The organism is Paenibacillus sp. F024 (assembly GCF_057814255.1).
The window spans coordinates 1-115,343 of record NZ_JBVASZ010000007.1; the positions used below are offsets into that span (position 1 = coordinate 1).

Below are 115,343 nucleotides of genomic sequence, written 5' to 3' on the forward strand. Positions count from 1 at the left end.
CGGTTCGAAGCCCGGACGTACAACAATGCGGGCGGATCCGACCTGTACCCATAATGGATCGTTCTCCGGCTCCGGTGACGTGACGGTCACGGCGCGGAAGGTTGCAGAGGCTGATGCCAGGTTCTGCAATATTTTAACTGATGCACCGTTACGTTCTGTTCGGCACACCACGCCTTTAACGTTTGCCCGCTTGCCCGATAGGCCGCGATACGTTTAACCCATAGTTCCTGCAGCGTCTCTTCCATCCGAATCCATCCTCTCATTGTATGATGGATTCATTGTGACAGGCTTTGCTTTATATGAACAGGTGTGTTCGGTTTGACGCTTACTTTGTTTTGAAAGAAATGAGTCGGCTCTCGTTGATTTGTTGGATGAAGAGGATCGAGACCTGATCGATATGTTAGTTCATAAATCACGATGGCATGATAATTTGAACGATGTTTTGAATTCGCTGAATCCGTCCTATCTAACGCTAAACCCAATAGAAGTGAACCCAATCTTTGCCCACCAAATATGGAACTGGTTATCGTCGGTTTCGAAGGAAATCCAGAATATTAGATGGGACTCCTGGGCGAGACTTCTTAAACGAGATAATCCGGTATATAATGCAGCATTGCTCATTAAAGATGCCCGTAAAATGGCGCTGATCTCAGGTGCCGGGCTTTCGGTTGATTCCGGGGTAAAGGACTTCCGTTCTTCAAGTGGATGGTGGCGAAATATAGATCCTAGAACGGTCGCGACAGTTGATGCGGTGGAATCAAATTATGATCTTTTTCATGAATTTTATTCGATGCGCATTACGCAGTTGAAAGATATTGTACCCCACAAAGGGCATTTAATCTTATCGGAGTGGGAGAAGCAAGGCATACTAGCCAGCGTTAGCACTCAGAATGTTGATGGTCTACATCAAGCCGCTGGTAACCAATCCGTATATGAACTTCATGGAACTATTCTGAAATATCGTTGTCACGAGTGTGGAGCGCCGCACACGGAAACGTCGTTTTTACAGAAACAGAGATGCTCCTGCGGCGGTAAACTTCGCCCCAATGTTGTCCTTTTTGGCGAATCCTTGCCTTCAGAAGCTTGGGATCACTCCATAGACGCCATCAAAGAGGCTGATCTTGTGTTGGTTATCGGAACAAGCTTACAAGTAGCGCCAGTTAATCAGCTGCCTTTCCTGACTAATGGCAAGTTAATTTTTATCAATGCAGAAGAAACCGGTTATGAGGATAAGATCGACATTTTCATCAAGGGTAGAGCGGAGGATTGTTTGGTTGCGATAAAGGAATGGTTGGATTTTTTAGAGTAGGAAGAAGTGGTTTAAGTTTGGGCCGTTCATTCCCTATTGGGGTAAAATCGGCTTTTTGAAGCTATAAGGATTCTTTTAAATCAAGAATCAGACGAAATTAGTGCAACAGAGGCGTCTTCGAAGAGTTGCCGTAAAATTGTCACAAAGTTACGTGCAAAAGCAAAATAACACAGCATAAAAGAAAGGAAAAAGACGCTGGATGGAGCAAACCTTATTAGGAGAGATGGTGTAACGGTGATTACACGGCAGGTAAAGATCAGATTAATACTATTTCAAAGGGATTTCTTCTCAAAGCAGAGAAGGGTCTTCAACAATGAATATGACATCTAAAAGAATAACAATAACAATTTTGGGTCGGAATTTGTTACTATCCCTAAAAAAGGTTCTGTTGCGAGAAGAGAAGGAATACATTTTCCAATCGACCCGTTAATCTATGTCAACAATAGAAAGAACATCAATCTTAGGTCTATTAATCGCTTATTTAATGTGGATTTAATATTAAACAGAAAACTCAAAACGGTACTCCCCTATGAGGGATAGAAAATGAGGATAGTGAAAACCTTTAACCATTTCTGGTGGAAGGTTTTTATTTTTGGCACAATAATTGCTTGATAGTTTAACAAGAAAATACCCTGAAGAAAGGATAATTTTTTATGTTAACTCTATTAAATTTTTTTGCCTTCCTAGCTGTCACGGGATTCGCTGTTTACTTGTTTCTTCATGTCGTCTACAGCCGCTATCTGTTTGTCAAGCTTGGTAAGAAAGCGGATCATGAACCGAACCTTAAAGAACGAATCAATGCTGTACTGATTAATGGGTTCGGACAGAGAAAATTGTTTAAAGATAAGAAAAGCGGCTGTATGCATTTGATCTTGTTTTATGGCTTTATGATCATCCAGGTGGGACTGATTGAACTCGTCATTAAAGGATTTAGTAAAGGCTATGAATTCCCTTTCGGTGATGGACACAAATATTTCAGTCTTCTACAGGAGTGGACCACCTTCCTGATGCTAATTGCCGTGGGCTATGCGGCTTTCCGCCGCTATGTGGAGAAGCTGAAGCGATTGCAATGGAAGCGGGATGGTAAAGCGATGTTTGTCTATATTGGGCTAACCATTCTAACCCTGTCGATCCTAATCACGCTGGGCTTTGAAACCCTGATGCTTGGTCACAAACCCGATTTGGTATATGCTCCCTTCTCTGGATTGGTGGCCCTCGCGTTCTCCGGCATCGGAACGACTGCAGCCACCGTCATGTTTTATGTCTTTTGGTGGGTGCATATGCTGATCGTGTTAACCTTCATGGTCTTCGTTCCGCAGTCCAAGCAAGCACACGAGCTATTCGCGATGTTCAATATCTTTTTTAAGAAAGTCGGACCTGTAGGGAAATTGAGAAAAATTGATTTTGAGAATGAAGAAATCGACGAATACGGAGTTGGGAAAATTGAGAACTTTACCCAACAGCAGCTGATCGATCTGTATGCCTGTGCGGAATGTGGACGTTGCACGAACATGTGTCCTGCTTCTGGAACGGGAAAGACCTTATCTCCGATGGATCTCATCGTCAAGATGAGGGATCACCTGACGGAAAAAGGAGCGGTAATCACGTCTCGTTCGCCTTGGATGCCCGATTTTGCCTGGAAGAGCACGAAAGCCAACCAACTGGCCATACAAGGGGCGGCTTCCTCGGAGGTCGCAGCAACCATGGAATTCCCTAACTTGATTGGGGATGTCATCACGGAGGAAGAGATATGGGCGTGTACAACCTGCCGCAACTGTGAGGATCAATGTCCAGTGGCCAATGAACATGTCGATAAAATCATTGATATGCGCCGTTACTTGGTGTTAACGGAAGGTAACATGCCGCACGAAGCGACGCGGTACTTCCAAAATATTGAACGTCAAAGCAATCCATGGGGAATTAACCGCAAGGAAAGGATCAAATGGCGCGAAGAGCGTGAGGACATTGAGGTTCTGACCGTCAACGAAGTGGAAGAATTCGAGTATCTGTTCTGGGTTGGTTCAATGGGATCATTTGATAAGCGAAGCCAGAAGATCGCCCAATCTTTTGCAAAAATCATGAATACAGCTGGCGTGAAGTTCGCGATCCTTGGAAACGAAGAGAAGAACACAGGAGATACGGCTCGTCGGATGGGGAATGAATTCTTATTCCAGCAGCTTTGCCAAGAGAATATTACCACATTCCAAGCTTATAAAGTAAAGAAAATCGTTACGATTGACCCTCATGCCTATAATACGTTTAAAAACGAATATCCCGAATTCGGGTTGGAAGCAGAAGTGTACCATCATACCCATTTAATTTACCAGCTGCTAAAAGAAGGGAGAATCAAGCCGGATCAAGAAGTGAATGAGGTTATTGTTTATCATGATTCCTGCTATTTAGGACGATACAACGAGGTCTATGATATTCCGCGTGAAATCCTTCGCTTTATTCCAGGGGTAAAAGTGGCTGAAATGGAGCGAAACCGCGAGGATGCCATGTGCTGCGGGGCAGGCGGCGGAATGATGTGGGTGGAAGAAACGCAAGGAAAGCGCATAAATGTAGATCGGACAGAACAAGCGCTGCTACTGAATCCGACGACTATTGGAAGCAACTGTCCATACTGCTTAACCATGTTAAGCGACGGCACAAAAGCAAAAGAAATGGAAGAACAGGTGAAAACCTTGGATATTGCGGAAATTGTGGAGCGATCCTTATTATCCCAATAGCTCAACGGATAGATGCTTTTGTGCATCTTTGATGCATAAAAGCATCGTGGCGGACAAAACCTCTGCTTGTGCATCAAAATGATTCCTAACGTAATATATCGATGCTGTTTTGCATCAACCCATCCCTGTTTCGCTAGGAAAAGAGGATAAATGTTCTGGCATGAAAATTGCTTTTAAATATTAGCAGAGAAGAGAAGAAGAGAACATATAGAATCTCAAACTTAATTAGGAGGATAAATGATTATGAATATATTGGTTTTGATGAAACAAACCTTTGATACCGAAGAGAAAATTCATATCCAGAATGAAAAAATCAGTGAGGATGGGGTAGAGTTTATCATCAATCCTTATGATGAGTACGCTGTCGAAGAGGCAGTGAAGATTAAAGAGGAAACAGGAGCCAATGTAACCGTTATAACCGTGGGACCCTCCCGGGCGGAAAGTGCTCTTCGTACAGCCCTTGCGATGGGTGCGGACAAGGCGATCATCGTAGAGGCAGAACAGTTTGATGCAGATGAATACACGATGGCCAAGATCATTGCATCAGCTGTAAAGGGAGAAACTTATGACCTTATACTGGGTGGAAATATGGCAGTGGACTCCGGATCTGGTCAGGTTGCCATCCGGGTAGCTGAAGAATTAGGAATGGCTCATATTTCTACTATTACGAAGCTGACCATTAGTGGAGGAAAAGCAACGGTCGAACGTGATGTGGAGGGGGACTCGGAAATTCTAGAAGTTGCCCTTCCAGTGTTGGTCACAGCACAACAGGGATTAAATGAACCTCGTTACCCTTCTCTTCCAGGAATCATGAAGGCAAAGAAAAAGCCGTTAAAGCGACTGTCTATAGACGATTTAAATCTATCTCAGGAGGATTTGGCAGTGCGGACAACAGTGATAAGCCAATATTTGCCTGAAAAGAAGCAGGCCGGAAGAATCCTGCAGGGGGATGCATCTCAGCAGGTTCATGAACTAGTTCAATTACTAAGGAATGAAGCAAAAGTAGTTTAATAAGGGGTGGCTAAGATGAGTAAAAGAATATTGGTATTGACGGAAATCAAGGATAACAAGTTGCGAAATATTTCGTTTGAAGCTCTTACGGTAGCAAACCGATTAGCCGAAGGAGGGGAAGTGATTGCGGGACTGTTTAGTCCGAATGCTTCTTCCTATAGAGAGGAAATCGGGCGGTTCGGGGCCGACAAATTGTATGCTGCGGAAATGGATGTGTTCGCTTCCTATTGTACAGATGCTTTTGTGCAGGCATTTATTCAATTAGTGGATGAGACCAATCCTGATGTCATCTTGCTGGGGCATACAGCTATGGGAAAGGATCTGGCGCCAAGAGCCGCAGCAAATCTGGGAATCGGGTTAATTTCTGATTGCACCGGTATTCAGGATGAAAATGGGACGATCGTATTTACTCGTCCAATCTACGCCGGGAAGGCTTTTCAGAAAAAGACGTTTGTGGAAGGGATGGTATTTGCCACTCTGCGTCCTAACAACTTCAAAATTAAAGAATGTGTTAAAAATACCGAGGTTATCTCCTTGCAGCCAGAAATCAAGGATATCCGAACCATTATTAAAGAAGTGGTCACGAAAGCTAGCTCAGGAATTGATCTGAGTGAAGCTAAAATAGTGATCTCTGGAGGCCGTGGGGTTAAAAGTGCAGAAGGCTTTAAGCCGCTTCAGGAATTGGCTGAGGTTCTTGGTGCTGCGGTTGGAGCTTCTCGAGGGGCATGTGATGCGGAATATTGCGATTACAGTTTGCAGATTGGACAAACTGGCAAGGTTGTGACACCTGATCTATACATTGCATGCGGAATTTCTGGAGCTATTCAGCATTTGGCGGGAATGTCGAACTCGAAATTTATCGTTGCGATCAATAAAGATCCGGAAGCACCGATTTTCCAGGTGGCTGATTTTGGCATCGTAGGAGATTTATTTGAGGTCGTGCCATTGTTAACTGAGGAATTTAAAAAAGTGCTCGTGACAGCTTAAACAATAAACACAAAAAAGGGGCTTAGGACCAGAAGGTTATTATCCATATAGGTCAGCCCCTTTTTGTGTTTATGCATTTTTAGGATGATACCTATCTCTTTGTTACTTATGGCTACTCAGACAAGGGTGCGAAAAATCGTAGTTGCTTATCCATCGAGTTAAAGCGGCATACGCAACTTCTGGATAGGGGGAAGGAATAGGTGTTGGTGCTCTAGTAATGTATTTTGATGCGCCAAGGCATCGGAATTTCACTGAAAAATCTCGCATTTTGACAACAAAAGATAGAAAAATGAAGCGCTTGCAAGCGTTATGTCAAATTGATGCTATAATACATCTTAGATGCATTGTGGCATCAGAAAGATGAGGCAAAGCTGCATATTTTTAAGGGAAATGTCAATTTAAAGGGATTAATAGAGTTGGCATGAAAATTGCTGATATTAAAAAGTGTAAGCGCTTGGAGCGTTTTAAGGAGTGAGGATCATTGCTAGTCAAAGTAAAGGATATCATGACTAAAACTTCTTTTAGATTTTTTGCTCGGGAGAATTTGTCTCAATGCATCTCGGTATTCATGGAAAAAAGATTAGAAGGGGCATTGGTCTTTAACCAACGCGATGAGTTGGTTGGTATCCTGACGGCAAAAGAATTGCTGAAAGGGGTTTCGCTGGGTCTGCCTGATATATCTGAAATCATTAGTCCTTGCGATCAAATCTTGAGTGAGGATGATAGCATCGAATCGGTCACACATTTGGAAGGAATCATCTTTCCAGTTCAAAATAGGAAAAAGGAAATGACCGGATTTGTTACCAGGTTGGATATCCTGACGAAATACGGCGAAGTCACGCAGGAAAAGCTGAGCACATTAGATGCCATTTTTAACTCAGCTCACAATGGGATATTATCCATTGATGAAAAAGGATATATTACTTCGATCAACCCGCAGGCAGAAAAAATGGCGGGGACTACCCGGGAGCAAGCGGTCGGACAATTCCTTACCGATGTCGTTGTGACTTCCGGTCTGCTGGAAGTGGTAAGAACCGGGAAACCGCACCATGAAAAATATCAAGCCGGTAAAAGAAAATACATCACCAATCGATCACCGATATTCCGCAATGGTCAAGTCATTGGAGCTGTAGGCGTTTTTCAGGACATATCGGAAATCGAGTATGTTTCGCAAGAACTCAGCAGTGTGAAAGAAATTTTACACGAAATGGATATGGTAATGAACTCTTCCTACGATGGCATCTTGATTACCGATCATACGGGAAGAATCATTAAAGCCAATCAAGCTTTTCAGCGAATTCTTGGATGGGATGAGCAGCCAGAAAATTTCAAGTCTTTAAGAGGGACCTATTTAGAATCAGCCATTATATCTTCTGTCCTGGAAACGAAAGAGATGGTTACCGTCATAGAAAGAAACAAGTGCAAGAACAATTTGCTGTTTATAACCGCCACACCCGTACAGGATAATGCTTCAGGCATTCATCGCATCGTAGTAAATATCCGTGATATTACAGAAATCGATAATCTGCGGAGCCAGCTGGAAGAAGCAAAAAGGCATCTTGACAGGTTGGAAAATGAAAGAACCCAGAACAGTGAGTTCATTTCCCGTTCAACTGTGATGGATCAGGTAGTCCAAACCGTTAAAATGGTTGCTCGAGTGGATTCCACCGTTCTGATCCTTGGTGAATCAGGAGTAGGGAAAGAAGAGATATGCAAGCTAATCCATTATTATAGTGAACGCAGCCAAAAGCCACTTGTGAAGGTCAATTGTGGAGCGATCCCAGAGAATTTGCTTGAGTCTGAATTGTTTGGCTATGAAGCCGGAGCATTTACGGGGGCCAATAAGAACGGGAAAATGGGTTTGTTTGAATCCGCCAACGGCGGAACCCTATTTCTAGATGAGATTGGGGAAATCCCCCTTTTGTTGCAAGTAAAGCTACTCAGGGTTTTACAGGAAAGGGAATTTACGCGGGTAGGTGGAGTAAAACCGAAAAAAATTAATGTTCGCATTGTCGCTGCGACAAATAAAGACTTAAAGGAATTGGTCGAAAAAGGGCAATTTAGAGAAGATCTCTACTACCGATTAAATGTAGTTCCGATCCAGGTCCCTCCTTTGCGAGAGAGAATGGATGATATTCCCGCTTTGATACCCTTGTTCCAAAAAAAGTTTTCAGGTCAATACAAAATGGAGAAGGTTTTTTCATCCGACTCCATCCAGGCTCTATTGCATTATCACTGGCCAGGAAATGTTCGCGAGCTTGCCAATGTGGTTGAACGTTTGTTCGTGACAACAGCGGGGCCAATGATTGAGCTTAAGGATGTCAATATGATTGTGGGCAAGGTACCAGCGCAAGAAAACCAAGGTGTTTATGTAAACGGCATTATTCCGTTGAAAGAAGCCATCGATGAAGTGGAAAAGCAGTTAATTACAAAGGCATTTGATTTGCTTAAAAATACGAGGCGTACAGCAGCGGCATTAGGGATTAACCAGTCCACTGTGGTACGTAAAATGCAGAAGTTTCAGAAGAATGAAAATTGGATGGAGGGGATTGATATATCATGATCGACAACTTGTTATCTCCGTCTTCCATTGCCGTTGTTGGAGCGTCCCATGAGTATCAAAAAAACGGCGGAAGGGTTTTGATCAACCTCATCAAATCAAGGTTTAGCGGGTCGATTTACGCCGTGAATCCGAATCATGAAGATGTGTTGGGGATGCCGTGCTTCTCTTCTTTAATAGAAATACCGAATGAGGTTGATCTAGCCTGTATCTTGGTCCCTATGCCTGACATTCCGGATGTACTGCGGAATTGCATTGAAAAAGGGGTTAAGATGGCTGTCATTTTCAGTTCCGTTTTCATAGAAACTTCTGCGGAAGGACAAGTGATTCAAGAAGAAATTCAGTCCGTCATTAAAGGAAGTTCCCTGCGAATAATGGGACCCTATGTGCCAAACTTTTTTAACTTTCGAGATAGGTGGGCCTTATCCTTTTCTTCGCAGTTTGACCCGCATCGACTCCTCCATGGTTCAGTAGGAGTGATAACACAAGGGCTGAATTTGGGGAGAGCGGTGATCGACGTCAATGAGAAGGGAATCGGCTTCAGTTACTTAGTTTGTCCAGGATGGGAAATGGACCTGGATACGAATGATTTCCTCGAATGGATGATCAATCAGGAGGATACCCAAGTTATTTTGCTGGTTTTGGCAAGTAATCCTGACCCAAACCGTTTCCTAGGATTGCTCCATGCTGCAAGGGAGAAAGTTAAACCCATCGTGCTGTTAAAAATTGGCCAATCCACTCGGTCCATGGAGATTATGGCAAGGTCTGAACCGGATGATAGAAAGCCATGTGTCTCTTCCTCCCTGTACAAGCATCCGGCGATTATTGAAGCAGATGATCTGGATGAACTTGTTCAACTGGGATGGCTGTTAAATACTTTTAAGGAGGTTTATCAGGGAAGAACTATTATTTTTTCATGGGGAGTGGATATATCCTTCTTCCTCGTAGATTTGTGCGAAAAATATGGGATCTATCTTCCTGCCCTCTCCCAGTGGCTTCAAGAGCAATTATCTTCGGCGGGTTCAGGAAGCAACCGACTGATGAATCCTTTGGATCTTTTTGAAGGAGTCTATCAAACGCCGGCTTTATTTTACGAGGGGATACAGTCAATCATAGATTCCGGGGAATATGACATTATTTTGATGCCGATTCCGTTTAGGGTGGATGTCCTCACGGAAGATATGGCTCATCTGCTAATCGAAACAGCCAAGGCAAATCCGGGTATCGTTCTGCTTCCTATTTTTATGAGCACAGGAGAATGTAAAGGGATCGCTTATGAGATGATTCGCGAGAGCGGGATACCTTACTTTACTCGAGCAGAAACCGCAATCAAAACGCTGTCCCTATTCTTGCGATATAAAATTTACAACAACAATTACTAGGAAGGGAGTTAAGAAAAAAATGATAAAAAATATCGCTGTTATCGGAAGCGGCGTGATGGGCAGAGGGATCGCCTATACCGCTGCCGTATCCGGGTTTAAGGTGATACTCCAAGACATTTCAGAAGAATCGCTGTCTAAAGCGAAATCTTATATTACCGCGGAATTGGGCAGAAGTGTGGAAGGAGGATATCTCCAAGCCGCTCAACGTGACCAGGCTCTTGAGCATTTATCCTATACGTCAAATATCGAAGAAGCTGCCAAATCAGCTGACCTCGTGATCGAAGCTGTGTTGGAGTTGATGGAACTAAAGATCGACATATTCAAAAAAATAGATAGGATTGCACCCAGTCATGCGATTCTAGCAACGAACACATCGACTATGAGCCCTACGGAAATTGCGGCACAAACTTCCCGGCCCGGCCAATGTGTAGCTATGCATTTCTTCAATCCAGCCCACAAGATGAAATTGATAGAAATCATACGCGGCTTAGAGACTTCGAATGACACGGTATCACTGGTAAAAGAAGTCGTGAAGCAAATGAATAAAGAGTCGGTTGAGGTTAATGAATTTCCTGGTTTTGTCACGAGCCGCATGAATTGCTTAATCGGCAATGAAGCGATGAATATGCTTATGGAAGGGGTAGCCTCCGCAGAAGATATCGATAAAGCGATGAAATTGGGCTTGAACCACCCTATGGGTCCTCTGGCGCTCGCAGATTTGGTAGGATTGGATAGCCGTCTGCGCAACATGGAGTACCTCCATAAAACATTAGGGGAAAAATATCGTCCTTGTCCTCTATTAGTTAAATACGTAATGGCTGGAAGATTGGGACGCAAAACAGGGGCTGGTTTTTATGTATACGATAAGTAATATACTGCTCGAAGTAATTGATGGAATCGGGGTCATCAAAATCAATCGTCCGGAAGCGCGAAATGCCTTAAATAAGGATACGCTCCGAGAGTTGGAAGAAGCCCTTGTCCAGTGTGAACAGATGAAGGAAGTGAAAGTGATCGTCATTACGGGTGCAGGGGATAAATCGTTCGCCGCGGGAGCCGATATCAAGCAGCTCCATGAGAGAAGCATGCTGGAAGCCCTTGTCCCGGGAATTCAGGCGACCTACAAGAGAATTGAAAATAGTAGCAAAGCCACGATCGCTGCGATCAATGGGTTTGCTCTCGGCGGGGGGTGTGAGCTCGCCTTGGCTTGCGATATTCGCATAGCGGCTGATCACAGCAAACTGGGGCTTCCTGAGCTAAATTTGGCCATCATTCCAGGAGGCGGAGGAACCCAACGCTTGGCAAGAATCGTGGGCAAGGGAAGAGCCCTGGATATGATCCTTACCGGCAAGCTGATAGGCGGCAAGGAAGCGGAGAGCATCGGACTGGTTTCCTGTTCCGTTCCTTCCGAACAACTGTGGGATGCCGTCAAGGAAACGGCCGGTCAAATCATGAGCAAGGGACCCGTTGCGGTCCAATTAGCGAAAATGGTTGTTCATCGCGGCTTTGATGCGGATCTGGATACAGCCTTGATGCTGGAAAAAATGGCACAAAGCATTGCTTTCGGAACAGAAGATAAAAACGAAGGAACCAAGGCATTTTCGGAAAAGAGAAAAGCCAATTTTCAAAATAATTAAAGGAGTGCAGATTGAAAATGAACTTCGAATTACCTGAAGATATACTAGCTATTAAAAACGGGGTGAGAGATTTCATTAGGGACGAAGTTGATCCTTATGCTAATGAAATTGAAGAAACAGATGAAATTCCTGCTCGAATCATGGATTTATCTAAAGAAATGGGTTTGTTTGGGCTAAGCATTCCAGAAAAATACGGCGGATTGGGTATCGATATGTTGGGTAAGTGCGCCGTGTATGAGGAGTTGGGGAAGACCCACAACGGCTATACCACGGTCATAGGCGCCCACGCAGGAATCGGTACCGTGGGAATTGTGGAGATGGGGAATGAAGAGCAAAAGAAAAAATACTTACCGGACATGGCGGCAGGCGATCGGATCGGTGCTTTTGCCTTAACGGAACCCAATGCCGGATCTCAAGCCTACAATTTAAAGACAAGGGCCGTCCGAAAAGGTGACAAGTACATCATTAATGGATCCAAGCACTTTATTACCAATGCTCCGATTGCCGATGTATTTACGGTCATGGCGATTACCGATCCGGAAAAAGGACCGAAAGGGATCACTTCCTTCATTGTAGAAAAGGACTTCCCTGGTTTTTCCATCGGGAAAATCGAAGAAAAAATGGGACTACGCGGATCGCATTCAGCTGAACTCTTCCTTGAAGACCTGGAAGTTCCCGTTGAGAATGTCTTGGGTCAAGAAGGACAGGGATATGTTAATGCGCTTAAAATCCTGGCTAATGGAAGAGCAGGCTTGGCAGCGAGAAATCTTGGATCTGCGCAAAAGCTGCTGGATATGAGTGTAAAGTATGCCCAAGAAAGAATTCAATGGGGAAAACCGATCATTGAGATTCAAGCCGTACAGCATTTGCTTGCGGAAATGGCGACAGACATTGAATCGCTTCGCTGGTTCACCTGGCGTGTAGCCTGGATGACCGATCAAAACATGAACATTGCAAAAGAAGCAGCCATGGTAAAGCTGTATGGTTCTGAGGTGTACAACCGCGTAGCTGATAAGGCTGTACAAATTCATGGGGGAATGGGTTATATCAAGGAATTCCAGGTTGAACGTTATTATCGTGATGCCCGCATTACCAAGATTTATGAAGGAACCTCTGAAATACAGAAAAATATCATCGCAGCTCAGTTAAATAAACAATACAAAGGATAAGGGGAGAGGAACTATGAGAAATGCTGTAATCATTGATTCTGTACGTACGGCGATAGGCCGCATGGGAGGCAGCCTGAAGGATGTTACGGTTGATTTTTTGGCGGCAAAGGTCATTGATGAAATCGTCGCAAGAACTGGAATCAACCGTCAGGAGGTTGATGAAGTCATTCTGGGGCAAGCCAAGCAAAGCACGGACTCAGCGAACTTAGCTCGTTTATCCCTACTGCGTGCAGGTCTTCCTGTTGAGGTACCCGGGTATACCGTACACCGTCAATGCGGAGCGGGTCTTCAGGCTATTAATAATGGGGTACAGCAAATTGCGTGCGGGCTTTCTGATATAGTCATCGCTGGCGGTTCTGAAAGCATGAGTACAGCTCCTTACTATATTCGCAATGTCCGCTATGGATTGGGAGCCGGAAACGGAGAACTTCTTGATCCGAATACGGAAAGCCAACCGCGTTCCCAGCCTATTGAAGTGTACGGCAATTTAACCATGGGATTAACGGCAGAAAATTTGGCGGAAAAATACGGGATCTCCCGGGAAGAACAGGATGAATTTGCAGTACGGAGCCAAAAGCTTGCCCATCAAGCGATAGAAGAAGGACGCTTTAAGCAGGAGATTGTTCCTTATGAAATCAAAACCAGAAAGGAAACAATCATCTTTGATACGGATGAGCATCCGCGTCTGACGAGCTTGGACAAACTGAGTACCTTAAAGCCTGTTTTTAAAAGCGGCGGGTCGGTAACTGCGGGGAACAGCAGCGGCCGGAATGATGGTGCTAGTGCGGTTTTATTGATGTCGGAGGAATCTGCTCAAAAATATGGATTGAAGCCGAAGGCCAAGATTTTAGCCCAAGCCGTATCCGGGGTCTCTCCGGAAATCATGGGGATAGGACCTGTACCTGCCACGCAAAAAGCGTTGAAGATGGCCGGCCTGTCGCTTGATGATATCGGGCTAATCGAACTGAATGAAGCTTTTGCCGCTCAAGCGTTAGCAGTTATTAAGGAACTGAATATGAACCTGGATCGAGTGAATGTGAATGGCGGGGCAATTGCCTTGGGACATCCGATTGGAGGAACCGGTGCTATCCTAATGACAAAGCTTTTGCATGAAATGGAGCGCCGCGGCGAAAAGTACGGACTTGTTACCCTGTGCATTGGCGGTGGACAAGGCATTACAACCATTGTAGAAAATATGCAGGTTTAGGGAGAGGGGAAAGTATGGCACGCCTAAAAGATAAAGTGGGTGTGGTAACCGGAGGAGGCCAGGGCATTGGCCGGGAGACAGCAAGGCGTTTGGCTCAAGAGGGCGCCATCGTTTATGTGATGGAAATCCGTGAGGATCTGGTACATGCCGCTTGTGACGAGTTTTTGCAGCAAGGCCTGTGTGTTTATCCGCTCGTGGGAGATGTAACCAATCGAGAGCAAGTTGAACATCATATGGCATCTATCGTCCAAAAACATGGTCACCTCGATATTCTGGTAAACAATGCTGGCGTAATTCGGGATAATTTGATTCATAAAATGACCGACAGTGATTGGAATACTGTACTGAATATCCATTTGAACGGAATGTTTATTTGCAGTCAAACAGCTCAGTCCTATATGGTTAAACAAAAATATGGAAAAATAATAAACCTTTCATCGACATCAGCATTAGGAAACCGAGGTCAGGCAAACTATGCCACAGCCAAGGCAGGTATTCAAGGATTTACTAAAACTCTTGCAATTGAACTAGGCGGTTTTGGAATAAATGTGAATGCGGTTGCACCAGGTTTTATTGAAACCCAAATGACACGAAACACCGCAGAAAGAGTGGGAGTCCCTTTTGAAGAATGGGTTCAAAAAAGGGTATCTACCATTGCTCTAGGACGATCAGGAAAACCAATAGATGTTGCCAATGCGGTTTTGTTTTTAGCTTCAGAAGAAGCAAGCTTTATAACAGGTCAAGTTTTGTATGTAAAAGGTGGACCTTAAAGATCTGCCTTATACAATAAAAACAAATTAAAAGGGGGATAAAAAATGAAAAAATTGTTCTTATTGTCCACATTAATCTTTTCCTTGGTTGTAGGGGGATGCTCTCAATCTTCTTCTAATTCAGAAGCCAAACCTACCGATACAAAAGCGGAGCAAGGACAAGCCCAGAGTGACTTTCCATCAAAAGCAATCGAGATTGTTGTACCATATGCTCCTGGCGGAGGTACCGACACAGCTGCTCGTGCCTTGGCAAGTGTAGCAAGCAAATATTTGCCAAACGGGCAATCTGTTGTAGTTGTAAATAAGCCTGGTGGCGCTTCAACCGTAGGAATCACAGAAGTATTTAATTCTAAACCGGATGGTTATAAATTGATTATGGTTACAACAACGGGAACCTCCATACAGCCTCACTTCGGTAAAACAATTTATAGTCATGATAGTTTTGAACCGATTATTCGTGCCGTTTCCACTCCGCAGGTATTAGTTGTCAAGAAGGATGCGCCATGGAAAACCTTTGAGGAATGGCTAGACTATGCAAAGAAAAATCCTGGTGTATTCACATACGGATCAGCAAATGCAGGCGGAACAGCTCACCTTGCTATGGAAGCGGTATCTTTCGCTGCAGGAGTTCAAACAAAAAACGTACCGTTTGAAGGCGCCGCTCCTGCTGTTACAGCTTTAATGGGTGGACATGTTCAGGGAGCAGCAGTTCAAGTTCATGAGGCAAAGGCGCAAATTGATGCAGGTGAAGTTCGACCATTAGTGAACATTGGAACTAGAAAAGTAGATGCTTACAAGGATACCCCTTTAGCAAAGGATAAAGGATTGGATGCTGGCTTGGATGTTTATACCGGTTTGCTTGCACCTAAAGGCACTCCTAAAGAAGTCGTAACCATTTTGCATGATGCATTTAAAAAATCACTTGAAGATCCAGCTGTTATTGAACAATTTAATAAATTAGGAATCGATCCTACCTATGCAGGCCCGGAAGAATTCCAAAAGGATATTTCTGATAGCTTTGAACTTAGTGGAAAAGTCTTAAAACAGGTTGGTTTGGTTAAGTAATAGAGATTATATTGGGGTGGGGTGTACATTAAAAACTGTATACCCCATTCAATCTCTCCATTTTGTCAGAGAGGACGGTGTAAACGTGAAAAGGTTTAATGCAGGTGTGTGGGCCGGAATCTTCATGATGTTCTTTACCCTTGTATTTTTGGTTCAATCACTAGATTATGCCTATACAGGATCATTAGGACCTGGACCTGGCTTTTTTCCAATTTGGATTTGCGTCATATTGTTAATCCTATGTTTGTTATATATCTTTGAATCACTAAAAGCCGATGGTGAAGAAGGAGAAAAACTGCCCAATGGAACAGCTCTTAAAAACATTGGTTTTATTTTGCTGTCTATGGTTGTTTATATCCTTTTAGTATCATTTTTAGGATTTGTTTTGACAAGTACGATCTTCTTATTTGCCTTATTGTATAAGGAATATAAATGGTATTCCAATTTAGGGATTTCTGCGGGGGTATCCATTCTATTATTTTGGGTATTTGGTTCTGTACTGCACGTAGCGTTGCCAGTAAATGGACTGGGTTGGTAAGGAGGGGGATGTATGGAATCAATACATTTGTTGCTCAATGGATTTAGTCATGCACTCACGCTTTGGAATCTTCTATATTGTTTCATTGGCGTATCTATCGGTATGTTCGTAGGAGTATTACCCGGACTCGGTCCAGTGGCCGGAACAGCACTTTTAATTCCAATAACATACGGTATGGAACCTGTTTCTGCCATTATTATGCTGGCTGGAATATTTTATGGCTCAATGTATGGAGGAACGATTACTTCGGTTCTCATTAACACTCCAGGAGAATCTGCGTCTGTAGTTACTTGTATTGATGGCCATCAGCTAGCCAAACAAGGACGTGCGGGTACAGCCTTGGGAGTTGCAGCTATTGGTTCTTTTATTGGAGGAGTAGTGGCTGTTATTGCTCTAACCCTTTTAGGACCTCCACTGGCTAGATTCGCATTAAAATTTGGGCCGCCTGAGTATTTTGCCCTTATGCTTCTGGGGTTGCTTTTGTTAGTTGGACTGATGGGCAAATCGATCATAAGAGGATTAATTGCGGCTTTCTTAGGTTTACTTTTAGCCTTTATTGGAATGGATCCCATTTCCGGCGAGATTCGATTTACATTTGGGCAAATGAGATTAATGGAAGGGATCGATTTTGTAATACTTGCCATGGGGCTGTTTGGAATATCCGAGATTCTACTAAACGCAGAAAATAAAATGAAAATGGACACGCCTGCAGAAATCCACGGCCTTTTACCTAGACGAGAGGAATGGAAACCGACACTAAAATCTATTGGCCGAGGTACAAGTATAGGCATGATTATCGGGTTGATTCCCGGAGCTAATGCAGTCATTGCCTCGCTTATTTCTTATTCACTGGAAAGAAAATTATCAAAGGATCCTTCCCGGTTCGGTAAGGGAGCTATTGAGGGGGTAGCTGGTCCCGAAACAGCAAATAACGCACATAGTGGAGCTGCTCTAATTCCATTATTTACTCTTGGGATTCCAAGCTCTCCTACTGTGGCTGTCATATTAGGTGCTTTTATGATGCATGGCTTAACTCCCGGTCCCGCACTTTTTCAAAATAACCCTGATTTTGTTTGGGGGGTTATTGCTAGTATGTTCATCGGGAATTTAATTCTATTGATATTCAATCTTCCTTTGGCAAAAGTATGGGCAAAAGTGGCTACCATTCCTTATAAACTCTTATTTCCTCTGATTTTAATGCTTACTATGGTGGGAACATATAGCATTAATAATAGTTTATGGGATGTAGGAATGATGATCTTCTTTGGTGTTGTGGGTTATTTTATGAAGAAGTTGGATATTCCAATGGCAGCGACCGTGTTAACCTTTGTGTTGGGTTCGCAAATTGAATCCTCATTTCTTCAGTCCCTTGCAACGTCTCGAAATGGTCTGATGATCTTTTTCCAACGACCCATATCAGGGACTCTGATGAGCATTGGTATAATCATCTTAGTCATCAGTATTATAAGCGGATTTAAGAATAAAAGGAAACATTTGGCAAGTGACATGGAATTGTAGCTTTTTATTGGATAAATAAGGAGCAGAAAGGATGAGGAATGTGAAAAAAATATTGACACCTGAAGAAGCTGTGAAGCTGGTTAGACAAGGGGATACCCTTATGGTAGGAGGTTTTGGATTATCGGGAGCCCCCCTTACCCTGGTGGACGAATTGATTAAACATTCAGCGCGAGAATTAACCATCATTAGTAATAACCTAGGAGAGCCAGGGAAATTTTTAGGTAGACTTCTTCAAACTGGACATATTCGCAAAGCTATTGGTTCTTATTTTACTACCAACCGGGATGCCGTTGAAGCTTGGAAAAAAGGAGAACTTGAAATTGAGCTGATTCCACAAGGTTCTTTAGCTGAAGCGATGAGGGCTGGGGGTGCTGGAATCGGAGGATTTTATACCAGGACTTCGCTTGGGACAAAGCTGGCAGAAGGAAAGGATCATAGAGAGATCGATGGTGAGCTTTTTGTATTCCAAAAAGCATTAAAGGCGGATGTATCTTTGATAAAAGCCCATAAAGCAGATAAATTGGGGAATCTAGTTTATTACAAAACGGCTCTAAACTTTAACGCTGCAATGGCAACTGCCGGCAAAATAGTGATCGCGGAAGTAGATGAGATCGTAGAACAGGGAGAACTCAATCCGGAAGAAATCAGAACTCCCCATGCCTATGTTGACTATGTAGTATTGAGCAAATATACAAAAAAAGACGGTCGTTATGTGATCTAGAAAGGTTGAAGTAACCAATATGTATAAGGATGTCATGATCGAGACCAATGGAAAGGTTCTCTATGTTGTCCTCAATCGACCCGAAGCTTTAAATGCAATTAGTCCTGACATGCGGGATGGACTAATGGAAGCTATTAATTTAGCAAAAATAAACAAAGAAATAAAAGTAGTGCTTATAACTGGAGCGGGACGTTCTTTTTGTTCAGGCGGGGATATCAAAGCAATGGGGAAACGGACTCCAGTCTCCCGGTTTGATTATTTAGGAGCGATGAACGATTTAATCCTGGCCATGACCGAATTGGAAAAGCCGATTATAGCCGCTGTTCATGGTTTTTCTGCAGGATTAGGGGTTAGTGTCGCCTTGGCCTGTGATCAGATTATAGCGGCGGACGATGCTAAGTTTGTTTTAAGTTTTTCCAAGGTTGGACTCATCTCCGACGGTGGGGCCCTCTTTTTCCTCGCACAATCGCTTGGAGCTTATCGGGCAAAGGAATTATTGTTCCATGCACAACCGTTTGATGCGGTACAGGCGAAGGAATGGGGTTTAGTAAACCGCGTTTATCCGGCGGAGCAATTCAAACAGGAAGCGATAGATTACGCCAGGAAGCTTGCTGATGGACCTATCCGTTCCTATGGACTTCTTAAAAAGATGACGAATCGCTCGCTTTATGCCGATTTGCCTGTGTTTTTGGATTTGGAGCGAAGCACACAGTCCGTCATGGGAACGACGGAAGATCATAAAGAAGGAATCCAGGTTTTCCTGGAAAAGCGTTCTCCTCAATTTCAAGGGGAGTAGGGATTAAGCCGTAAAATTTTTCAAGGAGGGTAAGAACGATGTCAAAAACAATTGCACCAGATCGAATAAAAATTGCCAGAAGATTAGCGCAGGAATTAGAAGAAGGGCAAATCGTCAATCTTGGAGTAGGGATTCCGACGCTTGTTCCGGACTATATCGAAGAAGGAAAAAATGTTTATCTGCAATCCGAAAATGGTCTTCTTGGTATGGGACCTACCCCTTCTGAGGAAGAAATCGATATGGATCTGATTAACGCCAGCAAGCTCCCTATCACTACATTGCCTGGTGCCTCCATTTTTGACAGTGCAGATGCTTTTGCTATGATTCGCGGCGGTCATATTGATGTAGCGCTGCTTGGTGCCTTACAGGTCGACCAAACAGGTGAGCTGGCGAACTGGGCTGTACCCGGCCAAGATATTCTAGGGGTTGGAGGAGCTATGGATCTGGTGATGGGGGTAAAGAAAGTCGTCCTTGGCTTATCCCTTCAATCGAAAAACGGCGAAAAGAAACTTGTGAAAAAATTGACCTATCCGAGTAGCGGAGTAAGAAAAGCGGATATGGTGGTTACCGAGAAAGCTGTTTTTGAATTCGTCGATAACAAGATGGTTCTTATTGAAATGGATAATGATCTGACCGTTAACGATTTAAGAGGAATGGTAGAAGCAGAATTTGAAGTTTCTCCCCAGCTTAAATTGGTTTCGGTGGATTGGTAGGGTCCAGTCATGTATATCAAGACGTTGGATTTAGCTCGAAAAGATATCTATAAACTCCTTATCGGGACCGTGGTTCCGCGACCGATTGCCTGGATCTCTACCCAAAGCGATGAGGGTGTACTCAATTTGGCACCCTTTAGTTTTTTTTCTCCGATATCCAGTGAACCTCCATTAGTATGCATATCCATTGGCAGTCATAAGGACCGTAAAAAGGATACCCTGTTAAACATCGAATCCACAGGAGAGTTTGTGATCAATACGGTGACTGAGGAATTGGTCGAGCAAATGGAGCAGAGTGCAACGGAATATGCAGCTAAAGTTGATGAGTTTGAACGGGTTGGCTTAACGCCGGAAAAATCCCTCATGGTGAAACCGCCACGGGTAAAAGAAGCAAAAACAGCCATGGAATGCCGGCTGCATCAGCTCGTATCCCTGGGTGGCGATTTTACTCTCGTTATCGGAGAAGTCATAGGTTTTCACATATCGGAAGACGTCTATGTAGCGCCCTATAAGATCGATCATAATAAATTAAAAGCAGTGGGCAGACTCGCCAGAAGCTACGCGAAAACAAACGATGAGTTTACCGTTACGAGAAAGGGAGATGCCTGATGGGTTGGAAAGAGGATCCATTTTTTTTAGGAATAGCGGAAACGTTTAAACAAAGTCCATTTTGGAATCTTTTAGGTTTTCAGCTTCATCATTTAGAAGCAGGTGAAGTTCAGTTAAAACTGGATATACGAGAAGAGCTTTTCAATGCGGCATCAAACGTACACGGTGGAGCCTATGCCTCCATTTTGGATACAACCATGGGAATGACGGTTCGCACAGTCACGGAAGGATCACCTGCCGTCACGGTCAATTTGAACGTTAATTTCCTAAAGGCGGTCAATCAGGGGACAATCCTGAGTGTAGGAAAAATCATAAACCTTGGGGGAGGTTTAGTGACGGTTGAGGCTCAGTTGTTTGATGATAACCAAACGTGCATTTCTCACGCCACGGGGATTTTTAAATGGATGAAAAGGAAAGGGTGATGAAAGATGAAGGATATCGATATCTTAAACTTCTTGCTAACCATCGCTCGGTCCGTCATTTCACATCTCAAGACATCCCGGATAGGCTCTTAAGGAATTTGATTTCGGTGGCGCAGACGGCATCAACCTCAAGCAATCTTTAAGCCTACTCCATTATTAAAATAGAGGATAAAGAAAAACGGAACAGGATATCCGGGATCACCGGCAACCAGAAGCATGTAGCGGAAGCCCCTGTATTCCTCGTCTTCTGCGGTGATCTTCATCGGTTAAAAGCAGCCGGGGAGTTGGAAGGAAAAGAGTTTAAAATGAATTATATCGAGTCTTTTATCGTGAGCACCGTCTATACCGCCATCCTTGCTCAAAATTTTTTGGCGGCGGCGGAACTGGCCGGATTAGGCGGGGTTTATGTAGGGGCATCAGGAACAATATGCAGAAAATGATGGACCTATTGGAGCTGCCCAGCTACACCTATCCTATCTTTGGCATGTGCATCGGATACCCTGATCCGGAGCGCCTGCCGGATAGAAAACCCCGTTCTTCCTTGGATGACATTTTACACTACGACCGTTATGATCAAGAAAAAACAGAGCGTTCCATCCGGGAATATGATCAGATAATGAAGACTTATTATGAACATCGGGATTCAAACAATCAGATTCAGACATGGTCGGAGCGAGTATTGCAGCAATATAGCGGGCCGAGGAGAACTTCGGTCAAGCAATGCTTGATTGAACAAAAATTCACTTTGAACTAAAGGGTCGACATTAAAAAATAAAAGTTGTTGGATATGTACTATCTTTTCTCATCGTTGCATTTATTGGCTATTTTTGATAAATTATCGGAATTCTTCATCATTCCCCGATTAAAGGATGCAGAGCGAACGAAAAAATTTCGATATACGTACAGAAAGATCGGATAGGACAGCGGATATTGTGATCTGGTTGACAGGGGTGGCTTTTTTCTTTGCTACCTCATTCGATTATCTCATGCAGCCATGGATGTTAATTTCGATGCTTATTTTTTTGATGTTTTATCTCATGAAGAAAATCCTGATTCGCGGCATGAACAATGTCACGGAAACCGGACAAGATCTATGCCAGAAAAAGAATGGACACAAAGCTGGTGTATGGCTGTTTTTATATTCGTCGGACTGGCTGGAATCGGATATCTTATGGCCATTAAGCCTATGTAAAACATGGGTTTTCTTTTATAGAGGAGGATAAGAAATGCATATTGCTGTAATAGGAGCAGGTGCAGTTGGCGGATTCTTTGGAGCTGTCCTGAGGAACGCGGGGCATCGCGTAACGTTTTTAGCGAGGGGAAACCATCTGCAGGCAATGAAGAAGGACGGGCTGTTTATTCACTCCGGCTTAAACTCGTTTCAAGTGTACGGCACATTTACCGATGACATGGCAGATGTGAGGGATGCCGACTTGCTGCTCTTTTCTGTGAAGTCTACGGATACCCGGCAAATGGCAGAGGCTGTTAGCCCGTTTTTGAAAATGGATTCTATCATTCTTACGGTGCAAAACGGGGTTGATAATGAAGAGGTTCTCACCGGAATTTTTGGAGAAGATCGCGTGCTTGCCGGCTCGGCTTATATTACCTCGCGAGTGGATAAACCGGGGGTGATCAGGCAGGAGGGTACGTATTCCCTCGTGATCGGCGCGATGACTTCGTCCAGCAAGGATAAAGCAGCATACACGGCTGACCTATTTCAAAGCACAGGCATCGACTGCAGGCTTTCGGATTCAATTCTCGAACGGAAATGGGACAAGCTCTTGTGGAATGTAACCTTTAATCCTTTATCAGCGGCAGCGAGGGCTACGATAGCAGACATCTTGGACCACCCGCCATTGCATGCGACTGCACAAAAAGCACTGCATGAGGCTGTCGAAATCGCCCGGGCAGAAGGAATAGAAATTCGCCAAAAGGTAATTGACCGTATTTTTCCCCAGGGGGAAGCAGTAAGACATCATAAGACCTCGATGTTACAGGATCTGGAATCCGGCAGGGCAATGGAAGTGGAATCCCTTTGCGGCTATTTCGTTCGCAAAGCTCATATCCATGGAATACAAGTTCCTGTTCTCAGTACGATGTACAGTATTTTGACTTCGCTGGATCAGGGAAACAACATTGCAAAATAGAATATATTACGAAGGGGTGAGGGGAGTTGAAAGAGGGAGCGAAATGGTATTTTGGCTGGAATATTGTTGCGGCAAGTACATTTATTACACTGCTTACCGTGGGCATGAGATTGGGCATCGGCCCTTTTTTCGTTCCTATGATGAAGGATCTTGAAATCACGAGGACCGCGCTTTCCGTGATTATTTCCATCAGTATGATATTTTATGGCCTTGGCATGCCGCTGGCCGGATTCCTATCCACCCAATATAGCACGAGACTTGTCCTACTAGCGGGGGTTTTCATGATAGAGATCTCTATCCTATGGACGATTGCAGCCAAAGATATATACCAATTTACAGCGGCATTCGGGATCTTGCTTTCTCTCGGTCTCTCCTTTGCAAGTCCGGTTGCTATGACGCCTATTATTAGCCGATGGTTTACACGGCAGCGCGGGAAAGCTCTTTTCTTTCTTTCTACGGGATCCATGGCCGGTATTGCGATTATGAATCCTGTTGCTACCCTGTTGATCGAAGCGATAACCTGGCAGAACACCCTGCTGCTTTTGGGTGTTGTGTTCCTTTTGCTGGTTGTTCCATTAGCGATATGGATCATGAGAGACCAAACTCCTGAGGGCACGGACCAAGGTGGGAGCGCAACACAGAAAGTGTCCAAAGATGCACATGAAACGATGACTTTTAAAGAAGCTATACGAACGCGGCCGTTTTGGTATCTCGTCTTCGGCCTTTTCACGTGCGGTTTTAGTATGAATCTCTTGGGTACGCATGCTGTTCCCATGCTGATGGATCATTCATTTGGATCTAAAACCGCTTCCTTCAGCGTCGGATTGGTTGGCTTTGTTGCCATTTTCAGTTCGGTAGTTTTAGGCTCTATGGCCGATCGCTATGAGAGAAAAAATCTCCTGCTATTGATCTATGGGGTGAGAGGACTTGGGTTTTTAGGTCTTGTATTAGTAATGGAGCCTTGGCAGCTTTATCTGGTCGCAGCAACGGGTGGATTAGTTTGGGCGGGTAGCATCGCTCTGACCTCCGCTATCCTTGGGGATTTATATGGAGTCCGATTGGTAGGCTTATTATATGGCTGGGCCTATCTTGGTCACCAGGCAGGAGCAGCCATTGGCACTTTCTTGGGTGGCTGGGGCTACGAAGCCTTTGGAAGCCATCTGTTTGCCTTCAGCCTCTGTACCATCCTATTAATTTCCGCAGGTTGGGTATCTTACCAACTTCCTTCCAGGAAAAAGCTGTTTTCGTCTATTAATAGAAGTTTATCTTCGTAATACTTTGTCATTGATCACAAGGTAAGGCACGAATCTGAGATAAATCACCCTGAACCGTTGCAGAGGCACGAGAAACCAACACGGCATCCTTATGAGGGCCTACACTATGGCCGATGATCTCTCGATTGAACAGGTCGATAAGTACACAAATGTAATGCCACCGGTTCTGAACTTTCACATACGTCAGATCGCTGACAACGACTCGTTTAGCCACCGTTTGATCGAATTCGCGATTCAGCGTATTGGCTGTAGACGCTTCATTACACGCGGACTTAAGGGGTTTATATTGCGACACGGTGTACATAGAAACAAGTCCCTGCTCTTTCATGATCCGGCCAATCCGACGTCTGGAGACGACGAAACCACGTTCCTGGAGCTTGACTTTAATCTTGCGTGTACCGTAAGCTTTTCGATTCTTATGGAAAATGTCCGCAATCACTTCGGCGACATCGTCTTCGCTCGTTTTCGCTTCATAGTAAAACGTACTTCTTGCGATTTGCAGGACGTCGCACATTGCTGATACCGAGTATTTATCACGGTTGTTCTGGATGATAGCTACTTTCGTCTCATGATCAGCGCGGCTTGCTTTAAAATATCCACCTCCATTTTCAGACGCTGGTTCTCCTTTCGCAAGGCAATCAGTTCATTGTCTTCGGAGGAGCGATTGTCCTTCTCCTTGAAGGAACCCGTTGTTTGGGCTTGTTTGATCCAGCGGTCTAAAGCGGAGGCTGTGAGGTCATATTCCTCCACGATCGCTGCTCTGGATTTTCCGTTTTCATAGAGTTCTACCATTTGTTTTTTGAATTCTGCTGTAAAGGTACGTCGTTGTTGTTTTGGCATTGTAGAGATCCGCTCCTTAGGATGATAGGTTTATTCTACAAGCCCTCATTTTTATTGTCCAACTAAGTGTAGACGATCCAGTTTAGCTCGATATGATTTTGAGTCCTACAGCGAAGCCTACGAAGCAGTCACCGAGTTCATTCGATTCTACAATGAGCGGCGAATCCATTCCAGCATCCGGGATATGTCGCCAGACCAATTCTATGAGCAGAACCTGATTAAACCGATCCCAAACTTAAGAAACCAAGCCTAGATGAGTAAGGGTGAGCATGTGTCCAAACTCAGGGGGTTAATCCGTTGTTTAAGATGTTAAAGTCGGGCGAATACTGTAACATCTCGGTTTATTATTATCTACCGTCAGCACTCATCCCATGTGGAATCTGTGGCGCTGATAGTTAGGAGCGGGAAAAATCAATAAAGTTCACTGTTATCGCCTCTTTTATGTCCCATTTTTACGGCAAGAAATCCTAAAAAATAACCTTGTGATTTCGTTTCTTTTCAGGAAAAGAATCAATATATACGTTGACATTTATGTATGGTAATTCTAAAATAATAAGTGTACCGAGAGTAACGGATCGAATATTACTCACTTGTATGTCAGTCCTCTGTGGATGACAGGGACATTAAAATGTAGAATATCATCCACTTGTATGTTTTCTCCCCGAGAGTAACGGAGAGATTAAATCGAGAATATTACTCACGTGTATGAAGGAAAATCCCTCTGTTTACGCGGAGGGGTTTTTTCGTGGGGAGGAAACATGAAATTAACATCTATATCGGATAGTTTTTTCCAAACATTCCGTCCGCTAGACTCGGAAATATTGGAGAAAGATGATAACCGACCATACTTAATCATTCTAAGATTGAAGTATAAAGGAAATAGACATGATTTCGCTATTCCTTTTAGGTCAAATATAGCCAGTTACATACCTAAAGACCAGTATTTTCCTCTACCCCCAAGACCAACGACACGTTCTAATCGAATTCACGGATTACATTACATTAAGATGTTTCCCATAAAAAAGTCTTTCCTTGAAAAATTTCACACAAAGGGAGATCCGTACTATACAACAATTTCTGATATAATTAAGAGAGATCTAAATGAAATTATTGGTCAAGCACAAGCGTATTTAGATAGATATCAGTCAGGCCAAAGAATTAGTATGGGTACAAATATTGAGTTAATTTATAATGCACTTAACCCTGTTGTTTCAGTTCCAGAAGTTGCAACTGCTAGTCAAGATATTCAAGCAAAAATTCATATCGAAACAGTTCAGTCAAAAAAAGACAAGCCTCAATCATAAAAGATTGGGGTTTTCTTTGTGTATAAAGGAAGAAAATCAGCAGCTAGTAGTATTCGTAGGGCTATCGCCACACCGTATGGCATTGAGAAAAGAGAAGTTCCATAAAGAAGCACCGCCAAAAAATTTCGGCAGTTGCCTTAGATTCAACGAATATTACCACTCCATCGTTTGTTCTCACTGGTTACTCGTCACATGTGGAGTGCAGTTCACGGTTAGTTTGAAACGGAAATCATGAATGAGAAATTAATGTGGGAATTGCCCGAAACAATGGAAACGTGTGGTAATGAAGAGTTAACCGGGAAGTTATCCGCTCACCATCGTTTTATAGCGGTCGTAAATTGAAACAAGGGAGCCAAAGGATGAGGTCACTCGTTCTTTGGCTCCCTTTTTAAGCCATCGCCTTTCTAGAAAAACTTTCCTGAGCCTATTGACGAAGTGATTTTTTTAAATATATATTATATTTATTCGATATAGAATTTATATACTGAATTAAAATGGGCGTGAAACAACATGACAAAAAAACAGTCTCCAAAACGAACATACGATAGTCCGTTGCGCCGACAACAGCAAGAGATGACCGGTGAAGCGATTATGGCCGCCGTTGAAGAATTAATTTTGCAGGGGCGCATTCACAACTTTACCATTCAGAAAGTAGCGAAATTAGCCGGTGTTTCCTATGCGTCCGTCTATCGGCATTTTCCTTCAAGAGAGGCGCTTGTTCAGGGGTACCGTGACTGGGGCATGAGGCAGATTTCTTCTGTCGCTCCGCCTTATGTCGATTCGTTGGAAGAATTATCTGCTTGGGTTGAACGGACGATCCCGCATTTCTTGGAGTATTTACCCAAGATCAAAGCGCTGTTTATAGCGCTTTCTGTAATGCAAATCAAGGAAGTGCACCCGCAAAGCCGTTATCGCGATGAGTGGATCACACGGTTGGTGAAGGAAGCTGTACCCGATGTTCCTGAAGACATCCGAAGCGCTTCATGTTCCATCATTCGCTTGTTGGTGAGCGCAACTTCATGGGTAGAATTTCACTCCCGTTACGGAATGAGTGGACCTGAGATTATTTTGACGGCAACCGCGGGGATTCAGGCTCAAATTCAATATTTAAAAGCTTTCGCAAGGGATACTTAAGCATATTCCATGAGAAGGGAATGAGTATATTGAAAAAAGAGGAATCGTTCAATACGCCGAGTATGGCTGTAAATGCGCGGAAATTTGTATGCAGCTTAAACGATCAGGACTGCAAGATCGTCGAAAAGGCGGGTGCTAAGGCCGCCAACCTTGCAGCAATGCTTCAGGACGGATTCCCGGTTCCGGCTGGGATCGTCGTGACGACGGATGCATTCGCTCGCCATATGTCCGGCATTTCCATGGGAAAAGAGGGGGCCGAGGTGCGAAATGCGGTGATATCGCGTCCGTTGGACTCCGACCTGGTGGAGGAGCTGCGTCAAGCATTGGCTCCATATAAGGATCAGCCTGTAGCCATCCGCTCCTCCGGCGTTGCCGAAGACCTCGAAGGGGCTTCCTTCGCAGGCCAATACGATACGTTTTTGGGGCTGCGGGGATATGAGGCGATTGAGGAAGCGATTCGAAAGTGCTGGGCCTCGGCATTCAGTGAACACATTCTACAATACCGTACCGCAAAGCAAATCATGTCCGGACGCATGGCCATACTCATCCAACCGCTTATTGAGGCCGATGTTGCCGGCGTGGCGTTTACTGTGAATCCGGTTACAGGCGATCGCAATGAGACGATAGTCAGCGCCGTTCGCGGTTTGGGGGAACGACTGGTTTCCGGGCAAGCGTCGCCTGATGAGTGGAAAGTGCGCGGTAACGAAGCGGTCGCAGATAGTACACCGGAGCAGGCGATCGGAGCGGAACAAGTGCTTCAAGTCGCCGAACTGGCACGCCGGGCGGAAGCCTACTTTGGCGAACCGCAAGATATGGAGTGGGCTATTCAGAACGGCCATTTGTATTTGCTGCAAGCGCGTCCGATCACGACGTTAAGCCAAGGTCAACATGAACCCAAAGCCATGATCCCGGTACCGATAGATCCTCCCGCAGGCTACTGGGAAAGAGAAGAAAGTCATTATCCCGATCCGGTTTCGCCTGCTACCAGGTCAGCGTTTGTGCCGGTCGTTAATCGCGCATTTCGCCGGATGTGCGACGAGATGTCTCTTTTTATCGAGACATTGGAGCAGAGAGACATCGGCGGATGGCTTTATCAACGGACGGTACCGCTCGGAGGGAAGGACAGGAAAGCACCTCCTGCCTGGCTGGTTCCGCTTCTGATACGCGTCGTTCCTCAACTGAAGTCGCGGATCAAGGGTTCGGTACGGGCGGTACGTGAAGATAAAGCCGGGCAATTCATAGATGAATGGTACGCGGAATGGAAGCCGTCGTTTATCCGCCGCAGCAAGCAGCTTGACGCCGTGAGCTTGAAGAACCTCTCAGACGAACAATGGATTCAGCATTTTATGGACGTGCGGCAATTTCTCGAAGAGTGCGTGGAGCGGCACATGATGGTAAATGGAGCTATTCAGCTTATTCTTGCCGAATACGCATTTGCCTGCCGGGATTTGCTGGGATGGGATGAAGCGAAAATGATGCTTATGTTCAGCGGGCTGTCGGAAATGTCGAGCTCCCCTGCCAGAGCTCTAGCCAAGCTTGCTCAATTTGTCCGAAGCAAGCCGGGGCTGGTACAAGAGATCAATAGCGGGAAGTCGTTATCGGATATACAGCATTGTTATCCGGAATTCGCGAAGAAGCTTGCCGATTACACGGATGAATTCGGCTGCCGTGCCATACGTTACGAGCTGACCTTCCCGACCGTTGCCGAGTCGCCCGAACTCCTGTTCCGTCTGCTCAAAGACCAATTGCAGTTAATTTATAATCCCGATGAGGCTATGAACTTGTTGAAAGAGCAGCGCCGCAGTCAACTCGCCGAGGCGAATGCCATTTTGAAGGATAAAACAGAGGCCGACAGGACCCGATTTCATAAGGCGTTGGCCCGTGCCGAGAAAGCGTATCCAGTACGGGAAGAACATGGATTTTATGACCGGGACGCTCCCCTTGCTCTGCTTCGATACGCCTATTTGGAAGCGGGGCGCCGATTCGTGAATCGAGGCCAGTTGGATCGATTGGACGATGTATTTTTTCTGGAATGGGAAGAGGTTTTGGCGGCATTGAATGATCGGACTGCGGGTCGTGAAATCGTGGAGCGCCGACAAGCTGAACACAGCTGGGTGCTTGCCCATCCGGGGCCGGCCAGCTATGGGACTGCTCCGTCTCCTCCGCCCTCGATGGCATCATTCCCGGAAGAGGCTCGTTTCTCGGCCAGTGCCGTGTTCTGGAGTCTTGAACAAATATTTGCGGCACAGCAAAGCGGTCAAATGCACGAAAATGCGAACCGCATAGAAGGCATCGCAGCCTCAAGCGGCCAATACACGGGCAAGGTTCGGGTCATCAAGGACGAGTCCGGGTTTGATCGCATTCAACCCGGAGATGTGTTGGTTTGCCCCATCACTTCCCCGGTGTGGTCCATGTTATTTCCAAGCATCGGGGCGCTGGTCACCGATTCCGGAGGGATGCTTTCACACTCTGCCATTATCGCAAGGGAATACCGCATACCGGCTGTTGTAGCGGCGGGCAATGCAACCCAATTGCTCAAGGATGGGCAGCTTGTCAAAGTCGATGGTGACAGGGGCATCATTGAGTTGGTTTGACTACAGGCGCATAGAGGGTCAATGATTCTGATCCGCACGGGCATCAATAAAATCTAATATGAATATTTATACAAACTAGAGGTCTAATGATGTCCTTTAGTGCAGTAAACACCCATAAAGTTTGGCGATCTCATTCCCGCATTTTTTGGAATGAGATGGCTTCAGTGGTGGGTAAAGTGATGTAATGTCATTGTGTGTTGATGCCATATGGCCGATTAACGATAGCTGGGGCGGGGGGGGGGGGTAAATGTTGTCTCGAAAAATCATGATTGTTGACGACCAAATTGAGATTATAGACATGATACGTCTATTTTTAGAACGCGAAAACTATAAGATCCTCTCGTTGGACAAAGGAAGTGAAGTCATTCCTCAAGTGAAAGAACATAAGCCTGACCTTATTATCTTAGATATCTTAATGCCTGATGTAGATGGGGTGGAGTTGTGCTATCAATTGCGTAAATTCACCAATGTCCCCATCATTTTGATCAGCTGTAAGTCGGAAGATATAGATAAAGTGATCGGGCTAAGTGCCGGCGGAGATGATTATTTAACCAAGCCTTTTAGTCCGATCGAGCTGGTGGCAAGAGTGAAAGCCCATTTAAGACGCAGTCTGCCAGGTCATGTTGATCATCGAGCTTTTGCTCCCAATCCGAGTGAGACGATCCACTATGGACATCTCGAGATCAATTTATTGACTCAGGCCGTTCATGTCCAAGGGACGGCAGTCGTATTATCTGCCAGAGAGTTTAAACTGCTGGTGCAATTATCGAGGCATCCCGGGAGAATTTACAGCCTGGATGAATTATATGAGCTTGTCTGGGGGGTTGACAGTGTAAGTGATACAAGGACTGTAATGGTCCATGTCAGCAATCTGAGAAAGAAATTAAATGATGTTCATTCCGTACCTTATATTGTGACTGTGCGCGGGGCGGGATATAAACTAAATGAGAAGCTGCAGAATTTATTCAATAGGCAAGGATGACCTCTAGTCATTTGCGGTTGGCTGCTTTTAACCTCGTGATTCTCCTCTTCACCTTTTCTTCAAGGATCCGGTTAACCTATTTTTAATTGTCGTCTTAAGTATTCAATCTAACATATCCGGGACCTAAATGTTGTGCCAGTCAATTCCGTATTGTTCTTTTCGTTCTTTCCTTCTTAAGTATGTTCATCATAGCAAGATCAAAAGAGGCTTGTGAAGATTTTATTCGCAAGCTTAAATTTTTTTAAGGTTGATTTAAACGTGACTTTAATTTAATAACCTATGATGAAGGGAGTGGCATTAGAGGGAGGAGTCGTATCATGGCACAAAAGAAAGTCATTGTTGTCTTAGGAGCGACAGGATCACAAGGCGGTGGATTGGTTCGAGCCATTTTGCAGGATCAAGACAGCGAATTTACGGTTCGGGCCGTTACAAGGGACGTCCGTTCTGACAAAGCCCTGCAGCTTGCTCAATTAGGGGCGGAGGTGGTTGCAGGTGACCTTGATCAGCCGGACAGTATACATCAAGCCTTTGAAGGTGCGTATGGAGTGTTCGCGGTTACATTTTTCTGGAATCATTTCTCTCCGGAAAAAGAAACGGAGCATGCCAGGTTGATTGCCGAAGCCGCAAAGCAAGCCGGAGTAAAGCATGTGGTTTGGTCTACTTTGGAGGATACGAGAAAGTGGATTCCTTTAAGTGACAATCGTATGCCTACCCTTATGGAAAAATATAAGGTCCCGCATCTCGATGCCAAAGGAGAAGCCGACCGCTTCTTTATTGATGCCGGGGTGGCAACGACCTTTTTGCTTGCTTCCTTCTACTGGGATAATTTCATTCTTTTCGGAATGGGGCCCAAAAGAGGAGAGGATGGAAAGCTGGTGTTTACGCTCCCGATGGGCGCCAAGAAAATATCGGGAATCGTTGCAGAAGACATTGGCAAATGCACATATGGCATTTTCAAAGGAGGCCCTTCGGTATACGCGGGCAAGTATGTAGGAGTAGCGGGAGAGCATTTGACCGGAGAAGAAATTGCAGCCGAGCTGGCCAAAGCGCTGGGGGAAGAAGTGCGATACCATGCCGTGCCTGCAGAAGTATATCGCAGTTTTGGTTTTCCGGGAGCAGACGATTTGGGGAACATGTTTCAATTTTTTAGTGAATTTGAACAGGTATTTCTTGGCGCGAGAGACCCGGGAGCTTCCCGCGGCTTGAATCCTTCCCTACAGAGTCTTTCGGAGTGGCTTGAACAAAACAAGGCGGGATTATTGTAAAACCTTAAAAAGCATAATGGAGGAAAAGAGATATGCCCAAATATGAAGTGTATACACCTGTCCATAAAGGCCTGCGTTATGCCTTGGGTGTTGTGACGGCCGAAGCGAGCGCTTTAAATTTTGAGGATGAAGTGAAATTGGATGCTTTTGCGAAAGTGTTCGATCCCATTGCAGTGATTCTTCACGCACATGCGGTACATGAAGACGCTCATATCCAGCCCTTAGTCGATAAATTTGCTCCTGAATTATCGGAAAGGCTGGAAAAAGAGCATCAGCATACGGAAGAGCTTCTGGTGGAATTGGAAAAGCGGATTCAGAAGATTAAGGCTTCTTCTCTTCAGGAAAGACGAGAGTTGGGAATCGAGTGGAATCAGGTTTTGAATGAATTTGTGGCTTTGTATTTGAATCACCTGCAAACGGAAGAGGTTCATGTGCAAAATGTATTATGGGACCGTTTGACGGAAGAGGAATTGATCAATTTGACCATTGCGATCCGTTCTGAAATCCCGCCGGATGTATTAATGATCTATTTTAAATTTATGATCCCTGCTCAAAATATTTACGAAAATGTGGAAATGCTGGGAGGTATGAAGAAATATGCTCCGCCTGAAGCGTATAAAGCCGCTTGTCAATTAGCGGAGCAAGAATTATCTGCTGAATATTGGATGGAGTTAAAAGGCCGACTGGAGGCCATATAACCAAGCGGGGACCAAGTCATTGGATTTGGTCCCATTTCATGTGCGCTGGGCTTGGCACTTCTGCGGATCGGTGGTCATCATCCGCATGACACCGTATTTGTCCTCAATATGCCCGATTTTTAAAGGACGTGCACGATTTCATCGCAGGGCTTTATTTCAGCTCCGGTGTGGAAGACGGAGCTTGTCGATGATCGGTGCCTTGTTCGAAGGAGTAGGCCAATTTGATCAAGGTCGACTCGCTGAAAGGTTTGCCCAGGAACTCGATCCCCACGGGTACGCCGATCGGTGCGGTTTCGCTCGGTGCAGAAAATCCGCCTTGGAATGTAATAGCAGGAAATCCGGTCAATGCTCCCAAAATTCCGTTCCGGTCCGCCTGCGATTCACCTACGGGGACAACCAGTCTTTTTTGATGCGGGTAAAATAGAACATCCAAGTTATTGTCCGTCATGACCTTGAGAATTTGCTGCTTCAGCTCCTCCATTTGCTTAAGCCTTGCCAGATAGTCCGGCTGTTCCAGCGGAGAATCGACCGCTTGAGCCGACTCGAGCGTTTTTTGGATCGTCTTGTCGAACAAGCCTTTGGAGATGAATTCTTCAAGAGACTTGACCGGTGTATTGTTTGCTGAGAAATACCGGTTTAATTCCTCTTTAATTTCGTACTTCTGCACATCCATGTCGCCGATGAGCTTGTTCGCATCCAATCCCGGAATGGTTATGGGAATCATCGTCGCCCCCAGCTGCTGCATTTCGGCCATAGCCTCATGGGTCACGCGGTTGACTTCCTCATGAACCGGCTCCGTTCCGAACAGATTCTGCATCACTCCGATCCGTGCTCCTTTTAATCCATTTTCATCAAGGGAATCCGTATAAGAGACCGGGATATGGTCTTTGCCCGCGAGCGTAGCCGGATCTTTCTCGTCAAAGCCTGCCATCGCATCCAGCAGGATGGCGGCATCTTCCACGGTCCGGGTAATCGGGCCTGCGGCATCCTGCGTGAAGGAAACCGGGAGAATGCCGTTTAGGCTGACCAGACCTTTCGTAGGCCGAATCCCGACCAGGTTGTTGGCCGAAGCGGGGGATCGGATTGAGTTTACTGTATCGGTGCCTGTACCTGCCGCTGCAAAGTTGGAGGTTATTGAAGCTCCGGTCCCGCCGCTTGATCCCCCTGGCGTCCTTGTTAAGTCGTAAGGATTAAGGGTCTGTCCTCCCAGGGAACTGACCGTCGTGCCGGACATGGCCATTTCATGTAAATTGGCCTTGGCTATGATGATGGCGCCTGCTGCGCGCAGTCTTTCAACGGTGAACGCATCCTCTTGAGGCGTGAATCCGTCCAGCGTGGCGGAGCTGCCTGTTGTAGGCAAATCCTTTGTATTGTAATTGTCCTTAAGGATGATCGGGACGCCATGCAGCGGTCCGCGGGAGCCATGCTGCTTTCTTTCCTCATCGAGCTGAGAAGCTTCATGCAGGGCATTTGGATTTACGGTGAGAATAGCATTGAGCTTTGGGCCTTGATCGTCGTACTCTTCGATTCGGTCAAGATACAGCTGTACAAGGTCTTGGGAGGTTATTTTCCCGGCTTCCATTGCTGCATGCAGCTCGGGAATCGTAGCGTCTATAAGGACGAACGGCAGTTTATTGTACATGCGCAGAGCGATGGCCGCCGCTTCCTCAACGGAGATCTGCTTGCCCATGCCGAACATGCTGTCGCTTTCTCCATGCAATACCCCTGCCTTGACAACCGAGCCGATTTTGCCTGCGAAGAGGCTGGTATCCGCAACATCAGTGAAAGGCTCCGCCTCGTCCGACAGCTGTAACGCGCGCCCGACGACCATCGCCGCTTCTTCTTTAGTGATCGGCTGGCCGGGACGAAATACGCCGCCCGGATACCCGTCAATGATACCCGATGCATAGGCCTTTACGATGCTGGAGTGGAATGGTTTATTCTCGGCAACATCCGAGAAAGGCACAGGCATCAAGGGTTTGAAATCCTGCCCCGACATTTCGAGCGATTTTATGACCAAATCGATAAACTGGTCCCGGGAGATCGAAGCCTCGGCACTGCCGTAAAGATTGTGCTCAAAGATTCCTGATTTGTAAGCTGTTTTGGCTTCGTCGGCCGTCCAGCTCTGAGCCGTGATGCCCTGTGCCGGGAAAGAAAGTATGGATAAGGCCAGTAAGAGCGGGGGGATTCCTTTTTTCAGCTTCATCGTCTTTGGGGTGGTGCGATTTGTCGAACTGCGTTTACCTGCTGCCAAGGAAAGCCACACTCCTTTTTCTGATAAATTTTCTGATAAGGGACAAAATGTAAAAAAATATAACATAGATATGTACTTGTAACAATTTGATTATATTAAATCTTTCATTTATGTCAATATAAATGACATAAAAATTATATTTTCGTATTAATGTAATATAATATAACACATTTTTATGTTGCAGAAAGGAAGTAATGTAGAATAAAGGAAGTCATTTGCTGGGGGGCCATTTTCAAAATCAAAAAAACAGGCCTTCGGACATCCGGCGGCCTGCTGCGTTGATAGGATATATTAGTTCTTTCAACGGAAGCGGACTTAGATCAGCTCTACCAAGGTCTTAGCTTGTTGGTCCAATTGCTGCGCGGCATCGCCGATGCCGGAAAACGCGTTAAGCGCTTGCTCGATCCGCTGCCTGCTATCTGCGATAGCGAGCTCCGAGCGCTTCACGCTTGCGCCGATCGTCCCCACTTGAACGGTAATTTTCTCCACATTGTTCTGGACCTCCTGCGTTGCCTCTTGAACCTGATTGGACAGTTTGCGAATTTCGGTTGCGACAATATTGAATCCGCGCCCGAACTCGCCGGCGTGTGCGGCTTCAATGGCCGCATTGATCGCAAGCAGGTTGGTCTGCGTTGCAATATTTCGGATGGTGTCAACGATTCCGTTGATGGTGTTGGCTTGCTGCTGCAGAGCCTGTACCAGGAACTTGTTCTCATCCGACTCGGTTACGATTTGGTTGATCGCCCCGACCAAATCCTGGCTTCGATTGATGCCTTCCGTTGCTCGATGGCGGAGATTTCCTGCCATATGATTAAGCTCCTCTATGACTTTGGCCACGGCATTCTGCTGGCGAATGGTAATATCCGTCGCGATCTTTAACACAGCCTTAACCTGACCATCCTGAACAATCGGCATATAGGTGGCTTCCAGCCATATCAAGCGCCCATCCTTGGTTACCCTTTGGATCTTTCACTGATGATGATTGCCTTGACGCAGGTTGTTCCAGAAATGCTCGTATTCGGGGACTGCCGCAAAATCGGGAAGACAGAATTGCCTGTGTTTGAGGCCGGGCATCTCATTTGTCAGATAACCGATGGTTTGCGCGAAGTTGTCGTTAGCCCAAAGGACGGTTCCGTCCGGATCGAATTCGATCATGGCTAGAGACTTCTCCAGGGCGCCAAGCACTGCATCCGTATTTAATACCTGTGTACTGCCCTCCGTGCGATTCATGGACCACACTCCTCTTGGTTTTGGTTGCTGCTGCATCTTTAGTATTGCTTCATCGGAATATACGCTTTATTTATCGGTTTTTTTGAGATCAGGGATTAGAAAATAAAGGAAAATACACCATAGTGGAATTAACGGCGGTCCCGATGATTACTTTGTTTTATCATGTATTTCCTGTTAATTGGGTAATTTAAGAGCGACAAAATGATGAAGGAGATCAGGCCGATGGATATAAACAAAGCGGAACGGTATGCGAACATTATTCCCATGGCTGAATTGGATACAACGGCAAAAAGACTGCAGCCATTCCCTATATACAACAAACTAAGGCAAACCACACCGGTTCGTTATGATGAAAGCCGCAGCTGCTGGGATTTGTTTCGTTATGAGGATGTTCATCGCATTTTAAAGGATCCGGAAGCCTTTTCTTCAGATCGGGGACTAACGGGGAAGGGAACGGAATCCATTTTAACCATGGATCCGCCGCGGCACACGCAGCTAAGGGCGCTGTTGAATAAAGCATTTACTCCGAGGGTCGTTTCTGATTTGGCACCCCGCATCCAACGGATTACAAACGAACTGATTGATTCGATTAAAGAAAGGGATGCCATGGATGTGGTGAACGATCTTGCGATTCCTTTACCTGTTATCGTTATTGCAGAATTGCTTGGGGTTCCCGTACAGGATCGGAAGCTGTTTAAAGCATGGTCCGATATTCTTGTAAAAGGCCCGGATGAGAATACAGACGAGGCATTTAATCAAGTGATGGAGGAGAAGGCTAAGGCCATACATGAGCTGAATGCTTATTTTGCGGAGATTGTCAGACAGCGTCGCAGCGATCCGGAAGAAGACCTGATTTCATTGCTTCTGTCAGCCGAGATTGAAGGGCAGAAGTTGAAGGATAAGGAGATACTCGGTTTTTCTATTTTGCTCTTGGCAGCAGGAAACGAGACAACGACCAATCTGGTTACGAACGCGGTCCGTATCCTTACAGAAGATACTGCAATACAACGGCAGTTAAGAGAGAACCCTGAACTAATTAACGGCTTTATCGAAGAGGTGCTTCGTTTCTATCCGCCGATCCAGGCGATTGGCAGGGTTGCAACGCGTGACATAGACATCGGCGGTAAACAGATCAAAAAAGGCGATCAGGTGGTTTCCTGGGTAGCCTCGGCCAATCGTGATGAAACGAAATTTACAGAACCGGATGCTTTTATGGCTGACCGGCGGCCGAACGCTCATCTTTCGTTTGGTTTTGGCATTCACTTCTGCTTGGGCGCCCCTCTTGCTAGGCTGGAAGGACAAATTGCCTTGCGAACCATGGTGGAACGGATGGAGGATATGCGATATGTAAGCGAAGCTCCGCTTTCCTATATTCAAAGCCCGTTCGTATTTGGTGTAAAGCAATTTCCAATTTTATTTCGTCCGGCAAAAGATTAATCATAACAGGAGTTTCGAAGAATTTTGTCGAATCCTCCATGTATTATGGTATAAGAAATAGAAAAATGACGCTGCGGGTTAGGCATAGGCTAAATAATGAACGCGTGGTTTCCGGCGGCTGTGGAGTATTATACATCGCATCGAAAAGTAGGTATTTAGAACTGATTTTTGGGGTTTTAAGGCAAAAAATAGGATTCGTACAATTCGTGTTGTTCGAATGAACCACATAATTTGCGACAAAATTCCTGCTGTTTCATGCGTATTATAATCCTAAAAAACTATTTTAACAATAGATTTTTGTCAAATGATAGTTCTATTTACCTATTATGTATCTTTGAAGTAGTCTGCAACGTAATCAGGTGCAGCTTTATTCATCTGTTGTACGGTATGAAGATATCGTTGCGTGGTGTTGATATGTGTATGTCCAAGATTTTCTTGAACCTGCTGCAATGTAGCTCCATTGAGCAGAGCTAAGGTTGCATTCGTATGTCTAAGCCAGTGAGGAGTTACTTTCTTGTCAAATTCACATTGTTCGCGTGCTTTCTGAATAATTTTTTCGATAAGCCTTACGGAAAATGGGAATAATCGTTTATCAAGAGCAGGTTGGATTCCTCCCTGTTGACCTTGATTATAAAATTCCACAATCATGTTCCACAGCATCTCCGGTACTTTTACTTCGCGCTGTTTTCCACCCTTTCCGTTAACTACAGATAACCAGATGGTCGTTTCTTCAGGGTCGGTATGGAAATGTCCCCATTCTATAGAGACTAATTCCGATACTCTCAATCCCAGTAATACAAGGGATAGTCCAATAACATAATCTCGAAATCCTTGTCGTTTAAGCTGCTCTAGTAATGCAAAGACCTCTCGTTTGGTCAAATAATGATTTTTGCTGGTAACGGATACTTTGGGACTGCGAACAGATGTAGTAGGATTATGGTCAAAAATCCCGATATTAGGGTCACTAGCCCATTTAAACAAGGAACGCAGCGGCGCTAAATGAATAGCGATCGTGGCAGGAGCGTGAGGCTTGTTATCAAGCATTCCTTTGATTAGTCCCATTTTGTAAACCTCAATTTCCCTCCATGTAACGTGCTTCAGTGATTTATCTCCGATAAAGCGTCTGAATTTCTGTATCGCACTCATGTAATTTCTAATGGTGTATTCTGAACGTTGGGTTGTGGATAAAAACATAGCAACAATCTGATCATCCGAATAAGATGCGCTATTTTCTTCAAGAACCAGAGCCTTATTGGTCAGGAACAATTGTTGCTCCATAAATGAAATACTCCTCCTTATCATTCGAACAACACGAATTGTACGAATCCTATTGTACTATTAAGGAGTTTATGATTCACCCATCATTTAAAACAATCGAAAAGGCACACCTAATGAAAATTAGGGTCGTAAAGCTACAGGGGCTAAAACATATCGAAATAGGATAGGTTATGCCAGCCAGTTACCGAAATGAGATGAAGATCCTTCCGTTTTGGGAGGATTTTTTTATTGAAAGGAGGTGGAAGCATGAGCGTTAAAAGTAAAGCTTTACCACTTATAAAGGCGTGTATGATGGAAAAGGTGATGTTTTAAGGGACGGGTTAAAAAACGTGTCAACAGGATAAGGAGAATGATAATGAAGTGGTTTTATGATTTGAAAACATCTGTGAAATTGATTTCAGCTTTTATACTGGTTTCGATAATTTTAGCATGTGTTGGTTTCTATGGGTTGTCGAACATGAGGACGTTAAATGCCGGCATGGAAGACATGTATCAAGAAAGGCTTCAGCCTGTAAAAAATATGTCGGAAGCAAGAATGGCGTATCAGGGGATGCGGCTGGCCATTCGCGATATAGGTAGGGAGAATACGAAGGAAGGCAAAGATCGATACAACAATTCAGTCCAAGAGCTCAGGAAGGATATAGAAGCTAAAATCAATGTATACAGCCAACGGAATTTAACTTCGGAGCAGCAGCAGGCTGTAAGTGAATTCAATACCGCATGGCGGGAGTATAACCAGTTGTTCGATCAAGCGATTCAGCTCAGTTATGCCAACAAGGAGGATGAATTTAGAGCTTTGCTCTCCGGTGAACTGGTGAAATCCGGAGACCGATTGGACGATACATTGGAAGCCGTTATTAATATCAATGTCAAAGTTGCAGAATCAGCATATACCGCTTCAAACGAAATGTATACGTTATCTCAATATATTACGATCTCCGTCATCATCATTTCATTTGTAATCAGCATAGGATTAGGAATTTATATTTCCCGTATTATATCCAGTCCTCTTAACAAGGTCGTCGAATTGGTTACAAAGGTGGCCAAGGGAGAGCTGCGGGAAACGACGGACATCCATACCAAAGATGAGATCGGGATTTTGGCACAGTCCATTAACGATATGGTACTGAGCTTAAGATCGACCGTAGGGAACATTCTGGCTTCTGCGGAAAGCGTGGCTGCAGCGGCACAGCAAATTTCCGCCACCACAGAAGAGATCGCCAGCGGCAGCACGAACCAGGCCACTGCGGCGCAAACCATGTCCGAATTGTTTAAAGAGCTGTCTACAGCCATCAATTCAGTGGCTCAAAGCGCAGAGCAAGCCTCGGAATTGTCCAACAAAACCATGGGGATTGCACAGGAAGGCGGGAAAGTGGTCCGATCTTCTATTGACGGGATGAATTTGGTCAATCAGCAAATGTCTAAGTTGGAGGAAGACTCCAATAAGATCGGGGAAATCATTGAAGTGATTGACGATATTGCGGACCAGACGAATCTGCTTGCTTTGAACGCGGCGATTGAAGCTGCTCGCGCCGGCGATCAGGGGAGGGGCTTTGCGGTAGTTGCCGATGAAGTCCGCAAATTAGCCGAACGCAGCAGTGAAGCGACCAAGCAGATCACTTCCATTATTAAGGGAATGCAGGAAAACACCCAGCAAAGTGTAAAAGCTGTGGGCGATGGTGTGGTATCGTCTCAAAAAACCGGAGAAGCGTTTGACAGCATTCTAGTCATGGTCAATGAATCCGCCCAGAAGGTCTCTGAAATTGCCGCCGCCAGTGAACAACAGGCCGCTCAATCCTCTGAAGTTCTGTTGTCGATTGAGAGCATCTCGGCAACGACCGAAGAGTCGGCCGCCAGCAGCGAGGAAACAGCGTCTACGGCCCAGTCTCTAGCGCAGCTGGCGGAAGGACTGAATCAAGCGGTTATGATTTTCAAAATAAACTAATCCACGGGTTGAACTCGGTTAAAACGATCCTAATCCATCGAGATGGGGATTGTACCCCCGAACATAAAGAAGGTGACTTTCATGGGAAAAAATCTGAAGGAGCAATATATCGAAGTAGGTATTGGAAAAGAAAGATATGCGATTAGCATTTACGAAATACATGAAATCATCAAAATGCAGGATATTACCCAAGTTCCTAACAGTTTGCCATATTTGAACGGTGTCATTAATTTGCGGGGCAGCATTGTCCCGATCATTGGCTTGCGCCATCGCTTTGGATTACCGGAAGAGGCCCATACGAAGACAACCCGCATTGTTGTGGTAAATTATGCCGAGGAGATGGTGGGGATCGTCGTGGATCAAGTGAATCAAGTCACAACCTTTGCGGACATCCAGCCTCCCCCGGAACGAATCGGAAGCGTGAACGGCTCCTTTTTTGAGGGGATCGGATGTACCGAAACCGGCTTGGTCAGCATTTTGAAACTGGAAGAGATCCTTCGGGTATAGGGGGCAGCGGTATGAATCCGATGTATATGTCCGAGCTCAAAGGCGTATTTTTGGACGAAGTCGAAGAACAGCTTCAAATGATGGATCAAGACGTATTGCATCTGGAGCAGTCGGGGGAATCGGCGGAGACGATTCAAAGCTTATTTCGGGCTGCACACACATTGAAAGGTTCCTCCGCGGCGATGGGTTTCGAAGAGATGAAACAGCTGACGCATGAAATGGAGCATCTCTTGGATCAGGTTCGTAATCGGCAAATGAGAATTACAGGCGCCATGATCCATTTGTTATTTAAGTGTCTGGATCATCTGCAGAGACTAAAAGAAGAGTTTATTTCCGGAGAAGGCATTGCCACAGAGATAACTCCATTGCTGTGTGAACTAAAGCTTGCCGTAGAATCGAAAAATGATCCCGCTGAAGAAAAAACGGGAATAATGTATCCCAAGGCCGCTTCCTTTCAACCGGAAATCGGGCCGGATATCGTGCTGAAGGCCGTACAAATGCAAGAAAAGGGGGCTGGCGTACTTTTTGTTCGCGTCAGGCTCACCGCCGAATGCGAAATGAAATCGGTTCGTGCTGCGGTAATCTTAAATCAGGTAGGGTCGATGGGTCAGATTTTATATTGTGACCCGGCACCCGGGGATTTAGCTGAAGAAGAGGACAGTGCTTACGACGAATTCTTTTTTTTGCTGGCAACTCCTTCAGAGGCATCGGAAATTGAACATGTCCTCCAATCCTACGTGGATGTGGCCGAAGCGGAGGCTGCCTGCTTCTCGACAGAAATGAAGAAAAATGACACGATTGAAGGCTCGGTAGACATACATATGAATGTTCAAAAAAACGGGAAGCTTCCCGCTGCCGGAGAAGGGAAGAGGAAACCGCAGACGATCCGGGTGGATGTGGGACGGCTGGAGCACTTGATGAATCTGGTAGGCGAACTTGTTATTGGCCAGACCCGGATGAATCAAATGGGAACAGTTCTCAACCATCGTTATGCGGCCGATGAGACGGTGGTAGAACTGGCGAGGGTATCCGATCATGTTTCCCGGGTGATCGGGGAATTGCAGGAAAGTGTAATGAAGGCGCGGATGCTTCCGCTAGAGCATTTATTCAACCGGTTTCCGCGCATGGTTCGGGACTTGGCACAGTCCTTAAATAAAGAAATCCAATTGGTTATCGAAGGAAGCGAAACGGAGCTGGATCGAACGGTCATTGAAGAAATTGGTGATCCGCTGATTCATTTAATCCGAAATGCGGTCGACCATGGAATAGAGACGGCGGCGGAACGAATCAGAGTCGGGAAGCCGGCCGGAGGGATGCTGCGAATTACTGCCGCACACGAAGAAAACCAGGTGGTCATCACGGTAGAAGATGACGGGCCGGGCATTGATCCCGGGCGAATAAGGGAATCGGCTGTCCGTAAAGGTGTCGTTACGGAGGACGAGGCTTATAAGCTTTCGGATCGTGAGGCTGTCCATTTAATATTTCGCCCCGGCTTCTCAACTGCGGAAGTGGTTAGCGATATCTCCGGCCGCGGGGTCGGCATGGATATTGTCCGCAGTCATATCGACAAACTAAACGGTGTTATCGAGATCGAATCCCAGCCGGGAGAAGGGACCCGGTTTAAAATCAAGCTTCCATTAACTTTGGCCATTATTACCGGCCTGTTAATCAAGTTAAGCGGAAGGACGTTTATTCTGCCGATGAGCTGTGTCGCAGAGATTATACGGATGCCGGCCGAAGCCTTTCAAACCGTCAAAGGAGACCCTGTGGTTGTCATTCGGAATGAAGTGCTGCCTGTCGTCTGGCTGCACGATCGCTTTCATATTCCAAGGCCGCAGAATGAACGTAAACAATTGCCTGTTGTCGTGGTGGGAACTGCAGAAAAGCGGATCGCCTTGGTGGTTGATGAATTAAATGGAAACCAGGACATCGTCGTGAAATCGCTTGGAGCCTATGTTGGCATGATCGGCGGCGTTTCGGGGGCTGCGATCATGGGGGACGGGAAAGTGGCTTTGATTCTGGAGGTTTCAGAATTTATGAATGAATCGAAAAGGACAAGAACGATTCAATAACAGGACTTTTATTAGGATATTGAAATGAGATATATTTTCCTCTAACAAGAGGATGCTTGTAACGTTTAATTCATTTATTAATATATCTGATAAATCCTATAAGGTTATTCTAATTGACCAGATCCTCCTGCTGTGGTAGTTTCAATAGAGTGGAAAATTAGATCCGTTTACTAGGAATTCATATCATTGCAGCTATGCGGGGTGGATAGTGTTGAAACTTCAAGTAACAAACAGTCCTTTTAATCAGGAGCAAGCGGAACTGCTGAATCGCGTTCTGCCTACGCTGACGGAAGCGCAGCGTATTTGGCTTAGCGGATATCTTACGGCTATTCAAGGAGCGGCGGCAGAGGCTCCGTCCGGTACGGCGGTGGCGGTTGCTTTGCCGGCGAATGAAGCGGTGATCTCCAAGGAGGTAACGATTCTCTTCGGATCACAGACAGGCAACAGCCAGCGTTTGGCCAAGAAAATGTCCCAAAAGCTCGAAGAACAAGGCTTTCAAGTGACGCTTTCCTCGATGGCGGACTTCAAGCCCAATGGCTTAAAGAAGGTCCAAAACCTGCTCATGGTTGTGAGCACTCATGGGGAAGGCGAGCCGCCGGATAACGCCATTGCTTTTTATGAGTTCCTTCACAGCAAGAGAGCGCCTCAATTGGAGGGCATGCAGTATTCCGTGCTTGCGTTGGGAGATACGTCCTACGAGTATTTCTGCCAAACGGGCAAGGATTTTGACAAGCGCTTGGAAGAGCTGGGCGCTAAACAGCTTACTCCGCGTGTCGACTGCGACGTCGATTTTGATGAATCCGCTGCAGAGTGGATGAACAATGTTTTAGGCTCGCTCAGTGCCGCATCGGCAGCTCCGGCCATCGCAAGTGCAGCCGGCGCGGCGGCCGTAATCGGTTCGGAATCGGAATATTCCAGATCGAATCCTTTCCAGGCCGAGGTGCTTGAGAATTTGAACCTGAATGGCCGGGGATCGGAGCGTGAAACCCGCCATATTGAATTATCCCTTGAAGGCTCCAATCTTCAGTACGAACCGGGGGACAGCTTAGGCGTTTATCCGGAGAACCATCCTCGTCTTGTGGATGAGCTGATCGAAGCGATGGGCTGGAAAGCGGATGAGCTCGTTACCATGAATAAGAATGGCGAACAGCGTCCACTGCGTGAAGCTTTGCTTCGCAATTATGAAATCACCGTGCTGACCAAGCCGTTGCTGGAGCAAGCGGCCAAGCTTACTTCCAATGCCGGGCTGAACCAGCTTCTGGAAGCGGGACGCGAACAGGAGCTTAGGGCGTATATCAACGGTCGGGATCTGTTGGATTTGGTGCAGGATTACTCCCTTAAGGGCGTGCCTGCGGCTGAGTTCGTAGCGATCCTTCGGAAGATGCCTGCTCGTCTGTACTCTATCGCCAGCAGCTTCAAGGCGTCCCCGGATGAGGTGCATCTCACGGTCCGTACGGTTCGTTACGAGGCCCATGGACGCGATCGCTACGGCGTATGCTCGGTGCAGCTCGCAGAGCGGGTTCAGCCAGGCGATACCCTGCCGATCTTTATTCAACAGAATCCGAACTTCAAGCTTCCAGAGAATCCGGAAACGCCGATCATTATGATTGGACCGGGAACCGGCGTCGCCCCGTTCAGAGCCTTCCTTGCCGAACGCGAAGAGACCGGAGCCGAAGGGAAAACGTGGCTGTTCTACGGCGATCAGCATTTCTCTACGGACTTCCTTTATCAGGTGGAATGGCAGCGTTGGCTGAAGGATGGCGTGCTTTCACGGATGGATGTCGCGTTCTCCCGCGATACCGACAAGAAAGTGTATGTACAGCACCGGATGCTCGAAAAGAGCCGCGACTTCTACCAATGGCTGCAAGAAGGAGCTTGCGTGTATGTCTGTGGCGACGAGAAGAAGATGGCACATGACGTTCATGCGGCCCTGACAACGATTCTCCAACAAGAAGGCGGCATGAGCCCTGAGGCAGCCGCGGAATATTTGACCCTTATGCAACAGCAGAAACGTTATCAGCGGGATGTTTATTAAGTTCGAGTCCCAACGATCGCGAGAGGAGATAATGCAACATGTCGGATAACAATTTGCTTTCACCCAATAGTGCGCCGCACAGTGATGTAGAAGATATAAAGAAAAGAAGCAATTATTTGCGGGGATCTCTTGTAGAGACGCTCGAAGACGTCATCACGGGCTCCATCCCTGAAGACGATAACCGCTTGATGAAATTTCACGGCAGCTACATGCAGGACGATCGCGATTTGCGCAATGAGCGGCAAAAGCAGAAGCTGGAGCCGGCTTATCAGTTCATGCTGCGCGTACGCGCGGCTGGCGGTGTAGTTACACCTGAACAGTGGCTGATGATGGATCGGATCGCACAAAAATATGCTAACGGAACGATTCGTCTGACGACGCGTCAATCCTTCCAGCTGCATGGCGTGCTCAAGTGGAACATGAAGAAGACGATACAGGAAGTCAACAATGCGCTGCTAAGCACGTTAGCCGCTTGTGGCGACGTGAACCGCAACGTCATGTGTAACCCGAATCCGTACCAGTCCGAGGTTCATTCCGAGGTATACGAGTGGGCAAGCCGGATCAGTAAGCACCTCGATCCCCGGACACAAGCTTATCACGAGATCTGGCTTGACGGCGAGAAAGTGGTGGACAGCCAAGACAACGGGGCAGAGGTAGAGCCGATTTACGGGCCTGTCTATTTGCCGCGTAAGTTTAAAATCGGGATTGCGGTCCCTCCTTCAAACGATGTAGATGTATTCTCCCAGGACCTGGGTTTTATCGCGATTGTGGAAGAAGGTCGTCTGAAGGGCTTCAATGTGACGGTTGGCGGCGGCATGGGAATGTCGCATGGCGATCCGAACACGTATCCCCAAGTGGGTCAAGTGATCGGTTTCTGCTCACCGGAACAGGTCATCGACGTTGCGGAGAAAACCGTCATGATTCAACGGGATTACGGCGATCGTTCGGTCCGTAAACACGCGCGGTTTAAGTACACCATTGACGACCGCGGCATCGACTGGTTCATCAATGAACTGAGCACCCGTCTGGGTTGGAAGCTTGAGGCTGCGCGTTCCTTCCATTTTGACCACAACGGTGATCGTTATGGCTGGGTGAAGGGAAGCAACGGCAAATGGCATTTCACACTCTTTATCCAGAACGGCCGGATCAAAGATGAGGACAACTACCCTCTGATGACGGGTCTACGGGAAATTGCCAAGGTTCATACCGGGGACTTCCGTCTTACCCCGAACCAGAACCTGATCATCGGCAGCGTAAGCACCCAGAAAAAGAAAAAAATTGAAGAATTGATCAACCAGTACGGGCTCACGGATGGAATCCACTATTCCGCTTTGCGGAGAAATTCCATGGCTTGTGTAGCTTTGCCAACCTGCGGATTGGCGATGGCCGAATCGGAGCGTTACCTTCCAACGCTGTTGGATAAGATCGAGCCGATGCTGGAGGAGGCAGGCTTGCGTGACGAGGAGATCGTCATTCGCATGACCGGCTGCCCGAACGGATGCGCCCGTCCGATGCTGGCGGAAATCGCGTTTATCGGCAAGGCGCCTGGCAAATACAACATGTACTTGGGCGGCGGTTTTTCCGGAAACCGACTGAACAAGCTGTATAAAGAAAATATCGGTGAAGCGGAGATTCTGGATTCGCTGAAGCCTATTGTTACTCAATATGCGAAGGAACGCCGTGAAGGCGAACATTTCGGCGACTTCGTCATTCGTGCCGGCTATGTCAAAGAAGTTCGCTCTGGACAGGATTTTCATTCCTAAACCATAAATGAAGTGCCGCGCGGCATTCAATAAAACAGGAGCAGCCTGAAGCTACATGGATAGTTTCAGGCTGCTTCTTTTGGTTTTCCCAGGATGGGCTGTGTTTTCTTTCTTAGGGCTCCATCTTTCTTTTCGATTTGTTCTGCGTTACTTTATATCGAAGCATGTCCGGAGTCGAAATAGATAAGATTATCCATCATCGCAGCCTTCGGGTGAGCTCACTCACTTTTTGGGCAAAATCCAGAGGTCTGTCAATCGTCTGAATGTGCAAGTACAAAATGACAGGTGCCGTATATATCCAATGATTATGAAGAGCAGACACAGGTATCCGATGTTTTAATAGGATCGAAAGAACCGGGTTGATCTCTTCAGATAATAGCGCTAATTCTCCTAAGCATAATGCCGTTCCGCCGGCATCAAGCGATTCATAAGCGAAAGTAAGGGTCGCGGCGGATGGAGACGGTTTTCCTAAAATCGTAAGCGGAATATTCCTCTGTTTCGTTACCGTACATCCGTTATTTCCCGGTTTCGGAACACCACCCAGGATAGCCCCAAATTGTTGGCATGTTACATTGGCTTCCCGAACATCAATCATACATCGAATCACTCCTTTACTTAAAAGTATGCATTTCGATGAGGCGATGGCACAGTCAATATCGTATTGCTTCTCGAAATGATTGTATGAGGCCTTGCAGCCAATAACTTTATTTTAAGCTTTTACTGTTTTTTGTGACCGTTAGTTGTTATCATGAATTAAGTTCCATTAATTCGATCCGAATGGGGGAAAGCTCGTGACGGTAACCTATGATGCTCACTATTATCCATACCCTTCCCGGCGAAATGTAGTTTATGGGCGCAAAGGGATGGTGGCCGCCTCTCAGCCGCTGGCAGCACAGGCAGGCTTGCAAATCTTAAAAGAAGGCGGGAATGCCGTTGACGCGGCGATTGCAGTGGCGGCCTGCTTAACGGTAGTCGAGCCGACATCGAACGGAATCGGTTCGGATGCCTTTGCGCTTGTCTGGATCCATGGAAGGCTGCATGGCCTCAATGCTTCGGGCCCAGCCCCCAAAAAGCTGTCGATTGAAGCTGTAAAAGCGGCAGGGTACGACCATGAGATGCCTAAGCGCGGTGTGATTCCTGTAACGGTACCCGGGGCTGTCGGCGCTTGGGCTGAACTATCGAAGAAGTACGGAAAGCTGCCTTTGACGCAGGTGCTGGCCCCGGCTATTGAATATGCTGAAAGCGGTTACCCGGTATCTCCGACATTGGCAAAATTCTGGCAGCTTTATTATGAGGACTATCAAGAAAGCTTCAAGGGAGAAGAATTCCAGCCCTGGTTTGATACATTTGCTCCGGCAGGCAGAGCGCCGAAGGCTGGAGAGATCTGGCGGTCACCTGATCATGCAGCCACTCTGCGGCGGATTGCCGAAACGAATGGAGAAGCCTTTTACCGCGGGGAGCTGGCGGACCGGATCGATGCCTTCTTCCAGAAGCATGGCGGGTTTTTGCGGAAGGAAGATTTGGCGCAATATTACCCGGAATGGGTCGACCCCATTAAGGTCAATTACCGGGGGTACGATGTGTGGGAAATCCCGCCCAACGGCCAAGGCCTTGTTGCGCTCCATGCTCTGAATATCCTCAAAGGGTTCGAGTTTGCGGAGAAGGAGAGCGTGCAAACCTATCACAGGCAAATCGAGGCCATGAAGCTCGCTTTTACCGATGGAAGGAAATATATTACCCAGCCTTCGGACATGCAGGTTACGGTTGACGAGCTGTTAAGCGATCGGTACGCGGCAGAACGCCGTGCGCTGATTGGGGAAGAAGCTCTTATGCCTGAGCCTGGACATCCGCTAAAGGGAGGAACCGTGTATCTGGCGGCGGCTGACGGAGAAGGGAATATGGTCTCTTTTATTCAAAGCAATTATATGGGCTTCGGATCGGGCATCGTCGTTCCGGGTACAGGTATAGCGCTGCAAAACCGAGGAAATACGTTTTCCCTAAACCCGGAGGATGCCAATGCGTTAAAACCGGGCAAGAAAACCTACCATACGATTATTCCGGGGTTTCTGTCGAAGGGCGATCAACCGGTCGGGCCGTTTGGGGTTATGGGCGGATTTATGCAGCCGCAGGGCCATGTCCAGGTGATCATGAATACAGTTGATTTCCATTTAAACCCTCAAGCCGCCTTGGACTCTCCGCGTTGGCTGTGGACCCGGGATAAAACCGTCGAGGTTGAAGCGGGCTTCTCCAGCGAGATCGCCAGAGCGTTAATGCGCAAGGGACATCAGATCCATGTCGTATTGAGAGAAGATGGCTTTGGCCGGGGACAAATCATTTGGCGTGATCCGCAAACCGGCGTACTATCCGGAGCTACCGACCCGAGAACGGATGGGGAAGTCGCCGCCTGGTAAGGCTGTTACAACAAGAACGTCCGGCGACCGTAAGATCGCCGGACGGTTTGCCTATGGAACTTTTTATCCCAAGGCATTATACATAATATTTCAAATAAACCGATTCGTAATAGGGGCTTCCGGGATTGGGGGTTACAATTTCAATCATATGCCCGTCAGGATCTTTAAAGAAGACCTGACGCAGCCCGCTGGGAGCATTCTCCAGTTCATACCAGGGAATATTCTCCGATTCCACTTTTTGGATCACTTTTTTGAGCTCTTCCTCATTTTCCACAAAAAATGCAACATGAGGGTCCTGTGCAGACAGCTTCGCTCGATCGACATCCCCGGGCCCGGATTGCTCGGGCATTTGAATGATATGAAGCATAATATCTCCTAACTTATACCATACACCGGGGAAGCTGAAATTGGGTCTTGGAATCTCCGGCAAGCCCAGGATTCTGCTGTAAAAATCCTTTGATCTGGCGGCATCCTTTACGGACAAAGCAACATGGTCTATTCGGGATAAATTCATTTGTCATCGCTCCTTTTGGGGATTATTCCGGTTTTCGTAAAGCGGTATAAATAGCCGTGTCCAATTTTCTAGACAAGTCGGCAGAATACGTTTTAATATATTGAGGCTCAGAGGTAACTATTCCCCCGTAGAACATAATGTCATCGACTCTATCAATGGTCAATTCTACGCAGAGCATAGGAAATGGCATGCCGGGGATAGGATCCGGCTGAACACGGGCAGTTCCTGTCACGGCTAAGGTGTGCTCCGGGACAGCAAACAAAATTTGCATTTTTGGACATTTATTTACATTGCCGATGATGGGTGACTTGGGTGATACGGCAAAGCGAATCAGCTGGGGATTTACAGCCGCTAACCAGGAGATAGCTGTGGAATAAATTTCGTTCTCCGTATTGGTGGTGACCGCAAACATCAATTTCTCTCCTTGAAGCTGATCGATGACCGCTTGAGACAAGAATGTTGTATCCGTTTTCATAAATAGACTCCTTTTTTACGATTTTTTCTCCAGCCAACCGGCATTCACATCAAGGCCCAAGCTTGCCTTCCCGATGATTTCCAGGCACTTATCGTTATTAGGCGGCATCACCATTCCGGCGCGGGCATCGCGGTGAATTCTTTCTAAAGGAAACTTTTTCATGTAGGCTCTGCCTCCGCATACGCGAATGGCTATATCGGTGACTTTCATGGAAACCTCTGTTCCTACATATTTAGCCATCGTTACAGGCAGAACCCGGTCTTCTGCACTACCAAAATCACGCGCATCCGCCGCTTGATAAAGCAGGTGCTTGGCAGCTTCAAGCTCCACAGCCATTTCGGCGACACGGTGTTGTATCGTTGGATAGTGGCTAATGGGATGAATTTCCGGCTTAAATGTGGTGTTTTGCGCATAACTGACGGTGAAATCCAATGCGGCCTCCGCCAGACCAATGCCGACAGCTGCGAAGCCAAAGGCATAACCGTCACTTACATTTTTGCGGACGGCATCTCCGGGTTCTCCGATTGCATTCCGCTCTTCCACAAAACATTCATTAAAATGAATGGTATTGCTGGCTGTTCCCCTCATGCCCATAGCATTCCAGGTTTCTTCAATCGTTACCCCCGGCGTGCTGCTAGGGATCGTCAGCATGATCAGGCCGTCTTCGACAGAGGCGGAGCCTTCGATCAGGCACAGTGTGTTAAAATAGTCTGCCGCAGAGCTTAACGAGGCAAAATGCTTTACGCCGGATACGACGTAGCCGCCGTCGACCTTGCGGGCGATGGTGCTTGGTTTGAAATTTCCTCTTAAGCTGCTGGTAGGTTCACTGGTAACGGAAGCGAACAATTTGCCGTGCTCAACCACTTCACTGAACAACCGCTGCTTTTGTTCCTCATTGGCCATTTCATTTAAAATATGGATGACCGTACAATGCATATTAAATGTATTGGCGGTGGAGCCGCACGCTTTCGCCAGCTCTTTAATCACTTCGCCCATTAACCGCGAATTGGCTTCAAGCCCGCCATACCGTTCAGGGACCACCAGGGCAAGAATTCCGTTTTCCCGTAAATCCTGGTAGTTTTCATAAGGGAAACGGCTTTCAAGGTCATATTTGCTTGCACGGGCGGCAAAGTTTTCTTTTGCTAATTGTTTTACCACACCAAGAATATGTTGGGCTTCCTTGCTATGTGTTAGTTGCATGACCATCCTCCTCGAATTTGATGTGACAATGACATTCATAGCATTTTTCGTGCCAACTTTGCCGGAAATGAAAAAAAGGTTAAAACCAAGCTATGGAGCGCGTTTTCCTTAACCTTGGATCAAACGTTCTGTCCTTGGAGCATGGGGGCCGGGGGCATGTGAAATCATTTCCGGTGTTTTTTTGAACCATTTGGTGCCAAATTACACCATTTAAAGGGGGAGTGATAAAATCAAGAGCGATCCGCATATTTTATTTGAGGTCAATCCCCAGCGATATGAGGAAATCAAATGGATGCTGATTCGGGAGGATATCACGCTGTTAGAATTAAGCGATATGGCAGGCGGGAACAAAATGTTGTTTAAAGACCCGGACGGGAACCTCAATGCCATATTGACGGGTTAATCAAGCGCGGAAAATATAAGAAGAACGTGAGCTTACGGTGATTTTGGTCACCGATTTTTTTCTTTGTCTTCGTGTGCCGGCATGTTCTCTGCGCTGAGGGGATACCCTTTTATCTTCCTTTCCATTATAATATTGGAAATCCTTGTTCTCAGGATAGGGATGCATTCACCGTGAAATGGAGGTTGACGAGCATGGAGCTGGACGCCTCAAGCTTTCCCCCTGCTGGAGAGAGAGAATGGCACATCATTGTGAACTCATTGTTTGACGGCATTTGGGTTGCTGACGGTGAAGGCCGAACCGTACTGGTGAATAAGGCCTATGAGAAATTAACGGGAATCCATATCGAAGATGTGATCGGTAAACGGGCCCAGGATTTGGTAGAAGCGGGAGTGCTGTCGCAATCCGCCATTCCCGGGGTAATGGAAACTCTGCAAACGGTAACGATCATCAATAAAGTGAATGGAAAGCGTTTGCTTGTTACAGGAGTGCCGGTATTAAACGATCAAGGGCAATTATGGAGAATCGTATGCAGTGTCAGGGATATTACAAACCTTACCGAGCTCCAGCAGGAAATCGAACAGAAAAGCGCCTTGATTAAACACTACGAAACGGAATTATTGAAATTTCAGCAGATTGACAATGGACCCATCGTTCGCAGCCCTCATATGGTCCGATTATTTGAATCGGCCAAGCATGTAGCAGCGACATCGTCTACGGTGCTTATCTTAGGGGAATCGGGCGTAGGCAAGGAAGTGCTGGCCAAATGGATTCACCAAATGAGTCAGCGGGTCAAACAGCCCTATATGACCGTCAACTGTTCGGCCATCCCGGAAAATCTTATTGAATCGGAGCTTTTCGGGTATGAAAAAGGCGCATTTACAGGCGCGCAGTCGACCGGAAAGGCCGGGTTGTTTGAAATGGCCCATAAAGGGACGATTTTTCTGGATGAAATCGGTGAGCTGCCCTTTGCCATGCAGTCCAAATTGCTTAGAGTATTGCAGGAAAAAGAAGTCCTGCGGATCGGTTCGGGAAAGCCCATCCCTGTTGATGTGAGGGTGATTGCCGCCACCAATCGATCCTTGGAAAAGATGGTAGCCGAAGGAACGTTTCGGGAGGATCTTTATTATCGCATCAATGTTATCCCGTTTACCATACCGCCGCTTAGGGAGCGAAAAGAGGATATCCCCATTTTAACGGCGCACTTTTTAAATGAATTCAACCAAATGTATGACCGGGCTATCGAAATGAGTCCCGTGGTCATGAACCGCTTGATGGGATATCGTTGGCCCGGTAATGTAAGGCAGTTGAAAAATATCATCGAACGCATGATTGTATTATCCAAAAGCAAGGAAATAACGGCGGATGATTTGCCCGAATTTTTGGAAACGGCTCCCCCGTTACAGCACAATAGGGATACGATCGTCCCCCTGCGTCAAGCCCGTATGGAGTTTGAAAAAAATCTCATTATACAAGCGTTGAAAAAGAGCAAATCGATTCGTCAGACAGCGCAATTGCTGGAGCTGGACCATTCCACCTTAATCAGAAAAATCCAGCAGCAGGATATTGACCATGAGTCTCTGTTGGGAAAAGAATACTCTAAATAAAGCAAATCATTACAATTAAAATCATAAATTATAAAATAAAACAGTCTATCCATTACGAATGAAGACTGTTTTATTTTTCACCCGGTTATTGTGGAACGATCAAGGTGACCTTGGTTCCCTCTCCGGGCTTCGAATGGACGGCAAACTGACCGCGCACGGACCGGGCTCTCTCTTCCATGCTGAAAAGCCCTACGCCTTTGGCATGGCTTTCACGGGTAAAGCCTTTTCCTTGATCCTCTACACTGACTTCAATAAAGTCGTCGAACTCATGAATCCTCACTCGCGCCTCGGCGGCGTCGGCGTACTTGGCAAGATTGGTTAACGCTTCTTGTATTATCCTGTAAATGGTCGTCTCTTTGTGAGCCTCCAGGCGCTTGCGAAGATTGCAGTCAAACCGTACCTTGATGCCGTAGTGATTGGAATAGCTGTCAATGTAGGAACGGATGGCCGGAACGACTCCAAGATCGTCCAAGACGGACGGACGCAGCTCCCAGGCTAATCCGCGGACATCCTCGATAAGCTCGGCCACGCTGTTTCGCAGATCGCTTAACTGCTGCACGCCGGTATCTCCGATTAAGCGATCGATTTGAATGAGCAGGGAAAAGAGGCTCTGTCCGATCCCGTCATGAAGCTCGCGTGAAAATTTGCGCCTCTCGTCTTCCTGCACCTGCATGACATGGCCCATCATATGCTTTAATTCTTCTTCTACCTTTTTGAGCCGTGTAACTTCATTGCGGATCGCAAGGTATTGATAGGGACGGCCGTTGTCGTCTTGAAAAGGTACAATGGTGGTGTTTACCCAATAGTATGTACCATCTTTGGCCTTGTTTTTGATGTCTCCCCGCCACACCATTCCAGAGGAGATCGTTTTCCACAGCTCTTTCATGAATTCCTTGCCGTGAAAGCCGGAATTGATGATCCGATGGTCCTGACCGATCAATTCATCGCGTTCAAATTGGGAAATGACACAAAAGTTATCATTTACATACTGAATAATTCCGCGATGATCGGTCACCGCAACGATAGAGGATTCGTCCAGGGCAAATTTCACGTCCGCCAACTGCTTTAACGATTGCTTCAGGAGATCGCGAAAGGAGGGATCGGCTATATGTGTATCCAGCTGTTCCTGCAGCTCGGCCACATTCTGGCCAATGACCTCAGGGTAAGTCTTGCTTGTTTTCTGCTTCAACACGATCATCCTTTCTTTCCGGTTTAATCTTATCTTAGCAAAGAGGAAAGAACCGGGACAATGCCCGCCGTGAAGAAGAAAAAGGACCGGGAAAGCTTATCGCCGCCCGATCCGGATTCATTTCCGATCGATTATTTATGGGATAGTACCCTCCTGCGGACTATTGTATCGCGTCCGTTCTTGTTATTGTTCATGTGAATCCATTTGCGGAGCAACGGGAGCAAATAATAATCAATACCGAATTTGCCGGCATTGGCACCCGCGACCATCACGATTCCGCCGAGCAGAATCATCCACGGGTTGGTGCTTACCGTTCCAGCGAAGAGAAACATGAAGTTCATTAATAATCCAAAGCCGGCGGCGGCCGGCGTTAAGGCGCCAAGTATCAAACCGAGGCCGACCAGCGTTTCGCCTAGAGGGATGATGAGGTTGATGATTTTCACGTTCGGCAGCGCGATATGATTCAGAAATGCAATAAAGTTCGGATAGATCAGCTCATTTGTTGTTTTATCGAGAACCGGTTTGCTTACGGCGTTGTTCAGAAACCCTGTCGCGTCAAAACCGCCCGTCAGCTTGTGCCAGCCCGAAGTGAGCCACATCCAACCCAGATAGATGCGAAGAACAAGCAGGAGGCCGGAGGCGTACATATTTTCTTTTAGAAACATCATCATGATAACCATCTCCTCAATGTAATCCTTCTACGTCTTCACTGTACATCAATTGAAAAAGCTGCGATGTGATCGGCGTCACAGGAGAAGAAAAATTCGAGCCCGTTTATCGCAAGGTCCGAAATGCCGAATGGCCTCAAACGCGGCAAATATGCTTCGGGCAGTTTTCACAGTGGCAGATGTCGCGCAAATAGCCCAAATCCTTGATGATGAAGTGACCGTTTGCGATGTCGAGAATATCTTCCTTTTTCATATCGCTCAGCATCCGGTTGACACTCTCCCGGGAGGCGCCGATCATCTCGGCCATTTCCGTATTGTTCAGCTTCACCGAGATGCGGCTGTACTCACCGAAGGGTTCCCCGTAGGAATTGTTCAGGCGGATGAGAAGGGAGCAGAGCGCTCCGGGCTTGCCGAACATCATCAAATCGCGGAATTTGGTTTGCGTCAGCAGGTGCATCGTCGCCTGCCAGCGCATGAATTCTACCGCAAGATCGCCATGCTGCCAGAGCAGAACCTCCAGATCCTTGCGTTGAATCAGGCCGAGCTCGCAAGCCTCTATAGCTTCCGCGCCAAGGAGGTAGGCCGAATCCGCCAAGACGTCTCCATAGCCGATCAGGTCTCCGGAGTGGTGCAGATACAAGGTAAAAGAACTGCCGCTATCCGCCGATTTGGTGATTTTGACGCGGCCTTCTTTGATGTAATATAAGTATTCGGCTTTATTGCCTTCCCAAAAAAGGCGGGAGCCTTTCTTTACCTTTTTTGAATACATGATACCGGTAAGCCGTTCGACATTCTCTTCCGTAAAATACTGCTGCAGCCCCTGCGGTTGAAACGGAGCGGCGTCCGATGTATGATTATCCGGATAGTGGAGCATTCGTGCATCCTCCTCTGCGTTCTCTCTGCATTTATCATACCAGCTTTAAAGACATGAGGTTATCGGGGAATCCTCTGATAATCAGAGAAGAAAATCCTGAATTACTGTGTATTCCCTGACAGGGAAATCAGGGTTTTCCCTGACTTACAAACGAAGCTGCAGCAGTTACAATGAAATGCAGCAGTGTACGGCAACGGTAATTAGGGTGGACGTTGGGTATGTACGCAGTATGGCAGGAGGTGAAGCGGGTGGATACGGAGCACAACGAGATCCTAAGCGAGCTGGTTATGCTGCGCACCTCGGTAACAGGGGACTTTGCCTCACTGGCTCTAGGGATTGGCGATAGCCGGCTGTTTCGCTGGACGTTGGTTTCCGGGAACGAAACGGAGCGCAGCGAAGCGATGAGGTTTCGTTCGGGGCAGGGGGTGGGCGGACAGGCGGTTCAGATCGGACGGCCGATGGCATGGAACGATACCGATGCAGCCTTGTTCCGTCTGTGTCGCGAATGTCCGCTTATGCTTGCGGAAAGGCTGCGCACCGCCGTCACGGCTCCTGTTGCCGTACAAAGGAAGAGCCGGGGGGTAGTGTTGGTCGGTTCCCGTACGGGTCATGTATTTACCAGGGAAGATATGGCTGCGGTGACGTTAGCGGCACACCGGATCGGCAGGCTGCTGGATACGGATCCGCTCCGGGATCGGGTAAGATAAAGGGGAAGGTGAGCATATGATCAAAATCATGGTGGTCGACGATCATGCGGTTGTACGATCAGGGTTGAATCTGCTGCTCCACGGCAAGCATGAAATGGAGGTTGTAGGGGAAGCGGCGGATGGAGACGAGGCGATCCGCCTTGCCGGTGAGCTGCATCCCGCAGTCGTGCTCATGGATTTAAGCATGCCGCACGGCAAGGATGGCCTGACGGCTTGCGCCGAGCTGAAGCAGAAACAGCCCGAAACGGCGGTGTTGATATTGACCATGCACGATGATGAGGAGTATTTGTTCAGGGCCATCCAGGCGGGGGCATCCGGGTATATCTTGAAAAGCGCGCCGCATGAAGAGCTTCTTGCAGCCATTCAATCCGTAGCGGCAGGCAACGCGTACTTGTATCCGAGTGCGACCAAGCGTTTAATGGGCGAGTATCTGGAGCGGGTGAAGCAAGGTGAGAATACCGGCCCCTACGATACTCTGTCCGAACGGGAGAAGGAAATATTGGCGCTTGTCGCTAAAGGATATTCCAACAAAGAGATTGCCGATCAATTGATCATCAGCGTCAAGACCGTCGAATCGCACAAAAGCAACGTCATGGATAAGCTAAAGCTCAAGACACGCCCGGAGCTTGTGAAGTTTGCGCTGAAGAAGGGGCTTCTGAACTTTGAATAATACGGCAGTTCAAATCCATCAGGAACCGCAGCGGCTCTTATCGTGAGCCGGTGCGTTTTTTTTGTGTGACTGTGATAAAGATCACAGCGTATTTCGAAGGTACGCGATATGCTGAAACCACCACATGAAGGAGGTCTGGTTGATGGAACGGGAAAACGGTCGGTTCCTGGATGCTGCGCATCCGTCGGATTTGGTTATCATACTGGTACGGCTGAAGGATGAGCACTTGAAGCTGAGACAAAGCCTAGATGAGCTTGAGGCGGCGGCCGATCGGGCCGACCGGATGCCGGATGTATTGACGGCGGCCCATGAAATGCGGCGCACCAAGCAGCCGCTCATCGCGTACATGAATGAGCTGGAGCGTCATTCGTTATGGGAAGAGGAAGAATTGAGACCTCTGATCGACCATTATTTCTTTAACAAGCATGTGCCCATGATCAAGGATTGGGTGCTGGAAAAGGATCACGAGCTGGGCGTCGCCTACCTTGAGGCATTCCGTCAAAGGCTGGACGAATTCGGACTGCGTCCTCACGCAGGCATGGTGGCTGAGGCGGTCGGCTGTTTCCTGCAGGGCTGCATCCTTCTCAAGGAGCATTTCAGATTAGAGGAGCAGATCCTATTCCCATTGATAGAACAAATGCTCAATGATTCGAATCCGGAATGATTCAAACAAGCGAAAAAGGAGGACATCGCCATGCTGACAGGCCTCATTTTAGCCGGTGGGCCTAATACGAGGATGAACGGCGATTTGAAAGCATTGCTTCCTTTTGAAGGAGGCGCATTGATTGAACGGCAAATCAGGATCATGAGGCAGATCTGCCGGGAAGTGATTGTCGTCACGAGGGAGCCGGATCCGCTGCTGCGTGTGCTGGACAGGGAAGTCCGTATCATTACCGATTTTTTTGGAGGTAAGGGTCCCCTTGCGGGCATGCATGCGGGATTTAGCTTAGCCAAGCACGGTCACATTTGGGTGGTTGGCTGCGAGATGCCGTTTCTTTCGGCTAAAGCAGCCGGAATGCTGATGGAATATATGGCCAATCGCTGGGATGCGGTTCTTCCTTATGTGAACGGTACTTTATATCCGCTGCATGCCGTATATGATAAAGCCTGCGCCGGTCCTATAGCCGCTTTATTGGAGAGAGGGGAGCATCGTCTTTCGGAGCTGTGGAAATCACTTCAGTGGCAGGGTATTCCGGAATCGGCTTTTGCGGATCAGGGGATCGATTCCCGGTTTATCATAAGCATGGATACCTTTGAAGATTACCGGCAGGCGCTCCAGTACGAAAAAGATCATGATGAACGGGCTTAGTCATCAATACATTATTACTAACATGATACACCTGGGGGATGAAGACATGCATTTATCGGAAAAACGCAAAGAGCAGCTCGACTACATAGGCATAACGGCGGAAGACTTATTCCTGTTACAAAGTAAAAAGGAGCCATTTGCGAGGATCGTAGACGTGCTTGTGGACGAGCTTTACAACCGCATTATGCTCCGTCCGGAGCTCAGGGCCATTATTGAAGCGCACAGCACCATTGATCGATTGAAAGAGACCCAAAGGTGGTACTTTCTTTCTCTGACGGACGGGAAAATCGACGAAGCTTTTATAGAAAAAAGACTTTTTATCGGAAGTGTGCATTCCAGAATCGGCTTAACGACGCAGTGGTATTTGGGGACGTATATGCTTTATCTGGATTTGGCGACCTCCCATCTTCGGCAGGTGCTTCCCAACGACTGGCTGCCGGTTATTCATGCGATGACCAAAATATTTAATTTTGATTCGCAGCTTGTGCTTGAAGCGTATGAAGCCGACGAGAAGAAGAAGGTGCAAAGGCTTGCGGATGAGCGCGGCCAACTCTTGGTCGGGATTAACTCCGCCGTGCAGGAGTTGGCTTCCATGATGGTGGAGCTTAGCAGCAGCACGCAGTCGGTAGCGGAAACCGCGATACGCACGGCAGAATCGCAGGAGAAATCACTCGGCACAGTAAACGAGCTGACCCGGGAAATTCAACATATTCACCGCATGGGCTCACTCATGGAAGAGATCTCAGACCAAACCCATTTACTTGGGCTTAATGCGGCTCTTGAAGCCGCACGGGCGGGCGAGCACGGTCTCGGTTTTGAAGTGGTGGCCAAAGAGGTTCGCAAGCTTGCCGCAAGATCCAAGGATGCTCTGGTACAAATTCACAGCAAGCTGGATACGATTTCCCGCCTGCTGAAAGAAGTGAAGAGCGAGTCCGAGCAGACCAGCGTACAAGCGCAAACGCAAGCCGCCAGCTCCGAAGAGCTGTCCGCGTTTGTTCAAATGATTGAGAAAGTAACGTCAGAGCTGGAGCAATTGAAACAGTAAGATATTATCGATACACAGATTCAATAAAAGTAAAGCACGCCATCCACTAGGGATTTTGCGTGCTTTGCCATGGTGAGAACCCGGTTATCGCAGCGATAATTCGACCAACACGATCACCGCCGCAATGAAAATGGATGGAAGCATATTGGCGACGTTAATTTTTTTGATGTTGAGGATGTTGAGTCCGATGCCAATAATCAATACCCCTCCAACGGCAGTCACTTCAGTGATGATGGCATTCAAATCGGCATCGCTGAGAAACAGGGTAAACAGCGTCGCCGTAAGCGCGATGGTCCCTTGATATAAAAACACGGGGACTGCGGAAAGCGTGACTCCAATGCTTAGAGTAGAGGAGAGAATTACGGCCGAAATGCCGTCCAATATCGACTTGGTGTATAAAATATCATGGTTATGCCTCAGTCCGCTGTCAATCGAGCCCAGAATGGCCATCGCTCCTATGCAATAGATGAGTGTCGCCGTAACGAAGCCTTCCGCGATGCCGCCTCGATTCGGATCGGCTTTCTCCTCGCGACGGAATTGCTTCTCCACCCATTGACCGAGCCGGTTAAGCCGGTCTTCAATCCTCATGACTTCTCCGAGAATTCCCCCGACTACAATGCTGATAATGACAATTAAGAAATTGTCCGATTTCAGCGCCATCGTGATGCCAAGAACAGCAATCGCAATCCCTAGTCCCTGCATGACGGTATTGCGGATTCCTTCCGAAATGCGGGGCAGCACAAGGCTACCCAATAGACCGCCCGCAATTATAGCAAGCGCGTTGATGATTGTCCCCCATAAAGCCATAACTGCAGATTTCCTCTCTTCTCGGGTCGGGTATACAATGTAATATCGGTCCGCTGCCTATTGATTAATCCTATGAACCATATATCATCATAACCATTTCTTTTAAGCGTATCAATGCTTGAATTCGGTATTTTCCTTTTATCGCCTCCAACAAGCAACTTTTAAGCAGAGTAAGACCGTCTAATGGGTAGTGAAAAATGATGCTTATGATATGGAGGGGTACTGTGGGAAATAACGTATATAAAGTACTGGGAATGATCTTTATGATCGCCGGCGGAATATTTTATACTGCGGAACGAATCGCTGAAAAGCTTTCGGCAGCCATCGTAGCGGCAGGGTATGCTTCCAGCGGAAGAGGGGTGGACCGGGCAGCGGAGGGCATTCCTTTTTTTGAGAATTTTTTTGTTTGGTTCTTCTTCTTTATCGGATTCATTTTATTGGCCTATGGATTTCCAAAAAGCAAAAATGACTGATCCAGCCGAGGGAGAGGCTCAAGGAGAATTGCCTGCTTCTCCCCGGCTCTTTTCTTTGTAGGTAGGTTTAGGGAAGCCTTGACAATGATATTGATTATCATTACCATGTATTCATAGCTGTAAAATGATAATGATTATCAATATATTTATTCTTACAAAAAATACCGATCTAAATGGTCTAGGGGGCTAAGGATTGGAAACCCATTCTGTCATTCAAGATCAATGTATAAGTGAGTGCAGCGAGAAGGATATGTGTGCTGCGGTCGCCAAGCTGGTCCGGGAGGATCCCATCGGTTCGGCAGCTATGCATGAGCGTTATCTGTTCGTCGAAGTGCCGGTTCCCTGGGACTATGATGTTACAGCTTCCAAGCATTTTCCGAAGGGCTTTACGGAGGTCCTCAAAAAGGCGGGGAAAAACGGGCAGAAGTTTCGTTTTTTATCGTTTGTATCCGATGCTAACCCTTCGCCTGCAGGGTACAGAAGAGTCATCTACTATCGGAAGCCGGCGTCCCCTTTTGCCCGGTATGAGAAGAAGGAATACATAGCTCCCGAAGCGGAGTTGAACGCTTTAGCTGAGGCGCTTCTGAACGGCTCCGGGTCTATAGACAATTTTGCATCCTATAGGCTGCATGCGGAAGAGGTCAGAGATTTGTTTGTCTGTACCCATGGAAGTCATGATGTGTGCTGCGGTAAATTAGGTTACCCCATGTATAACAGGCTCGAAGAGCATTATGCTGCGAAATCGTCCGGACAGCTTAGGGTTTGGCGCGTCAGTCATTTTGGCGGTCATCGTTATGCGCCTACGATTGCCGATTTGCCTGAAGGTCGCTATTGGGCCCAAGTGGAGCCGGAAGATTTGGACACGCTTGTTCTTCGCCAAGGGCCGTTTTCAGATATTTCCCAAAAATACCGGGGGTGGGGCGGAGTCGGAAAATATGAGCAAATGGTGGAGCGGGAAATTCTCATTCGCGAAGGATGGGATTGGATTGACTATAACAAAAAAGGCACGGTATGGAGAGAGGAAGGACATTCCGTAGTGGTGAGAATCGATTATGCTTCTGCAGATGGGACGGTCTCGGGAGCATATGAAGGAACCGTCGTTCCCGCAGGCAGCATCAAAATGGGCGGATGCGGATATGAATTGAAGGATGTTCAGCAGTATCATGTCTCCAGGCTAATCCAACTTTAATCCGCTCGGAAGGGGGTAAATTATGAAGCAGAGTCTTTACTCGGAGCATTTGAATATTGCTTATGCGGACCGAATCATTGTCGAGGATTTAAATCTGCACTTTCCGGAAGGGAAAATTACCGCTCTTGTAGGCGCCAACGGCTCGGGAAAGTCAACCATTCTGAAGGCGATGGCCAGAATTATGAAGCCTGCGGGGGGACATGTATATCTGGACGGCAAATCGATCTATAGACAATCGACCAAAGAAGTAGCCAAACAGGTGGCTATTCTTCCGCAAAACCCCGCTGCTCCTGATGGGCTGACGGTCGGCGAGCTTGTATCCTACGGCCGGTTTCCGCATCAAAAAGGCTTTGGAACACTGACGAAGGAAGACAAACAAATGATTCAGTGGGCGATTCAAGTCACGGGGATGACGGGGTTTTATGATCGTCCGGTAGACCAGCTCTCCGGTGGACAGCGTCAGCGCGCGTGGATCGCGATGGCTTTGGCCCAGGGCACTCCAATTCTTTTTCTCGATGAGCCTACGACCTTTCTGGATATGGCCCATCAGCTGGAAGTGCATCAGCTGCTAATGAAGCTGAACCAGGAAGAACGGCGAACGATTATTATGGTCGTCCATGATTTGAATCATGCCTCCCGATATGCCCACCATGTGGTGGCCATAAAGCAAGGAAAAGTGGTCAGTGAAGGAAATCCGGTTAAGGTGATGACCAAGGAAGTGCTTAAGGAGGTTTTTGGGATCGAAGCGGACATTATTGTTGATCCGAGAAACGGGGTCCCTTTATGCCTTCCCTTTGCGCTGGCATAGGAAGGAAGCCTATCAGGCCATAGCCAACATAGCCGTTATGAATTTTATAGTGAGGATGTTTTAATGTGTCAATAACTGAAGCAACGGAGCCCATTGCGGATTCGACGAAACAAAAGCTGCATTCTCGGTCCGGGGCTGCCGTCATTGTCTTGATTGGAGGGCTTGCCGCACTTATTCTTGGCATCGCGGTATCCATTTCCTTCGGTGCGGCGGATATCGGAATGATGACGGTTTGGGAGGCTGTATTCCGTTTTGACCCGGATCAAACCGCTCATCAGATTATTCGGGAGCTGCGATTGCCGCGGGTGCTCGCAGGGGCCGTCGTCGGGGCGGCCTTTGCCATTGCCGGAGCTTTGATGCAGGGCATGACCCGCAATCCGCTGGCGGATGCCGGTCTACTGGGACTGAATGCCGGCGCGGGCTTCGCCATGTCGCTGTGCTACGCCTTATTTCCCGGCCTTCCTTTTATTTATCTGATGGTGTGTTCTTTTCTGGGAGCCGGACTTGGGGCCGGTTTGGTCTATGGCATCGGTATTTCGGCGGCCGGCGGGCTGACACCGGTTCGCCTTGTCCTTGCCGGTGCGGCCGTCACCGCGTTGCTGTCGGCGCTAAGCCAAGGCATCGCGATCTATTATAATATTGCTCAAGATCTGGCTTTCTGGTATGCGGGAGGGCTGGCGGGCACCCAATGGAATGAATTGCGGATCATCCTTCCCTGGGTTCTCGGCGGGATGATTGCCGCCACGCTGCTGTCCCGTTCCATCACGCTGCTAAGCCTCGGGGAAGAGATTGCGGCTGGACTTGGCCAGCGCACGGAGCTGGTCAAGCTTATGGGATTGGTGATCGTCCTTATTCTTGCCGGTGCGGCGGTTTCTGTCGTTGGCACCATCGGTTTCGTCGGCCTGATGATTCCTCATGCAGCCCGGCTTCTGGTCGGAGTTGATTACCGGTGGATCATTCCTTGCTCGGCCGTACTGGGAAGTCTTCTCATGGTTTTTGCCGACCTGGCGGCAAGAATGATTCATCCACCTTTCGAAACGCCGTTAGGTGCGCTCATCGCTTTCATCGGGGTTCCTTTCTTTCTCTGCCTCGCGCGTAAAGAAAGGAGGGGGCTGTAATGGGAATCACGCCGGAATCCGTTCTGGAAAAACGAAGAACAACACGCGGTTTTATCGTTATGGCCATCGTTGCCATTCTGATTATCGCCGCTTTCATCATCAGCATGAACACCGGACATATTCGTCTGTCTCCGCTTGATGTGATGAGGACGTTAATGGGATGGGGAACAGAAAAACAGGAATTGATTCTGTTTGAATTCCGTTTGCCCCGCATTATCATTGCCGTTCTGGCAGGTGCGGGCCTGTCCGTGTCCGGCTGTATTCTGCAGGGCATCACCCGCAACGCGCTGGCTGACCCCGGTATTCTTGGCATTAACGCAGGTGCGGGTTTGATGGTGATGCTGTTTATTTTTTTATTTCCGACTTCAGCCGCTGTACCGGTCACTTGGCTTCCGGTGATCGCTTTTACGGGTGCGGGACTCACCGCCGCACTGATCTACATTCTTGCATACAAACGCCATGAGGGAATTACGCCGACAAGGCTGCTGCTTACCGGGATTGCCGTAGCCACAGGCATAAGTGCGGCAATGATCGTTCTGACGCAGCGGTTTGATCCGAGTCAATATCAGTTTGTGGCCACCTGGCTCGCAGGCAGTATATGGGGCTCGAACTGGAAGTTTGTGCTTGCTCTTTTGCCATGGATTGCAGTGCTTCTGCCGTTTGTGTTTTACAAAGCCCGCGTGATGAACGTGCTGAATTTGGGTGAGCAGACCGCCCTCGGGCTCGGAGCGCCGGTTGAGAGGGAAAGGCTTATGCTGTTGGCCGCATCGGTGGGCTTGGCCGGGTCATGTGTAGCGGTGAGCGGGGGCATCGGGTTTATCGGGCTGATCGGTCCGCATTTGGCGCGAAGGCTTGTCGGGTCGAAGCATCAAATGCTGCTGCCGGCGTCCGCATGGATTGGAGCTTTGCTGCTTATTGTGGCGGATACACTGGGCCGTTGGATTGTACAGCCGTCAGAGGTTCCGGCAGGCATCATCGTTGCCGTGATTGGAGCGCCATATTTTCTTTACCTGCTGGCGCATGCGAAGTCTTGAAAATTATCTTGGATATATGGAGGGAAATGTTGTGTTTTTGATGAAAAAAAAGAAGCTGATCCTCAGCCTGCTGATATTGCTTATGATGGTTCTCACAGCCTGCGGCGGTCAAGCGGGATCCGGGCCGTCGGGCGCTCCGTCGGGGCAGGCCGACGGTTCATCCTCTGAGGACGGCAAAAATACGAAGATATTTAAAGCGGCCAATGGAGACATTGAAGTACCGGTTCATCCGGAGCGAATCGCTGCCATTACATTCTTGGGAGATCTGCTCGCGCTCGGGGTCAAACCGGTTGGCGCCGGTTCGATCGCTTTAAACAATTCCGTTCTTCTGAAGAAGGAGCTTGAAGGCGTAGCCGATGTCGGGGACGTATCCGTTGAGAAGGTACTGGAGCTGAATCCGGATTTAATTATTGTGCCGACGTATTTACCGTCTGAAACGGTTGAGCAGCTGAAAAAAATCGCTCCTACCGTGGCGCTTCCTTCCGTGGTCCTGGATGGCGGGGACCCCCTTGAAGAAGTGAAAACCTTCGGAATGCTGCTTGGCAAAGAAAAAGAAGCGGAAGCCTTCATTGCCCGATATAAGCAAAAGGCTGAAGAAGCGAAGGCCAAATTAAACGGCATCATCGGTCCGGACGAAACGGTAGGAAGCTACTCCATTTGGGCAAAAAACCTTTGGGTATGGCCCCAAACACGCGATGCGGGCTACAATCTGTTCGAGATGTTCAAATACAAGCCTCAGGACAAAATAGCAAAGGAAATCTTCCCGGATGGCAAAGGAAAAGACATTTCCTTGGAGGTACTGCCCGACTTTGCCGCCGATCATATGTTTATTACGGTATACGAACCGGACGGTGGAGCTGAACGGGCAAAGGAAGTGGCGAATGGAGCCGTTTGGAAAACCCTTCCCGCTGTGAAGCATAACCACGTTTATTATTTGGATTATAAACAATTCTGGATGACCGACGGGCTCAATTTAGAGAAGCAGCTCGACGTTCTGGTCGATCTCATCGTGAAGCAAAATCAAAAATAACGGTTTTGTCCGGCTGAAATAAAGGCCGCGCCACAAGTCATCCGAAATGACTTATGACGCGGCCTTTTATGATTCTATGAATGGATCTTCCATGGTGTAAAGTGTGTCTTCAAAGGTATTCGTTACGGTTTAATCCAGGTCAAATTCATGATGGTTTTGATGTCCAGAGGTTGATCGATCAGCTTCAAACGATGATTCGCATCGGCAATTTGCTGATAGAACGCAAAATCGCTATCCGTAAACCGGGCTGCAAACTGATGCTTCGTCAAAGCGATTTCCATGACTTCGGCAGGAGTCCGGGTTTTTCCATCCGCCGCTTTAATTTCCGGGACATTGAACGATTTGGAGAGAATTTCCGCCGATTCCTTCTTGTGCTCGTTCATATAAGCAATGGAGGCCAGATGTCCCTGCATGAACTTTTCCACTAAATCTTCATGGTCTTTGGCAAAGGTTTTGTGAACCAGAACAACGATCGCAGGGTCCGGCAGTTCTTTAACGACCTTTAATCCACGCAATTCGGCGAAGGTAACGAACGGTTCGCTGGAGAGAGCCGCATCCACCGTATTGTTGTTGATGGCTTGCTCCATATTGTTGAACGGCATTTCCATGAGATGTACAGAGGTATCATCCAGCTTTTCCTCCGGCAATAAGAAACCGCGCAGAAGAATATCAGAGCCTGTGCCTTTTCCTAAAAATCCGATCTTTTTGCCTTTAAAAACAAAGTCTTGGGAGGATGCCGGATTTTCTTTAGCTAACAGACCGAATGTACCGTCTCCGACTTTGGCGATGACCTCAATATCCGCACCGCGTGAAGCCCAATTCACGGCAACGGGAATACCGGTATAGGCAAAGTCGAGCTTGCCGGAAGATAAAGCTTTGTTGAGATCAGGACCGTTGGCAAAAGGATAAAACTCAGCTTTGATGCCTTGCGCTTCCATGAGCTTTTGCTTTTCTGCAATAATCGCCGGTGCCATTGAAATAATATTAATATACCCGATTCGGATAACCGCGTTTGTTGCGGGTTCGGCTGCGGGGGTAGACTCAGCTGGATTTGGACCAGGGCTTGCTGTTTGATTCGCGCCGCATCCCGTTAGCGCCAAAACAGAGAGGATGACGAGTGCCAGTAGACTAACAAAGCTTTTCTTAAACAGGGTTAACAAATAGATCGACTCCTTGAATTCTAAATCTGCTGCTGTCTGCCGTCCTTTATCCATTCCCGATCAACAACTTTTTACAGCCATTAAAACGGGAAAGTCTCGAATATCGGAGTCCAAGGGCGTTCCAATGAGATAGCCGACAGAACGTTGATATAACGAATCTGGAGCGTACATGCGCATGCCCTCAAAGTTCCGAGTATCTGGAGAAAGATGGTGAAGGAACTCTTTTATATTAAATGACAATGAGAATCATTGTCAATATTTTTGCGGGTGATTTTTAAGAAAGGTTTAAGCCAAGGAACAGAGCCGGATTTATAAATGGGAAAAAGGCCGGATATGAAGGAAGAGTCTCTTCTGACGGATTACTAACCGCCTTTGTATTGAGGTCGGCATCTTTGTAGCGGCGAATGCAAGTGGGTGGAGCGGACGAATCGATGGGGCACTTGCATGGTCAAGAACAGGCAGGTTCTCAGGGAGTGAATTTGTTAAATATTATCATAAATAGAAATAAAAGTTTTCTTTGATTGACGAATATTTAACTATTGGGTATTATATTATTACGCTTAATTTCCGAGTCATCGGAAAGCGGGGGAACCAATTTTCTGGGGCGAATCAATAGATTGTAGGGAACCATCTTTCCCGAGCCCGGCAGCTAACCTCGTCAGCAGTTGGATGGGTCACAATTCGTTGTTTTGTACGAATGCTCGGTAACGTGGACCCGTATAACGGGTCTTTTTTGTTTTTTAGACCCGCCATATAGCTGTTGATCGTTAAACGCAAATGCGATCATGCTGCTAATTGCGGGTTTTTTGATGTGGAGATTTTTAAAGGAGGAGCCGGTTAAGACGAAGCTCTTCTTTAAAAAGGAGATGCCATGAAGTCATGATCATGAAAACCAAAGATGGAAAAGTCGTCGAAATTTTATATAAGGATGAACAGGGTTTTTGTTATTGTGACGATGGGTGGACCCGGCCTAAAAGTGAATTCACTGTTCCTACCAAAGAAGAGGTTTTGGATAAACGAAAAAGTAAGAAAATAGAGCCCCACGAGAGGAACATGCCATGATGCAGAGAATTACTTCCGCTCATTTGCAGCAGCTTTCCAAAGAACAAGAAGATAAGCTGCGTCAACAATGGACTCCGGAAGAAGGGGAATACATTTTCTTTGCCGGACAAGAAGAGATGATCTATTACATGGACGGTTTTCAGAAAGAGAAGGCGCTTCCGTTATTAACGATAGGACAAATGATGGCTTATTTGCACCAATACGATAGTTCCCTTCGGGTTGACAACCTGTCCAATGAATGGCTGATCCAGACTTCAAGTCTTGAAGTGAAGGCTCGCGAGCTATGCGACGCTTTGTGGCAAGCCGTGAAATCGGTCTTATAATTTTATTCGAATCGGTGATAAGAAGTTTTTACTTTTCTCAATTTCGGATTGCCGCCCCCGCTTGCACCTGAAGCGGAGGAAAGCATACGCAGCAGTATCCGAACCTTGGTTGGCTCCAAATCATATCATCTTGAGATAATAAACAAGCGCCTCCCGAATCGCAATGCGCGATCCGGGAGGCGCTTGTTGCGCCGGTTTATTTAATCCACTGAACAATATCCTCCAGGTTTTGTCTTGACTTCGGACGATGCGGGTCTTGGGCGCGGTATCCGAATGCGGCCATGACCGATATGTCCAGATTTCCGTTTTCCAGCAGTCCTTCCTCATCGAGAATCTTGTGCACCTCATCAAAATCGAAGCCTTCAATGGGACAGGAATCAATCCCGATCAGAGCCGCCGCGGTCATCATGTTGGCAAGGGCGATATAGGTTTGCTTGCAGGCCCAATCGAACAAGGTTCGCTCATTATCAAGCAAATGAAGATCCGATTCCTGGAATTTTCGATATACGGTCGGGATGCGTTCCAATGTTTCAGGTGGCATCTTCTTTACATTTTTACAAAGGTTGTATACATAGTCGGAATCGTATCTTACGTTTCTCCGGGCAAGAATGATCATGAAATGACTGGCCGTCGGAAGCTGTCCCTGTGCTCCCCAGGACACCTTTTTTAACTTTTCTCTCAAAGCTTCGTCCTGAACGATCAGGAATTTCCAAGGCTCAAAGCCGACGGAGCTTGGGGATAATCTTCCGGTTTCCAGAATAAACTGAAAATCCTCATCGGAAATGGTTTTCGTCGGGTCGAATTGTTTGGTAGCATGTCTGAAATAAAAGGCATCCAGTATGTCTTGCTTTTTCGTCGTCGTCTGGTTCATGGCGTAGTCCTTCCTTTCTTGCTTTTCGTGATCTTTTTATCATACCACATTTGTCCGGTCCTTCTGAATTCTCGAAGCCGTCCATGAGTTCATGAGATAGGTTCGGCTTTTTATCCACAATCTTATCCACATCATTAACAATCATTTTATTCACACTGTACAACTATTTTTTCGATTGTGTTAACATATCCACAAATTAAGTTGTCCACATGTGTGTATCTTTAATACTTGCCTTGTGAAGCTGCAATCATTAAGATATAGTTCTGATATATAAAACCATCCTTAAACCGTGATAAGAGGTAGTTATGGCGACTATTCATGATGTGGCAAAGAAGGCAGGCGTATCGGTAACGACCGTATCGCGCGTGCTGAACAACCGGGGTTATATCAGCGAGGCGACTCGCAGCAAAGTGTATCAATCGATGGATGAACTGGCATATCAACCAAACGAGATTGCGCGTTCACTGCTGCGCAAGCAGTCCAACATCATCGGTTTGATCATTCCTGACGTCTCACATCCTTTTTTCTCAGAGCTTGCGAATCATGTGGAATATCATGCTTATCAGAATGGCTTCAAGGTCCTGCTCTGCAATTCGCATTTGGACCCTGTGAAAGAAAAAGATTATATCGAGATGCTGAAGCGCAATCGGGTGGATGGCATTATTATGGGCAGCCATACCCTGGAAGTGGAAGAATACATGAGCCTGCGTTCACCCTTGGTCACGATTGACAGAAAAATGGGGGATAGTATTCCTTTTATTTCTTCGGACAATTATAAAGGAGGAAAACTGGCAACCGAGCTGTTGATTCGCAAAGGGTGCAAAAAAATCGCGCATATCTGCGGCAATTTGGAGCTTGAGCTGCTTGCGAACCAAAGAAGCGTGGCGTTTGAACAGGTTGCTTCCAAACATGCGATAGAGCATGTGATCCTTCAGACCGATATGAATGTATTCGATCAAGGGCAGTATGAGCGTATTATTCGTTCTTTATTCCTCGAGCATCCCGATATTGACGGTATTTTTGCGGCCAGTGACATTATCGCGGCATTTGCCGTGAAGGAATGCGGCAGATCCGCAAAGCGCATTCCGGACGAGGTACGCATCATCGGATATGATGATGTGAATGCCGCTTCATGGTTGACGCCCGCCATAACCACCGTAAGACAGCCCATCAGTGAGATCGGCCGTTTGGCCGTGGAGCTGATTCGCAAGCAAATGGACGGAGAGCCTTTGGAAAAAAAGCACGTATTGGAAGTTGAGCTGGTGGAAAGAGCCACTACTTAACAATCTTAAAAATAGAGTGTTTAAGTACGGTAGAATTAGTAGAAGGACCTGGCTGATATATTGCACAGCCTGGTCCTTTTGCTATACGAATGGCTAAGATGTTCATGTAAAAGGATTGGTATGTCAAACGTTTGACATAAACATTTATGCCGTTTATAATTCGATCTGTAAGCGATTAATCCTATGTAACTTTTGGCTAATCAATAGTGCTGAAGGAATGAATCGTTCTTCAGGATGATTTTGTTTGCCATAGGCGCATGATTCAAGACGTTATAAAGGGCTCCATCAAATTAAAAGTAAGGGTAGGATGCAATATTCTTTACACTACAAATAAAGCCGACCGTTTTATTGCTGAAAATAAACATCTCCTTCGTTCGGATTATAGGCTGCATTATCATCTCATGAGTGAATTTGGCTGGATGAACGATCCGAACGGATTTGTTTACTATCATGGACAGTACCACCTGTTTTACCAGCACTTCCCTTACCGGCCGGTATGGGGACCTATGCATTGGGGGCATGCCGTAAGCCGGGATCTCATCAAATGGGAGTACCTTCCGGTTGCTTTGGCGCCGGATACCGATTTTGACAAAGACGGCTGTTTCTCCGGCAGTGCCATTGAAAAGGACGGCAGTCTGTATTTGATGTATACCGGTCATGTGATGACGGGGCCGGACAAGGATCGCGATTATAAACAATCCCAAGGCATTGCCGTATCGGAAGACGGCGTCGTCTTTAAGAAGTGGGCGGACAATCCCGTCATCGGCTATGATCAAATTCCCCAAGGGGTAAGCCGGAAGGATTTCCGCGATCCAAAGGTGTTCGAGCGCAGCGGCAGGTATTATGTCGTACTGGGCTCTAACGACGGGGAAGGAAACGGTCTTGTGCTGCTTTATCGTTCCGACGACTTGATTCATTGGACGTTTGTCAATGAAATCGCCAGAAGCGACGGCCGGTTAGGCGATAACTGGGAATGTCCCGATTTGTTTACGCTTGGGGATAAGGACGTATTCATGCTGTCCCCGCAGCGTATGCCTGCACAGGGACACGAGTACCGCAATCTGCATTCCACTATGTATATGCTTGGCCGGTTAGATACGGAGCAAGGCCGGTTTCATTACGACCGTTATGCGCAGGTCGATCACGGATTCGATTTTTATGCACCGCAATCGACCGTCGATGAGAAAGGCAGAAGAATCGTGATCGGCTGGATGGATATGTGGGAGAGCCCAATGCCGACACAGCAAGGCCATCACTGGGCTGGGGCCATGAGCCTGCCTAGAGAGGCAGTGCTTGACGGAAACCGTCTCTTGTTCCGCCCTGTAGAAGAAGTCATCGAGTACCGCAGCAATGCCTTTGCAATCCATGATGTTTCTCTGGAAGGGGAGCGTGATATGGAGACCGGTGGAGACTGCTATGAGCTGCAGGTTGTATTTGAAGCGTCGGAGGCTGAAGAATTCGGATTGAAGCTTCGCGTTCACGGCAGCGAGGAGACCGTTCTGTATTACCGCCCGTACGATAAGCTTTTCCGGTTGAACCGTGACCGTGCGGGAATCGGACCCAAAGGGGAGAGAACCGCTGAAGTCGAGTTGGCCGATGGCATGCTTAAGCTTCGTGTTTTCGTAGATAAATCTTCCGTGGAAGTGTTTATTCAAGACGGCGAGAAAGTGATGACGGCCCGCATTTATCCCGGGTCGGAATCATTGGGGATTAAGGCTTATTCCAAGGGATTATGCAAGATCAATTCCTTTCATAAATGGGATATTCTTTAGGCTCGTATGGTATTAATAAGCCAGGCAGCCAGATACCATTAGGATGGTGGTACCTGGCTTATTTTATTTAGCCGATCCGGACTTAAAAGCAGGCTTTATGATAGATCCTTTTTAGTCCAACCTTTCTCGATCATATTTTTGTTTATCCGCGGGTTCCACCTCAGCCGTAAAAAAGGATTGACAAAAGAAAAATAAACTTGTTAATATGTATTTCAGAAATCGTTTTCTGACAACGGTTACAATAAAGGTCGAAGCACTTAATTTTTTTTATCCATTTCAGAAACCGTTTTCCGAAACCGTTTTCCGAAACCGTTTTCTGAAAACAGATTCTGTTTAGTAATAAAGGGGGATGGGTGAAAAATAGCGGTTTTGATCGAGTTCGTTCAACTTCAGGTCAGTCAGAGAAAGCCATTAAGGTTTACAAATACTGAGGGGAGTTAGAAATATGTTTAAAAAACCGTTTATGCTGTGCATGGCTTTGACTACGGCCGTTTCATTGATCGCTGCAGGCTGCTCTTCATCCTCTTCGGCGCCTCCTTCTTCCGGTGGCTCCGCTGCTTCTTCGGGAGACATCAAGTCGGTAAATATGCGTCTGGGCCATGTATTTGCCGCCAACAGCGTCACGGATCAAGCCTCCAAAAAGTTTGCCGATCTGGTCAGCCAAAAAACAAACGGCGCCGTAAAAATCAGCGTTTTTCCGGCAAGCCAAATCGGGGGCGACGAAGCGCTCGGGCAGAATTTATCCCGTGGCACTTTGGATATGGCCTTCTTGAATCAAGGATCGCTGGCCGGGATGGATCCTCTGCTGGACTTCAGCTACATGCCTTACATAGCGGAGAACAACGAGCAGGCGGATAAGCTTTTTTATGGCAGCGGCATTATACCGACGACAATTAAAGAAACGCTGAAAAAGCACAACATTCTTGCTTTGGGCTTCTACGAGCTGGAGTTTCGCGGATTGACAAACTCCAAGCATCTGGTCAAAACACCTGCCGAAATGAAGGGACTTAAGCTGAGGGTTCCGGGCTCCCGCGCGATCAAAGGCTTCTTTGAAGCGGTGGAATCCCAAGCGGTATCGATTCCGATGCCGGAGCTGTATACCTCCTTGCAGCAGGGCGTCGTAGACGGACAAGACAACGGCCTGATCATTACTTACGACAATAAGCTGCATGAGACGAACAAATTCATAACCCGTCTGAATCACGTTTATGCATCCGGCACGATAAGCATCGGTCAGAAAACCTGGGACGGCTTGGCGCCCGAGCAGCAGAAAGCGCTTGAAGAAGCCGCGAGGGAAACGCAGCAGTGGCAGATTACGGAGAACCGCAAGCTGATCGATTCCTACGTACAAAAATTAAAGGATGAAAAAATCGAGGTTATCGATTTGTCGCCGGAGGAAATTGCGGCTTTCAAAGAAATCGGCCGCTCCTTATGGGATAAATTCGCCGATGTCTATGGCACTGACCGGATATCGAAGCTGAGAGAAGAGATTGCGGCATTGAAATAAAAACATCCGGGTGCAGCCGGGTAAGCGAACCCATGTGCCCGGCTGCAGACACATTTTGTGATACGGTGGTGATTAACGTGTTGGAGCGTATCGAAAATACAATTGCACGGATTGAAAAAGCGATCGTCATCATTGCTTTTGTCGTCATGCTGGTTTCCATCTTTTTGCAGGTATGTTTTCGAGCCCTCGGTATGCCATTGATGGGAACGGTGGACATCGGATTGCTCAGTATCTGTGTTCTCACTTTTATCGGATTCGGATTGGCCGTTTATACGAAAGACCATATCACGATAGAAGTGACCGATTTGCTGAAAATGCCCAAGCTGCGGAAGGCGGTTCGCTTTTTATCCGCGATTCTCACGCTGACCTTCAGTATCGTGCTCATTACGATTGTTTATCCGTTTTTTATGTATATTTTCAAGTCCGGTGAAAAAACGCTTGAGCTGGGGATTCCGGTCATGCTGCCGATCGGCGCTCTGCTGGCTGGCGCAGGTCTTGCCGTGTTTCATGCCGTGATTCAACTGCTGCTGATGATTCGTGATATGCGTCGTACAGAGGAAGTGAGGTGAGTTCTTTATGGCTTTGGTTATCGTTAGTGTTTTCATCCTATTGATACTTGCCGTACCCATCGGCGCGGCGTTTGCGTTATCTGCTTTTCTCGGAGCGGAAATGAACGGGCTTCCGCTCGATACCTTTGCTTCCCTGCCGTATCAGACGATCAACTCCTTTCTTCTTCTGTCCATACCGTTCTTTATCTTAACCGGACAAATCATGAATCAAGGCAAGCTGATCGGCCGGCTGATCGAGCTCGCCGAAATGTTTCTGTACTGGCTGAAGGGCATGCTCGGTTATGTGACGATTCTGGCCAGTGCGTTTATCGGTGCGATCACGGGCTCTTCGGTAGCCACTGTGGCTGCCGTCGGCAGTATTATCGGGAACCGGATGGTCGACAAAGGGTACAAACGGGGCTATGTAGCGGCCCTGATGGGATCCTGCGGATTGCTTGGGGTGCTGATTCCACCCTCCATTCCGCTGATCGTGTACGGAGCTGCGGTGGGCGCTTCGATATCCGATTTATTTCTTGCGACACTGGTTCCCGGCGTCTTAATGGTCATTGCCTTTTCTATCGTGCATTTTCTGCTTCTTAAAAAGGTATTAAAGAATCCAGATGGGGTGCCGGAAAGCGGAGGTGCTCCGGTTTTCAAGCAAACGAAGCGGCTCACTTTATTACAATCGCTGCCCGTATTGATCATGCCCGTGATCGTACTTGGCGGAATATATGGAGGCATCTTTACGCCGACGGAGGCGGCGGCGGTCGCCTGCATGTACGGTCTTGTACTGGCGCTTGCGGGCAGAACGCTGAAGGTGCGCGAGCTGTCAGGTGTATTCTATAAAGCCGCACTGACCTCAATTTCCATTTTGTGCATTATTGCCTTTACGTCCGTATTCAACAATTACATGATTCTGGAGCAGGTTCCCCAGATGCTGACGGGAGCGATACAGAACATCACGGACAACAGGATCATGTTTTTGATTATCGTTAATCTCATTTTGTTTCTGGTCGGCATGTTTATGGAGACGAATGCGGCTGTGCTGCTGATGGCGCCGCTGTTGTATCCGGCAGCTATGCAGTTTGGAATGGATCCCATTCACTTCGGCATTCTTATGGTGACCAACATCGAGCTTGGACTGATTACGCCACCGCTCGCGGCCAATTTGTTTGTGGCGGCAAAGACAAACAACAGCTCGCTGTTGGAGATGCTGCCCTACGTCGCTTGTTTCTTCACAGCGGCAGTCAGCATCCTGGGCATGATCACCTTTATGCCGGGATTAAGCCTTTGGTTCAAATAAACTCATCGAAGACCATCCACAATGAAAGGAGCTTATGAGCGGATATGCAGCTACCCAAAACGTCTCAAGCGGCCGTCGTACGTGAATTCGGCAAGGAAATTAAAATCGAGGAGGTTCCGGTGCCGCAGCAGCTGGAGCCCCGAGCACTGCTGGTGCAAATCGACTGCTGCTCGATCTGCGGCACGGACGTGCATCTGTGGGAAGGGGCGCTTTCCCTGAAAGTCGATTTACCTGTTATTCTTGGACACGAAATGGTAGGCAGGATCGTGGCCATGGGTCCGAACGCCGACCAGGATTCGGTCGGGCAATCGCTCAAGATCGGAGACCGGATCATCTGGTCCCATACCAGCTGCGGTTCGTGTTACTACTGCACCGTAGAAAGACAGCCGACACTTTGCCACAACCGCCGTGCTTATATGTACGAAACGATGGAAAAGCCTCCTTTTCTGATGGGAGGGTTCTCGCAATACGGATATGTCGTGCCGGAATCGGGACGGATTAAAGTGCCTGACAACGTGGGGGATTCATTGGCAAGCCTGAGCAGCTGCGCCTTCCGTTCGGTCATTAACGCGTTCGATCAAGTCGGTACGATCCGTCCGACGGATACGGTGCTCATACAGGGTACGGGACCGCTGGGCCTCTTGGCCATCGGGGTGGCTAAAGTTTCCGGAGCGAAAAAAATTATCGCAATCGGCGCCCCGGACAGCCGGTTGAAGCTGGCGGAGGAGTTCGGAGCCGACTGTGTCATCTCCGTGGAGCAGCATGATCCCGTTGCCAGAAAGGCAATGGTCATGGAAGAAACGGGAGGCCGCGGACCTACCATGGCATTCGAGTTTTCCGGCCATCCCGGGGCTTTTGCCGAAGGGCTGGAGCTTGTCGCTAAAGGCGCCCGCTATATGGTTGTCGGGCAGCTTGGAGAAGGCAAGGTGACGATCCAGCCTTCCATGATTACGAAGAAAAACCTAAAGGTATTCGGTTCATTTTCCGGCGATATCAGTCATTATTGGAAGGCGCTGCAGTTTATCGGCAAGCATCAGCAGGACCTGCCGTTTGGAAAGCTGATTTCCAATGAATATGTGCTAAAAGACGTTAACGTCGCATTAAAACGAATGCAGTCCTTCCAAGAGATCAAGCCTGTGCTTTATCCATGGAAGTAGACATATATAAGAAGGACGGGGTGACGAGGATGAACGATCAGAAGCGGGGCGGATTGCCTCTTGCGGGATTACGGGTGGTCGATGCCTCGACGATATTGGCAGGACCCATGCTGGCCACCTATTTAGGAGATTTTGGAGCGGAGGTCATCAAGGTTGAGCATCCGACGGGTGATCCTTTGCGAAACGCCGGCCGGCAAAAAGAGGGCAAATCGCTGGAATGGAAGCTCGTTTCACGCAATAAAAAACCGGTCACCTTGAATTTGGGCAAACCGGAAGGTCAGGAATTATTCATGAAGCTGGCGGAAACGGCGGATGTCGTCATCACCAATTTTCGCCCGAAAACCTTGAAAAAATGGGGGATCACATACGAAACGCTGAGCGCACGCAATCCCGGACTCATTTTTGTCCAGGTCTCCGGCTTCGGGGTAGAAGGTCCTTACAGTGACAGACCGGGCTTTGGCACACTGGCTGAAGCGCTCAGCGGATTTGCCGAAATCAACGGGTATCCCGATCGCGGGCCGCTGCTGCCTAACCTTGCATTGGCCGATCAGGCGACGGCCCTGCTTGGGGCCTATGCCGCGATGGTGGCGGTATATGAACGCGATCATTCCGGGAATGGCCAAGGGCAATTTATCGATCTGCCGATTTATGAAGCGCTCATGGGCATGCTTGGCAATCAGGTGATGGAATTCGACCAGCTCGGTATTCTGCCCAAGCGCATGGGAAACCGTACCCAGTGGACCGTGCCGCGGAACTTGTATCAGACCTCCGACGGCAAATGGGTGGCCATTTCGGGCAGCTCTCAGCCTATTGTGGAACGCATCCTGAAAGCGGTGGAGAGAGAAGATTTGATTACCGATCCGAAATTTAAAGACAATCAAACCCGGCTGCAGCATGCCGAGGAAATCGAAGGCATCATTGCCGAATGGATGTCGCGACACACGCAGCCGGAAGTGCTGGCGCGCTTTCATGAATGCGACGCAACGATTGCCCCGACGTATACGGTCGAGGACATTTTCGAGGATCCGCATTTCCGGGAGAGGGGCAACATCGTAGAGGTGCCTGACGGCGATTTCGGAAAGGTCAAAATGCTGAACACCGCACCGAAGCTGTCCCGGACCCCGGGGAAAATCCGGCACAGCGGCTTGGACAAAGGGGCCTGCAACGACGAAGTGTACGGAAAGCTCGGGTTAAGCAAAGCCGCGATGGAAGAACTGAAGAAAAACGAAATCATTTAACTTGTACACGGGAGGATCACATATGGAACAGTATAAGCTTTATATTGGCGGGCAGTGGGTGGAAGCGCAATCCGGAGAGCGCTCCGAATCGATCAATCCTTATACAAACGAAGCTTGGGCACGTGTCCCCGTTGGTGCGGAAGCGGATATCGATCTGGCCGTACAGGCGGCGCGCAAGGCATTTGACGAAGGTCCGTGGTCGAAAATGTCGAACAGCGAAAGAGGGCGTCTTCTCATCCGTCTGGCTCATTTGATCGAAAATAACATCGAACGCTTGGCGCAAATCGAAACCAGGGACAACGGCAAGCTGATCCGGGAGACCACCGCGCATTTGAAATCGCTGGTCGATTATTACATCTATTTCGGCGGCATGGCCGATAAAATTCACGGAGATGTGATTCCTCTCAACAAAACGTCGGTCCTTAACTATACGCTGCGGGAGCCGATCGGCGTTGTCGGGGCGATTACGCCGTGGAATTCACCGCTGCTGCTCACCACATGGAAAGCAGCGCCTGCACTGGCTGCCGGGAACGTCATGGTGATCAAGCCTTCCTCCACGACGCCATGCTCCATCTTGGAATTCGCTAAGCTGGTGGAGGAAGCGGGATTTCCGGCCGGCGTGTTCAATGTCGTTACCGGACCGGGCAGCCGTATCGGCAATTATCTCGTCCAGCATCCGGGCGTGGACAAAATTTCGTTCACCGGCGGGACCGAAACCGGCCGGTCGCTGGCCTCGCTCGCGGGCAAGCACATTAAACGGATTACACTCGAGCTGGGCGGCAAATCGCCGAACATTGTGTTTGATGACGCCAATCTCGACAATGCGGTCATGGGCGTTATGGCTGGGATATACGCCGCCTGCGGCCAAACGTGCAGTGCCGGTTCCAGGCTGCTGCTGCAGCGTTCGATCTATGATGAGTTCCTGAACAAGCTGGCGGAGCGCTCACGTCAAATCAAGCTTGGCGACCCGAGCGACTGGAATACGGAGGTCGGCCCGCTGGCTAACCGTTCGCAGCTGGAGAAAGTGGCGTACTACGTGGACATTGCCAAGCAGGAGGGCGCCGAGGTGCTGCTGGGCGGCAGACGGCCGGAGGCGGCGGAGCTGCAGCAGGGGCTGTTCTTTGAACCGACGATTCTTACGAATGTCACCAACGATATGCGCGTGGCGCGCGAAGAAATCTTTGGGCCGGTGTTGTCGGTCATTCCGTTTGATACGGAGGAGGAAGCGATCCGCATCGCCAACGATTCCGATTTCGGGCTGGTCGCCGGCGTATGGACGAACCACATTTCCCGCGGACACCGGATGGCGCGCGCGATCCGCAGCGGCACGGTATGGGTCAACACCTTCCGCAACGCCAACTACGCTTCTCCTTTCGGCGGCTACAAGGCGAGCGGCTATGGACGCGAGAACGGACTTGAGGTACTGAAGGACTACACGCAGGTCAAAAGCGTATGGGTGGAAACGGAAGAAAAAATGAGAGATCCGTTCGTCGTGGGCTAGAACATGAAGGATAGGGGGAATACCATTGTTATATCGGACGTTGATGTTTACGCCGGGCAATCGGCCCGACAGGCTGCTCAAGTCGTTGGACAGCTCGGCGGATGCCCTGATTTGGGACCTCGAGGACGCGGTGCATACGGATGAGAAGGCGGCGGCCCGTACCGTGATCCGGGACGTACTGGACTCTATGGACAAGACGCCCTCCAAGCCTGTTTTTATCCGCGTCAATCAAGTGGGCACCCCATGGTTTGAGGACGATGCCCGACTGGCCGGACACCCGCTTGTTCGCGGCATGCTCCTGCCCAAGACGGAGAGCGCCGAACAAGTGGAGCAGGCCTGGAAGCGGATGGGCCGTAAGGGCGAGCTTATCGTCCTGATCGAAACGGCGATAGGTGTTCGTGACCTGGAGACCATTCTGGCATCGCCGCTGGTCACCGGTGTCGCTTTAGGCGCCGTAGATTTGGCGGTTGATCTGAATTTGACGCTGACCGATTCCGGGCTGGAGCTGCTCTATTTCAAGTCACGTATCGTAACGCTGGCCAGAGCTGCCGGAATCCAAGGCATTTATGATTCCGTATTTCCCGATTTTAACAACTCGGACAGCCTGCGCATCCGTGCTGCGCTAACCAAAACCACCGGATTTACCGGGCAGATGTGTGTCCATCCCGTGCAAATCCCGGTCATTACCGAGGTGTACTCCCCTGCGGCCCAGGAAATCGACTGGGCCAAGCGGGTCATCCATGCGCTGGAGAATGAAGCGAAGGGACTCGGAGTCTTCACGATCGACGGCAAAATGGTGGACCGCCCGGTCATCGAAAGAGCGAGGCAAGTCCATGAGGCGGCCGTACGCTGGAAGCTGGCCTGAGAACTCCCTGCCTTTGTTGACAGGTGACTTCATTCATCCTATACAATAGAGGTATAACTTTTTTTGTGAATGGGAGCAATGTGGATGAAGGTAACCATCGATGATGTAGCGCAGAAGGCGGGGGTATCCAAAGCGACGGTTTCGCGCGTATTGAATAAAAATTATCAATATATAACGGAAGATACGAAAGAACGCGTGCTTAAAGCGGTCGCGCAGCTGGATTACCGGCCGAATGCGCTGGCCAAAGGCTTGAAGTCGTTAAAGACGAACGTGATGGGCCTTGTGCTCTCCAATCTGCGGAACCCTTTTTGGTCGCAGGTGCTGGAAGGGATTGAGGATGTATGCAAACATCACGGATATAACCTGATGATCGCCAATTCCCGCGACAGTCTGGAAGCGGAGGAGGATCACATCAGGGGCTTCGGCTTACGCCAGGTGGACGGCATCATCGTGAACCCTGCAGCAGGGATGAACCCGTTGTTCCAAACCTTGTCCGAACAACAGTTTCCTCTGATGTTTCTTAACCGTAAAGTGGAGGGCGTCACCGCCGATACCGTTGTGGTCGACAATATCAAAGGATCGAGAATGGCCGTGGAGCATCTGCTGCGGCTCGGAAAGCGGAAAATTGCCATTTTCCTGTATCCTCCCAACGGGATCAGTCCCCGTCTCGAACGGATTGAAGGCTATCGGTTGGCGATGGAGGAGAATGGCTTGAAGGTTCATCCGGACTGGATCAAAATCGTGCGGAACAAGCAGGAATGCCAAATCGAAATCGGCAGGCTTTTGGAATCGGGGCTGCCGGATGCGATCTTTTCCACCAACAGTATTCTTACCTTGGAGATTTTGGATGCCTTGAAGGAGCTGGGGCTTTCAGCACCCAAAGACATCGCTGTATTAGGCTACGATGAAACGGCTTGGGCCAAGCATCTGGATCCGCCGCTCACGACCATCGAGCAGCCCACGTATGAAATGGGAAGAGTTGCCGCCGAACGGCTGATTCGAAGAATCGATAACAAATCGGATACCGCATTGGAAACGATTCAGCTGGAACCAACCCTCATTGTCCGCCAATCCTGCGGGGAGGCATAGCCTATTCGCGATCCGTGAAGGAAAACCTATGCAAAAAACAAACCGTCCGCCGGGTCAGACTTGAAAGGGCTGATGCGGGCGGACGGTATTTTGTCTTTAGGCGTATGTCCTATATCCGGAGCATACGGCTTGCTGCAATAAGCCTGTTATTTTCCTCTGGCGGCTTTCAGTTTCTCCAGCTCGGACCGCACTTCATCCTGCGGTTCCAATGGATAAAGAGCATTCGCCTGCGTATTCGTTTGCCGGTATGCGTTCGCTCCGGCATACACCCGCCCTACCTTTTCCTCCATCCGGGCAAAACCGCGTGTGAGCTTGTCGGTTTCAAACGGCTGTATGGAGAAAGCGGCTTGCTCGATGGCACACGCCGCGTTGGCCTGTGTGACAAGGAAGAGCAGCTTGAATTGCAGCTCCTGATGGATGTCCGTTAACCGGGAGATTTCCTCTTTTAAAACCTCCGATTGCTTACGGAGCATGTCCCGTTGGTTTTCATAGGTAATCAGAAGCTTCTGATGATGAAGCTTGTCCTGCAGGGCGATTTCGGCGATTGCGTCCTCATTCCGGTCTACAGCAAGCTCCGCCTGACGAATGCGTTTGGAGACGATTTGCCCGGTTTTGGAGATCAGCACATCATACTGCTGCTCCGCCGCGAACTGATTCGACAGCGCCTCCCGCGCCCGGTCGATTTGTTCCTCCACCTGGCGGATGTAATGCTTGGCCATGCTGATCGGATCCTCAAACCGGTCCAGCATGTGATGGATATCGGCGGTTGCGATTTCTTTGACTCTTCCCATAATTCCCATTTATTTATCCTCCTTCGATTGATTGTGCTCCCATTCGTCCAAAAATCGGCCGCGGTTGTATGCCGGCGGCATCTGCTGCCAAGACGCTTCATAAGCGCTTCCCGCTGCGCTAGGGTTCGTTTTATTTAGTCGGCGGTTCACCACAATGATGAGCAGAATAACGAGTGCGCCCCAAAGCGGCGTCAGCAGACTCATAAGAGACAGTACTGCTAGTCCTGCGCCTATCCATTTCAACAAGCCTGCCGCTTTCATCCACAGCACCGAGCCGACGGACAGCAGCGCCACCTTAAGAAGAAGCATAGCGACCGGGAAGACATAGAAAGGCCCGGGATAGGAGGCATGCGGGACAACATGCGGCCTGTGCGGTCCGCGGCCGTACCCGTAAGGAAGATGCCGGCCTCCTCCATGCATTCCGAAATCGAACATCTTGACTGCGACCAGCGCCAGCGCGAAAGCGGAGATTCCGGTTAGAACCCAAAAGACAGTACGGTTGATCTTCATTTGTACACCTCCTCTCAAACGGGTGCCTGTTTGGCATCCTTATCGCTTACAAGTTGAAGTATAAACCGCTTGTCTTAAAGGAAGCTTAGTCTGGGCTGATAGAAACTTAAGAATTCGCTTAATATATGCTGAAAAAGAAGAGAGCTGAAGAACAAAAAAACCGGTACAGCGGCTTGGCTGTACCGGTTTTAAATAGCGGGAAGATGAACGGAGAACGTACAGCCTTCACCGGGGCTGCTGTCTACGCTGATGATGCCATCATGGGCTTCCACAATCGACTTGGAGATCGACAGCCCGAGTCCTGCGCCGCCGTGTTTGCGCGTCCGTGATGCATCGCTGCGGTAGAATCGTTCAAAGACATGGGGCAGATGCTCTACGGTAATGCCGGGGCCGTTATCGCGAACTTTCAGGTCCGCTTGATTCCCACGGGAAGATAAGCTCACCGTAATCACCCCGTGCTCCGGGTCGGTATGCTGAACGGCGTTGTGGAACAGGTTCAGGATGACTTGTTTGATTTTATCCGGATCGTATAGCCCCTGGATGCCTGCCGTAAGGTCGAAATGAACGGTTCGGCTTCCCGCCAGCATCCGCAGGTGGGGCTTCATTTCCCGAATGAGCGCATCCAGCTGTGTTTCCCTCAACTGAAGCTGAGGGGAACGGTCGAGCTTGGCCAGCATCAGCAGATCCTCGACGAGCTTCTTCATGCGTTTGGATTCGCCGTGCATACTGTTTAAAGCAGGATACAGCTGTTCCGGTCTTTCGGCCGCCCCTCGCAGCAGCACCTCCAGAAAGCCGTGAATCGACGTCAAGGGCGTACGCAGCTCATGGGAGGCGTCAGCAATGAACCGCCGCATCTGTTCTTTGGCCTCCCGTTCGGCTTCGAAGGAGGTCTCAAGCCGTTCCAGCATGCCGTTAAAAGAGTCGGCCAGACGGTCGATTTCCAGCTGTCCTTGCGGTCCGGGAAACCGCTCGGCCAAATTCCCGGCATCCGTTCGCTCAACGGCACGCACCATCTGATTGAGCGGATTCAGCGTACGGCGAAGCACAGGCAGATAGAACAATAAGCCGCCCGCCAATGCCAGAATGGACAGCGCTGCGAACGTCAGCAGCTGCCGCATAACCACATCCTGAAGCGGTCCTGTGGCCGTCCCCATTTGAAGCATGCCGCCGACCTGTCCGTTGGCCGGCCGGAATACGATCAGCTGCTCCTTACCTTCTTCATCCCGAACAACGCGGTAATTGATTCGTCCCCGATGATCGGAAGATTCCGTAATGGCACGGTACTCCTCATCCGATAGCCGGGGTGAGAGCGCTCCATTCTCCTTGCTCAAATCGGTAAAGCTTCCGTCATGTCCGATGTAGGCAAGAGACGTATCCGGGAAGAAAAGCACCGGCCCCCGTGACCGGCCTGGATCAGACGGTGGTCCAGGCGCGCGATCTTGGGAAGAGCGTTCCGGAAACAAATTCGGACGGGTCAGGATATCTCTTGGCAGCGTCCTGAGCTGCGTGAGCATCGTTTCCGCCTGGTTTCGGTATAAAAAATCTTTCATTAAAACGTATTGCAGCGCGCCGATCAGCAGGAGAAGAGCGGCCAACATGAACAATGACCGGGTAAGAAGCTGGAAACGAAGCGATCGGGGAGCCAGCAACCGTTTAACCGGATCCATCCATTTCCTTATCATGGTAAATCAACCCGGTACCCGGCGCCCCTGAGCGTCCGGATCAACCGATGCTCCTTGTCGGCCAATTTGTCCCGCAAGGAACGGATGTAAACCTCGACAATATTTTCTTCCCCTCCAAAGTCGTATCCCCAAACCTTATCCAAAATTTTCGTCTTGCTTAGCACGATGCCGTGATTGATGACCAGAAATTTAAGCAGCTCGTATTCCGTTGGGGAAAGTCCCAGCGCCTGCTCCTGATAGACGATTTCTTTTCTGCGGTCGTCAATCCGAAACGGCCCGATCGCAACCTCGCCGAAAAGACTCGGAAATTGATTGCGAAGCCGGGCGCCGATGCGGGCAAGCAGCTCTTCGAAGCTGAACGGCTTGACCACGTAGTCGTCCGCTCCGAGCGTCAGCCCCTTTACCCGATCATCCACTTCGTCTTTGGCGGTAAGCATGATCACGGCAACATTGTTCCCGTTCTTTTTAAGCAGCCGGCACACTTCAAAGCCGTCCATGCCCGGCATCATCACATCCAATACGACGACATGCGGCTCGAATTCCTGTGCCAGATTGACGGCGTTCATGCCGTCGGGCGCGGTTTTGACCTCGAATCCTTCGTTGGTAAGACCCAGCTCTAGAAACTGCAAAATGTGGGGTTCGTCATCGACCAGCAAAATTTTAATTCCTTTTAAGCTTTTCATCCGTGTGCCTCCCACATCATTCTATGGTATGAATTATCCGCCTCGAAACTGAATGTACGCTGAATGCGGACTGAACCGAGGCTGAATCATTGCCGAAGGCCTGTATCCTTCAGTGAATATTCAGCCCGCGTTCAAGCGGATTTCAGTCATGGAGCCCACAATGTGAACAGGCTAACAAGCAAAGCCGGGCTCGTATGGAGGATCATCTTTTTTTCTATGGTAGCGTTTCGGCTGGGTGAAGTAAATCAAAACGATTTTGGGAGTGTTCAAAGACAATGAAATCCGCAAAGGGCTCGTGGAAAAGCCGCCGATAGGCAAAGGGCCATCCCATGTGGCGATCATGGGGCGGTACCTTCTGAAGCCGTCGAGCTTCCCGATTCGCTTCCGGCCAGCTCCAGCGGTGTTAGTAAGCCATTGGTGTATTAAGAAGAGGGGGGACAACATGGTCGAAAAAGAGCTTAGCACGCAAAAGGCGAAAAAACGCATCACCCGCCGCCAGTTCATCGCCGCCGGCGTTGTTCTGGCAGCAGGGGCGGCGCTGACCGCCTGCGGCATCCATCCTGGGGGCGGAGGTACGCTGCCAGGGGCTGACTCGACACCGGCGCCGGATGCCGGGAAACCGCAATCGACGGTCCTAGAGCCAACGCCCGCCTGCGGAGACGGGGATGCGACGCCGGCAGTTACGGAAGGTCCATACTTCACGCCGAATTCGCCGGAACGCGCATCTCTGCTTGAGCAGGGAATGAACGGGAGCACTTCATTCCGTTTATTTATATGCCGAGATAGGCTTCTTTTACATGCTCATTTTCTTGCAATTCTTTGCCTGTACCGCTCATGGCCACTTTACCATGCTCGATGACGTACCCCTTGTCGGCGATCGAAAGTGCGTGATGAACATGCTGTTCTACGAGGACAATGGTGATCTCTTTTTTAATCTGCTGGATCGTTTCGAAGATTTCATCTACGAGAATCGGTGCGATCCCAAGCGACGGCTCATCCAGCAGGAGTAACGAGGGCTTGGAGGCGAGGCCTCGTCCGATGGCCAGCATCTGCTGTTCCCCGCCGGACAGGTTCCCGGCAAAATTGTTTGCTCTTTCTTTTAAACGGGGGAAGATATCCAGGATATGGGCAATGGATTCTTCACGAAATTTCGCCGCACGCTTGTTATAGCTGCCCATTCGCAGGTTCTCCAGGACGGTCATCTGCGGAAATACCTTGCGCCCCTCCGGGACATAGGCGATTCCGAGCTCGGCCATTTTGTGAGCGGGCAGATTTCCTATTTCCCGGTCTTTGAAACGGATCGAGCCTTTATGAGCGGTCAAGCCTACAATCGACTTCAGGATCGTTGTTTTTCCGGCTCCGTTGGTACCGATAATGGAAACGACCTCTCCGGGACTGACATCAAAAGAAACGCTCCAAACCGCCTGCACCGCGCCATAGAAAGATTCCAGATTAGTGACTTTTAACATATCCATCCCCCAAGTACGCTTTAATCACCGTCTCATCGTTCATAACCGCCTTGGGCTCCCCGTTGGCAATCATTTTTCCGTTCCGGAGTACGACGATGTGATCCGAAACTGCCATGACGGCTTTCATAATGTGCTCGATAATGACAATGGTCGTGCCGTTCCTGCGGATTTGATGAATGAGCTTGATCGCATCGTCCACTTCGGATGGCGTGAGTCCGCCCATCGGCTCGTCCATGAGGAGAAGCTCAGGCCCGGTTGCGATGGCGCGTGCTACCTCCAGCCGTTTTAAATTCCCGATGGATAGCTGTCCTGCAGGAAGATGCTGAAGGGACTCTAAGCGGGTGAAGGTCAAGATATCTTTTGCTTTTTCTTGAGCTTCCTTTATATTTTTGCTTTTCGCCAGGGAAGCGACCATCACATTGTCGAAGACGGATAATTTGGCCAGCGGTTTTACGATTTGGAAGGTACGGGCGATCCCCATCCCATTCAACTCGTGAGGCTTCTTTCCGGTAATGTCTTGGCCCCGGTAATAAATTTTTCCTTCGGATGGAGGAAAAACGCCCGCAATCATGTTAAAGCAGGTCGTTTTTCCGGCTCCGTTAGGTCCGATGAGAGCGAGGACCTGGCCCTCTTTCACATCAAAGCTAACGTCTTCGTTAGCGGTAACCCCTCCGAAGCGTTTAGAAATGCGGTCGATTTTCAGTAAACTCATGCGGTTTCCCTCTCTTTGTTTTCATTCGTGCCATCCATTTTTTCACCCCGTCCACGATTCCGCCCGGGAGGTAAACAATGACGACCATAATCATCAGACCGTAAATGACTAAGTAAAGGGAAGGATAGGTTTGCAGCGCAGGAATTCCCTTTAAGTATTCCTGGAGGCCGATGAGCAGCGTCGACCCGATAATGGGGCCCGCAACGGTTCCGATTCCGCCGATCACGGTTACAAAAATCATCTCTGCTGAAAGATGAACGGTAAAAGCCATCTCAGGGTCGATAAACTTGTTAAACAATCCGTAAAACGAGCCTCCTAAGCCTGTGATCGTTGCAGAAAGAAATAAGGATAAGCTCTTATAACGTGCCGCATGAATCCCCATAGCTTCCGCGGCATCTTCATTCTCGCGGATGGCGATGAGAGAATAGCCGGTTTTTGTTTTCATCAGATAAGAAATGAACAAGCAAACCAGTACCGTTATAGCTAAGCCTAGAAAAAAATATTCCTGTTTATCCGAAACGCTTATCCCAAGGAAGGTCCCGCCGGACTCCAGCATGATCCCTTCGCCGCCATTGGTCACGCTTTTCCAATTGCGGGCGATGATCAGCAAAATTTCAGCAATCGCCAAGGTTCCCAAACCAAGATAGGGCCCCCGTAAACGGAAAATCAGCTTGCCCAGAGGGAGGGAAAACAGACCTGCCAGCAAGGCGGCCAGCACCATGCTCAAAAACATATCCAGCTTCAGCTCGTTCATGAAAATCATGGAGGCGTAGGCCCCAATGCCCAGAAACATGGCATGGCCGAAGGAGATTTGGCCGGTAAAGCCGCCAAGCAGATTCCATGCCTGCCCGAGAATGACCCAGACGAGAATATAGGAGCAAACGGTATAAAAATAAGCGTTTTGTTCACCGATGAAGGGAACGATGAAGCCTGTAAGCAAAGCGGAAACCAGAGCAATAACAGTCGTTTTGGTCTTCATCATTTACTTTGCCCTCCCAAACAATCCTTGCGGTCTGAACAGGAGAACCAACAGGAAGATGACTAAGCCGAAAATATCGCGGAACCCCGTTCCGCCGGGAATGTAAGCCGAGCCGAAGCTTTCCGTAACGCCAAGAATCAAGCCGCCCAGAGCCGCTCCCGGAATAGAGCCCATGCCGCCCAGGACGACAATGACGAAGGCTTTGACGACAAACAAGGTTCCGATGGAAGCGTAAATGGGGTAATTGGCTGCCAATATATTTCCCGCAATCCCGGCAAATGCCGCACCGAGACCAAAGGTTAAACCGGAGATGACCGATACGTTGACGCCGACAATCGTCGCTGCCGTAGGTTCTTGTGATGCGGCGCGAATGGCAAATCCGGTATCTGTTTTCGTTAAGAACATATGCAGGCCGTAGATGAGCAGAGCGGTCACAACAAACCCGGCTGTAAGCGTCGCATTGAGCGACAAGCCGCCGATATGCCATACTTTGTTTTCCCAATATAAATTCTCGCCGGTAAGGCGAAGGAATTTAGGGCCGATAAAAGCGGGAAGGGCCATCACGTTGGCAAATAAAATCCCCGCGCCCGCGGTAAGAAGGAGCGTGTTTTCCTCGCGGACTCTTTTGGCTTTTTCAACAAACCAGCGATAGAGAAAGTATCCGATGACAAAACAAACGGGGACGGAGAACAACATGCTGACAAAAGGATCCATGCCGAAATTTGAAAACAAAAAATAGCTGATAAACATGCCGATCATGACGAATTCGCCGTGCGTCATATTAATGACGTGCATTACCCCGAAGATCAAGGTCAGCCCGAGGGCGATAATGGCATAAATCCCCCCGATGAGCAATCCGTCCAAAAGGGTCTGGAGCATAGGTGTACGTCCTTTCTATCAATGTAATCGAGCGGGAGGGGAAGGAGCTTCCCCGTCCTCTCCCGCCAAGGTATGTGTCGTAGAGAATACGCCCATGCCGGGCTCGCGGATAGCAAAGAAGGGGAGCCGCTTCGTTTTACCAGCCTTTGAAATCCTTCATTTTGTCCTCAGCGAACGCATCCGGATAGACGGTGACCATTTTTCCGCCGATCCATTGAGAAATATCGGTCATGCCCTTGTTCTGATTCTTGTATCCGTCAAAATCCTCGAATTTCACATGTCCAAACACCGTATCCATATCGGTGGCTTCAAGCGCCTCCTTTATTCCTTCGCGATCCAAGGTTTTGGCGCGCTTTAAAGCGTCGGCGATGACATAAATAGCCGCATAGCCCTCGACCTCGTGCTCGCCGGGCTCATGCTGGAACTTGGCGGTGAAATTTTTATGGAACTCCTGGAATTTCGGATCCTTTTTGTTTCCATGCCATGGACCAGCGGTCAATACCGTTTCGGCCAGCTCTCCGGACTGCTTGGCAAAGCCGATGATGGAGTGGCCTGCGCCGGTACCGACGAACATCTTGGGTGATACGCGGGATTCTTTGGCCGCTTTCATGATTTGAGTGGCGTCGTTATCATCGCCGGCGGTTACGATCACCACCTCAGGGTTGGCCGCTTTGATTTTTTCCATTAAAGGCTTGAAGTCCAGCTCTCCGGCTTTATATTTTTCCAATGTGAACGGAACGCCTGCCGACTCAATATATTTTTTGATACCGTATTCATAAACCGCTTCGCCGAATGCGTTGTCTACGTTGATGTAAGCGATTGATTTCGGAGGGTTCGTTTTAAAATAATCGCGAAGAGCGGAGGTATACATTCCGGCTGTCGGACTTAAACGAAATACATAATCGTAACCGCTCATGGTCGCTTTATCGGAGCTTCCATGGTCAATCAGGTAAGGGACCTTGTTTTCATTGGCCACCTGGGCTTCCACCAAGGTAACCCCGGAGGAACGCCCGCCTGTCAGAATCAGGATGTCTTTATTGGCCACCAGCTTCTCGGTTGCGGTTTTACCCACCTGAGGCTTTTCCTGGGAATCTTCAATAAGAATCTCAAGCTTTTTCCCGTTGACTCCCCCGGCTGCATTAATTTCATCAACGGCAAGGGAGTAGGCTTGCTTGAATTTCTCTCCAAATACAGCCGAGCCGCCTGTCATCGGAAGAACGGCGCCGATTTTGAGCGTACCGTCAGTAGAAGGGGCGGGAGTTCCGGCCGCCGGAGGCGTTTGAGATTGCGTAGCTCCGCATCCGCTGAGAAGGGAGCCTGCAAGAAAAACAGCGGACAAAAGACCTGCATAAGCTTTACGTGTTTTTTTCATGTCTTATTCTCCTTTGGAATGGATTAAAGCTGAATGACGACCAATTTTTCTTCCGTCATCTCCTGAATGGCATAACGGATTCCTTCCTTGCCTACTCCGGAGTCCTTGACGCCGCCGTACGGCATGTGGTCGGCACGGAAGGTAGGGATCTCGTTGATCAATACCTGACCGACGTGCAGCCCTTGAGCGGCTCGGAAGGCGGTATCCAGGTTGGTGGTGAATATTCCGGCGTTCAAGCCGTAACGGGATTGATTCGCCAGACGAATCGCTTCTTCCACTGAAGAAACGCGATTGATGACCACAACGGGCCCGAACACTTCCTGACATACGACCTTTTCGGATTCGTTAACATGAGTCAGGATGGCGGGGGAGATGATTTGTCCGTTGACTTCCCCGCCGGAGAGGAACGTCGCGCCGGACTGACGGGCTTCTTCGAGCCAAGCGGTAATACGCTGAAGGCTGCGTTGATTGACCACGGCGGAGACATCGGTTTGTTCATCGGAAGGCGCTCCGATAATTAAATTTTTGGAGGCTTCGACAAAGCGCTCCACAAAAGCATCATAAATCGCCTCGTGAACATAAATCCGTTGGGTATGGATACAAACCTGTCCGGCATAGGTGAAAGCACCGGTTACCGCTTTTGGGACGGCTTTATTCAGATCGGCTTGCTCGTCGATGATCAGCGCTGAATTGGACCCTAATTCCAGTGTGATCTTCTTTAAGCCGGATTGGGAACGAATCAGCTTTCCTACCTCAGGGGAACCCGTAAAGGAAATTTTCTTTACTCTTTCGTCCGTGAAGAGAACAGGTCCCAGCGTAGGGCCATCTCCTGCGACTACATTCAGGGCGCCGTCTGGAAGTCCGGCCTTTTGCATCAATTCAGCCAGCTTGAAGCTGGTTAAAGGCGTTTGCTCCGCCGGCTTCAACACCATCGTGTTACCGCTTGCAATAGCAGGGGCGACTTTGTGCGCTACCAGGTTCAAAGGGAAGTTGAACGGGGTGATGGCTCCAATCACTCCGATCGGCTCCCGGACGGTAAAAGCGATTTTTCCTTCACCGCCTTTTGCCGCATCCATCGGAATGGATTCCCCATACATCCTCTTGGCCTCCTCGGCGGCAAACAAGAACGTTTGAATCGATCTGGCCACTTCCATGCGGGCGGTTTTAATGGGTTTTGCCGCTTCGAGGCAAATCGTTTGAGCGAATTCTTCCGCACGCTCCTCCAGCAATTGGGCGGTTTTGTATAAAATGCTTGACCGTTCATGAGAAGAAAGGGCTTTCATTCTTTCGTAAGCTTGGTCGGCTTCGGCAATAGCTTCCTCCATTTCCTCCGGTGTAGAAAGCGGGATTTCCGCAATAGCGGATAAATCATAAGGATTTTTTAATTCATACAGAGATGAGCTTGATTTCCAACGACCACCTATAAAGTTTGATTTTTTTTCTACAGCTGCCCCATTCAATGGACGTTCCTCCTTTTCTCGCCTTTGCGCGGCTCACTTATTTAATAAGCAATTTCCATGCCAAAGCCTTTATTCGACTGAAACAAGGGTGAGCGGGCATTCGAATACCGGTTCAATAACAAAAAGCCCACCCAAAGTGTGAGCTTTCGCACAGCATGTTGATAAAATTCGAGCGAATTCGCACAGTGACCCATGGTTTAGAAAACCTCGCCAAAGTACTTTTTTACTCTTCGCTGCAAGGAAAATCGGCTGATTCCCAAGAGATTGGCCGATTTACTCAGGTTCCACTGCGTTTGCTTCAAAGCTTGTTCGATATAATGCTTTTCCAATCTCTCCAACTCCTGCTCCAGATCGAAAGCTTCGGTGAAGGGCCGAACCTGGACGGACGGTTTTTCATGGTCGTTCTCCGCTTTAAGACCCAGCTGGCGCAAAGCCTCGATGACGATTTCCTCCGGAAGCTGGGAAGGCGTGATCATGGTATCACGGTTGAGAATGACTAATCGTTCGATACTATTTTTTAACTCCCGCACATTGCCCGGCCATGGGTAAAGACGGAACAAGTCCATCACGGCAGGTGAAAAACCGGGGATATTTTTGTTGAGCTTGCCGGACAGCGATTTCAAAAAAAAGTCGGAGAGCAGCACCACATCGTCGTCACGGTCGCGCAAAGGAGGCAAATAAATAGGGACCACATGCAGCCGATAGTAGAGATCTTTACGAAAAAGTCCGGCATCGACCATTTCTTTCAGATTACGGTTGGTTGCTGCGACCACCCGCACATCGATTGCCTGATCCTTGGTGCCGCCTACCCTTCGAAGCTTCTGATTCTCCAAGAACCGCAGCAGCTTGACTTGAATGTCCAGCGGAAGCTCCCCGATTTCGTCCAGAAAAATCGTGCCCCCGTGGGCTATTTCAAGCAAGCCCGCTTTCGCTTTATCCGCTCCCGTAAACGCGTGCTTCTCAAACCCAAAGAGCTCGCTCTCGAGAAGATTGGCGGGAATGGCGCCGCAGTTCAGCGCAACAAAGGGCATTTGCCTCCGGTGGCTGCAGGCATGTATGGCATTGGCCGCCAATTCCTTGCCGGTACCGGTTTCTCCCATAATCAGAATGCTTGTATTGGTCTCGGCCACCTGGCGGATTTGAGCGAGGACGTCCAGCATCGGACGGGACCCGCAAATGATCGGGAGCTGGACGTCATGCTGTTCCCCATGCTGCCGGGGGGAGCTAAGCTCCGCTGCCGCTTCTTCGTTTCTCCATACTCTTTTGATGAGGATCAGAACATCCTCCAATTCAAAAGGCTTGTCAATATAATCAAAAGCGCCCGCTTGAAGGGCTTTGAGCGTAGACTCCGCATCACCGTAGGCCGTCATCATCAAGACGGTAACGGCAGGATTCATTTTTTTAATTTCTTTTAGAATCTCAATCCCGTTTTTCCCCGGAAGCCGAATATCCAAAAATACGAGATCCGGTTGAACCTCAGCGATTCTCCGAAGCCCTAACTCGCCGGTTTCTTCGGTCCAAACCGTAAATCCCTCATCCTCCAGCCCCATTTGTAAGGATAAGCGGATCACCGCTTCATCATCAATAATGACCACTCGTTTCACCATCATGCGCTCTCCTCTCCTTCGGGATCGTAAAGGAAAATACCGTGCCCGAACTCTTGTCTCCCTCACTTCTGGCGTCAATATGTCCGCCGTGCTCCGTTACGAGCCGGTGTACGACGGACAAGCCTAAACCGGTCCCCTTCGGATCCGTCGTAAAAAAGGGGTTGAAAATTTTATCCATATGTTCAAAGGGGATTCCGATGCCATTGTCCGAAATATCGATGCGGAATTCTTCGGATTGTTCCCTCATACGAATGACGATACGGCCTTCCGCCGGTGGGACCACTTTAATAGCGTTGAGCAGCAAATTGAGATAAATTTGCTTTAAGTGATCCGGATCGTAATAAGCGAGAAGAGGGGTATGCGTTTGACGCACTTCCATACGGATCTGTTTTTCCCGGATGGGTTGAGCGAGAAGGTCCAGAACTTCATTCAGCACCTGACGCAGGTTAACCCAATGCAGCTCGGCAAGCTGTGGTCTGGCGAAATGCACCAGCTGAACGGTTAGCCTGTTCAGCCGTTCAATTTCCGATTGAATTCCTTGGAGCAGTATATCGTTTTGCTCATTGCCTGTGATCCGTTTTTGCAGCACCTGCACGCTCGTTTTCATTCCCGTCAGCGGATTCCGGATCTCATGGGCCATACCTGCCGCAAGCTCGCCCAGCGCTGCCAGCCTTTCCAAGCGGGCCAACCGGATTTCCATTTGTTTTCTCTCTTCCATTTGCCGGACCATTTGGTGGAAGGCCCCGACAAGGATGCCAACCTCATCCTTTCTTTGCAGCATTTCCTCGTTTTCCTCTCCGGGATTGAAGGGCTTCCCGTCACGAACCTGATCAAACCATTCCGCCAGCCGTTTCAATGGTTTGGCAATGTGGTGGGCAAGCAGTATCGTCGCCTGAATAACAAATATACTGGCGATGACGATAGTGATCAGCGTATATTTTTGGATATTGGTCAAGGCTTGCGAGAACGGATTTACGGTTACAAAGATGCCCATACGCCAATTCCATGGTTCATAGGAATCAAACAGCAAATACGATTGATGAAGCCAGGTATCCTCAAGAATGAGCCGGCCATGAGACTGCTCCGCCTTGGATAGATGAAGCTGGAACTCGATCCATGGATCGGACCGCGCCAATAGGATGAGCTCATCTTCGATAATCACTATTTCATCCTTCCACATCTTTTGGAAAAACTCGATGCTCTCTTTTTTGCCGTCCGCTAATGAAATTTTTTGTTCTGTAACCTTTTGATTGATGTGCTCCAGCTGCAGAAGCGCCTGATTCAGGTTTAATATCGCCTTTTCATCCATGCTTTGCCTGTAATTGTTATAAGCGGACCAATAGGAAATTCCGCCGACGAACAGAACGGGGAAAATGACGAGCAGGAGAAAGGGAAGCAAGATTTTCGTTTCAATGGAGGGTGAAAATGGGATTTTCTTCATTTTTCCTGTTCCTTCTTCTTCTATAGAAGTGACTGACTGTTACAAAACAGATAAGAGAGCCCAAGGCGCCTGGCAAAGCCGGGTTTGTCCATTCACTCTCGAACTGAAAGAAGAGAATTTCCATGATATAGATCGTGGTGCCTCCGAGAAAACCCGCCCATGCCCCTTCTTTGGTAGCTCCTTTCCAGAATAGCCCGCCATACAGGGGCACAAAGAATGTCGCGGCAAAAAAGCCCCATAGGTAGCTGCTGTAATTGAGTAAAGCACCGGGAGGAATGAAAGCCATCAGCAAAGAGACGGTTGCACCTATGGAGACGAGCCATCGGCTTACACGGATCAGCTTCTCCTCACTAGGCGGACGTTTCACGACATAACGATAAATATCCCAGCTAAAGCTTCCCGCGAGAACCAATAGCTGGGAGTTGGCTGTAGATATGGCGGCAGCCATAATGGCCATCAAAATGACCCCGGACCAATAAGGGGCAAATAAACGATCGACGGCCATAGGCATGATTTCATCTAACGATCCGGGCTGCAGATCCGGGGCTAAGGCCCTGATCCCCAAGCTGGTGAAGATCAAAACGGTATACGTCATCACCAGCAGGACGAGGGAGATGACGATCATCCTGACCGCAGTGGAACGGTTCTTCGCTGCAAGAACCCGGTTCATATACTGGGGATAAGTCGATTTTCCCAGCGCCCAGCTTATAAACATGAATATACCTAAATAAAAAAGCGACGATGGGTCTGTGTTCAACGGCGATTCGCCGGCCTGCGGCAAAGAAATGGAAGCGGATACAAAGCTGTGTACAGCGTGCAGGCTTCCGCCAAGCTCTTGATAAACGAGGATGGCGCCGGTTAATGAGCCTAGAAGAATTAACAAAAAATTGATGGTATCGGTTCTGGCAACGGATTCAAATCCGCCGAAGGTCGTGTAGATCAAGAACAAATAAACCAGTAAAACGGCCAGCGCGTAAGGAATCTCCAGCATATGGCCAACCACTACGCCGAACCCCCGAATCTGCAGCATCACATAAAAGAGATGGGAAAAAACGATGGCGATCCCGCCTACCATCTGTAATCCGCCGCTTTGATAGCGGACATAAAAATATTCCGGGAGCGTGCGAAGGGACCGGCGAAGGGACTGGTCGGTCAGCCGGTTGGCCAGAGGAATAAACAGCAGCGCCCCTGCGAACCATCCCAGAATGCCAAATACGGAAGGATACAGGCCAAAAAGGTAGACGTTGCCCGTAATGGATAACATGGAAGTGGCGCTGATCCATGATGCACAGAACGTACAGACGCCTAGAAAAACGCCCATATTTCCATGACCTATAAAATAATCCTTGCTGCTTTTTACCCGATCAAAGCCGTATTTTCCTAACCGCAGCAGCACGACGCTGTAGAATAAAAAATAGAGTAGATACAAGAGGCTATGTTCCATCGAAGCTCCTCCCAATTGGCCTATATTTAAGGGATGATGCTGCCCTTTACACGATGGTTGGTTTGGATTACCTAAATATATACCATTATCATAACAATTTCTATTGCAACGCGGGAAATGGACCATTTTGTACCCTAAATGTTAGATGGATTCGAATATAACGAGACATTATAAGGCTGAATTTATTCACTCCCTGTACAAAGGTATGGTTTCGGGTACTATCGGACTAAAAAGTGCATACTTACGTAATGTAAGCCTGTTATGTATTATAGAGCATGCAGGGCAACTGCGGGGACATAAATAATGAAGTGATTTCGAGGGAAGCTTAAGATAACCATCATCATTCTATCCGTATCTATAAGCCACCCCCATGACTTCTTAAGTAAAGGAGAATTGCTGAATGAACCGTTTTACTATTCCTAGAGATGTATATTACGGGGAAGGATCCCTGGAAGTTTTGAAGACGTTGAAAGGGAAAAAAGCAACCATCGTAATCGGAGGCCAGTCAATAAAAAATTCGGGATATCTGGACAAAACCGAATCCTATTTGCGCGAAGCGGGCTTTGAAACCCAGCTGATCGAAGGGGTTGAACCCGATCCGTCGATTAAAACCGCCAGAGAAGGCGCCCAAAGGATGCTGGAATTCCAACCCGACTGGATTATTTCTGTCGGCGGCGGTTCCCCTATCGACGCAGCCAAGCTGATGTGGATCATGTATGAATATCCGGAGCTGCATTTTGATCAAATTAAAGCTCCCAACCCGATTCCTGAGCTAAGGAAAAAAGCACGATTTGTAGCGGTTTCCACTACCAGCGGAACCGGGACGGATGTATCGCCGTTCTCTGTCATTACCGATCATGAAACCGGGACAAAATATCCTGTGTTTACGTATGACATCACTCCCGATATCGCCATTTTGGATCCGGAGCTAACGCATTCCATGCCGCCTCAGATCGTGGCCTATACGGGCATGGATGCTTTAACGCACGGGATTGAAGCTTATGTTTCCAGAGCGAACAATCCGTTTACGGACCCCATGGCCATGCAGTCGATCAAAATGTCGGTGGATAACATTGAAAAATCGTTTGCGGGCGACAAAAAAGCAAGAGAGGCCATGCATTATGCGCAAGCGATGGCCGGCATCGCCTTCTCCAACGGATTTTTGGGAATTGTGCACAGCTTGGCTCATAAAAGCGGCGCTATCCTGAATATTCCGCACGGCTGCGCAAATGCCATATATCTGCCTTACGTGATCGATTTTAATAAAAAAGCCGATGCCTCCCGGTTCGCAGATATTGCCAGAATGCTTGGATTAGCCGGAAACAGCGATGACGAGCTGGTGGATGCCTTAACGGAATTGCTCCGTGGCCTTAATAAGGCATTGGGTCTTCCGTTAACGCTGAAGGAGTTTGGCGTCAGTGAGGCTGAATTCGAGAAGCATCTGGACTCTATGGCAGCCAATGCCGTTCATGATCCTTGTACGCCTTCCAACCCGCGCGATGTAACGGCGGAAGATATGAAGCGACTTTATATCGCCGCATTTAAAGGCGAGAAAGTGAACTTCTAAGCAAAGACCTTTACTCATGTCAAAACCCGAAAGCAGCCTTTAGCTGACTTCGGGTTTTCTTGTTCGTTTCCTATTACTCTTTAATGGATTTTGTTGTGATAAACGTGTCCATCTGTTCCGGGGGGAAGGGCTCGCTGATGTAAAAGCCTTGAATTTCATCACATTTCATTTTGCGGAGCAGAGTGAATTGCCCCTCGGTCTCTACCCCTTCGGCAACAACGTTGAGTCCGAGACTGTGAGCCATGGAGATGATCGCTTTCACAATCGCATAGTCTTCCCGTTGATGCTGGATATCCCGTATAAAGGATTGGTCGATTTTCAGCTGATTAATCGGAAACTTTTTGAGATAGCTGAGGGAGGAGTAGCCTGTCCCGAAATCATCAATAGAGATTTTAACTCCTAAGCGTTTGATTTGATGGAGCACAGACAGGACGTATTGCGTATTGTGCACACTAATGTTCTCGGTAATTTCCAGCTCCAGGTATTGCGGATCGAGACCGGTCTCCTGCAGCACTTCGGAAATAAGATCAACCAGGCTTTGTTCCCTAAACTGTCTCATAGACAGGTTTACAGAAACGGATACCGCCGGATATCCGGCATCCTGCCAGGCTTTATTTTGAGCGCAGGCCGAGCGCAGCACCCACTCTCCGATAGGATGGATCAGCCCCGTTTCTTCCGCTGCAGGAATAAAGTCCGTCGGGGAAATCCAGCCTTTTTCCGGATGCCGCCAACGAATCAAAGCCTCCCATCCGGTTAATGCTCCGGACGCCGCATTCATTTTGGGCTGGTAGTAAAGCAAGAATTCCTGCTGGTCCAACGCTTTATGCATCATGGATTCAAGTACCATTTGATTCGAGGAAGCTTCATCCATCTCTTCCGTATAGAAAGAATACGTGTTTTTGCCTTTATCTTTGGCTGAATACATGGCTTGATCGGCATGCTTGACAAGGGTTTGATGATCCATTCCATCATCCGGGTACATGGCGATGCCAATACTTACGGTAATAAATAATTCATGACCTTTAATATGGATCGGTTGAGAGAGCTCACAGAGAATTTTCTGTGCTATTGCCGCGGTTTGTTCACGGGTAGTGTCAGGTAGAACCGCCGTGAATTCATCCCCTCCCATGCGGGAAAGGACATCCTCAGGTCCAAAACAATGCTTCAATCGTACACTCACGGTTTGTAATAGGAGATCCCCATTCCCGTGACCAAGCGTATCATTAATCACTTTAAACCGGTCCAAATCAAAAAAAAGAACAGCCGTGGTCTGTTGCTCTATATTGGATTGGTTTAATAAGGCCTCGGTCTTTTTTTTGAAGAGAAGCCGGTTGGGGAGGCCGGTTAAGCTGTCGTAATAGGCCAAATACTGAATTTCATGAAACATCCTCTGAAGCTTTTCAGACATGCTTTTAAAGTTATTAATCAGAATAAGGATTTCGGTCATGAAGCTGGCCGGCCAATGAACCGAGTTTTTACTCACGATCTTGTCAGGCAGGTCTGTTGTTGCATTCGCCAATTGGGTAATGGGTTTGACAATCGAGCGGCTGATCCAAATGGAAGCAAATATGGCTATGATTCCGCAAACCAATAAGATGCCAAGAATCTTGTTATAAAATATATACATGCTGTCCCTGTAAAGCGCCATAGGGGACTCAACGATAATGGTCCAATTCGCATAACCCGGTATGGTCATTATCTTGATGTACGATGACTTTTGCCAACGCTGCATAGGGTTTTTAACATCATTTGGAAACCAATGATGCAAGTCGTCTGTCAAAGAGCTGATTTCGCCGTCCTGCTGCCAAACGTACGGCGTCATAACGGCAGCATTCGAACGTGTACTTGCGATCACATGCTGCCGGTGATCCAAAATGGTCACACGAAGGCTGGTATTGCTTTTCATTCTTTTGATTTTTTCGTTGATATAGTTAAGATTTAGCGCCCCGGCGGCAATGCCTTGAAATTGTTGATTCCTGAAGATAGGAACACCAATGTTCACCATCGGTTCGGATATTCCGCCCCTCCCCATAAATACGTCAGATATGATCGGCCGCGCAGTTTCTTGGATTTGCCGGAAGTAAGGCCGGTCCGAAAAGTTTAAGCCGATCGCAGAGTCTCCATTCTGATTGTAAAGCGGCTCAAAGGCAACGGTGCACCCTTTAGCGTCGGCAATAAACATATTATGAAAATCCGGGAATTGGTGCGTGAAATAAGACGTAAGCCTCTGTAGTTCCTCTGTATCGCCATGCTCAGCGTCAGATGCCAAATTGGATAATTGCTTGACCCCCTGGAGATGATGGTTTATCCAATGGCTGATATCGCTTAAAATCATTTCCGATTGCGTTTCCGTCAATTCTTGAATATCGAGTTCAATGGCATTTACTCTTTCCTGTCCAACCATAACGGTCACTAGAAGCATGGGGAAAATGATTAAGGCGACGAAGATGTTAAAGAGGGCATCATAAAAAGAGATCGAGCCCCTTTTCGAATGAAGACCCGACCCAACGGGAGTTGGCCGGTAAGAAAGCATCAGGCTTGCGATCAATGCATTGAAAATCCCGTTAACCGCATCCTTAAGCATCACCGTCAAAGTCGCTGCGGCGTTCATGTTCAGTGCATAATGGTATGATAACCAAATCATAGGCATACCAAGAAAGATCCAAAACAAAGCGGTTAACAGGACAAAATTACTGCTTGTTTTTTGCCGGAATAGCATGCCGATGAATAGCGTTTCACAAATAAAAATGAGCATGGCATACGGATGATTCCACAAAAGAATCGTGCAGCCGCTGGCCAGGACAGATCCGAGCATTCCCCATTTTAGCCCATACCATTTCAACAAAATAATTACAAATATACTGCCAAACAAAAAGTCAACCCCAAAAAACAGCGACAGGTTAAATAGATTTCCCAAACAAGCCAGAACTAATAATAGAGCCAGAACAAGGACTGAAGGGGTGATGGAAAAATGTCTAGAATTCACTATGTCTCCTCCTGCCCAAAGTTGTACGTTCGCACAAGGTAGGTTAAAGGTTTCTATTCCATGAAAAATAGAACCTTTAGCGTATGATGATGTCGGATTAACGAAATTAAAATAGGCATTAAGGACTATAGTATATTTATCATTTTAATATGCTGTTTCTTCTCATGTCAAACCTTGTGCATAAGTGCGGATGTGGATATGTGAATAAAGAAAAACTTCGGAGATATTGATGGTTGAAATCCTTAATGGATTGTGGATATGTTTGTGGATAACATGAATTTTCAGCTAATTAGGCCGCAATCGAAAGCCTGGAACGATCTGATCAGCGACATGAATTAAATTCTTTTCAAGGGAAGTTTTTGTCTTTTTCCCATTATTTATTACCGCTAAAAACGAACCCCATAACAAATAATTTATTTGTTGATATATGAAGGATGAATCCATGGAGGTTATGGAAATATGCCCGATTGGTTAGTGGTCAGCTTGCGTACCTTGTTCGCTGTTGTGATTCTCTTCTTGATGACTAGACTTTTGGGGAAAAGGCAAATTTCCCAGCTTTCTTTTTTTGAGTATATTACCGGCATTACGATCGGCAGCCTTGCCGCTTATATCTCAATGGATTTGGAATCCCATTGGTTATTGGGTTTGGTTTCATTAATTGTCTGGGTACTGGTTTCTTTAGGAATTGAATTTCTGCAAATCAAAAGCAAAAAGGTACGCGATTTTATTGACAGTAAAGCGACCGTACTCGTGAAGGACGGCAAAATTCTCGAAGATAATTTAAAGAAAGAACGGCTTTCCGCTGATGAGCTGCTCCAGCAGCTTCGGAAAAAGAATGTGTTTAAAACAGCCGACGTCGAATTTGCGGTGATTGAACCCAGCGGAGAAGTCAATGTTCTTCTCAAAAAAGAGCATCAGCCTTTGACTCCCTCCCATTTAGGGATTACGGTCGGGCCTGAACAGGAGCCTCAAACGGTGATTATGGACGGAAAAATGTTGGACGAGCCTTTAGCTACGATGGGATTAAGCCGCGAGTGGCTTTATTCCGAATTAGAGAAAGTCGGCGTAACGATCGAGAATGTGTTTTTGGGCCAAGTCGATTCCTACGGGCAGCTGAGCGTCGATTTATATGACGATCAGCTTAAGGTTCCGGCGCCGCAGCAAAAGGCTTCGCTGCTGGCTCAGTTAAAGAAATGCGAAGCGGATCTCGAAATGTTCGGTCTATCAACGGATAATCAGCAAATAAAACAAATGTATGAGCAATGCTCCAAGCAGCTGGAACAAATTATTGCAGACGTCAGGCCTTTGCTGATTCGATAAAGGATTGCAAAGAATAAGAGAGTGTATAGGAATCCTTGCGGCGAGATAAAATATCCCTGAACAGGTCAGGAGGGGACGATATTGAGTCATAAGCAGCCGAGATTTTGGTTGATTTTTAAGCTTTTGCTCTTAGTATTGCTTTTAACTTCATGCACGTCGAAAAAAACGCTGCAGGTAGGCATAGAAAACAACCTTAAGCCGTTAGGTTATGTTGAAAACAATGAAAAAAAGGGCTTTGAAATTGAGTTGTGGGATGCGATTGCCAAAGAAGCCGGTTTGCGGTATGAACTCAAGCCGATGGGGATGGGGGAAATGATGAAGGCGGTCGAATCCGGTAAAATCGATGCAGCCATTGCCGGCATTACCATCAAGGGCGATCGGACGAAAAAGCTGGATTTTGCCGAACCTTATTATGATGCCGGTCTTGTTTTGGTTACAGCGGCGGACAATCAGAATATCAAAGGTGTTAAAGATTTGGAAAAGAAAGTGGTCGCTACCCGAATCGGCACAACCGGCTATGATTTTGTCAGCAAACAAAAGGGAATTAAAGAAGTGAAGGCTTACCCCGATATTACACAGGCTTATCAGGCATTAATGGATAAACAGGTTGATGCCGTTGTATTCGATGAGCCGAGTGCCAAATATTTTATCCAAAGCATGGGACAAGGAAAAGTAAAAACGGTAGGCGAGGTGCTTACCAATGAACAATATGGCATTGCCTTAACCAAAAGGAGCCGCTATACCGGAAGGATCAGTAAAGCTTTACAAACACTGTCCAAAAACGGAACGTATGAACGGATATATATGAAATGGTTTAATGAAAAGCCCAAATCGTTGCCTGGAGATAAAAAATAAGCGGCATCATACTGTATTTTCAGATATAAAGCAGCCTGCCTGAGAGGCCGGCTGCTTTTCCCTTCCTTTATAGGAGCGGTTTGGGAGTAAAGGATGTTGTCATCCCACAGCATAAGATAATACAATAATAAAGAAACACCACAGGATGCTTAGCAAAGGGGGAGGACGCGATGCAGCTTCAGCCATCCTTAAGCCAACAGCAGCAAATCCGCCTTCACATGACGCAGCAAATGCTTCAGTCGATGAATGTATTGCAGATGTCTTCGGCGGATCTGCTGAATTATTTGGAAGAACAAGCGTTAGAGAATCCTTTTCTTGAGGTTGCCCATGGCTTTGACTCCTACAGACGGAAAGAACCCGGACTCAAGGGGAAGGATCAAAGTAAAGAAAATATGCTTCTTGAGCTGGCGGATCCGCGGCAGGAATCCTTGGAATCGATGCTGCTCAGCCAGCTCCGAATGAACAGTATTCCACCGAAGGACTATCGGCTCGCCGCGTTCCTGGTCGGCAATCTGAATGAGGCCGGGTGGTTGAGCATTCCGCTGGAGGAAGCCGGTCGTCAGCTTCGTGAGCCCCTGGAGAGCATGCAGAGGGCTCTGGCATGGGTGCAGTCTTTAGAACCCCCCGGGGTAGGAGCGCGAACGCTGCAGGAATGTTTGGCCATTCAGATCGATAGAGATCCCCATGCGAATCCTTGGGCAGCGGTGCTCGTCAGCGATTATTTGAAAGAACTGGCGGAAGGCAAGCTTCGGCGCATCGCAGAGAGCCTGGGCATTCCCATAGAACAAGTAGAAGCCTCGCTGGCTTATATTCGTTCGCTTCAGCCCCGACCGGGGTCTGCTTACCATCACGAATCGAAGGGGTATATCGAACCGGACGCAACCGTTATCAAGAGAAACGGTATCTATGTGACGATGATGAATGAAGCGAATCTGCCCCGAGTTGATCTTCATCCGTTATATAGGCAAAACGATCATGACAGCGGTTACAATCAAGAGGCAAGAGCGTTTCTGAGGCAGTACATCCAACCGGCGCGATGGCTGATTCGCAGCTTGGAGCAGCGGAGGCTGACGCTTCAGCGGGTGATTGAAGCTATCGTGGAAGAGCAGATTGATTTTTTGGAGGCGGGCATCGACGCCTTGAAGCCCATGACCTTAAGAACGATTGCCCAAAAGGTGGAGCTTCATGAGTCGACCGTCAGCAGAGCGGTAACGCACAAATATATCGATACGCCCCGCGGGACCTTTGCGTTAAAGTTTTTCTTTACGAACGGCCTGGTGAAAAGCGACGGCACGCTGATGTCGGCTGCAAGCATTAAAGTGAAGATTGCCCGCTTGATTGAACAGGAACGCAAGGACTGTCCCTTGTCCGACCAGAACATTGCCGACAGGCTGGCCGAACAGGGACTGCAGGTTTCCCGCAGAACGGTCATGAAATACAGGGAGGAAATGAACATCGTTTCCTCCAGATATCGCAAAGTTAATTGAGCTGCCACCTTTTAAGCTTCTTCACCAGCGTGGAGTGATCGACGCCAAGTATGGCCGCGGCTTTTCTAAGCGAATTATGCTTTTCCAGGGCCTCCTGGATCATCCGTTTCTCGAATTCCTCTACCCGCTGCTTCAGGGTGCCGTGGGACCAGGGAAGGGCGGCATCATAGATATGCTGCGGCAGATGATGCGGCTCAATGACGGTGGAAGGGATGGAGACGATCATATTTTCGATCAAGTTGCGCATCTCCCGAACGTTGCCGGGCCAATGATAGGCGTTTAATATGTGCTTGGTCTTTTCAGACAGCTGTTTGTCAATGCGAAACGATCTGCAGTAAAAGGAAAAGTAGTGATCAACCAGCACTTCAATATCCTCAGGCCGTTCGGCAAGGGAAGGGATGCGGATTTCCACCACCTGCAGCCGGTAATAGAGATCCTCCCGAAACTTGCCTTCTTTGATCTGTTCCCGGAGATCGCGGTTGGTGGCGGAGATAATCCGGATATCGAGATTTCTTGGCTTGGTGCCTCCGACCCTCTGTACTTGTTTTTCCTGCAAAACCCGCAGCAGCTTGACCTGAAGAGACAAGGGCATTTCACCGATCTCATCAAACATGATGGTCCCTTGATCAGCCAGCTCCAGCAAGCCGATTCTCCCTTCCCGGTTCGCACCGGTGAATGCCCCCGCCTCGTATCCGAAAAGCTCTGATTCCAACAGCAGCTCGGGGATGGCCGCGCAATTGACCTTGATAAAAGGTTTATCTTTACGGTTGCTCAAATGATGGATGAGGTTGGCGATGACCTCTTTGCCCGCGCCGGATGGGCCGGATAACAGAATGCTGGTGGGGAAGGGCGCCACATGATGGATTTGCTCATAAATCCGCTCCATTTTTGAGCTGCGGAACACGATGGCCTGCTCTTTCCCGTCGAATTCCAGGGCGTACCGGTGCTGATGAATTTGCGAGAAGCTTCTGGCCTTGTTCAGCTCCTGCTTCAACTCGTTCAGCTGGGTAATATCCCTTACGCTGGTAACGACCATTTCGATCACGCCCGAATCGTTGAATACGGGAGTTCCGGTAGCGATCACATCTTTTTTGCCCCCGATTTTCTGGATGACGGAAATCCGTTTTTTCTGCTCAAGCACGAGCAGGGAGACCGACTGATCAAAGTAGCCTTCTTTGGTCAGCTCCACCATATGACGGCCTACGAGCTCCTCCCGGCGGAAGCCCGTAATTTCTTCGTAGGCCGAATTCACCAATAACGTGATTCCCTCCGTGTTTACGACATAGATGCCGTCGGTGGAGAATTCAATCACCATTTCCATTTGTTTTAATAAATTGCGGGATTGCTCCATTTCGGAAATATCCTGAATGACGCTGATTGCTCCGATCATTTCGCCTTCACGGTACAAGGGGGTGCGGTTGACCATGCATACACGGCCTGCAATGGTCATTTTTTCACCGATTGAGCTGATGCCGCTTTCAAGAACGTAATGCATTTTGGAATTGGGCAGCAATGATTTGATCGGCATGCCTTTCCACGCGATTCCTTCGATTTGCAGCATCCTTTGTGCCGAGGGGTTGAGCATCATGACTTTGCTGTCCCGGTCGACGACGATCAATCCATTATGCATGGAGTTAAAAATATATTCCGACATATCGGGTGAAATCAGACGATGGTCCATGGAAAGAACTCCTCCTGGTGAATTTTTTCATAGGCCGGTGAAAACTTTCACCAAATGAAATTCGACGCTTGCAGGCAGATTCCTGCTCGATTGGTGAAAATTTTCACCAAAGCGGACAGGTAGATAACGGAAAAGGTTATTTTACTGCGGTTTTTACATTGGCACGATTTTTGCTTATTATATTTATCGAACAATCGGAAAGGAGGATAAGGAAAATGGCAGCGGTAACAAAAGAGCTTTGGTTCTAGTAACAAACTTGCCATTGATAGAAAGAACTTACCCTTTATATGCTCCTTATGACGGAAAGCAAGCAGCGATGAACGGGTGAAGAAAATTACCTCCACCGGAAGCTCGGAGGCAGGCTGATTACATCGAAAGCGGGTCTGCGAAGGACCGCGATGGAGCCCGGGTCCAATACGGCGCTTATCGTAGAGCCCGACGCCCCGTTGGATAAAATTGTCCCAAGGTGTGTGGAAGAGGCTTTTGCATTCGCCGGACAGGTCTGCATATCACTGCAGCGCATTTTTGTCCATGAGAGCATTTATTCTGAATTTAGCAAGCGCTTTATCGGGAGAACCAAGCCATTGAAGGTTGGGGATTCTTGGATGAGGATACCTATCTCTGCGCGATGATCAACAGCAGGGAAGCGGATCGGATTGAATCGCGGATCCGCGAATGAAGGAAAGCGGCTATGGACGCGAAGGGATCAAATGATGCGGGGCAGGAAATGACGGAGCTGAAATTTGTCACGATCAAAACACAACTCTAAGGGGGATTACCTATGGCAAATATTATTAAACCGCAACCGAAGCTTTATGTGATGGACAACGGCCGTATGAGAATGGACAAAAACTGGATGATCGCCATGCATAACCCGGCAACCATCGATAATCCGAACGCGCCGGCGGAATTTGTGGAATTTCCGATTTATACCGTTCTGATCGATCATCCCGAAGGCAAGATTTTGTTTGATACGGCCTGCAATCCGAACTCCATGGGACCATCCGGGCGTTGGGCGGAGTCTACGCAAAAGGCGTTTCCCTGGCAGGCAAGCGAAGAATGCTATTTGCATAACCGCCTGGAGCAGTTGAAGGTCAGACCGGAGGATATCAAATTCGTGGTAGCGTCCCATCTGCATCTCGATCATGCGGGATGCCTGGAAATGTTCACGAATGCTACGATTGTTGTTCATGAAGACGAGTTCAACGGCACGCTTCAAACGTATGCCCGCAACCAAAAGGGAGGCGCTTACGTCTGGGCGGATATTGACGCATGGATCAAAAATAATTTGCAGTGGCGTACCGTGAAGCGCAATGAAGATAACCTGGCCTTGGCCGAAGGGATTCGCGTAATTAATCTGGGAAGCGGCCATGCCTGGGGTATGCTGGGCTTGCATGTGCAAATGCCGGATACGGGCGGCATCATCCTTGCCTCCGACGCGATTTATACGGCGGAAAGCTACGGTCCGCCGATCAAACCGCCGGGAATAATTTATGACTCTCTGGGCTACAGCCAATCGGTGGAAAAAATACGGCGTCTTGCCCAAGAAACCGGATCGCAGGTTTGGTTCGGCCATGACGCCGCTCAGTTTGCAAAATTCCGCAAATCGACAGAAGGCTATTACGAATGAGGCAAGAGAGGTAAAGGAGGAAGTAACCCATGGAACATGCCAGACTGGTATTTACACAGCTTAGTTATACAGGATGGGGAGCTATAGCCCAGCTTCTCCCGGAGGTGGAGAAAGTTCATCCTTCCCGAATTCTCCTTGTGACCGACTCCGTTCTGGTGCAAATCGGATTAGTGGAACGCGTTCTTGCCCCGTTAAAAGCCAAGGGGTATGAAGTCGAGGTGTATGCGGATACCGTGCCTGAACCGCCATTGGAGGTCGGCGAAAAGCTGGTGGCCTACACGAAGGATGGCAAATTTGACATGGTGATCGGTATGGGCGGAGGCAGTGCGATGGATTTGGCCAAGCTGGCCGCCGTATTATCCGCGCATGAAGGACCCGTGGCCGATTATTTGAATTTGACCGGGACGAGGAAGGTGGAGAAAAAAGGGCTGCCTAAGATCCTGATTCCCACCACCTCCGGTACAGGCTCGGAAGTAACTAATATCTCCGTCCTTTCCCTGGAAAGCACTAAAGATGTGGTCGCTCACGATAACCTGCTGGCTGATGCGGCCATCGTAGATCCGGAGCTTACGGTTACGGTTCCTCCAAGGGTTACAGCGGCAACGGGAGTGGATGCGCTCACGCACGCCGTCGAAGCCTACGTTTCGGTGAATGCCAATCCGACTACGGATGGCCTGGCCCTGCAGGCGATTCGTTTAATCAGCCGCTCACTCCGGAAAGCGGTTGCCGACGGCAAGGATAAGCAGTCCCGGGTTGATATGAGCAACGGAAGCTATCTGGCGGGGCTTGCATTCTTCAATGCCGGGGTAGCGGGAGTACATGCGCTGGCGTATCCGATCGGCGGTCAATTCCATATCGCCCACGGGGAATCGAATGCCGTCCTGCTGCCGTACGTGATGGGATATATCCGCAAAAGCTGCACCAAACGAATGGCCGATATCTTGAACGCTCTGGGAGGAAACTCCGCATATCTGTCCGAGGAAGAAGCGTCTTATCGCTGCGTGGAGGAGCTGGAGCGCTTGGTCAAGGATGTGGGTATCCCGAACACATTGAGCGGGTTTAATATCCCGGAAAGCGCGCTCGACAGCTTGACGGAGGACGGAGCAAAGCAAAAACGCCTGCTGGCCCGCAGTCCTCTGCCGTTGGAGAAAGAAGATATCCGGAAAATCTACCGGGCCGCTTTTGACGGCGTGATCGTTGAGGCAGGCCGTTAGCGGGCTGCTTTCGGATGCTTTGAAAACGCTAATTGTAAAGATGGCTAAGAACATAGAGTTGGAATAAATTGAAATGGCTGCCCGAAGGGCAGCCATTTTTGATTTCTTGGATTTGTCAGAATCGATGGAATCTATGAAGAAAAATGAATAAAATGTTCAAAAATAAAACATGAAAGCCATTGATTGCCAAGATATCTCTTTATATAATGAGGATATATTGTTTCTAAATGAGACAGTGTTGCGATTTAATGCAAAAAAAAGGTGATGGAGGTATTCTTGATTATTTTAGCCGCGTTCCAACGAATGTAGGGGGCATATCTTAAAAAGGATAGAAAAGCGATAAAGGCATACTCATTGAAAGATGAGGGCGCAAAGCCGCGGGTCTAAGGAACGAAATCTTTGTTCTATGGCAGCCGGGTTACCGAATAAGCGCTGAGGGCGTCGCCAAGCACTTTTCGAGAAAGTGCTTTTTTTAATGCAGTGAGAGGAGATAGGATGATGAAACGTACTGTATGGCCATTTACCCGGTTTCAAAGCAATAAGCTGAGGATAAGCAAGAGGTCCTTGTCCTCGGTGAAAAACAGATTAATCTTTTCGTTTATTTTGGTCCTTGTCCTTCCGACCTTCGCTATCGCATTGGGTTCCTATTTTACGGCGAAAGATAGAGTGGACCAACAAATGATCCTTGCCGCGCAGACCAATGTCCAGCTGTTAAACGATGTGTTCAACGAATTTATTGTATCCAAGAAACAGGATGTGGCAGGGCTGGCGCAAAACCTGGAGGTGGCCGGCATGACGTCGCTGGATGGAGGAAATATCGGAGGCGACCCCCAAGTACGCAAACAATTGGAAGCTTATAAAGCGGTCCATCCGGAAATCGAGCAGGTTTATGTAGGAACAGAAACGGGACTGTTCATGAATGCTCCCGATTCGTTTAAGAACCCCCCGGATTACGATCCGAGGAAAAGACCGTGGTATCAGCAGGCCATGGCGAATAAGGGTCAGGCTGTTATCACTTCACCCTACATATCGAGGTCGTCGAATCAGCTGGTTGTCACCGTTGCTCAGGCCAACAAAGACGGTCTTGGGGTATCCGCGATCAATGTGAGTATTGAAAAGCTTGCCGAAATTACCCGCAGTGTGAAGATCGGTAAGGAAGGGTATGTCTATATTCTGGACAAGGATAGCAAAATGATGGTTCATCCGACCGTTGAGCCGGGTACCGATCTTAGCGGCGATGCAATTAACTCCAAGCTGTACGAAGCGGAATCAGGATATTTTTCGTATATGTACGAAAATGATGCCAAGAAGATGGCTTTTGTGACCAATCCCGAGACCGGCTGGAAAATCGCCGGCACGATGTTTCAGCAAGAGGTCTCCAACGAAGCGGCGCCTATTTTAAAGAATACCTTGTTTGTCCTGCTCGTCTCGTTTATCCTAGGCGGGTTGCTGCTTTATTGGATCCTTAAATCCATTATCAAGCCGTTGCAGCAAATCAATTATGTTTCCCAAAAAATCAGCGAGGGAGACCTGACGGAACAAATCATGGTTTCCCGGGACGATGAATTAGGTCAATTAGGAAAGAGCTTTAACGAAATGTCGAGCTCTTTACGTTCGATTTTGTACCAGGTAAGCGAAAATGCGATCCAGCTATCGGCTTCCGCCGAGCAGCTCTCATCCAGCTCGGAAGTCAGCGCCGAGGCAAGCGAGCAAATTGCCGTAAAAATGCAGGAAGCCGCTGTCGGGACCGATCAGCAGGTAAGGAGCACCGAAGGAACCCGACAAGCCATGAACGAAATGGAAAGCCAGGTAGAACGGATATCCGGCAATGCAGCCAAGATGTCCTTGTCGGCGATGCATGCCAAGGATAGGGCGGCGGAAGGCAATGATGCGATTCAGCGGGCCGTTGACCAAATGCAATCGATTGGTGCGGGCGTTAATCATTTGGCTCAAGTCATTCAGGGCCTCGGAGAGCGATCCTCTGAAATCGTAAAGATCATTGATGTCATTACAGGGATTTCCAAGCAAACGAATCTGCTCGCGCTTAATGCGGCAATAGAAGCGGCCAGAGCAGGGGAGCACGGCAGGGGCTTTGCCGTTGTATCTCAGGAGATCCGAAAATTGGCTGAGCAATCTGCGGAGTCCGCCAACCAAATAGCCCATTTGATTACGGATATCCGGCAGGATACGGATACCACGATCCGGAACATGCAATCGGTGACGCAAGAGGTTCAAGAGGGAGTCAAAGCGGTTAACGTGGCGGGTGCTTCCTTTGAAGAAATATCCGTATCGGTAGCTGAGGTAGTGGAGCAAATCAGCGAAACCTCAGAGCTATCCCAAGGCATTTCCGAAAGTACGGCTAAAGTTGTTTCCGCTATGGATATCGTGACGGAGGTCTCGGAAAAAACAGCGGACAATATCCAGCAGGTGGCGGGGATCACGGAAGAACAGCTTGCCTCTATGCAGGAAATCACTTCCTCGGCCAATGCCTTAACGAAGATGGCGGAGGATTTGCAATCCTTGATTGAGAAATTCAAAGTTTAGTTTCTGCAGGGTATTGTACCAAGCAGAAGGGTATTAGAAAAAGCCAGGTTGGTGAACCGTGCTGCGGTCTGACCTGGCTTTTTTTCGTTTAGGCTAGGGGGAAGGGAAGCTGCGTGCCCGTGAGGCTAAAAAGCTAAAAAGAATGAAAACGCTCAACATATTTTCAGCAACTCTGTTTAAATTAACAGCAATATCCGTTATATGATATAGTCGAATGTGTGTTAATATTCAAATGTAAGCGTTCGAAATTTGTCGAATAAAATCCTGGTTCTGCACATCTTGCTATCCGGAAAGGGGGGTTCACGGCATTGATGATTCATACTCCCACCAATCTTGCACTCAAAAGAAACGGGATTTATGTCCGTGCGGATGCAGATGATTGGCAGTATAACTGGCCTGTGCATACTCACGAAGGCTTTGAAATCTATTATTTTATTCGCGGGAATGCCAATTATGTGATTGGGGAAGATATATACGAGCTTTTGCCGGGAGATATGCTGCTGTTTAATGGGGGTACGATACACCGGGTCAATCCTCAGAAGGATGTTCCTTACCTGCGCAGCTATGTGAATTTTACCGAAGCGTTCCTGCAAGGGCATGTGCCTGAACCGATGTATGAAAAGCTGCTGTCGTTGTTTAACGCTCCAAGCGGCTTATTGATTCGCTGGAATGTGGAAGAGCGTTCGGAAATTGAAAGCGTTTATCGGTCGATTTACCAGGAAAATGAAAGAGAATTGTTTGGCCACGAGGTCGTTTTGAGGACGTTATTGACTCAATTGCTGATCAAAATTTACCGCAAGTCCAAGCACTTGATCGAAATGCTGCCGTCACAGCAGCAATCGCAAAGTCAGGCCAATGTGCGACGGATCTTGCAGTATATTAATCAAAATTTCACGCAAAGCATCAATCTTGCTGATCTTTCCGCAGCGCTTCACTTAAATAAGTACTATATGTGTCACTGCTTTAAAGAAGTGACAGGCTACACCATCAATAATTATTTGATAAGCAAACGGATTGAAGAGGCCAAGAAATTATTGCGCACCACCGATGAACCCGTCAGCGAAATATCGGAGAAGCTGGGCTTTAATACCTCCGTCCATTTTAGCCGGTCGTTCAAACAATACGCAGGGGTATCGCCTCAAAATTTCAGGAAGCTGATTTCAACAACTTAGGTTTCACCGCATTCCATGCTGTTCATAAAATCATCAGTTTAAAAAGATAGGGAGATGTCACAATTGAAGAAAAACTTTAAAATCATATCGATTTTGATGGTGTTTGTTCTTCTGGCCTTAATGTCCATGGCTTGTGCAAAAAAAGACGATGCAGGAGGCGCTGAAAGCGGCAAAGCTGTATCACTTGACTTTGTATGGTTTTCCGATGGTAAAGAAGGCGAAATCATGAAGGGCATTATTAAAGATTATGAGGCAAAAAATCCGAATGTGAAGATCAATCTGATCGAAATTGCTTACAAGGATTTGGCAACAAAGCTGAAAACGATGATTACCGGCGGCCAACCACCGGCGCTGGCGCGGATCAGTACAACGGAAATCGGCGCGTTTTCCAAACAGGCTTTGGATCTCAGCAGTTATGTGGGCGGCGCTGACAAATTTACAGAGCAGTTCATCGATTCCATTAAGCCATACTATGTTGTGGACAATAAGGTTGTAGCCGCTCCGATGGACGTAACGGCCAACGGCTTGATCTATAACAAAACCTTGTTTGATAAAGCCGGAGTGAAAGTGCCGACTTCTCCGGATAATGTTTGGACTTGGGATGAATTCCAGGCGGCTTTGAAGCAGGTTATGGAAAAAGGCGGAGCCAAATACGGCTTGGTATGGGATTTTACGCCTCACCGCTGGTCGACTCTTCTGTACCAGTTTGGCGGCAGCATGATCAGCTCCGATGGTACGAAGGCGACCATCAA

Annotated in this window: 100 protein-coding genes, 2 pseudogenes and 3 riboswitches (1 of these 105 running past the window's edge); of the genes and pseudogenes, 70 read left to right on the forward strand and 32 right to left on the reverse strand. The window is 48.0% G+C overall.

Annotated elements, in window-relative coordinates:
• Positions 1-86 precede the first annotated feature (86 nt).
• Entirely contained in the window at positions 87-245 is a 159-nt protein-coding gene (gene tnpA, locus ACZYR9_RS09420) for an IS66 family insertion sequence element accessory protein TnpA (RefSeq protein WP_488978223.1), read from the reverse strand.
• Between the two features lie 368 nt (positions 246-613).
• Here tnpA and ACZYR9_RS09425 point away from each other — a divergent pair, with 368 nt between their 5' ends.
• The 23 genes from ACZYR9_RS09425 (at position 614) to ACZYR9_RS09535 (ending at position 24,561) form a co-directional block, all read left to right on the forward strand.
• Positions 614-1,309, forward strand: coding sequence for an SIR2 family NAD-dependent protein deacylase (locus tag ACZYR9_RS09425; protein WP_488978380.1), 696 nt, complete (start codon positions 614-616; stop codon positions 1,307-1,309).
• 653 nt (positions 1,310-1,962) lie between these two features.
• On the forward strand, positions 1,963-4,038 hold the full coding sequence (locus tag ACZYR9_RS09430) for a (Fe-S)-binding protein (protein ID WP_488978224.1): 2,076 nt from the start codon (positions 1,963-1,965) through the stop codon (positions 4,036-4,038).
• A 243-nt stretch (positions 4,039-4,281) separates the two neighbouring features.
• Positions 4,282-5,049, forward strand: coding sequence for an electron transfer flavoprotein subunit beta/FixA family protein (locus tag ACZYR9_RS09435; RefSeq protein WP_488978225.1), 768 nt, complete (start codon positions 4,282-4,284; stop codon positions 5,047-5,049).
• 15 nt (positions 5,050-5,064) lie between these two features.
• On the forward strand, positions 5,065-6,036 hold the full coding sequence (locus ACZYR9_RS09440; protein ID WP_488978226.1) for an electron transfer flavoprotein subunit alpha/FixB family protein: 972 nt from the start codon (positions 5,065-5,067) through the stop codon (positions 6,034-6,036).
• A gap of 481 nt (positions 6,037-6,517) precedes the next feature.
• Complete coding sequence (locus ACZYR9_RS09445) at positions 6,518-8,599, forward strand: sigma 54-interacting transcriptional regulator (RefSeq protein ID WP_488978227.1); 2,082 nt, start codon at positions 6,518-6,520, stop codon at positions 8,597-8,599.
• On the forward strand, positions 8,596-9,978 hold the full coding sequence (locus ACZYR9_RS09450; protein WP_488978228.1) for a CoA-binding protein: 1,383 nt from the start codon (positions 8,596-8,598) through the stop codon (positions 9,976-9,978). Before ACZYR9_RS09445 ends, ACZYR9_RS09450 begins: the two co-directional genes overlap by 4 nt.
• Before the next feature lie 22 nt (positions 9,979-10,000).
• A complete protein-coding gene (locus tag ACZYR9_RS09455) occupies positions 10,001-10,849 on the forward strand; it encodes a 3-hydroxyacyl-CoA dehydrogenase (protein WP_488978381.1) in 849 nt (282 codons plus the stop codon).
• Complete coding sequence (locus ACZYR9_RS09460; protein ID WP_488978229.1) at positions 10,833-11,612, forward strand: enoyl-CoA hydratase/isomerase family protein; 780 nt, start codon at positions 10,833-10,835, stop codon at positions 11,610-11,612. Before ACZYR9_RS09455 ends, ACZYR9_RS09460 begins: the two co-directional genes overlap by 17 nt.
• Before the next feature lie 17 nt (positions 11,613-11,629).
• Positions 11,630-12,781: an acyl-CoA dehydrogenase family protein gene (locus ACZYR9_RS09465; protein ID WP_488978230.1), complete on the forward strand. Its 1,152-nt coding sequence runs from the start codon at positions 11,630-11,632 to the stop codon at positions 12,779-12,781.
• A gap of 13 nt (positions 12,782-12,794) precedes the next feature.
• Positions 12,795-13,988 (forward strand): thiolase family protein, encoded by a 1,194-nt coding sequence (locus ACZYR9_RS09470; RefSeq protein WP_488978231.1) that lies wholly within the window; start codon positions 12,795-12,797, stop codon positions 13,986-13,988.
• A 14-nt stretch (positions 13,989-14,002) separates the two neighbouring features.
• Positions 14,003-14,758, forward strand: coding sequence for a 3-oxoacyl-ACP reductase FabG (fabG, locus tag ACZYR9_RS09475; protein ID WP_488978232.1), 756 nt, complete (start codon positions 14,003-14,005; stop codon positions 14,756-14,758).
• A 45-nt stretch (positions 14,759-14,803) separates the two neighbouring features.
• Positions 14,804-15,823: a Bug family tripartite tricarboxylate transporter substrate binding protein gene (locus ACZYR9_RS09480; RefSeq protein ID WP_488978233.1), complete on the forward strand. Its 1,020-nt coding sequence runs from the start codon at positions 14,804-14,806 to the stop codon at positions 15,821-15,823.
• An 85-nt stretch (positions 15,824-15,908) separates the two neighbouring features.
• The gene (locus ACZYR9_RS09485; protein WP_488978234.1) at positions 15,909-16,361 is read left to right on the forward strand and encodes a tripartite tricarboxylate transporter TctB family protein; all 453 of its coding nucleotides are present in this window, start codon (positions 15,909-15,911) and stop codon (positions 16,359-16,361) included.
• 12 nt (positions 16,362-16,373) lie between these two features.
• A complete protein-coding gene (locus ACZYR9_RS09490; RefSeq protein WP_488978235.1) occupies positions 16,374-17,879 on the forward strand; it encodes a tripartite tricarboxylate transporter permease in 1,506 nt (501 codons plus the stop codon).
• A 31-nt stretch (positions 17,880-17,910) separates the two neighbouring features.
• Entirely contained in the window at positions 17,911-18,600 is a 690-nt protein-coding gene (locus ACZYR9_RS09495) for a CoA transferase subunit A (protein WP_488978236.1), read from the forward strand.
• 34 nt (positions 18,601-18,634) lie between these two features.
• The gene (locus ACZYR9_RS09500; RefSeq protein ID WP_488978382.1) at positions 18,635-19,396 is read left to right on the forward strand and encodes an enoyl-CoA hydratase/isomerase family protein; all 762 of its coding nucleotides are present in this window, start codon (positions 18,635-18,637) and stop codon (positions 19,394-19,396) included.
• A 38-nt stretch (positions 19,397-19,434) separates the two neighbouring features.
• Complete coding sequence (locus tag ACZYR9_RS09505; protein ID WP_488978237.1) at positions 19,435-20,109, forward strand: 3-oxoacid CoA-transferase subunit B; 675 nt, start codon at positions 19,435-19,437, stop codon at positions 20,107-20,109.
• A gap of 9 nt (positions 20,110-20,118) precedes the next feature.
• Positions 20,119-20,718: a flavin reductase family protein gene (locus tag ACZYR9_RS09510; protein ID WP_488978238.1), complete on the forward strand. Its 600-nt coding sequence runs from the start codon at positions 20,119-20,121 to the stop codon at positions 20,716-20,718.
• Positions 20,718-21,140: a PaaI family thioesterase gene (locus ACZYR9_RS09515; RefSeq protein WP_488978239.1), complete on the forward strand. Its 423-nt coding sequence runs from the start codon at positions 20,718-20,720 to the stop codon at positions 21,138-21,140. The genes ACZYR9_RS09510 and ACZYR9_RS09515 overlap by 1 nt, the downstream gene beginning before the upstream one ends.
• Positions 21,141-21,445: 305 nt before the next feature.
• Positions 21,446-21,580 carry a hypothetical protein gene (locus ACZYR9_RS09520; RefSeq protein WP_488978240.1) on the forward strand — a complete coding sequence of 45 codons (135 nt, stop codon included), beginning with the start codon at positions 21,446-21,448 and terminating at the stop codon, positions 21,578-21,580.
• Positions 21,568-21,894 (forward strand): nitroreductase family protein, encoded by a 327-nt coding sequence (locus ACZYR9_RS09525; protein WP_488978241.1) that lies wholly within the window; start codon positions 21,568-21,570, stop codon positions 21,892-21,894. Before ACZYR9_RS09520 ends, ACZYR9_RS09525 begins: the two co-directional genes overlap by 13 nt.
• A gap of 472 nt (positions 21,895-22,366) precedes the next feature.
• A complete protein-coding gene (locus tag ACZYR9_RS09530; RefSeq protein WP_488978242.1) occupies positions 22,367-23,287 on the forward strand; it encodes a ketopantoate reductase family protein in 921 nt (306 codons plus the stop codon).
• Between the two features lie 26 nt (positions 23,288-23,313).
• Positions 23,314-24,561 (forward strand): MFS transporter, encoded by a 1,248-nt coding sequence (locus ACZYR9_RS09535; RefSeq protein ID WP_488978243.1) that lies wholly within the window; start codon positions 23,314-23,316, stop codon positions 24,559-24,561.
• A 10-nt stretch (positions 24,562-24,571) separates the two neighbouring features.
• Here the strand turns inward: ACZYR9_RS09535 and ACZYR9_RS09540 are convergent.
• Positions 24,572-25,401: pseudogene (locus ACZYR9_RS09540) on the reverse strand (IS3 family transposase); the annotation flags it as partial.
• 76 nt (positions 25,402-25,477) lie between these two features.
• On the opposite strand from ACZYR9_RS09540, the pseudogene ACZYR9_RS09545 reads away from it, so the two are divergent.
• From ACZYR9_RS09545 to ACZYR9_RS09575, 7 genes and pseudogenes are all read left to right on the forward strand, one after another.
• Positions 25,478-25,654 (forward strand): annotated as a pseudogene (locus ACZYR9_RS09545) (IS3 family transposase); the annotation flags it as partial.
• 505 nt (positions 25,655-26,159) lie between these two features.
• Positions 26,160-26,705, forward strand: coding sequence for a hypothetical protein (locus ACZYR9_RS09550; protein ID WP_488978244.1), 546 nt, complete (start codon positions 26,160-26,162; stop codon positions 26,703-26,705).
• Positions 26,706-27,215: 510 nt separating this feature from the next.
• Positions 27,216-27,839 carry a TetR/AcrR family transcriptional regulator gene (locus ACZYR9_RS09555; protein WP_488978245.1) on the forward strand — a complete coding sequence of 208 codons (624 nt, stop codon included), beginning with the start codon at positions 27,216-27,218 and terminating at the stop codon, positions 27,837-27,839.
• Between the two features lie 20 nt (positions 27,840-27,859).
• Entirely contained in the window at positions 27,860-30,433 is a 2,574-nt protein-coding gene (locus ACZYR9_RS09560) for a PEP/pyruvate-binding domain-containing protein (RefSeq protein WP_488978246.1), read from the forward strand.
• A 247-nt stretch (positions 30,434-30,680) separates the two neighbouring features.
• Positions 30,681-31,415, forward strand: a complete 735-nt coding sequence (locus ACZYR9_RS09565; protein WP_488978247.1) for a response regulator — start codon at positions 30,681-30,683, stop codon at positions 31,413-31,415.
• Between the two features lie 317 nt (positions 31,416-31,732).
• Entirely contained in the window at positions 31,733-32,680 is a 948-nt protein-coding gene (locus ACZYR9_RS09570) for an NmrA/HSCARG family protein (RefSeq protein WP_488978248.1), read from the forward strand.
• 32 nt (positions 32,681-32,712) lie between these two features.
• Positions 32,713-33,378 (forward strand): hemerythrin domain-containing protein, encoded by a 666-nt coding sequence (locus ACZYR9_RS09575; protein ID WP_488978249.1) that lies wholly within the window; start codon positions 32,713-32,715, stop codon positions 33,376-33,378.
• Between the two features lie 151 nt (positions 33,379-33,529).
• On the opposite strand, the gene ACZYR9_RS09580 is transcribed toward ACZYR9_RS09575, so the two are convergent.
• The 3 genes from ACZYR9_RS09580 to ACZYR9_RS09590 form a co-directional block, all read right to left on the reverse strand.
• A complete protein-coding gene (locus tag ACZYR9_RS09580) occupies positions 33,530-35,632 on the reverse strand; it encodes an amidase family protein (RefSeq protein ID WP_488978250.1) in 2,103 nt (700 codons plus the stop codon).
• A 315-nt stretch (positions 35,633-35,947) separates the two neighbouring features.
• Positions 35,948-36,598, reverse strand: coding sequence for a methyl-accepting chemotaxis protein (locus ACZYR9_RS09585; protein WP_488978383.1), 651 nt, complete (start codon positions 36,596-36,598; stop codon positions 35,948-35,950).
• Positions 36,599-36,601: 3 nt separating this feature from the next.
• Positions 36,602-36,862, reverse strand: coding sequence for a PAS domain S-box protein (locus ACZYR9_RS09590; protein ID WP_488978251.1), 261 nt, complete (start codon positions 36,860-36,862; stop codon positions 36,602-36,604).
• 222 nt (positions 36,863-37,084) lie between these two features.
• On the opposite strand from ACZYR9_RS09590, the gene ACZYR9_RS09595 reads away from it, so the two are divergent.
• Positions 37,085-38,299 (forward strand): cytochrome P450, encoded by a 1,215-nt coding sequence (locus ACZYR9_RS09595; protein ID WP_488978252.1) that lies wholly within the window; start codon positions 37,085-37,087, stop codon positions 38,297-38,299.
• A 324-nt stretch (positions 38,300-38,623) separates the two neighbouring features.
• On the opposite strand, the gene ACZYR9_RS09600 is transcribed toward ACZYR9_RS09595, so the two are convergent.
• Positions 38,624-39,577 carry a tyrosine-type recombinase/integrase gene (locus ACZYR9_RS09600; protein WP_488978253.1) on the reverse strand — a complete coding sequence of 318 codons (954 nt, stop codon included), beginning with the start codon at positions 39,575-39,577 and terminating at the stop codon, positions 38,624-38,626.
• 93 nt (positions 39,578-39,670) lie between these two features.
• Positions 39,671-39,766: riboswitch (cyclic di-GMP riboswitch) on the forward strand.
• A 166-nt stretch (positions 39,767-39,932) separates the two neighbouring features.
• Here ACZYR9_RS09600 and ACZYR9_RS09605 point away from each other — a divergent pair.
• The 5 genes from ACZYR9_RS09605 (at position 39,933) to cysI (ending at position 47,899) form a co-directional block, all read left to right on the forward strand.
• Entirely contained in the window at positions 39,933-41,522 is a 1,590-nt protein-coding gene (locus ACZYR9_RS09605; protein ID WP_488978254.1) for a methyl-accepting chemotaxis protein, read from the forward strand.
• Positions 41,523-41,603: 81 nt separating this feature from the next.
• The gene (locus ACZYR9_RS09610; protein WP_488978255.1) at positions 41,604-42,029 is read left to right on the forward strand and encodes a chemotaxis protein CheW; all 426 of its coding nucleotides are present in this window, start codon (positions 41,604-41,606) and stop codon (positions 42,027-42,029) included.
• Between the two features lie 11 nt (positions 42,030-42,040).
• On the forward strand, positions 42,041-44,101 hold the full coding sequence (locus ACZYR9_RS09615) for a chemotaxis protein CheW (protein WP_488978256.1): 2,061 nt from the start codon (positions 42,041-42,043) through the stop codon (positions 44,099-44,101).
• 211 nt (positions 44,102-44,312) lie between these two features.
• Positions 44,313-46,136 carry an assimilatory sulfite reductase (NADPH) flavoprotein subunit gene (locus ACZYR9_RS09620; RefSeq protein WP_488978257.1) on the forward strand — a complete coding sequence of 608 codons (1,824 nt, stop codon included), beginning with the start codon at positions 44,313-44,315 and terminating at the stop codon, positions 46,134-46,136.
• Between the two features lie 38 nt (positions 46,137-46,174).
• Entirely contained in the window at positions 46,175-47,899 is a 1,725-nt protein-coding gene (gene cysI / locus ACZYR9_RS09625; protein ID WP_488978258.1) for an assimilatory sulfite reductase (NADPH) hemoprotein subunit, read from the forward strand.
• 196 nt (positions 47,900-48,095) lie between these two features.
• Here cysI and ACZYR9_RS09630 read toward each other — a convergent pair whose 3' ends face one another.
• Complete coding sequence (locus ACZYR9_RS09630; protein ID WP_488978259.1) at positions 48,096-48,494, reverse strand: DUF1259 domain-containing protein; 399 nt, start codon at positions 48,492-48,494, stop codon at positions 48,096-48,098.
• Positions 48,495-48,762: 268 nt separating this feature from the next.
• Between ACZYR9_RS09630 and ggt the strand changes: the two genes are divergently transcribed.
• Positions 48,763-50,310: a gamma-glutamyltransferase gene (gene ggt / locus ACZYR9_RS09635; protein WP_488978384.1), complete on the forward strand. Its 1,548-nt coding sequence runs from the start codon at positions 48,763-48,765 to the stop codon at positions 50,308-50,310.
• Between the two features lie 76 nt (positions 50,311-50,386).
• Here ggt and ACZYR9_RS09640 read toward each other — a convergent pair whose 3' ends face one another.
• Genes ACZYR9_RS09640 through ACZYR9_RS09650 form a run of 3 tightly spaced genes read right to left on the reverse strand, consistent with a single transcriptional unit; the run spans position 50,387 to position 52,499 of the window.
• Positions 50,387-50,824 carry a VOC family protein gene (locus ACZYR9_RS09640; protein WP_488978260.1) on the reverse strand — a complete coding sequence of 146 codons (438 nt, stop codon included), beginning with the start codon at positions 50,822-50,824 and terminating at the stop codon, positions 50,387-50,389.
• Positions 50,825-50,846: 22 nt separating this feature from the next.
• The gene (locus tag ACZYR9_RS09645; RefSeq protein WP_488978261.1) at positions 50,847-51,299 is read right to left on the reverse strand and encodes a PNPOx family protein; all 453 of its coding nucleotides are present in this window, start codon (positions 51,297-51,299) and stop codon (positions 50,847-50,849) included.
• A gap of 15 nt (positions 51,300-51,314) precedes the next feature.
• Positions 51,315-52,499, reverse strand: a complete 1,185-nt coding sequence (locus ACZYR9_RS09650) for an acyl-CoA dehydrogenase family protein (RefSeq protein ID WP_488978262.1) — start codon at positions 52,497-52,499, stop codon at positions 51,315-51,317.
• A gap of 573 nt (positions 52,500-53,072) precedes the next feature.
• On the opposite strand from ACZYR9_RS09650, the gene ACZYR9_RS09655 reads away from it, so the two are divergent.
• Positions 53,073-54,506: a sigma-54 interaction domain-containing protein gene (locus tag ACZYR9_RS09655; RefSeq protein ID WP_488978263.1), complete on the forward strand. Its 1,434-nt coding sequence runs from the start codon at positions 53,073-53,075 to the stop codon at positions 54,504-54,506.
• A gap of 85 nt (positions 54,507-54,591) precedes the next feature.
• On the opposite strand, the gene ACZYR9_RS09660 is transcribed toward ACZYR9_RS09655, so the two are convergent.
• The 3 genes from ACZYR9_RS09660 to ACZYR9_RS09670 all read right to left on the reverse strand — a co-directional run bounded on the left by ACZYR9_RS09660 (position 54,592) and on the right by ACZYR9_RS09670 (position 57,237).
• On the reverse strand, positions 54,592-55,695 hold the full coding sequence (locus ACZYR9_RS09660) for a PAS domain-containing sensor histidine kinase (RefSeq protein ID WP_488978264.1): 1,104 nt from the start codon (positions 55,693-55,695) through the stop codon (positions 54,592-54,594).
• A gap of 131 nt (positions 55,696-55,826) precedes the next feature.
• Positions 55,827-56,369, reverse strand: coding sequence for a DoxX family protein (locus ACZYR9_RS09665; RefSeq protein ID WP_488978385.1), 543 nt, complete (start codon positions 56,367-56,369; stop codon positions 55,827-55,829).
• Between the two features lie 130 nt (positions 56,370-56,499).
• Entirely contained in the window at positions 56,500-57,237 is a 738-nt protein-coding gene (locus ACZYR9_RS09670; RefSeq protein WP_488978265.1) for a Crp/Fnr family transcriptional regulator, read from the reverse strand.
• A 218-nt stretch (positions 57,238-57,455) separates the two neighbouring features.
• Here ACZYR9_RS09670 and ACZYR9_RS09675 point away from each other — a divergent pair, with 218 nt between their 5' ends.
• From ACZYR9_RS09675 to ACZYR9_RS09695, 5 genes are all read left to right on the forward strand, one after another.
• Positions 57,456-57,944: a GAF domain-containing protein gene (locus ACZYR9_RS09675; protein WP_488978266.1), complete on the forward strand. Its 489-nt coding sequence runs from the start codon at positions 57,456-57,458 to the stop codon at positions 57,942-57,944.
• A 16-nt stretch (positions 57,945-57,960) separates the two neighbouring features.
• Complete coding sequence (locus tag ACZYR9_RS09680; protein WP_488978267.1) at positions 57,961-58,614, forward strand: response regulator; 654 nt, start codon at positions 57,961-57,963, stop codon at positions 58,612-58,614.
• Positions 58,615-58,756: 142 nt separating this feature from the next.
• Positions 58,757-59,278, forward strand: a complete 522-nt coding sequence (locus tag ACZYR9_RS09685; RefSeq protein WP_488978268.1) for a hemerythrin domain-containing protein — start codon at positions 58,757-58,759, stop codon at positions 59,276-59,278.
• Positions 59,279-59,308: 30 nt separating this feature from the next.
• Positions 59,309-59,923 carry a molybdenum cofactor guanylyltransferase gene (mobA, locus tag ACZYR9_RS09690; RefSeq protein WP_488978269.1) on the forward strand — a complete coding sequence of 205 codons (615 nt, stop codon included), beginning with the start codon at positions 59,309-59,311 and terminating at the stop codon, positions 59,921-59,923.
• 46 nt (positions 59,924-59,969) lie between these two features.
• The gene (locus ACZYR9_RS09695; protein ID WP_488978270.1) at positions 59,970-60,968 is read left to right on the forward strand and encodes a protoglobin domain-containing protein; all 999 of its coding nucleotides are present in this window, start codon (positions 59,970-59,972) and stop codon (positions 60,966-60,968) included.
• Positions 60,969-61,052: 84 nt separating this feature from the next.
• Here the strand turns inward: ACZYR9_RS09695 and ACZYR9_RS09700 are convergent, their stop codons facing one another.
• Positions 61,053-61,775: a DUF554 domain-containing protein gene (locus ACZYR9_RS09700; protein ID WP_488978271.1), complete on the reverse strand. Its 723-nt coding sequence runs from the start codon at positions 61,773-61,775 to the stop codon at positions 61,053-61,055.
• A gap of 224 nt (positions 61,776-61,999) precedes the next feature.
• Between ACZYR9_RS09700 and ACZYR9_RS09705 the strand changes: the two genes are divergently transcribed.
• The 6 genes from ACZYR9_RS09705 to ACZYR9_RS09730 all read left to right on the forward strand — a co-directional run bounded on the left by ACZYR9_RS09705 (position 62,000) and on the right by ACZYR9_RS09730 (position 67,427).
• A complete protein-coding gene (locus ACZYR9_RS09705; RefSeq protein WP_488978272.1) occupies positions 62,000-62,248 on the forward strand; it encodes a hypothetical protein in 249 nt (82 codons plus the stop codon).
• Positions 62,249-62,441: 193 nt separating this feature from the next.
• The gene (locus tag ACZYR9_RS09710; RefSeq protein ID WP_488978273.1) at positions 62,442-63,437 is read left to right on the forward strand and encodes a ferredoxin family protein; all 996 of its coding nucleotides are present in this window, start codon (positions 62,442-62,444) and stop codon (positions 63,435-63,437) included.
• Positions 63,438-63,459: 22 nt separating this feature from the next.
• Positions 63,460-64,245, forward strand: coding sequence for an ABC transporter ATP-binding protein (locus ACZYR9_RS09715; protein WP_488978274.1), 786 nt, complete (start codon positions 63,460-63,462; stop codon positions 64,243-64,245).
• 92 nt (positions 64,246-64,337) lie between these two features.
• Positions 64,338-65,363 carry a FecCD family ABC transporter permease gene (locus ACZYR9_RS09720; protein ID WP_488978386.1) on the forward strand — a complete coding sequence of 342 codons (1,026 nt, stop codon included), beginning with the start codon at positions 64,338-64,340 and terminating at the stop codon, positions 65,361-65,363.
• Positions 65,363-66,397 (forward strand): FecCD family ABC transporter permease, encoded by a 1,035-nt coding sequence (locus tag ACZYR9_RS09725; protein WP_488978275.1) that lies wholly within the window; start codon positions 65,363-65,365, stop codon positions 66,395-66,397. Before ACZYR9_RS09720 ends, ACZYR9_RS09725 begins: the two co-directional genes overlap by 1 nt.
• Before the next feature lie 40 nt (positions 66,398-66,437).
• Positions 66,438-67,427 (forward strand): ABC transporter substrate-binding protein, encoded by a 990-nt coding sequence (locus ACZYR9_RS09730; RefSeq protein ID WP_488978387.1) that lies wholly within the window; start codon positions 66,438-66,440, stop codon positions 67,425-67,427.
• 122 nt (positions 67,428-67,549) lie between these two features.
• Here ACZYR9_RS09730 and ACZYR9_RS09735 read toward each other — a convergent pair whose 3' ends face one another.
• Complete coding sequence (locus ACZYR9_RS09735; protein ID WP_488978276.1) at positions 67,550-68,587, reverse strand: ABC transporter substrate-binding protein; 1,038 nt, start codon at positions 68,585-68,587, stop codon at positions 67,550-67,552.
• 547 nt (positions 68,588-69,134) lie between these two features.
• Positions 69,135-69,266, forward strand: a riboswitch (cyclic di-AMP (ydaO/yuaA leader).
• Between the two features lie 379 nt (positions 69,267-69,645).
• Here ACZYR9_RS09735 and ACZYR9_RS09740 point away from each other — a divergent pair.
• The gene (locus tag ACZYR9_RS09740; protein ID WP_488978277.1) at positions 69,646-69,972 is read left to right on the forward strand and encodes a hypothetical protein; all 327 of its coding nucleotides are present in this window, start codon (positions 69,646-69,648) and stop codon (positions 69,970-69,972) included.
• A 196-nt stretch (positions 69,973-70,168) separates the two neighbouring features.
• On the opposite strand, the gene ACZYR9_RS09745 is transcribed toward ACZYR9_RS09740, so the two are convergent.
• Positions 70,169-70,843, reverse strand: a complete 675-nt coding sequence (locus ACZYR9_RS09745; RefSeq protein WP_488978278.1) for an NAD(P)H-dependent oxidoreductase — start codon at positions 70,841-70,843, stop codon at positions 70,169-70,171.
• A 305-nt stretch (positions 70,844-71,148) separates the two neighbouring features.
• Between ACZYR9_RS09745 and ACZYR9_RS09750 the strand changes: the two genes are divergently transcribed.
• The 10 genes from ACZYR9_RS09750 to ACZYR9_RS09795 all read left to right on the forward strand — a co-directional run bounded on the left by ACZYR9_RS09750 (position 71,149) and on the right by ACZYR9_RS09795 (position 83,106).
• On the forward strand, positions 71,149-72,126 hold the full coding sequence (locus ACZYR9_RS09750; protein ID WP_488978279.1) for a LacI family DNA-binding transcriptional regulator: 978 nt from the start codon (positions 71,149-71,151) through the stop codon (positions 72,124-72,126).
• A gap of 257 nt (positions 72,127-72,383) precedes the next feature.
• Complete coding sequence (locus tag ACZYR9_RS09755) at positions 72,384-73,898, forward strand: glycoside hydrolase family 32 protein (protein WP_488978280.1); 1,515 nt, start codon at positions 72,384-72,386, stop codon at positions 73,896-73,898.
• A gap of 445 nt (positions 73,899-74,343) precedes the next feature.
• Positions 74,344-75,405, forward strand: coding sequence for a TRAP transporter substrate-binding protein (locus ACZYR9_RS09760; protein ID WP_488978281.1), 1,062 nt, complete (start codon positions 74,344-74,346; stop codon positions 75,403-75,405).
• A 77-nt stretch (positions 75,406-75,482) separates the two neighbouring features.
• Positions 75,483-75,974: a TRAP transporter small permease gene (locus tag ACZYR9_RS09765; RefSeq protein WP_488978282.1), complete on the forward strand. Its 492-nt coding sequence runs from the start codon at positions 75,483-75,485 to the stop codon at positions 75,972-75,974.
• A gap of 7 nt (positions 75,975-75,981) precedes the next feature.
• Positions 75,982-77,256, forward strand: coding sequence for a TRAP transporter large permease (locus tag ACZYR9_RS09770; RefSeq protein WP_488978283.1), 1,275 nt, complete (start codon positions 75,982-75,984; stop codon positions 77,254-77,256).
• A 44-nt stretch (positions 77,257-77,300) separates the two neighbouring features.
• Positions 77,301-78,413: a zinc-binding dehydrogenase gene (locus ACZYR9_RS09775; RefSeq protein WP_488978284.1), complete on the forward strand. Its 1,113-nt coding sequence runs from the start codon at positions 77,301-77,303 to the stop codon at positions 78,411-78,413.
• Positions 78,414-78,442: 29 nt separating this feature from the next.
• Positions 78,443-79,651: a CaiB/BaiF CoA transferase family protein gene (locus ACZYR9_RS09780; protein ID WP_488978285.1), complete on the forward strand. Its 1,209-nt coding sequence runs from the start codon at positions 78,443-78,445 to the stop codon at positions 79,649-79,651.
• A gap of 22 nt (positions 79,652-79,673) precedes the next feature.
• Complete coding sequence (locus tag ACZYR9_RS09785; RefSeq protein WP_488978286.1) at positions 79,674-81,152, forward strand: aldehyde dehydrogenase; 1,479 nt, start codon at positions 79,674-79,676, stop codon at positions 81,150-81,152.
• Between the two features lie 25 nt (positions 81,153-81,177).
• On the forward strand, positions 81,178-82,017 hold the full coding sequence (locus ACZYR9_RS09790; RefSeq protein ID WP_488978287.1) for an HpcH/HpaI aldolase/citrate lyase family protein: 840 nt from the start codon (positions 81,178-81,180) through the stop codon (positions 82,015-82,017).
• Between the two features lie 84 nt (positions 82,018-82,101).
• Complete coding sequence (locus ACZYR9_RS09795) at positions 82,102-83,106, forward strand: LacI family DNA-binding transcriptional regulator (protein ID WP_488978288.1); 1,005 nt, start codon at positions 82,102-82,104, stop codon at positions 83,104-83,106.
• A 146-nt stretch (positions 83,107-83,252) separates the two neighbouring features.
• Here ACZYR9_RS09795 and ACZYR9_RS09800 read toward each other — a convergent pair whose 3' ends face one another.
• The 14 genes from ACZYR9_RS09800 to ACZYR9_RS09865 form a co-directional block, all read right to left on the reverse strand.
• Positions 83,253-83,906: a PspA/IM30 family protein gene (locus ACZYR9_RS09800; RefSeq protein ID WP_488978289.1), complete on the reverse strand. Its 654-nt coding sequence runs from the start codon at positions 83,904-83,906 to the stop codon at positions 83,253-83,255.
• Positions 83,907-84,407, reverse strand: a complete 501-nt coding sequence (locus tag ACZYR9_RS09805) for a hypothetical protein (protein WP_488978290.1) — start codon at positions 84,405-84,407, stop codon at positions 83,907-83,909.
• Positions 84,408-84,595: 188 nt separating this feature from the next.
• Positions 84,596-86,089, reverse strand: coding sequence for a sensor histidine kinase (locus ACZYR9_RS09810; protein ID WP_488978291.1), 1,494 nt, complete (start codon positions 86,087-86,089; stop codon positions 84,596-84,598).
• Positions 86,086-86,772, reverse strand: coding sequence for a response regulator transcription factor (locus ACZYR9_RS09815; protein WP_488978292.1), 687 nt, complete (start codon positions 86,770-86,772; stop codon positions 86,086-86,088). Before ACZYR9_RS09815 ends, ACZYR9_RS09810 begins: the two co-directional genes overlap by 4 nt.
• Positions 86,773-86,943: 171 nt before the next feature.
• Positions 86,944-87,474 (reverse strand): hypothetical protein, encoded by a 531-nt coding sequence (locus tag ACZYR9_RS09820; protein ID WP_488978293.1) that lies wholly within the window; start codon positions 87,472-87,474, stop codon positions 86,944-86,946.
• A 68-nt stretch (positions 87,475-87,542) separates the two neighbouring features.
• Positions 87,543-88,241 carry an ABC transporter ATP-binding protein gene (locus ACZYR9_RS09825; RefSeq protein WP_488978294.1) on the reverse strand — a complete coding sequence of 233 codons (699 nt, stop codon included), beginning with the start codon at positions 88,239-88,241 and terminating at the stop codon, positions 87,543-87,545.
• The gene (locus tag ACZYR9_RS09830; RefSeq protein WP_488978295.1) at positions 88,225-88,953 is read right to left on the reverse strand and encodes an ABC transporter ATP-binding protein; all 729 of its coding nucleotides are present in this window, start codon (positions 88,951-88,953) and stop codon (positions 88,225-88,227) included. The genes ACZYR9_RS09825 and ACZYR9_RS09830 overlap by 17 nt, the downstream gene beginning before the upstream one ends.
• Positions 88,922-89,935, reverse strand: coding sequence for a branched-chain amino acid ABC transporter permease (locus ACZYR9_RS09835; protein ID WP_488978296.1), 1,014 nt, complete (start codon positions 89,933-89,935; stop codon positions 88,922-88,924). Before ACZYR9_RS09835 ends, ACZYR9_RS09830 begins: the two co-directional genes overlap by 32 nt.
• The gene (locus tag ACZYR9_RS09840; protein WP_488978297.1) at positions 89,936-90,811 is read right to left on the reverse strand and encodes a branched-chain amino acid ABC transporter permease; all 876 of its coding nucleotides are present in this window, start codon (positions 90,809-90,811) and stop codon (positions 89,936-89,938) included. It lies immediately after the preceding gene.
• A gap of 136 nt (positions 90,812-90,947) precedes the next feature.
• The gene (locus ACZYR9_RS09845) at positions 90,948-92,183 is read right to left on the reverse strand and encodes an ABC transporter substrate-binding protein (protein WP_488978298.1); all 1,236 of its coding nucleotides are present in this window, start codon (positions 92,181-92,183) and stop codon (positions 90,948-90,950) included.
• A 23-nt stretch (positions 92,184-92,206) separates the two neighbouring features.
• A complete protein-coding gene (locus ACZYR9_RS09850) occupies positions 92,207-93,643 on the reverse strand; it encodes an aldehyde dehydrogenase family protein (protein ID WP_488978299.1) in 1,437 nt (478 codons plus the stop codon).
• A gap of 197 nt (positions 93,644-93,840) precedes the next feature.
• On the reverse strand, positions 93,841-95,253 hold the full coding sequence (locus ACZYR9_RS09855) for a sigma-54-dependent transcriptional regulator (RefSeq protein ID WP_488978300.1): 1,413 nt from the start codon (positions 95,251-95,253) through the stop codon (positions 93,841-93,843).
• Positions 95,225-96,691, reverse strand: a complete 1,467-nt coding sequence (locus ACZYR9_RS09860; protein WP_488978301.1) for an ATP-binding protein — start codon at positions 96,689-96,691, stop codon at positions 95,225-95,227. The genes ACZYR9_RS09855 and ACZYR9_RS09860 overlap by 29 nt, the downstream gene beginning before the upstream one ends.
• Positions 96,660-98,135: a sodium:solute symporter family protein gene (locus ACZYR9_RS09865; RefSeq protein WP_488978302.1), complete on the reverse strand. Its 1,476-nt coding sequence runs from the start codon at positions 98,133-98,135 to the stop codon at positions 96,660-96,662. The genes ACZYR9_RS09860 and ACZYR9_RS09865 overlap by 32 nt, the downstream gene beginning before the upstream one ends.
• Before the next feature lie 400 nt (positions 98,136-98,535).
• Here ACZYR9_RS09865 and ACZYR9_RS09870 point away from each other — a divergent pair, with 400 nt between their 5' ends.
• Positions 98,536-99,702 carry an iron-containing alcohol dehydrogenase gene (locus ACZYR9_RS09870; RefSeq protein WP_488978303.1) on the forward strand — a complete coding sequence of 389 codons (1,167 nt, stop codon included), beginning with the start codon at positions 98,536-98,538 and terminating at the stop codon, positions 99,700-99,702.
• 73 nt (positions 99,703-99,775) lie between these two features.
• On the opposite strand, the gene ACZYR9_RS09875 is transcribed toward ACZYR9_RS09870, so the two are convergent.
• Positions 99,776-102,688, reverse strand: a complete 2,913-nt coding sequence (locus tag ACZYR9_RS09875; RefSeq protein ID WP_488978304.1) for an EAL domain-containing protein — start codon at positions 102,686-102,688, stop codon at positions 99,776-99,778.
• A gap of 459 nt (positions 102,689-103,147) precedes the next feature.
• On the opposite strand from ACZYR9_RS09875, the gene ACZYR9_RS09880 reads away from it, so the two are divergent.
• From ACZYR9_RS09880 to rpoN, 3 genes are all read left to right on the forward strand, one after another.
• The gene (locus tag ACZYR9_RS09880) at positions 103,148-104,008 is read left to right on the forward strand and encodes a DUF421 domain-containing protein (RefSeq protein WP_488978305.1); all 861 of its coding nucleotides are present in this window, start codon (positions 103,148-103,150) and stop codon (positions 104,006-104,008) included.
• 81 nt (positions 104,009-104,089) lie between these two features.
• Positions 104,090-104,863 carry a transporter substrate-binding domain-containing protein gene (locus tag ACZYR9_RS09885; protein ID WP_488978306.1) on the forward strand — a complete coding sequence of 258 codons (774 nt, stop codon included), beginning with the start codon at positions 104,090-104,092 and terminating at the stop codon, positions 104,861-104,863.
• A 170-nt stretch (positions 104,864-105,033) separates the two neighbouring features.
• Positions 105,034-106,350, forward strand: coding sequence for an RNA polymerase factor sigma-54 (rpoN, locus tag ACZYR9_RS09890; RefSeq protein WP_488978307.1), 1,317 nt, complete (start codon positions 105,034-105,036; stop codon positions 106,348-106,350).
• Here the strand turns inward: rpoN and ACZYR9_RS09895 are convergent.
• The gene (locus tag ACZYR9_RS09895) at positions 106,343-108,031 is read right to left on the reverse strand and encodes a sigma-54 interaction domain-containing protein (RefSeq protein ID WP_488978308.1); all 1,689 of its coding nucleotides are present in this window, start codon (positions 108,029-108,031) and stop codon (positions 106,343-106,345) included. The genes rpoN and ACZYR9_RS09895 overlap by 8 nt on opposite strands.
• A 398-nt stretch (positions 108,032-108,429) precedes the next feature.
• Here ACZYR9_RS09895 and ACZYR9_RS09900 point away from each other — a divergent pair, with 398 nt between their 5' ends.
• The 6 genes from ACZYR9_RS09900 to ACZYR9_RS09925 all read left to right on the forward strand — a co-directional run.
• Positions 108,430-108,663 carry an aldehyde dehydrogenase family protein gene (locus ACZYR9_RS09900; protein WP_488978309.1) on the forward strand — a complete coding sequence of 78 codons (234 nt, stop codon included), beginning with the start codon at positions 108,430-108,432 and terminating at the stop codon, positions 108,661-108,663.
• Between the two features lie 149 nt (positions 108,664-108,812).
• Positions 108,813-109,661 carry an AhlS family quorum-quenching N-acyl homoserine lactonase gene (gene ahlS, locus ACZYR9_RS09905; RefSeq protein ID WP_488978310.1) on the forward strand — a complete coding sequence of 283 codons (849 nt, stop codon included), beginning with the start codon at positions 108,813-108,815 and terminating at the stop codon, positions 109,659-109,661.
• Positions 109,662-109,690: 29 nt separating this feature from the next.
• Positions 109,691-110,875: an iron-containing alcohol dehydrogenase gene (locus ACZYR9_RS09910; RefSeq protein WP_488978311.1), complete on the forward strand. Its 1,185-nt coding sequence runs from the start codon at positions 109,691-109,693 to the stop codon at positions 110,873-110,875.
• A gap of 334 nt (positions 110,876-111,209) precedes the next feature.
• Positions 111,210-111,301, forward strand: a riboswitch (cyclic di-GMP riboswitch).
• A gap of 147 nt (positions 111,302-111,448) precedes the next feature.
• Entirely contained in the window at positions 111,449-113,419 is a 1,971-nt protein-coding gene (locus tag ACZYR9_RS09915; protein WP_488978312.1) for a methyl-accepting chemotaxis protein, read from the forward strand.
• A gap of 308 nt (positions 113,420-113,727) precedes the next feature.
• On the forward strand, positions 113,728-114,591 hold the full coding sequence (locus ACZYR9_RS09920; protein WP_488978313.1) for an AraC family transcriptional regulator: 864 nt from the start codon (positions 113,728-113,730) through the stop codon (positions 114,589-114,591).
• Positions 114,592-114,711: 120 nt separating this feature from the next.
• A protein-coding gene (locus ACZYR9_RS09925) for an ABC transporter substrate-binding protein (RefSeq protein WP_488978388.1) crosses the window boundary here: on the forward strand, positions 114,712-115,343 show its 5' portion. Its footprint extends 601 nt past the window's final position; the window shows 632 of its 1,233 coding nt (coding positions 1-632); the start codon lies at positions 114,712-114,714; the stop codon falls past the right edge of the window.

Coding starts and splice junctions, on each gene's coding strand:
- tnpA (WP_488978223.1), bottom strand. CDS start 245: ATGGAAGAGACGCTGCAGGAACTATGGGTTAAACGTATCGCGGCCTAT.
- ACZYR9_RS09430 (WP_488978224.1), top strand. CDS start 1,963: ATGTTAACTCTATTAAATTTTTTTGCCTTCCTAGCTGTCACGGGATTC.
- ACZYR9_RS09435 (WP_488978225.1), top strand. CDS start 4,282: ATGAATATATTGGTTTTGATGAAACAAACCTTTGATACCGAAGAGAAA.
- ACZYR9_RS09440 (WP_488978226.1), top strand. CDS start 5,065: ATGAGTAAAAGAATATTGGTATTGACGGAAATCAAGGATAACAAGTTG.
- ACZYR9_RS09450 (WP_488978228.1), top strand. CDS start 8,596: ATGATCGACAACTTGTTATCTCCGTCTTCCATTGCCGTTGTTGGAGCG.
- ACZYR9_RS09460 (WP_488978229.1), top strand. CDS start 10,833: ATGTATACGATAAGTAATATACTGCTCGAAGTAATTGATGGAATCGGG.
- ACZYR9_RS09465 (WP_488978230.1), top strand. CDS start 11,630: ATGAACTTCGAATTACCTGAAGATATACTAGCTATTAAAAACGGGGTG.
- ACZYR9_RS09470 (WP_488978231.1), top strand. CDS start 12,795: ATGAGAAATGCTGTAATCATTGATTCTGTACGTACGGCGATAGGCCGC.
- fabG (WP_488978232.1), top strand. CDS start 14,003: ATGGCACGCCTAAAAGATAAAGTGGGTGTGGTAACCGGAGGAGGCCAG.
- ACZYR9_RS09480 (WP_488978233.1), top strand. CDS start 14,804: ATGAAAAAATTGTTCTTATTGTCCACATTAATCTTTTCCTTGGTTGTA.
- ACZYR9_RS09490 (WP_488978235.1), top strand. CDS start 16,374: ATGGAATCAATACATTTGTTGCTCAATGGATTTAGTCATGCACTCACG.
- ACZYR9_RS09495 (WP_488978236.1), top strand. CDS start 17,911: ATGAGGAATGTGAAAAAAATATTGACACCTGAAGAAGCTGTGAAGCTG.
- ACZYR9_RS09500 (WP_488978382.1), top strand. CDS start 18,635: ATGATCGAGACCAATGGAAAGGTTCTCTATGTTGTCCTCAATCGACCC.
- ACZYR9_RS09505 (WP_488978237.1), top strand. CDS start 19,435: ATGTCAAAAACAATTGCACCAGATCGAATAAAAATTGCCAGAAGATTA.
- ACZYR9_RS09510 (WP_488978238.1), top strand. CDS start 20,119: ATGTATATCAAGACGTTGGATTTAGCTCGAAAAGATATCTATAAACTC.
- ACZYR9_RS09515 (WP_488978239.1), top strand. CDS start 20,718: ATGGGTTGGAAAGAGGATCCATTTTTTTTAGGAATAGCGGAAACGTTT.
- ACZYR9_RS09520 (WP_488978240.1), top strand. CDS start 21,446: ATGAATTATATCGAGTCTTTTATCGTGAGCACCGTCTATACCGCCATC.
- ACZYR9_RS09525 (WP_488978241.1), top strand. CDS start 21,568: ATGCAGAAAATGATGGACCTATTGGAGCTGCCCAGCTACACCTATCCT.
- ACZYR9_RS09530 (WP_488978242.1), top strand. CDS start 22,367: ATGCATATTGCTGTAATAGGAGCAGGTGCAGTTGGCGGATTCTTTGGA.
- ACZYR9_RS09550 (WP_488978244.1), top strand. CDS start 26,160: ATGAAATTAACATCTATATCGGATAGTTTTTTCCAAACATTCCGTCCG.
- ACZYR9_RS09555 (WP_488978245.1), top strand. CDS start 27,216: ATGACAAAAAAACAGTCTCCAAAACGAACATACGATAGTCCGTTGCGC.
- ACZYR9_RS09560 (WP_488978246.1), top strand. CDS start 27,860: ATGAGTATATTGAAAAAAGAGGAATCGTTCAATACGCCGAGTATGGCT.
- ACZYR9_RS09565 (WP_488978247.1), top strand. CDS start 30,681: ATGTTGTCTCGAAAAATCATGATTGTTGACGACCAAATTGAGATTATA.
- ACZYR9_RS09570 (WP_488978248.1), top strand. CDS start 31,733: ATGGCACAAAAGAAAGTCATTGTTGTCTTAGGAGCGACAGGATCACAA.
- ACZYR9_RS09575 (WP_488978249.1), top strand. CDS start 32,713: ATGCCCAAATATGAAGTGTATACACCTGTCCATAAAGGCCTGCGTTAT.
- ACZYR9_RS09590 (WP_488978251.1), bottom strand. CDS start 36,862: ATGAATCGCACGGAGGGCAGTACACAGGTATTAAATACGGATGCAGTG.
- ACZYR9_RS09595 (WP_488978252.1), top strand. CDS start 37,085: ATGGATATAAACAAAGCGGAACGGTATGCGAACATTATTCCCATGGCT.
- ACZYR9_RS09600 (WP_488978253.1), bottom strand. CDS start 39,577: ATGGAGCAACAATTGTTCCTGACCAATAAGGCTCTGGTTCTTGAAGAA.
- ACZYR9_RS09605 (WP_488978254.1), top strand. CDS start 39,933: ATGAAGTGGTTTTATGATTTGAAAACATCTGTGAAATTGATTTCAGCT.
- ACZYR9_RS09610 (WP_488978255.1), top strand. CDS start 41,604: ATGGGAAAAAATCTGAAGGAGCAATATATCGAAGTAGGTATTGGAAAA.
- ACZYR9_RS09615 (WP_488978256.1), top strand. CDS start 42,041: ATGAATCCGATGTATATGTCCGAGCTCAAAGGCGTATTTTTGGACGAA.
- cysI (WP_488978258.1), top strand. CDS start 46,175: ATGTCGGATAACAATTTGCTTTCACCCAATAGTGCGCCGCACAGTGAT.
- ACZYR9_RS09630 (WP_488978259.1), bottom strand. CDS start 48,494: ATGATTGATGTTCGGGAAGCCAATGTAACATGCCAACAATTTGGGGCT.
- ggt (WP_488978384.1), top strand. CDS start 48,763: ATGGTGGCCGCCTCTCAGCCGCTGGCAGCACAGGCAGGCTTGCAAATC.
- ACZYR9_RS09640 (WP_488978260.1), bottom strand. CDS start 50,824: ATGAATTTATCCCGAATAGACCATGTTGCTTTGTCCGTAAAGGATGCC.
- ACZYR9_RS09645 (WP_488978261.1), bottom strand. CDS start 51,299: ATGAAAACGGATACAACATTCTTGTCTCAAGCGGTCATCGATCAGCTT.
- ACZYR9_RS09650 (WP_488978262.1), bottom strand. CDS start 52,499: ATGCAACTAACACATAGCAAGGAAGCCCAACATATTCTTGGTGTGGTA.
- ACZYR9_RS09670 (WP_488978265.1), bottom strand. CDS start 57,237: ATGCTCCACTATCCGGATAATCATACATCGGACGCCGCTCCGTTTCAA.
- ACZYR9_RS09675 (WP_488978266.1), top strand. CDS start 57,456: ATGTACGCAGTATGGCAGGAGGTGAAGCGGGTGGATACGGAGCACAAC.
- ACZYR9_RS09680 (WP_488978267.1), top strand. CDS start 57,961: ATGATCAAAATCATGGTGGTCGACGATCATGCGGTTGTACGATCAGGG.
- ACZYR9_RS09685 (WP_488978268.1), top strand. CDS start 58,757: ATGGAACGGGAAAACGGTCGGTTCCTGGATGCTGCGCATCCGTCGGAT.
- mobA (WP_488978269.1), top strand. CDS start 59,309: ATGCTGACAGGCCTCATTTTAGCCGGTGGGCCTAATACGAGGATGAAC.
- ACZYR9_RS09695 (WP_488978270.1), top strand. CDS start 59,970: ATGCATTTATCGGAAAAACGCAAAGAGCAGCTCGACTACATAGGCATA.
- ACZYR9_RS09700 (WP_488978271.1), bottom strand. CDS start 61,775: ATGGCTTTATGGGGGACAATCATCAACGCGCTTGCTATAATTGCGGGC.
- ACZYR9_RS09715 (WP_488978274.1), top strand. CDS start 63,460: ATGAAGCAGAGTCTTTACTCGGAGCATTTGAATATTGCTTATGCGGAC.
- ACZYR9_RS09725 (WP_488978275.1), top strand. CDS start 65,363: ATGGGAATCACGCCGGAATCCGTTCTGGAAAAACGAAGAACAACACGC.
- ACZYR9_RS09730 (WP_488978387.1), top strand. CDS start 66,438: ATGAAAAAAAAGAAGCTGATCCTCAGCCTGCTGATATTGCTTATGATG.
- ACZYR9_RS09740 (WP_488978277.1), top strand. CDS start 69,646: ATGATGCAGAGAATTACTTCCGCTCATTTGCAGCAGCTTTCCAAAGAA.
- ACZYR9_RS09745 (WP_488978278.1), bottom strand. CDS start 70,843: ATGAACCAGACGACGACGAAAAAGCAAGACATACTGGATGCCTTTTAT.
- ACZYR9_RS09750 (WP_488978279.1), top strand. CDS start 71,149: ATGGCGACTATTCATGATGTGGCAAAGAAGGCAGGCGTATCGGTAACG.
- ACZYR9_RS09755 (WP_488978280.1), top strand. CDS start 72,384: ATGATTCAAGACGTTATAAAGGGCTCCATCAAATTAAAAGTAAGGGTA.
- ACZYR9_RS09760 (WP_488978281.1), top strand. CDS start 74,344: ATGTTTAAAAAACCGTTTATGCTGTGCATGGCTTTGACTACGGCCGTT.
- ACZYR9_RS09770 (WP_488978283.1), top strand. CDS start 75,982: ATGGCTTTGGTTATCGTTAGTGTTTTCATCCTATTGATACTTGCCGTA.
- ACZYR9_RS09775 (WP_488978284.1), top strand. CDS start 77,301: ATGCAGCTACCCAAAACGTCTCAAGCGGCCGTCGTACGTGAATTCGGC.
- ACZYR9_RS09780 (WP_488978285.1), top strand. CDS start 78,443: ATGAACGATCAGAAGCGGGGCGGATTGCCTCTTGCGGGATTACGGGTG.
- ACZYR9_RS09785 (WP_488978286.1), top strand. CDS start 79,674: ATGGAACAGTATAAGCTTTATATTGGCGGGCAGTGGGTGGAAGCGCAA.
- ACZYR9_RS09795 (WP_488978288.1), top strand. CDS start 82,102: ATGAAGGTAACCATCGATGATGTAGCGCAGAAGGCGGGGGTATCCAAA.
- ACZYR9_RS09800 (WP_488978289.1), bottom strand. CDS start 83,906: ATGGGAATTATGGGAAGAGTCAAAGAAATCGCAACCGCCGATATCCAT.
- ACZYR9_RS09805 (WP_488978290.1), bottom strand. CDS start 84,407: ATGAAGATCAACCGTACTGTCTTTTGGGTTCTAACCGGAATCTCCGCT.
- ACZYR9_RS09810 (WP_488978291.1), bottom strand. CDS start 86,089: ATGATAAGGAAATGGATGGATCCGGTTAAACGGTTGCTGGCTCCCCGA.
- ACZYR9_RS09815 (WP_488978292.1), bottom strand. CDS start 86,772: ATGAAAAGCTTAAAAGGAATTAAAATTTTGCTGGTCGATGACGAACCC.
- ACZYR9_RS09825 (WP_488978294.1), bottom strand. CDS start 88,241: ATGTTAAAAGTCACTAATCTGGAATCTTTCTATGGCGCGGTGCAGGCG.
- ACZYR9_RS09830 (WP_488978295.1), bottom strand. CDS start 88,953: ATGAGTTTACTGAAAATCGACCGCATTTCTAAACGCTTCGGAGGGGTT.
- ACZYR9_RS09835 (WP_488978296.1), bottom strand. CDS start 89,935: ATGATGAAGACCAAAACGACTGTTATTGCTCTGGTTTCCGCTTTGCTT.
- ACZYR9_RS09840 (WP_488978297.1), bottom strand. CDS start 90,811: ATGCTCCAGACCCTTTTGGACGGATTGCTCATCGGGGGGATTTATGCC.
- ACZYR9_RS09845 (WP_488978298.1), bottom strand. CDS start 92,183: ATGAAAAAAACACGTAAAGCTTATGCAGGTCTTTTGTCCGCTGTTTTT.
- ACZYR9_RS09855 (WP_488978300.1), bottom strand. CDS start 95,253: ATGATGGTGAAACGAGTGGTCATTATTGATGATGAAGCGGTGATCCGC.
- ACZYR9_RS09860 (WP_488978301.1), bottom strand. CDS start 96,691: ATGAAGAAAATCCCATTTTCACCCTCCATTGAAACGAAAATCTTGCTT.
- ACZYR9_RS09865 (WP_488978302.1), bottom strand. CDS start 98,135: ATGGAACATAGCCTCTTGTATCTACTCTATTTTTTATTCTACAGCGTC.
- ACZYR9_RS09870 (WP_488978303.1), top strand. CDS start 98,536: ATGAACCGTTTTACTATTCCTAGAGATGTATATTACGGGGAAGGATCC.
- ACZYR9_RS09880 (WP_488978305.1), top strand. CDS start 103,148: ATGCCCGATTGGTTAGTGGTCAGCTTGCGTACCTTGTTCGCTGTTGTG.
- rpoN (WP_488978307.1), top strand. CDS start 105,034: ATGCAGCTTCAGCCATCCTTAAGCCAACAGCAGCAAATCCGCCTTCAC.
- ACZYR9_RS09895 (WP_488978308.1), bottom strand. CDS start 108,031: ATGGACCATCGTCTGATTTCACCCGATATGTCGGAATATATTTTTAAC.
- ACZYR9_RS09900 (WP_488978309.1), top strand. CDS start 108,430: ATGGAGCCCGGGTCCAATACGGCGCTTATCGTAGAGCCCGACGCCCCG.
- ahlS (WP_488978310.1), top strand. CDS start 108,813: ATGGCAAATATTATTAAACCGCAACCGAAGCTTTATGTGATGGACAAC.
- ACZYR9_RS09910 (WP_488978311.1), top strand. CDS start 109,691: ATGGAACATGCCAGACTGGTATTTACACAGCTTAGTTATACAGGATGG.